Genomic DNA, 115,343 nt, shown 5'->3' on the forward strand with positions numbered 1-115,343 from the left:
ATCCTGACTGGAACATCCTGCTGAACTACCCCAAGCCGCAGCTGACCGCTGAGGAACAGGCCTTCCTCGATGGCCCGGTCGAACAGCTGTGCACGATGGTCAACGACTGGGAAATCACCCACGTCCATGCCGACCTGCCGCCGGAACTGTGGGCCTTCATCAAGAAGAACAAGTTCTTCGGCATGATCATTCCGAAGGAATACGGCGGCCTGGGCTTCTCCGCGCTGGCCCACCACAAGGTGATCCAGAAGCTGGCCTCGGTGTCGTCGGTGGTCAGTTCCACCGTCGGCGTGCCGAACTCGCTGGGCCCGGGTGAACTGCTGGTGCATTACGGCACCCAGGAACAGAAGGACCAGTACCTGCCGCGTCTGGCCGATGGCCGCGAAGTGCCCTGCTTCGGCCTGACCGGTCCGTTCGCCGGCTCCGATGCGACCTCCATTCCCGACTACGGCATCGTCTGTAAGGGCGAGTGGAACGGCGAGCAGGTGCTCGGCGTCAAGCTGACCTTCGACAAGCGTTACATCACCCTGGCGCCGGTCGCCTCGCTGATCGGCCTGGCCTTCCGCATGTACGATCCGGATGGCCTGATCGGCCAGACCCGCGACATCGGCATCACCCTGGGCCTGCTGCCACGCGAGACCGCCGGCGTCGAGATCGGCCGTCGCCACTTCCCGCTGAACTCGACGTTCCAGAACGGCCCGATCCGCGGCAAGGACGTGTTCATTCCGCTGACCCAGCTGATCGGTGGCGCTGCGATGGCCGGCAAGGGCTGGAACATGCTCAACGAGTGCCTGGCCGTGGGTCGTTCGATCACCCTGCCATCCACCGCCAGCGGTGGTGCCAAGGCCGGTGCCGCAGTCACCGGCGCCTATGCGCGCATCCGCAAGCAGTTCGGCCTGTCGGTCGGCCGCTTCGAAGGCGTGGAAGAAGCGCTGGCCCGCATCGGTGGCAAGGCGTACAAGATCAGCGCGCTGTCGCAGGCCACCGCCGCTGCCGTGGACCGCGGTGACGTGCCGTCGGTGCCGTCGGCGATCGCCAAGTACCACTGCACCACCATGAGTCGCGAAGTGATCTCGGACATGATGGACGTGATCGGCGGCAAGGGCATCATCCTGGGGCCGCGCAACTTCGCCGGCCGCAGCTGGCAGGCCGCGCCGATCGCCATCACGGTGGAAGGCGCCAACATCATGACCCGCAGCCTGCTGATCTTCGGCCAGGGCGCGATCCTCTGCCACCCGTGGGTGCTGAAGGAAATGAAGGCCGCGCAGGACCCGGACACCCGTGCCGGCCTGCAGGACTTCGACCGCAGCCTGTTCGGCCACATCCGCTACGGCATCTCCAATGCTGTTCGTTCGTTCTGGTTCGGCCTGACCGGCGCACGCTTCGGCGCTGCCCCGGGCGATGCCTACACCCGCCGTTACTTCCGCAAGCTGGACCGTTACTCGGCCAACCTGGCGCTGATGGCCGACATCTCGATGATGACGCTCGGCGGCAAGCTGAAGTTCAAGGAATCGCTGTCCGGCCGCCTGGGCGACGTGCTGAGCCATGTCTACATGACCAGCGCCATGCTCAAGCGTTACCACGACGAAGGCGCGCCGCAGGCCGACCAGCCGCTGCTGGCCTGGGCCTTCCATGACAGCGTGCACAAGATCGAGGAATCGCTGTCGGCCGCCCTGCGCAACTTCCCGATCCGTCCGATCGGCTGGTTGATGTGGGCACTGATCTTCCCGCTGGGCCGTCGTGCCGAGGCGCCCGGTGACCGCCTGAGCCGTCGCGTGGCTGCGCTGCTGATGGCACCCAACGAAGCCCGCGACCGCCTCGCCAGCGGCGTGTTCCTGACCCCTTGCGAGAACAACCCGGGTGGCCGCATCAACAGCTACCTGAGCAAGGCGATCATGGCCGAGCCGGTCGAGCGCAAGTTCCTGAAGGCACTGAAGAGCAAGGGCATCGAGGCGCTGGACTTCAACAGCCAGCTCGACGAGGCCGTGGCCGAAGGCGTGATCACCCAGGACGAGCGCAGCCTGCTGGAAGAGCTGCGTACGCTGACCCTGGACACCATCACCGTGGACGATTTCGACACCCACGAACTGCGCGCGGCCAGCTACTACGACCGCCAGAACAAGGACCCGCACTCGCAGGCGGCCTGATCGCCCGCGACACGCGTTGCCTCGACGGCGGGCCTTGCCCGCCGTCGCTTTGTCCGCCGACCGGAAACCGCCATGTCCACGCCCCTGCTTTCGCTCTATCACCGCCTGCAGCGCTGGCCTGCCGGCACCTGGCTGTTCTCGCGCGCGGTGTGCTTCAAGGCGCCCTATTTCGCCAGCATCGCGCCGCGCATCACGCGCCTGGAGAACGGCCGCTGCGAGGGCACGCTGGCCGACCGCCGCAAGGTGCGCAACCACATCGGCACGGTGCACGCGATCGCAATGTGCAACCTGGCCGAACTGACCGCCGGGCTGATGGTCGATGCGTCGCTGCCCAAGGGCATGCGCTGGATCCCGAAGGGCATGCAGGTGCAGTACCTGGCCAAGGCGCGCGGCACGCTGCAGGCGACGGCATTGCCGGCGCAGCCGATCGTGGTGGCGACCGAAGGCTATGCGTTGCCGGTGACGGTGAGTGTGCGCGACCGCGCGGGGACGGAGGTGTTCAGCGCGGTGATTGACATGTGGCTGTCGCCGGCGAAGTGATGTTGCCGCGAACGGCGCAGCCCCTCGTGGGTGGATGCTGAAAAAGCGGTTCATCGGTTGGGCCGGAGGGGTGGGATGCCCAGGGGACGCCGTGCATACGTCCCTGTAGGCTCGGGCGCGCCATCCATGGCGCTTACGCCCCTGCGCATCCCACCCCTCCGGCCTCTTACAGATCTCTGCGGCGTCCACCCACGCAAGAGAAAAAGAAGAGCAAAAGCAAAAAAGCGGCCCGGCGGCCGCTTTTTTCATGCGCGCAGAACCCACGAGCGCAGCGACCCGCTGTTGCTCTTGATCTTCTTTTCTTCTCCGTGGGCTGGCCGCGCACGGAACCTGTCAGGGGTGTGGCGGGTGGGCCGTGCAGGGGCGTTGGCGCCATGGATGGCGCCATCGAGCTTACATGGACGTACTTGCAGCGTCCCCTGCACGGCCCACCCGCCACACCCATCACATGACCCGCTCTACGCGACCACCCCACGAGGGGCTGCGCCGTTGGCTGGAAACTACGCTACCGCGCGAAACACCAACGCCAGGATCGCCGGCAACGCCTGGATCATGAAGATGCGCCGGCTCACGCTGTAGGCGCCATAGCACCCCGCCACCACCACGCACACCAGCGAGAACGTCACCAGCACCGGCTGCGCCAGCACCAGCCCCACCACGATGCCCGCCGCCAGGAAGCCGTTGTACAGGCCCTGGTTGGCCGCCAGCACGCGCGTGGTCTCCGCCTTCTCCGGTGAATTGCGGAACGTCTTCAGGCCCAGCGGCCGGGTCCACAGGAACATCTCCAGCACCAGGAAGTACAGGTGCAGCACAGCGACCAGCACGGTCAGCAGCAGCGCGAGCGACGACATCGATTCTCTCCTCGAAATGTGGGTGGCGACCTCAGCGGTCGCGCGGCAGCTTCTTCTCTTCGCGCAGCACGCCGAACGCCGCCAGGGTCATCAACCCGGCGACGACCACGCCACCGACGAACACCACGTGCGAACCGAACAGCGACAGCCCCTTGTGCAGCCAGGCGAAGCTCAGGTCGGCGCCGCGGTAGACCACCGTGTCGATCGCCGCGCCTGCCTTGTAGCGCCACTGCCGGTCCACGCGGGTGTAGATGGTTTCGCGGGCCGGCTTGGCCAAAGCAAACTCACTGGCGCGGGTCATCACCTGCACCACCGCCACCATCAGCGGCATCGGCGAGGCGGCCAGCACCGAGAAGCCGATCAGGATCGCAAAGCCGGGAATCAACAGCGCCGGCGCGATGCCATGGCGTGACAGCAGCCAGCGGGTCAGGCCTACCTGCATCAGCAGCGCCAGCGCGTTCACCGCCAGGTCGATGCGCGAGAAGAAGGCAGTGGCAGCGCCTGCATCGTTGAACGAGGCACGCACGATGGTGGCCTGCTGGTTGTACAGCAACGTGCCGACACCCACGCCGAACAGCACCATGATCGCCAGCCAGCGCAGCAGGGGTTCGCGCGCGATCAGCTTCAGGCCATCAAGCACGCTGCCGCCCATCGGCTGCTCACCCGACACCAAACGCTGCTCACGCTCGCGCAGCACCGCCCAGTAACGCAGCCGCCAGATGCACAACAGGCAGAACATCAGGAAGCCAGTCGATACCAGCATCAGGTTGGCGATGCCCACCCGCTGCACCAGCACACTGGTGATGAACGGGCCGAGGAAAGCCCCAATGGTGCCGGCCGCACCGATGTAGCCGTAGTACGCCCGCGCCTGCGCGTTGGAGAACACGTCGGCCATGAAGCTCCAGAATACGGCTACGGCGAACAGGTTGAAGACGCTGATCCAGAAGAAGAAGGCCATGCCGCGCCCGGGCACATCGCTGTCGAACAGTGCATAGAAGCCCAGCAGGGTGGCAATGAAGAAGCCGTACACCGCCGGCAGGAACACCCGCCGCGGGAAGCGGCTGACCAGCCAGCCATAGACCGGCTGCAGCACCAGCATGATCACGAATACGCAGGAGAACAGGAACTGCAGGACGAAGTCCTTCAGGGCGATGCCATGGCTGGCGAACCAGGCGATCAACGCCGCCGGGAACACCGTCTCCAGGTCGGCCGAAGCAGCCATCGCCTCGCGTACCGGCCGCAGCACGTAGTAGCCGCTGAGCAGGCAGAAGAAGTACAGGAACGACCACCACAGCGCCGGCGACTCGCGCAGCGCGGCCAGCAGGCCCTTCAGTGCCCCGCTTTCACGCGCCGCGCTCACGCGGCTCCCCTCGCCCGCAAACGGCGGTTGGACAGCGGCATGGCAGGCTCCGGGGGCAGTGAAGCGCGTACGTTATCCAATGCACTGCAACATCGCCAGCGCAGGCGGCGCCGATGGCTGCAACGCAGTGTCACGGACAGGCCCGGCGGACACCTTGTGATACACGCTTTTCTGGCGTCAAAAAACCAACTTTTTCAACGAGATGCGCATTCATCTTCGCTTTGTTTGTGCACAGGCGAAAAGCGGCGCTAGAATCATCCCCAGCAGTCGCGCACGGGTTCCAACCGATGAAAAAGAACAGCCTGCGTCGTCCGATCCGTTCGGCGGCCACCGGTTTGCTGGGCATGCTGATGCCCCTTGCCTTGTCCACCACCGCGCAGACCCCGCCGGCGTTGCCGCCGATGCCGACCAACATCGAAACCGCTGCCGGTGGCGCCGTCGCCCACACCCAGCCTGCGGCCTATCGCACCGGGCTGGTGCCGCAGGTGCAGTTGCCCGCTGCCGGCTTCAACGTCGCCAACATCGAATCGATGGCGCAGCAGCTCACCTATGGCGAGCGCGTGCCGGGCATGGCAGTAGCCATCGTGCAGGGTGGCCGCGTGCTCAGCGCGCGCGGCTACGGTGTCACCGACGTCAACAACCCGTTGCCGGTCGATGCCCACACCGTGTTCCGCCTGGCGTCGCTGTCCAAGGCCTTCGCCGGCACCATGGCCGGCCTGCTGGTCAACGACGGTACCCTGCGCTGGGACAGCAAGGTCACCGACTACGTGCCGGGCTTCCGCCTGAGCTCGCCGGAGGCCACCGACCGCCTGACCGTGGCCGACGTACTCAGCCATCGCGTCGGCCTGCCGTACAACGCCTACGACCGCGACATCGAAGGCAATGCCGAGTACTACGCGCTGACCCAGAAGCTGGCCAACACCAGCCTGAAGTGCCTGCCGGGCGACTGCTACGCCTACCAGAACGTGGCTTTCAGCCTGATCGGCGACGTCGTGTATGCCGCCTCCGGCAGCTTCTACGAGCAGTCGGTCGAACGCCGCATCTTCAAGCCGCTCGGCATGAACGATGCCAGCCTCGGCCTGGCCGGCATCCAGGCCAGCTCGCGCTGGGCGCGCCCGCACGTGCGCAGCCGCAACGGCTGGGTGTCGCTGACGCCGAAACCGACCTATTACCGCGTCGCCCCTGCTGCCGGCGTCAACGCCAGCGCCAGTGACATGGCGCAGTGGCTGCTGGCCCATACCGGCCACCGCCCGGACGTGCTGCCGGCACCGCTGCTGGCGACTCTGCACTCCAGCCTGATCAACACGCCCGGCGAGATGCGCTCGGGATGGCGCCGCGAACGCCTGCACTCGGCCGGCTACGCGCTGGGCTGGCGCACCTTCGACTACGCCGGTCACGATGTCGTGTTCCATGCCGGCGCGGTACAGGGCTACCGTGGCCTGGTTGCATTGGTGCCCGAGCGCGACCTCGGCATCGCCATCATGTGGAACGGCGAAAGCAGCCTGCCCAGCGGCCTGCTGCCGACCGTGCTCGATGCTGCCCTGGGCCTGCCGTCGCAGCGCTGGCTGGACGTGGACACCGACTTCGGCAGCGACAACCTGATGGCCGAGGGCGCCGCTCCGGTGCAGCAGGACAAGCGCAAGGGCAAGGGTGCCTCGGGCAACCGCGCGGTGGCCTCACCGCGCTGAGCTGGCGAGCTCGACGTTGAGCAGAAGGGCGGCCCTCGGGTCGCCCTTTTTCGTATGCGCTTGCGCGTCCTCCGCATGACGCCAGGTCCTTGCCGTTCGTGCCGGAGGCTAGTGGGCGAAGTAGTGCATTCCGCCATCCACCGGAATCACCGCCCCGGTGATGTACCCCGCCAACGGTGAGGCCAGGAACGCAACCAGGTGCGCGATCTCCTCTGGTTCGCCGAAACGCCCCATCGGGATGTTGCGGGCGATGAACTCACGCCGGCTCTCTTCGGTGGGATGCAGCCGATCCAGGATCTGCGCGCTGTTGATCCGCCCCGGCGCGATCGAGTTGATGGTGATGCCCTCGCCCGCCACGTCGCAGGACAGCCCCTTGCTCCACAGATGCAGTGCCGCCTTCGCCGGGCTCGCGGCATTCACCGCACGCGGCTCCATCGACCCGCTGAGGTTGATCACACGCCCCCAGCCATTGGCCCGCATCGACGGCAGCAACGCCTGCGTCAGCCGTCGTGCCGCCGAGAAGTTCAGTGCCATCGCCTCGTCCCACACCTCGTCTGCTGCGGCCACCCCGGCCAACCGTGCGCCACCGGCCGCGTTGACCAGGATATCCACGTGCTGCAGCGCCTGCAGCGAAGCGCTGGCGATGCGCTGCACATCGTCGGCGTCGGTCAGATCGCCCATCAACACGACGGGTACCGGTCCACCCGCCGCCTCGATTGCGGCCGCCACCGATTGCAACGGCGCCTGCCGCCGCGCGGTGATCGCCACGCGCACACCCTGCGTCGCCAGTACCCGCGCAACACCTGCGCCGATGCCACTGCCTGCGCCGGTGACCAGCGCGGTACGTCCTTCAAGATCCAGTTTCATGTGCTGCCCTGCCAGGTTCTGCCGGCCCATCTGGCCGTGCGGACATGCTCTTTGAACACCCTCGATTGATAAACTCCGGCTAGGTTTCAACATTCAGAACCCGGGGTGTCAGATGAACCTGTTGGAGAGCATGCAGGTCTATGTGCTGGCCGTGGAAAAGGGCAGCCTCAGTGCTGCGGCATCGACACTGGACATCTCCGCGACGATGGCCGGCAAGCACCTGCGCGCCCTGGAAGAACGGCTGGGCATGCAGCTGTTGAACCGCACGACCCGTCGGCAGCACATGACCGCTTTCGGTGAGGCCTACTACGGCCGCTGCAAAGAGATCCTGCGCCTGGTGGAGGAAACCGATGCGCAGGCCCAGCATCACCATCTGGCACCGGCGGGCAAGCTGCGGATCAGTGCACCGGTGATCTTCGGCACGCATGCGCTGGTGCCGGCACTGTCGACCTACATGGACCGCTACCCCGAGGTCAGTGTCGAACTGGTCCTGACCGATCGCGTGGTCGAACTGGCCGATGAGGGATTCGAGGCCGCCATCCGCATCGGCACGCTGGCCGATGCCACGCATCTGGTGGCGCGCCCGCTCAGCCCCTACCGGCTGACCCTGTGTGCATCACCGGCCTATCTCGCACGGCATGGCACGCCGCACAACGCGCAGGAACTGCAGCAGCATCAATGCCTGTCGCTGGATCCGGCTGCGCTGTCGCACTGGCTGGGCAACGAAGTGGCATTGCCAGCGCCGCCTTCGGGACGGTTGCAGATCAACAACGGCGAAGCGCTGCGGCTGGCCGCGCTGCAGGGCCTGGGCATCATCCTGCAGTCGAGCCTGCTGCTGGCAGCAGACATCGTTGCGGGTAGCCTGGTCCCGTTGCTGCCGGAACATCGCCGGCACGGTCGGCCCATGCACGTGGTCTATCCGCACGACCGGTATCACTCGACCCGGCTGCGCAGCTTCGTGGATTTCCTGGTCGAGCGGTTTCCCTGCGACGCAGCGGGTGAACGCAGCTGGCCAGGCGCAGGCAGCCCATAAAAAAACCCCCTCCCCGCTGGGCAGTCGGGGAAGGGGTCTCAGGGTACGGCTATCGGGAAGTACTTAGATCAGCGGTGCCGGAGTTGCCGGAAGGGCCACCGGAGCGGCCTTCTTCTTGCGGGCGGCCGGCTTGCGCTTGGCAACCTTCTTGGCAGCCTTCTTCGGGGCAGCCTTCTTGGTCGCCTTCTTCGCAGTCTTCTTCACTGCCTTCTTGGCGGTCTTCTTTGTCGCCTTCTTCACTGCCTTTTTGGCGACCTTCTTGGCCGGCTTGCGGGCAGTGGTCTTCTTGGCGGCTTTCTTGGCAGTCTTCCTGGTGGCCTTCTTGGCTACCTTCTTGACGGCCTTCTTCGCGGTCTTCTTGGCAGCGGACTTCTTGGCTACCTTCTTGGCCGCCTTCTTCACTGTCTTCTTCGCCGTGGCCTTCTTGGCGACCTTCTTGGCAGCCTTCTTCACTGCCTTCTTGGCGGTCGCCTTCTTCGCGACCTTCTTCACTGCCTTCTTGGCAGCGGCCTTCTTGGCGACTTTCTTCACCGCTTTCTTGGCGGCGGGCTTTTTCTTCGCAGCTTTCTTGGTTGCCATGGTGATGGCTCCTCGTCAGTGATAGGGAGTTGAAACGCCCAGGTGGATCAAACCCGCCCATGCTGCGTGCGGGGACCGCCGGCGCGTCGGGCGCGCCGTTACGGATGCGGTGATGCCCGCCACGATCGGCGGAGCAGGCATCGGAACAGGGGTCGCCTTGCATTTCTCGAGGGGAAGCGGGGCCATGTCCACCGTCGTCAGGATCGCGGTGGTCTTCAAGGGGCTGCTTCGCATCGGACGATTGATTCTGCGCACTCGGTTTGGCAGGCAAGGTCTGCTGAGGCGAAACCTAATCACGGTTTTTTTTACTGTCAACAACCCCGCGAAAAATTTTCACATCCGCCGCGTCCCGGAAGCCCTTCCCGCGCCTGCCGATGTTCCTCCGCGAGCGCCGGCAAACACTGCATCGCGCATCGTCGCTGCCATCAACTGCGCACGAACAGCGAAGAAAAAACACTTGAAATAAGCCTTCTGCGTCATGTAGGGGCCTGAAGCGGAACGCCACGCGGCGACGCGGCCATGCATGGCAACGCACGCGCCAACGCCAGCACAACGGACCTGCAACAAGGCCAAAAACTTTTCACATCCGGGCGCGCCGCTGCGGGGGTGGAAACGCGGATTTGCGCAAAACTGCGCACGCCTTTTGCCCGCGCTCAACACCGACTGATGCCATGGCGATGGCATGCGGCGAACCGGTCGGCATGAGTGGGAGGCGTTCTGCAAAACGAAAACGGCCACCCGAGGGTGGCCGTTTTCGTACCGGGAAACGACGACTCAGTGCTCGTCGTCTTCCAGGCCTTCGGCGTACGCGTCTGGGTCCAGCAGCTCGTTGAGCTCGTCGCTGTTGGACACTTCGACGACGAACATCCAGCCATCGCCGTAGGCGTCTTCGTTGATGGTTTCCGGCTTGTCGGCCAGTGCCGAGTTGACCTCGACGATGGTGCCGCTGATCGGGCTGTAGACGTCGGAGGCGGCCTTCACCGACTCGACGACCGCGATCTGCTCGTTGGCCTTGGCGGTCGCGCCGACTTCGGGCAGCTCGACGTAGACCAGGTCACCCAGCAGGCCCTGGGCGTGGTCGGAAATACCGACGGTCACGCGGCCATTGCCTTCGACACGGGCCCACTCATGGGACTTGAGGAACTTGAGGTCGCCGGGGATCTCGCTCATGGGACTGCTCCAGAGATATGCAGGGGGTGGAAAATACGGGGCTAGTGTAACCAACCGGCCGCCACTGCTGGCAGTGACGACCGGCATGTTTGGATCAGGCGTCGCCAAGCACGCCGGGCTGGGCCTGGCCTTCGCGCACGAACGGGAACTTGACCACCCGCACCGGCACCTGACGGCCGCGGATGTCGACGGTGACCTGGCCGAGTTCACCGGCCGGCACGCGCGCGAATGCGATGCCCTTGGCCAGAGTCGGCGAGAAGGTGCCGGACAGGATCTCGCCCTGGCCACTGGCGGTGGTGACCGCCTGGCCATGGCGCAGCACGCCCTTCTCATCCATCACCAGGCCGATCATCTGACGCGCGTTGCCGGCGGCCTTCTGCGCTTCCAGCACGTCGCGGCCGATGAAGTCGCGGCCCTCGTCCAGCGACACCGTCCAGGCCAGCGCCGCTTCGTACGGGCTGATCGCTTCGTCCATGTCCTGGCCGTAAAGATTCATGCCGGCTTCCAGGCGCAGGGTATCGCGTGCACCCAGACCGGCCGGCTTCACGCCGGCGGCAAGCAGGCGGTTCCAGAACGCGACCACGGCATCCTGCGGCAGCAGGATCTCGAAACCGTCTTCGCCGGTGTAGCCGGTGCGGGCGACGAACAGCTCAACGCCGTCGTCGGACTGCACCTGCAGCGCGGCGAAACGGCCGAGCTTGCCCAGCGATTCACGGTCGGCTTCGCGGGCCAGGCCGATGACGATGTCACGCGCCTGCGGACCCTGCACGGCGAGGATTGCCAGGTCTGGACGCTGTTCGACCGAGACGTTGAACGGTGCAGCCTGCTCGCGCAGCCACGCCAGATCCTTCTCGCGGGTGGAGGCGTTGACCACCATGCGGAAGAAGTCCTCGCCCAGGTAATAGACGATCAGGTCGTCGATGACGCCGCCCTGCGGATTCAGCATGCACGAGTACAACGCCTTGCCGGTGACCTTGAGCTTGTCGACCGAGTTGGCCAGCAGGCGGCGCAGGAACGGCTTGACCTGGTCACCGCGCAGGTCGACCACGGTCATGTGGCTGACGTCGAACACGCCCGACTCACGACGCACCAGGTGGTGCTCGTCCAGCTGCGAGCCGTAGTGGATGGGCATGTCCCAACCCCCGAAATCGACCATCTTGGCGCCAAGGGCGCGGTGGGTATCGTTGAGCAGCGTCTTCTGGGTCATGACCGGGTCCGGCAGCAGAGGAAACAAGAACGCGCATTATCCCAGATCGGTCGGCCGCAGGTCGCGCCGCAGCGCAGCGGGGGGATGTTGGCCGGCCTGCGGCCGGCGGGCGCTTTCTACAAGCCAGGCAACGGCAACGGCAACGGCAACGGCCAAAGCGTATCGGCTCGGCGACGTCTGTGGGCTGGTGGGGCGATGTGGGGTTGCGGGACACGCCGCAAGTACGTCCGTGTAGGCTCGTAGGCGCCATCCATGGCGCCTGCGGTCCCTCCACCCCACACCGCCCCACCCCGACAGGTTCCCGATGACGGGACGGAAGGCAAGAGCGGTTGTGGATGTCGATACATATATGGAGAGAAGTGTCGAAGCCATTGCCTGCGGAAAGGGATCCGACCCCGGGCACACAGAGCGCAGCGACCAGCTTTTGCTTCCCGCTTTTAATTTCTTTTCCGTGGGCGGACGCCACCGGAAACTGTCAGAGGTCGGGCGGGTGGGCTGGGCAGGGGTATCCGCGCCATGGATGGCGCGGCTAAGCCTCCAGGGACGGATTCACGGCGTCCCCTGCACAGCCCACCCGCCCGATCCAAACACATGAAACGCACTACGCGACCCGCCCACGAGGGCTGCGCCGTTGGCTGGAAACCCTAGGCGACCGCCTCGACCACCAGCGCACTGCCCTGCACCGCCACCACCCGCACCAGCGTCCCGGCCGGCAGCTCCGGCCCACTCACCTGCCACGATGCGTCGTCGATGCTGACCCTGCCCTGCCCGGCAACGATGGCCTGCTGCAAGGGCACCACCCGCCCGACCAGTTGTTCAGCACGGCGGTTCAGCAGCGGTGCGTCGCTCTGCCGCGCACGCGGCCTGCCCCAGTGCCGGTAGCACTGGATCGACAGCACGCTCAGCACCACGAAAGCGACCACCTGCCACAGCACCGGGATATCGGCGAACACCGCTACCAGCGCGAACACCGCCGCCGCACCGATGCCGATCCACAGCATGAACGCGCCGGGCGCCAGCGCTTCGGCGGCGAACAGCAGCAAGGCCAACGCACCCCAGGCAACGACTTCCCAGCGCATGTCAGCCTCCGATCGGTGGCGGCCGCTTTGCCGGCGGCCGGGTTTCCTGGTTGGACAGGGCCTGCTTGGCCAGCTCGGCCACGCCGGCGATCGAACCAATCACTCCGCTGGCCTCCATCGGCATCAGCACCAGCTTCTGGTTCGGCGACGTGGCCAGTTCCTTGAACGCTTCCACATACTTCTGGGCGATGAAGTAATTGATGGCCTGGACGTCGCCGTCGGCGATCGCCGCCGACACCACCTGGGTCGCCTTGGCTTCGGCTTCGGCCAGGCGCTCGCGTGCTTCGGCGTCGCGGAATGCGGCCTCGCGCCGCCCCTCCGCTTCCAGCACCGTGGCCTGCTTCTCGCCTTCGGCACGCAGGATCTCGGACTGCCTAGAACCTTCCGCCTCGAGGATCTGCGCGCGCTTCTCGCGCTCGGCCTTCATCTGCCGGGCCATCGCATCGAGCAGGTCGCGCGGCGGCTGGATGTCGCGGATCTCGATGCGGTTGACCTTCACGCCCCACGGGTTGGTCGCATGGTCGACCACGCTGAGCAGCTTGGCGTTGATCACCTCGCGCTGGCTGAGCGATTCATCCAGGTCCATCGAGCCGATCACGGTACGGATGTTGGTCTGCACCAGGGCGATCATCGCCACTTCCAGCACCGATACCTCGTAGGCGGCCTTGGCCGCGTCCAGCACCTGGAAGAACACCACGCCATCGACGCGCACGGCGGCGTTGTCCTTGGTGATCACTTCCTGGCCGGGCACGTCCAGCACCTGTTCCATCATGTTCACCTTGCGCCCCACGCCGTAGACGATCGGGATCAGGAAATGCAGGCCGGGCGACATGGTGTGGGTATAACGGCCGAACCGCTCGACGGTCCATTCATAGCCCTGTGGCACCATCCGCACTGCCTTGAACAGGATGACCACGGCCACGAAGGCCAGCACCGCGCTGAAGAACATGGTCGGGAACATCGCGCTTTCCTTATGGGAGACGTCCGGAGCCCAGCATAGCGCGTGGATGCAGGCGATGCTGGTACCGCACTTTCCAGCCGAAAGCAGCCGAGCGTGGCCCGGCGCTGCAGGATGAACCCGCTCAGATCCGGGTCGTGGCCAGGAAGCGCTCGCGGTCCTGCTGGGTCTGCCGGCGGATCTCGGCCAGCGCCTGGCTTTCGGTCGCCTCCAGCATCGCCTCGAACAGGCGCTGGAAGTGATGGCGCATCGCATTGCGTGCAGCGACGGGATCGCGCGCGCGCAGCCCCTCGAAGATCGCCATGTGCTCGTCGGCGCGGCTGGCACCATCGTCATGGCACACCCGTGCATAGACCTCGGTCACCCGCGGCAGCTCGCTGCGCATGCGCCAGATCTGCTGCACGAAATACTCGACCACCGGGTTGCCCGACAGGCGGGCGATGGCCAGGTGGAAGCGGCGGTCGTAGTCGCCGGCCTCTTCATCGGTAAGGTCACGCCGGCACAGCGCTTCAGCCAGCACCTGCAGCTCGGCGATGCCGGCCTCATCGATATTGCTTGCCGCCAGCGCTGCAGCTTCCGCCTCGAACACGGCACGCGCCGCGGTCAGGTCGAAGGCGCTGATATCGGGCAGCCCGCCGGCAGCCTGGGCCGGGCGCGGCTTCACATAGACGCCCGAACCGATACGGATCGCGATCCAGCCCTGCGCTTCCAGGGCGATTTCCGCCTCACGGATGGTGACCCGGCTGACGCCGAAGCGTTCGGCAAGTTCACGTTCGCCCGGCAGGCGCGAACCCGGCGGATATTCGCCATCCTCGATCAGCTTGCGGAGCTTGGCGGCGATGGTCTGGTAGAGACGGTTGGCGGACATGCGGCTGACCCTTGGCGGTTCCCTCCGGGCCCGTCCCCGGCCACCGGGCACGGTGCGGGTCCGGTTGGAGCGACGGCGCGACCATTGGCCGCGCCGCCCTGTTCAGAACTTGTATCGTACACCGAAATACGCGCGCCGCCCGTAGCTCACCACCTCGCGGAAATTCCCGTAAAGCGGCTGGTACGCCACGCGTGGCTCGTCGGTCAGGTTCATCAGTTCCAGCGACAGCGACAGCTGCTTGTTCACCCGGTAACGCAGGCGCAGGTCGACGCTGGTGTTGTCATCGTAGTAGCGGTTCTGCTGCGCCGTGTTGCCGGTGAAGTCCTGGTAATAGTGCGAACGGAACTTGCCGATGGCCTGGATGTTGAAGCGGCCCACATCCCAGTAGAGGGAACCGGACAGCACATGCCGCGAGAATCCGCTCAGGCCGGCCGGCGGAACGATGGCCGGAATGATCGATCCATCGGCGGCCAACTGCTCGCCCAACCGCGAATCCTGCGTCTGGTAGTCGGCGTCGGCATAGTTGTAGCTGACCTTGAAGCCAAGGCCGTCGAACGGCTTGGGCAGATACGAGAACCGGTGGGTGGCACTGAGCTCGATACCGGTCAGGGTGCTGTCTTCATCGGTGGTCACCTGCTGGCGCACCGGCACGGTCACCGTCTGTCCGTTGAGGGTGTAGGTCTCCGGCACCAGCGCGGTGGCGGTGCCGCCGTTGAACTGCTTCCAGTACACCGCACCGGCCAGCAGCGTGTCCGGGTTCGCATACCACTCAAGCGAGACATCGCCGTTCCAGGACATCAGCGGCTGCGCAGCCGGATTGCCGCTGGCACTGATGTCGTCCAGCGCGTCGGCCAGGCCGGTATAGGTGGCATCGCTGCTGACATTGATGGTTCGCCCGGCACCGAGTGCGGCGATGTCCGGGCGTGACATCGCCCGGTACGCGCCCACCCGCAGCAACAGGTCCGGCTTCAGCTCGAACGCGGTATTCAGGCTTGGCAGCAGCTTGTCGTTGCCCGCCTTGAACACCTGGGTGGTGAAATCACCGGTGGGTTGCAGGCGGATCGTGCCGTCGCCGTTGTCGATGACCGCCAGGTCGGTGCGCACGCCTTCCGAACGCACGTCGGTCTTGACCCAGCGCAGGCCGACATTGCCGGTGACCGGCAGGCCGAACAGCGTGCTGCTGAATTCACCCATCAGGTACAGCGCGCGGGTTTTCTCGGTCACATCGACGTTGTTCGGGTCCTGGAAGTCCGGGTCCAGGCCACTGTCGCTGGTGCCGCGGAAGGACGCGTAGAGGCAGCTCGGATCGAAGTACGCCCACGAGGAGATCGTATTGCCGCTGGCCGCATCCATGAAGTCGTCCTGCGGGAACGGTGCACGGCAGGCACGGTTGGCGGCGATGATCTTGGCCTTGTCGGCCGCTACGCGCTGGTCGTAGTCGGTCACCAGGGTGTTGTCGCGCAGGCGGTAGTCGGCCTGGCTGGCGCGCACGCCGCCCTTGATGCGGGTGAAGAAACCGGACTGGGGCATGAAGCTGGCATCGAAGCGGCCGGCCTTGATCTTGTGGTCGTTCTCGGTCGCGCTGGAGGTCACCCGCGCCGCGCCGGTGTAGGCATCCCAGTTGTTCGGGTCGAAGTTCGGCGCCAGCGCGACGCTCGGCACCTCGCCATGCCAGTCCCAGTCGTAGTCGACATAGCCGGTGGCGCCGCTGCTGATGCCCGGCACGATGGCATTGTTGACGTCGCGCTGGTTGGCGCGCAGCCGGGTCATGCGCTCGCTGTCCAGGCGGTTGGTATGCGAATAGGAAAGATCGGTGGACAGCTCCCAGGCCGGGCTGGGGCGCAGGATCAGATTGAGGCCACCACCGGTGTATTCCTCGCCGCGCCAGTAGCGGTTGGAGGTCGAATCGATGGAAGTGCTGCCATGCAGGTGGCGGACGATGCCGTCCTCGTCCACCTCGCGCTGGGTGATGCCGCGTCGTGCATTGGACAGGCTCAGGTCGCTGCGGTCCTCGTCCCAGTTGCGCTCGGTATGCTCGAAATCGAGGTTGACCTCGACCACGTCGTTGGGCCGCCATTGGATCGCCGCGAATTCGCTCTGGCGGTCATTGCGTTCCTGCTTCAGGCGATAGATGCGGCTGCTTGGCACCAGATAGTACGGCGCGCCGTTGGCGATGGCCTGTGCGCTGACCTCATTGCAGTTGGCATTGGCCACGTTCTGCCTGCCATCGCAGGCATACCAGGTGGAGCCGCTGGTGATGCTCTCCTCCGGATCGGTGCCCTCCAGCCGCTGGATGCCCAGTGAGATGCCGAGCTTCTGGCCGTTGCCGAATTCGAACTGGTCGATGTAGCTGGCGGTACCGCGATAGCCGATGCCATCGTCGTCGCGGTACTTCTTGTCATACTCGGCCCAGCTGCCACGCAGATCGATCTGCGCCGAGCGCTTGCCGTACTCCAGCGGCTTGACCGTCTCCAGCCCGATGGTGCCGGCGACACCGCCTTCGATGATGTCGGCACGCTGGGTCTTGTAGATCGCCACCGTATTGATCAGCTCGGCCGGGAACATGTTGAAGTTCACCGAGCGGTCGCCGCTGCCGTTGGTGATCTCGCGGCCGTTGAAGTTGGTGCTGCTGAGGAAGGCGCCGAGACCACGGATCGAGATTTCCGATGCGCCGGTCTTGTCGCGGGTCGAGGCGGCACCGGTCAGCGTTTCGATCGCATCGGCCAGTGATGGCGCGGGCAGGTCGCCGATGTCGTCGGCCGACAACACATCGGCGATCACCGTGTCGTCGCGTTTCTTGTTGATCGAGCTCTGCATCGATTCGCGGATGCCGGTGACCTGGACCTGGTCCAGGGTGGTGGCGTCCTGCCCGGAACCGCTGCCGGCAGACTGCGCCTGCACGGCCGGTGAAGCCGCCAGCGCAGCGAGCAGTGCCACGATCAGCGGTGTGGGTGACAACGATGTACGACGTACAACTCCGGCGGGTTGCGGCATGGTTTTCCTCCTCCCAAAGGATCGCCCGGACGGTAGGCGTGGGACGCAGCTTCGACACGTCGACACAGAAATGTCAACCAACTGGACTGGATTTTTCGTAATACCTTTGATTCAGACCGGTTGCCCGGCATTTCATGTGCTGATGCAGCATGACTTTGCGCGCAACGTGGCTTACAACACATCTACCAAGTGGTATGCACACCCACTCCGTAACCGCGGCATCGCCGTCTCTGGAAGGACTTCATGCGCATTCAACCGACTTCGCACCGCCTTTCGAAACCCACCCTTGGATATTGCCTGGCAATTGGACTGGCAACATGCCTGACCAGTTTGCCGGCGAATGCTGCAAGCTGGCTGGTCCATGATGCCGCCGAGTTCGCCACCGCCGCTGCCGCACTGCAACCCGGAGATGAAATCGTGCTGGCCGATGGCACCTGGACCGATGCGCGCCTGCTGCTGAAGGGCCAGGGCACCGCCGCCGCGCCGATCGTGCTGCGCGCGCAGACGCCGGGCAAGGTGATCCTCAGCGGGGGGTCGGACCTGCGCCTGGCCGGCAGCTACCTGCAGGTCTCCAACCTGGTATTCCGCAACGGCTACACCCCGGGCGACGCCGTGGTGGCGTTCCGCGAGTCGAGCAAGGCAGTGGCCAGCCACAGCCGCGTCACCGGCCTGGTCATCGATGACTACAGCAACCCCGATGGCAGCGACCAGGACTACTGGGTGTCGCTGTACGGCAGCAACAACCGCCTCGACCACAGCCAGCTGCGCGGCAAGACCAACGCTGGCCCGACGGTGGTGGTGGTGCGCGATGCCACCCAGGGCCTGGACAACCAGCACCGCATCGACCACAACTGGTTCGGCCCGCGGCCAGCGCTGGGCGTCAATGGCGGAGAGACGATCCGCGTCGGCACCAGCGACACCTCGCTGAGCGATTCCAACAGCACGGTGGAGAACAACTGGTTCGAGGGCTGCGATGGCGAGACCGAGATCGTCTCCAACAAGTCCGGCGGCAATACCTTCCGCGGCAACGTGTTCTATCGTTCGGCCGGCGCGCTGACCCTGCGCCATGGCAACGGCAACCGGGTGGTCGACAACCTCTTCCTCGGCGACGACAAGGCCGGCACCGGCGGCGTGCGCATCATCAATGCCGACCAGACCGTCAGCAACAACTACTTCGAACGGCTGGCCGGCTCCAGCAACCGCTCGGCACTGGCGGTGATGGATGCACAGGCCAATCCGCCGTTGTCCGGCTACGCGCCGGTGGTCAACGCGACCATCAGCCGCAACACCTTCGTCGACGTGGCGAAGATCAGCTTCGGTGTGGGCCATGACGAAACCAAGGGCATCGTGGTCGCCGCCAGCAACAGCCACTTCAGCGGCAACCTGATCGTCAACCGCACCAGCAAAAATCCGCCGAATGCGGCCAGTTCGCTGGCCGGCATCGCCTTCAGCAACAACGTGCAGTCGCCGCAGGCCAGCAGCGTGTTCCCGGGCGGGGTGAGCAGCGCCAGCATCACCCTGCAGCAGGCCGCCAGCGGCCTGTGGGTGCCGGCAACGCCCCTGCCCGCCATCGGCGCCGATCAGGCGCTGGCAATGACCCCGCGCGAACAGACGGGGGTGGACTGGTATCCCAAGGTGGGCGAGGTTGCCCTGTCACGCACCAGCACCGGAGTTGATCGATGAGGTTGCAGCCGCTGTCCCTTTGTTCCCACCGTCTGGCGCTCGCCCTCGCCCTGGCCGCTCCCTTCGCCCTGTTGCCGACGGCACCGCTGCATGCGGCACCTGCCGCAGCCGCCCGACAAGGCGATACCGCGCCGGTACTGGTGACCGCCGCGCAGTGGCAGCAGATGGCCAGCGAAGGCAGCCGCTATCCGTGGTTCGCCAAGGAACAGGCGCGTACGCAGAAATCGCTGCAGAAGATGATGAAGGCCGGCATCGACGTGCCGGTGCCGAAGGACAAGGGCGGCGGCCGCACCCATGAGCAGCACAAGCGCAACTACCAGGCCCTGCTGGCCGCCGGCACCCTGTACCGGCTGACCGGCGACAAGGCCTATGTCGCCTATTCGCGCGACATGCTGCTGCAGTACGCCAAGCTCTACCCGACCCTCGGCCCGCATCCGGAAGGACGCGGGCAGATTCCCGGCCGGGTGTTCTGGCAGGTGCTCAACGATTCGGTCTGGCTGGTCAACGCCATCCAGGGCTACGACGCGATCCGCGATGCGCTGTCGCCGCAGGATCGGCAGACCATCGAATCGCAGGTGTTCCGGCCGATGGCCGAGTTCCTGGCCAGCGAGCCGAAGAACTATGACCAGATCCACAACCACGCGACCTGGGCGGTGGCCGCCACCGGCATGACCGGCTACGTGCTGCGTGATCGCGAACTGGTGGAGAAATCGCTGCGCGGCAGCCGCAAGGATGACCAGTTCGGTTTCCTGCGGCAGATCGACCTGCTGTTCTCGCCCGATGGCTATTACGAGGAAGGCCCCTACTACCAGCGCTATGCGCTGGCGCCGTTCCTGCTGTTTGCCAACGCGATCGAACGCAACGAGCCGCAGCGGAAGATCTTCGCGCGCCGCGACGGCGTGCTGCTGAAGGCGGTGGACGTGCTGGTGCAGACCAGCTACGACGGCCTGTTCTTCCCGATCAACGATGCGATCCTGGACAAGGGCATCGATACCGAAGAGCTGGTGGCTGGCATCGGCATCGCCTATGCGCAGGCCGGCGATGACCGTCTGCTGTCGGTCGCCCAGCAGCAGAAACGCCTGCTGCTGTCGCCGGAAGGGCTGCAGGTGGCGCAGGCGTTGGCAGCCAACAAAGCCAAACCGTTCGACTACCGGCCGATGCTGCTGCGCGACGGCCCGGACGGTGAACGCGGCGGTCTGGCGATCCTGCGCATGGGCGGCGAACGCGGCCAGGCGCTGGTGCAGAAGGACACCATGCAGGGCATGGGCCACGGCCACTTCGACAAGCTCAACTGGTTGTTCTACGACAACGGCAATGCCGTGGTGACCGACTACGGTGCGGCGCGCTTCCTCAACGTGGAAGCCAAGCGCGGTGGCATCTATCTGGCCGAGAACCGCAGCTGGGCCAAGCAGACCGTGGCCCACAACACGCTGGTGGTGAACGAGCAGAGCCACTTCAAGGGCGACTGGAAGCGCGGTGAGGAACTCGCCCCGCAGGTGCGCTTCTTCCAGGCCGACGCAGATACCCAGATCGCCTCGGCGACGATGCGCGATGCCTATCCGGGCGTGGTGTTCACCCGCACCCAGGCACTGCTGCGCCACCCCGAACTGGGCCTGCCGGTGGTGCTGGACCTGCTGCAGGTGCACGGCGACAAGGCTGCACGCTACGACCTGCCGCTGCACTTCAACGGCCACATCGTCACCACCGGTTTCGAGGCCGAGCATTTCCCCACCCAGCGGCCGGTGCTCGGCAGCGACAACGGTTACCAGCACCTGTGGCTGGACGCACGCAGCAAGGCCGGCAGTGAGCCGCGCACGCTGGCGTGGCTGCTCGACGGGCGCTTCTACACCTACCGCTTCGGCAGCAGCGCGCCGGCGCAGGCGTTGCTGGTGGAGAGCGGTGCCAATGATCCCGAGTTCAACCTGCGCCGCGAACCGGCGCTGCTGCAGCGCGTGGAAGGACAGAAGGATGTGACCTTCTTCAGCGTTCTGGAGCCGCATGGCGAGTACAACGGCACCGCCGAGTACGTGCACGATGCCGACAGCCGCATCAAGCAGATCATCCGCACCCGCGGCAGTGATGCCGAGGTGCTCGAGCTGCGCCTGGCCAGCGGCGCCCGCATCGCACTCGGCGTGGCCGACGACAGCGGGGCGAAGGGCGAACACAGCGTGACGGTGGATGGCCATGCCTACCACTGGAGCGGCAGCCATGCGCGCATGGACCGCAGCAAGGGTGAGGCACGATGAACGGCCCCTCGGCCGTGGCCACGCTGCGCAAGGTGCCGGTGCGCTCGGCCGTGCGCTGGCTGATCGTCGGCCTGATCGCGGTGGCCACGGTGATCAACTACATCGACCGCAATGCACTGGCGGTGATGTGGCCGGAGATCGCCAGGGAAGTCGGCGCGACCAAGGACGATTACGCACTGCTGGTCACCGTGTTCATGCTGTTCTATGCCGCCGGCCAGTTCCTGTTCGGGCGCCTGTTCGACATGATCGGGACGCGGCTGGGGTTCGCGTTGTCGATCAGTGTGTGGTCGATCTCGATCGCGCTGCATTCGGTCACCCACTCCATGCTCTCCTTCAGCGTGGTGCGGGCGATGCTGGGCATCAGCGAAGCCGGCGCCTGGCCCGGCGCGGTGAAAGCCAACGCCGAATGGTTCCCGGCGCGTGAGCGTGCCCTCGCACAGGGCATCTTCAACGCGGGCGCGTCCATCGGTGCCATCGTTTCGGCGCCGGCCATCGCCGGCCTGTACCTGTGGCTTGGCTGGCGCGGCACCTTCGTGCTGGTCGGTGCACTTGGCTTCCTGTGGCTGCTGCCATGGCTGTTCGTCTATCGCGCCGGCCCGGACAAGCATCCGTGGGTGAGTGACGCCGAGCGGCGCCTGATCATGGAAGACCAGGCTGGCCAACAACGCGCGGATGCACCGAAGGTCAGCGTGCGTTCGCTGCTGGCCCACCGGCAGAGCTGGGGCATGCTCGCCTGCCGTTTCCTGCTGGATCCGATCTGGTGGCTGTTCGTGTCGTGGCTGCCGATCTACCTGGCCGAGACCTTCGGCTTCGACATCAAGCAGATCGGCCTGTTCGCCTGGGTGCCCTTCGTCGGCGCCATGCTCGGCAGCCTGAGCGGCGGCTGGCTGTCGGGGCGCCTGATCAATGCCGGCCACAGCGTGGACCGTGCGCGCAAGCTGTCGATTTCGCTGGGCTGCGTGATCATGGCCCCGGCCCTGCTGGGTGCGGTACTGGCCAACCAGCCGCTGTTTGCGGTACTGGCGATTGCAGCAGTGCTGTTCGGTTTCCAGATCGCCATCGGCAACATCCAGACCCTGCCCGGCGATCTGTTCGACGGCCGCTCAGTGGGCACGCTGGCCGGTCTCGGCGGCCTGGCCGCCGTAGCCGGAACGTTGATCACCACCTGGCTGGTACCGGTGCTGACCCGCCATTCCTATGCACCGATCTTCATCCTCGTTGCCGCACTGGTGCCGCTGTCGCTGGCCGCACTGTGGTGGTGGACCGGACCGATCCACAAGCTTGACCGCACCGACGGTTGAGCCCCCCCCATTTCCTCGCATTCCCCCGCAAACCAAGGAGTTTCCCGCATGTCGTTCCAGGACAAGGTGGCCATCGTCACCGGTGGTGGCCGTGATATCGGCCGTGCCGTCTCGATCAAGCTGGCTGCGGCCGGTGCACGCGTCTGCCTCAACTACGCCAACGACGAAGCCAGCGCGCAGGAGACGCTGGCGCTGATCAAGGCGGCCGGCGGCCAGGCCATCGCCCACCGCGCCGACGTCACCGATCCCGCCGCCGTGGCCGGCCTGGTCGCAGCAACGCAGGCTGCATTCGGCCAGCGCATCGACGTGCTGGTGAACGTGGCCGGCGGCATGGTCGAGCGTCGTCCGCTGGCCGACATCGACCCGGCGTTCTTCCACAAGGTCATCGACCTCAACCTGACCTCCACCTACCTGACCACCCACGCCGTGGTACCGCACATGGGCGAAGGCGCGGCGATCGTGAACTTCGCCTCGCAGGCCGGTCGCGATGGCGGCGGCCCCGGCGCGGCGATCTACGCCACCGCCAAAGCGGGCGTGATGACCTTCACCCGGGCCATGGCCAAGGAACTGGGGCCGAAGGGTATCCGCGTCAACGCGCTGTGCTGCGGCATGATCGCCACCCGCTTCCATGACGAATTCACCAAACCGGAAGTGCGTACGGCGGTGGCCGGCGCGACGCCGCTGCGTCGCCAGGGCCTGCCGGACGAAGCCGCCGATGCGGCGGTGTACCTGGCGTCGGATGCAGCAGCGTTCATCACCGGTGCCAATCTGGACGTCAACGGCGGCACCTACTTCTCCTGACCGGACCGAAGCCCATGCAGCGCTGGATCACCCTGCTTTCCCTGGCCATCGGCACCGCCGTGGCCGCCCCCGTGGCGCTGGCCGCACCGGTCTGGGTCACCGCCTGGACCGCTTCGCCCGCGCCTGACCGCAAGGATGGCAGCGCTGACGCGCCCGTGCAGTTCGCAGCGCAGACCGTGCGCCAGGACATGCGCCTGGGCAGCAAGGGCGATGCGCTGCGGCTGCGCATCAGCAACGAACTGGGCACCACGCCGCTGCATGTGGAAGACGTACGGGTGCGCCTGAAGGATGGCAAGGCGGCAGCGCTGCCGGTCACCGTCGATGGACGCACGTCCATCGACGTACCGGTGGGCGCAGCGCTGATCAGTGATGCACTGCCCTTGCCGGTTGCCGCCCTGCAGGGGATCAGCGTGACCGCGTACTTCCCGCAGCCCACCCGCCCCGCGGTGCGGCGTACGGTGGTGCGGGTGGCCGACGGAAAGCAGGACGCGGTGGCCGACAGCGTGCGCGTGGGCTACCAGCAGAACGTGTTCTCTGCGGTACTGGTGCAGCGCGCGGACCGGCCGCAGGTGATCGTGGCCCTGGGTGATTCCATCACCGAGGGCGCGACGGCCTCGCGTGGCTCGTTCAACCAATGGCCCGAGCGCTTGGGCCAGCGCCTGCAGCAGGCGTGCCCGGACCGCTTCGTGGTGCTCAACCAGGGCATCAGCGGCAACAAGCTGCTGGACCATGGCCGCAGCCACAGCGTGCTGTCACGGCTGGATCGCGACGTGATCGCAGTGGCCGACGCCGACCAGGTGATCCTGTTCGAAGGCATCAATGACATCCGCCACGGTGGCGGCGCACAACCGCTGCCGGGACGCAGCGCGGCAGACATGCTGCTGGGCTACCGCCAGGTGGCCGCGCGGCTGCATGCACATGGCATCCGCGCCCATCTAGGAACGCTGACACCCTTCGGCGATTCGGAGCGCTACGAACCGGTATCGGCTGCCACCCGCACCGCGATCAACCAATGGGCGCGTAGCCAGGACACCGGCTTCGATGGTGTGGTGGATTTCGATGCGGCCCTGCGTGATCCGAAACAGCCGGAATCACTGCCGGCGGACATCACCCGCGATCATCTGCACCCGAACGACGAGGGCTACCGGCGCATGGCCGACGCGATCAACCTGGCGGCGCTGGGCTGCAACGCGCGTTGAAAGAGCGCCGAGCCGGTTTACCCCGGTTGCCGCGGCCCGAACATGATCACTGCCATGCCGGCCAGGCAAAGCGCAGCCCCCAGCATGTCCCAGCGGCTGGGACGGATGCCGTCGACCAGCCACAGCCAGAACAGCGCCGTGCCGATGTACACGCCACCGTACGCTGCGTACACGCGTCCGCTGGCGGTCGGGTGCAGGGTCAGCAGCCAGGCGAACAACGCCAGGCTGGCCGCCGCCGGCAGCAGCAACCAGATGCTGCCGCCCTTGCGTAGCCACAGCCAGGGCAGGTAACAGCCGACGATCTCGGCCAGCGCGGTCAGCAGGAACAGACCGAGCGTTTTCACGCCTTTTCCGTGGCCTTGGCGTGCTGCCAGAGCGCTTCCTGCGCATCCAGGTCGAGTGCGGCCAGCGAATCGCCTTGTGCCTCGGCCTGCGCCTCCATCGAACGGAAGCGACGTTCGAACTTGTGGTTGGCCCCACGCAGCGCCGCGCCCAGATCGATGTCCGCATGGCGCGCCAGGTTGGCGCACACGAACAGCAGGTCACCCAGTTCCTCCTGCAGGCGCGCCTTGTTGCCCACGATGTCACCGCGTTCGAACTCTTCGCGCAGTTCCTGCAGTTCCTCGGCCGCCTTGTCCAGTACCGGCAGCGGACCGGGCCAGTCGAACCCCACCTTGGCCGCGCGCGACTGCAGCTTCACCGCCCGCTGCCATTCCGGCAGGCCACGGGAGATCCCGGCCAGCGCCGAGGTGTCCTGATCGCCCTTTGCCTGGCGCTCAGCACGCTTGATCGCGTCCCAGTTACGCATCACGCCGTCGGCATCGTCGACGCTGACATCGGCAAACACATGCGGGTGCCGCCGCTGCATCTTGTCGCTGATCGCGCGCGCGACCTCGGCGAAGGCAAACGCACCCTGTTCTTCAGCCATGCGCGCATGGAACACGACCTGGAGCAGCAGGTCACCCAGTTCATCGCAGAGGTCGTCGAGGTCGCCCCGATCGATCGCGTCGGCCACTTCGTAGGCTTCTTCGATCGTATAGGGGGCGATGGTGGCGAAGTTCTGTTCCAGGTCCCAGGGACAGCCACCCTGCGGGTCGCGCAGGCGCGCCATGATGGCCAGCAGGCGCTCCAGCTCCGCGCTGGCGTTGCCTTTGGCAGGGGTATCGTGCGTGCTCATGCGTTTCTCCTGGATCAATCGGACAACCAGTCCCGCCACGGCAGGCTGGTATCACCCAGCGCCATGAAATCGCCGTTCAACAGCGTCGGCCGGCGGTTGTAGCGGAACGGCTTGCCGGTCCCGACCGAGAGCACCGCACCACCGGCTGCGTGCAGCACGCACTGGCCAGCAGCGGTATCCCATTCGGAGGTCGGGCCCAGCCGCGGATAGACATCCAGTCCGCCTTCGGCGATCCGGCAGAATTTCAGCGAAGAGCCCTGCACCACGGTCTCGATGTCGCCCATGCGGGCCAGCAAGGCATTCGTCTCCGCTGAACGATGCGAGCGGCTGGCGGCGACGCGAAGGGGCGCAGTCGCGGGTGTACGGGTACGCAGCACGGTGTCATGCACACCCTGCCGGCGATACGCCAGCTCGCCCCGCATCGCGTGCCAGACAATGCCGGTGACTGGCGACTGGACCACGCCGAACGCCGGGGCGCCCTGGTAGATCAGCGCGATGTTGACGCTGAACTCGCCATTGCGCTTGACGAAATCGCGGGTGCCATCAAGCGGGTCGACCAGCCAGTACGCGCCCCAGTGCTGACGCTGCTCCCAGGGCACCAGCGGCGACTCCTCCGACAGGATCGGCAGGTCCGGTGTCAGCTGGCGCAGCCCCTGCTGGATCACCCGGTCCGCGGCAAGGTCGGCAGCGGTGACCGGGCTGTCGTCGTCCTTGAGTGTCACATCGAAACCGTTGCTGTAGACCTGCATGATCGCCTGCCCGGCTTCCTGGGCGATGGCGATCGCGGTTTCGCGCAGTTCCGTGGTCAGCTTGATCATCGTGCTCCCTGCAGCCACTGGCGGGCGATGAACAGCGCCGCCAGCGAACGCCCTTCGGAAAAGTCCTCGCGCAGCATCAACTGGTCCAGATCGGCCAGCTTCCACGGCACCACGTCCAGTTCCTCCGGCTCGTCGCCGGCCAGCTTCTCCGGATACAGGTCGCGCGCGACCACCAGCCAGGACTGATGGCTCATGTAGGTCGGCGCCAGGGTCATCGCGCGCAGCACGTCGACCCGCCGAGCGCCATAGCCGGCCTCTTCCTTCAGCTCACGGTCGGCGGCCTGCTCCGGCGTTTCGCCGGCATCGATCCGGCCCTTCACCAGGCCAAGCTCGTAGCGGTGCATGCCGGCCGCGTATTCACGTACCAGCAGCACGGTTTCTTCATCCAGCATCGGCACCACCACCACCGCGCCATGGCCACGGCTGACCAGGCGTTCGAAGCGACGGCGTTCGCCGTTGGAGAACTCCAGGTCCAGGTGCTGGCGCTGGAAGGGCCCGTTCTCCTCGTCGGTGATCCGATGGATGATCGGCAGAGGACGCCTTGCGCGGTCATCGTTCACGCGGAATCTCCGGGGCAGACGGCGCGTGCGCCGAGGCCGATAGAATGTGCAGGCAGCAACATGTTCATGAGCCCGAAATGCTAGCAGACCCAACCCCCTCTCCGCTGGTCCAGCACTGGCGGCAACGCGACCTCAAGGTTCTGTGGCACCCGTGCACGCAGATGCGCGAGCATCCGGACACGTTGCCGCTGGTGCCGATCGCCCGCGGCGAAGGCGCCTGGCTGATCGATCACGACGGCAACCGCTACCTGGATGCGGTCAGCAGCTGGTGGACCAACCTGTTCGGCCATGCCGAGCCGCGCATCGGCGGCGCCATCGCCGCCCAGGCCGGGCAGCTGGAACAGGTGATGCTGGCCGGGTTCGGCCACGAGCCCGCGATCACCCTGGCTGAGCGCCTGTTGGCCCTCGCGCCGCGCCAGCCCGGCCGCGCGCCGTTGGCCAAGGTGTTCTACGCCGACAACGGTTCGGCCGGCGTTGAAGTGGCGCTGAAGATGGCCTTCCAGTATTTCCAGAACCGCGGTGAGACCCAGCGCACGCGCTTCGTCTCGCTGGAAAACGGCTACCACGGCGAGACGCTGGGCGCCCTCGCACTGGCCGACATTCCGCTGTACCGCCGGGTCTATGCGCCGCTGCTGGCCGAGGGCCTGTTTGCGCCCTCGCCCGACGCCTACCTGGCCGAGCCCGGGCAGAGTGCGGCCGACCGCGCACGCCAGGCCGCCGATGGCCTGGCCACGCTGTTCGACCAGCATCCGGGCGAGATCTGCGCGGTGATCCTGGAGCCACGGCTGCAGTGTGCCGGTGGCATGCGCATGCACGACCCGGCCTATCTGCAGCGCGTGCGTGAACTGTGTGACGCCCATGGTGCGTTCCTGATCGCCGACGAGATCGCCACCGGCTTCGGCCGCACCGGCACGATGTTCGCCTGCGAGCAGGCCGGGGTGATGCCGGACCTGCTGTGCCTGTCCAAGGGCCTGACCGGTGGTTTCCTGCCCTTGGCTGCGGTGCTGGCCACGCAGGCGCTGTACGACGCCTTCCTTGATGATTCGCGCGAGCGTGCCTTCCTGCATTCGCACAGCTACACCGGCAACCCGCTGGCCTGTGCGGCAGCGCTGGCCACGCTGGACATCTTCGTCGAGGACGATGTGATCGCGCGCAATCGCGGCATCGCCTCGGTGATGGGCACCTTGGCCGCGCCGTTCGCCGACCATCCGCACGTGGCCGATGTGCGCCAGGCCGGGATGGTGGTGGCCTTCGAACTGACCCGCAACGGTGACAAGCGCACGCCCTTCGATCCGGCCCTGCGGCTGGGACTGCACGCCTACAGGGCGGCGTTGAAACGCGGCGTGGTGCTGCGCCCGCTGGGCAACGTGCTGTACTGGATGCCACCGTACTGCGTGGATGACGAACAACTGGAGCTGCTGGCGCATACCACGCTGGCGGCCATCGACGAGGCGATTGCATGCGCGTGACCCGCTGCCCCATCGACCTGGCGCTGCACAGCGGCCAGACCGTGACCCTGCCGGAAGAGACGGCCAACCACCTGGTGCGGGTGATGCGCCTGCGCGAGGGTGACACCTGCGTGCTGTTCAATGGCGATGGCCATGACTACACCGCGACGCTGACGCTGGCGGGCAAGCGCGAGGTACAGGTACGCATCGACGCGGTGCAGCCGATCGCCAACGAATCTCCGCTGACCATCACCCTGCTGCAGGGCATTGCACGCGGCGAAAAGATGGACCTGATCCTGCAGAAGGCCACCGAACTGGGGGTGAGCGCCATCGTGCCGGTGAATGCCGAGCGCACCGAAGTGAAGCTGGATGCAGCACGCGCGGAAAAACGCGTGGCGCACTGGAACAACGTCGTGCAGTCGGCCTGCGGGCAGTCCGGTCGTGCGCGCATTCCGCAGGTAGGAGCGCCGCAGTCGCTGGCACAGGCCAGCGCAGCACTGCCCGCCGATACGTTGCGGTTGACCCTGGACCCGCTGGGAGCGCACCGGCTGTCGACACTGCAGGCAGCGCCGGCCGGCGGCGTGGTGATCGCCATCGGCCCGGAAGGTGGCTGGTCGCCGCGTGACCGTGAGCAGCTCGCCGCCGCAGGCTTCCAGGGCCTGCAGTTGGGCCCTCGCATCCTGCGCACGGAAACCGCAGGCCTGGCCGCAATCGCGGCCTTGCAGGCACGGCTGGGCGATCTGGGGTAAGGCTACGGTTCGTTGGCCGCTGCGCTCGCCGGGCATGGCCCGGCGCTACCGGTCCGGTGGCTGCCGCGCCCGCCGGACATGGACGGGCGCTACCCGATATCCGGAACGCCTGCGGTAGCGCCGGGCCATGCCCGGCGGATTCCGGTCAGGACGCCAGCGAATCCAGCGCAGCTTCCAGCGCGTCGAGATTCGGCAACAGCGCGCTCTGTTCGCCCAGCAGCACGCGCATGTGCACGATGTCAGGCAGGTTTTCCTCGGACGCGTCGGCCAGCAGGCCATCGCGCGGTACCGACATCAGCTGCGGGAAGCTCTGCGTCAACAGCGCGTAGTAGGGGCGCTGCGCGTTGCCGTTGAGGGACTTGAGCACCACCACCTTGTTGTGGCCTGCCACCGTCTCTTCGCCCAACCCGGAGAGCCGTGCGAACGACACCAGGGGCACCTGCCAGCCGTGCCAGCCGATCTCACCCACCAGCCAGCGCGGCGCGTCGGCGACCGCCTGCACCGGCACCCGCGACATCATCTCGGCCACGGTTGCATTGGGCAGCAGGACCCGTTCGGCACCGGCCGAGATCAGGACGCCACGGATCTCATCGTTGTTGGCGTAACTCATGCGGCATCTCCGTCGTCATCCAGGCCCCAGCGCGCGGCGATCACCTGCGCCAGTTCCTGCGGTTCACCGGCCACCATGCCGGCGGCGACCACGGCCGTCGCCGCAGCCGGGTCGTAGCAGCCTTCGCCTACCTGCCCGGCCACCCAGGCACCGGCGGCGGCGAGGTCCAACGCCGGGCCCACATGGGCCAGGTCGGCACCGCTGAGCAGCACCAGCGCGCTGTGCTCGGCCGACAGCGCGGCAATCGAGATGCCCTGCGCTTCGCTCTGGAAATACAGGCCATCGGCAGCAGCGTGCACGCCGATGTCATCGGCCAGCACGTGCACTTCGCCAGCGGTGGCGCGCTGGCCGGCTTCGGCCAGCTGCACCGGCAGCGGCGATACGCGCGCCATCTGCTTGACCAGGTTGCCGTAGCGGCCGCCGTCCAGGCGCATGTGCACCAGCACCGGCACGGCCAGTCCGCTGGGCAGGGCTGCGAGCAGGCGGCGCAATGCATCGGGACCGCCGATACCGGCCAGTACCAGCAGGGCACCGGCGCGACTGCCTGCGGGTGCGGCGGCGTCCAGGTCGACCAATGAAAGATGTGCGGTATCGAAGGCGGGTTCCGCCGCTGTGGTCGTGGCGGCCGCCTGTGGCGCTGCTGGCGCGTCGCTGCCCTCGTCGACCAGCGACCAGGCCGTGTGGTCGGTGAATACCGACGGCGCAGCGGCCGGTACCGGCGGCGGTTCCGGTGCAGCTTGCACAGGCGCTGACGTTTCCGGCAGCACCGGCTGCAGCGCAGCCAGCGCCTGCTCGAGCGCGACGGGCTCGTGCAGGTGTGCCGGCGGCGAATAGAGGCCATCAGCCGGCACGTCGTCGGCCCACGAACGGGCCTGTTCCAGGTGCGTCTGCAGCGCGGTTTCCTTCGGCACCGGCGGCGTCGACGGCAGGCCCGGCTCCAGCTGCAATGCCGGTTCGTCCTCGGCGCCGGGCGGCAGCACCTGCTGGTGGCCGTGCAGCTTGGCGGCAAGATGACGGCCCCAGCGCTGCGCTTCCCAACCATCGCGACGCGCGGCCAGTTCAGCCTCGTCGAACACCAGGGTCAAGCCGGGTGCTGACAGCGCCGGTTCCAGGCGCTCCAGCGCGTCTTCAATGGCCGCTTCCAGCGCGATCACCACGAACTGCGGGCGCGCATCATGCAGCGCCTGCGGCTCCAGCGTCATGGGATCGTCTTCCAGCACGATCTGCACGTCGGCATGGGCCAACGCCTCGCGCAGGCGCTCACGCGCCGCACCCGGGCGGGCCAGCAGGGCTACGGCCGGAACCGGATCGAGGTCACTCACGGACACGGGCAATCCCCAGCAAGTCGTACACGTTACGCATCAGGTCCAGCTCCTGGTACGGCTTGCCCAGGTAGCGCTGCACACCGATTTCGAAGGCGCGCTGGCGGTGCTTGTCGCCGCTGCGCGAGGTGATCATCACGATCGGCACGTCCTTGTAGCGCGGGTCGGCACGCATCGCGGTGGCCAGCTCGTAACCGTCCATCCGCGGCATTTCGATGTCCAGCAGCATCAGGTCCGGCACGCGCTCTTCCAGCTGTTCCAGGGCTTCGACGCCATCGCGGGCGACGCTCACCTCGAAGTTGTGACGCTCCAGGATGCGGCCGGTGACCTTGCGCATGGTCAGCGAATCGTCCACCACCATCACCAACGGCACCTGCCGTTCCTGGCGCGGCGCATTGACCAGTACCGGCGCGGTCGGGTTGGCCAAGAAACGACGCACCAGCGGGGCCACGTCCAGGATCACCACCACGCGGCCATCGCCGGTGATGGTGGCGCCGTAGATGCCCGGCACCGAGGCGATCTGCAGGCCCACCGGCTTGACCACGACTTCGCGGTTGCCCAGCACCTGGTCGATCGCAACGGCGGCGCGCAGGTCGCCGGCGCGGACCAGCAGCAGCGGCACCTGGGCCTGGCCGTCAGCGCGTGCCGGGGCCTGGCCTACCAGAGTGCCGAGGTCGTACAGCGGATAGTCTTCGCCACCGTACCGGTAGCTGCTGTCGGCGGCTTCGAAGCGCTCGTGCGACAGCCGGCCAATGCCACTGACCGAGGCGACCGGCACCGCGAAGGTGGTTTCGCCGATCTGCACGAACACCGCCTGGGTGACCGCCAGCGTCTGCGGCAGGCGCAGCGTGAAGCGCACGCCCTGGCCACGCACCGACTGGATGTCGACCGAGCCGCCGAGCTGGCGCACTTCGTTGCCGACCACGTCCATGCCCACGCCACGACCCGCCAGCTGGCTGACCTGATCGGCGGTGGAGAAGCCCGACGCGAAGATCAGGTTGTCCAGTTCCTGTTCGCTCGGCTGTGCATCGGCAGGCAGCAGGCCGCGCTCGATGGCACGACGGCGGATCGCCTCACGATCCAGGCCAGCGCCATCATCGGCCACGTCCAGCACGATTTCCGAGCCCTCGCGGTGCAGGCGGATGGCGATTTCACCTTCTTCCGGCTTGCCGGCGGCACGACGCTGCTCCGGTGCTTCCAGACCATGGGCCACCGAGTTGCGCAGCATGTGCTCCAGCGGCGCGACCATGCGATCAAGCACGTTGCGGTCGAGCTCGCCGTGGGTGCCTTCCAGGGTCAGGTGAACCTGCTTGCCGGTATCCATGCCGGCCTGGCGGACCACACGGCGCAGGCGCGGCACCAGGCCGTCGAACGGCACCATGCGCGCGCGCATCAGGCCATCCTGCAGTTCCGAACTGACACGCGACTGCTGCTGCAGGAGCGAATCGTACTGGCGCGACAGATCATCCAGCACGCCCTGCAGGCCGCCCAGATCGGCGGCCGACTCGTTCAGCGCGCGGCTGAGCTGCTGCAGGGTGGAGAAACGGTCCAGTTCCAGTGGATCGAACTTCTGGTCGGCCTGGTCCTGCTCGCGCTGGTAGCGGGCCACGATCTGCGCTTCGGTTTCCAGGTCCAGGCGACGCAGCTGGTCGCGCAGACGCGCATTGGTGCGTTCCAGTTCGCCCATCGCGCCACGGAAGGCGCCGAGCTGCTGTTCCAGGCGCGAACGATAGATCGCCACTTCACCGGCGTGGTTGACCAAGCGGTCGAGCAGGTCGGCGCGCACACGCACCTGTTCCTGCTGCGGACGGGCCAGCGGGTCTTCCTCGCTGGAACCTTCCACCGGCAACGGTGCCGACAACGGGGCATCGACCACGGCCACGGCCGGAGCCGCCTGCGCGCTCTGCTCTGCCTCAACGGCATCAGCAGCGCTGGCTGCAGCTGCGCTGGCCGCGGCGGAGATATCGGTCGTGGTGCGTGCTTCAAAGGCATCGAGCAGATCCTGTGCCGGCTCGACGATGCGGTGTTCGCCGGTGCGCGTCAGCAGCTGGTGCAGACGGTCGAAACCGCGTTCCAGCAACTGCACGTCAGCACGTTCGATCTCGGTGCGCCCGCCAGCGACGGCTTCCAGCAGCGATTCGATGCTGTGGCCAAGATCACCGATGGCATTGATGCCCGCCATGCGCGCGCCGCCCTTGAGCGTATGCAGATCGCGCTGCAGGCCGGCCAGGGCTTCGCGATCCTGCGGCGCTTCGCGCAGCTCGCTGATCAGCCCATCGCAATGATCCAGCAGGTCCTTGCCTTCCTCGACGAAGATGTCGACCAGCTCGCGGTCATGGATGCTGAAGTCGAGCAGGTCGGCACTGTCTTCGGATTCAGATTCAGAGTCGGAGCGGGTCTGGGCTTCTTCGGCCTGGGCTTCGAGCAGGGGCGCATCCGCCGGCACCACCGCGTCGACGCTGTCGATGACGAGAGGTTCAGCGTCGACCGCCGCAGCCTCCGCTGCGACCGGCACCACGATCATGCCGCTGTCCGCCGCGGGAACCTGGCCCGGAGCATCTTCCAGCTCGAAGAAACGCGAGGGCGAAATGGCGTCCTGCGCCGTCTCCGCGGCCCCGACGTCTTCCACCGTCGCCGGGGACGGCTGGTCGGTGCTCTCTCCTTCACCGACCGCCGCCTCCCCGCCGACGTCCGCATCCTCGGCAAAGGCTTCCGCCTCGCCGGGCGCGAGTTCGCTGGCCTGCAGGCCGAGCACGGACCATTGCCCGTCTTCGTCCTGGCCCTGCTCCTCGTCGATCACGTGAAGGCCGGCCTCGAGCGCGGCTTCCAGGGTGATCGGGTCTGCGAAGCCCGGCACAGCCATTTCATCCTGCAGGCTGGACAGCCCGCTGTCGAGTGGCACTGCAGCAGCGTCGTCGTCCTCTGCTGTTTCAGGCGTGAACGGCGACAGCGTATTCAGGTCGTTTGCGACATCCAGGTCGCGGTCATCAACAGGAAGTGCGCTGGCGTCCAGATACGGCGACAGATCGTCCACCGCAGTCAACGCGGCGTCTTCCGATGCCGTCACTGCCTGGCCAGCTTCGATCTCCGCTGCGGCGACAGTGGAAGCAGCCACCTGCGCTGTCGATTCCGGCGCCGGGCCGTCCGGCATCGACGGCCACCCTGCATCGAAGTAGCGCGACAGATCATCGCTGCCGGTCAATTCAGCGGACTCCAGGTCCGCATCGCTCAACGCATTTTCGCTGACCTGCAGCGCCTCCAGCACCTCGGCACCGGTGTTGCGTTCGACCTCCGGCTCGCTCTCCACCGCATGCACCAGCTCGACCATGTCGGCGTCGGCGGCATCCACTTCTGCGACCAGCGGAAGCAGCGGGTCTTCGTCTTCATCCTCGACGTCCAGCCCGGCCATCGGCCAGCGTGCTTCCGGCAGCTCGCCGGCCAGCGCCTGCAGGCGCTGCGCCAGTTCAGCCTGCGGCGCAATCCGCGGCTGCTCGGCCTGCAGCGCGTCCATGGTCGCGTTGATCGCCTGCGCGGTCTCGTCCAGGGCCGCCACGGCGTCATCACCCGGCACCACTTCTGCAGCCAGTGCACGCTTGATGTACGACTCGGCGCCGCCAGTGACAGCGGTGATTTCCGGCACCTCGGTCATCGCGAAGGCACCGTTCATGGTGTGCACCGCGCGCAGCAACGCATCGCTGACCGGCTGTGGCGCCTGCTGCGCCGAGCGCAACCAGCCCTGCAGCGTGGCCTGGTGGAGTTCCACCTCGGCCTCCAGGATCTCACGCAGCACGCTGTCGATGTTGGCCGGGGTACCCGGCGCTTCGACAGCGCTCTGTGCGGGGGCATCGACATCCGGCACGGCGCTGTCCAGCGGCGCGGCAGCATCGGTCGGCGCCTCGGCCGTCGGCGCGGTGGCGCCCGGCAGCGCAACGTAGAACGTTTCTTCGCCTGCACCCACGCGATCGGCGATGGCCTGCATCGCCTGCAGGTCGACACTGACCCGCTGGCCATCGCGCAGTGCCGCGTTCAACTGCGGCAGTGCCGTGTATGCGTGATCGACCATCGCCAGTACCGCCGGCGTGGGGGCACGGCTGCCATCAAGCACGCGGTTGAGCATGCCCTCGATCTTCCACGCGAACTCACCCAGGGTACGTGCGCCGACCAGGCGGCCACTGCCCTTCAGTGTGTGGAAAATGCGGCGGATCGGCCGCAGCCGGTCCATGTTGTCCGGTTGCATGCGCCATGCCGGCAGCAGCGTGCCGAGATTGCCCAGCTCGTCGTCGAATTCTTCCAGGAACACCTCGCGGATGTCCTGGTCGATGTTCTCGGCATCGTCGTCGAAACCCGCATCGAACCCGCCCTCGGCCACGGCTGGCGGCACGGTTCCGGCCGGCTCGACGGTTGCCTGCATGGCTTGGGGATTGAAGCCGGCGGCGGCGGCATTCAGCTCTGCGAAGAACTGCGCATCGGCTTCGCTGAAGTCGATCGGCGCGATGGTATCCACATCGACCAGTGCCACGGTCGGCGCAGCAGGCACGGCCGGCAGGTCGTCGGATGCGGGCAGGTCAGCGGCCGGTGCGACGTAGACTGCGGCATCGGTCGCAACGTCGCCGTCAACGGTGGAGCCGAACTGTTCGGTGATGGCCAGGCCATCGTCGGCCTGCGCCACCGCACCTGCGTCAATGAACTCCAGCGTCGCAGGCGAGGCCTGCTCGTCGTCCAACGACAGCGTTTCCATTGCCTCCAGCGACAACACGTCATCGGCGTTGTGCAGCAGGCTGCTGTCGAAACGGAACACCACATCGTCGCTCAGCGACGTGTGGCCGTCCTGCTCGGCGGCAACCGGATCGAAGGCCGGCGAAATGACCACGTCCAGCGACGCGGCAGACGACGCCTCGTCCAACGACGTCGCCAGGAAGGCGTCATCATTGCCGTCTACGGCGCTTGCCTGCGTGTCGCCCTCTTCCGGCACCGGCGCTTCGGACACCGTCCAGGCAGCGGTGTTGGGCTGCTCGGCGGACACCGGATCGAAGCTGTCGAACGTCGGCGCACGCTCGTCGCTGCGTTCGGCAGCACTCCCTGCCGGCGCGTCGAATCCACCCAGTTCCCACTGCGGCACTTCCGGCGCGGGGGCGCTGGAGGCAGCGAACAACAGGGGCGCCGGGGTGCCGTGCGGTTCGGCCGACAACGCTGGCGTACCCAGCGATCCGAACATCAGGCCGTTGTCGGCGGGCATAGCCTCCGGCAGCGGGTCGAAGGTGAAATCGGGCAGCGGCACCGGCACGTCACCCGGTGCCGGCGCGGAGGCCTGCACGTCGATATCCAGCGGTTCGATCTGCAGCGGCTCGGCTGCCGTGACCACAGCTTCGCGCATGACCGGCTGCACGTCTTCGGCAGCGACCACGCCGCGCTCGGGCAGCGGCCAGTAGCGCAGCGCTTCCAGGCTGCTGCGGGTGATGTCGAGGATGTCCTCGCGACCCGGACGGCGGTCACGCAGGGCTTCCAGGTAGTACTCCAGGCTGGCCATGGCGTCAGCCAGGGTGTCCAGCTGGCGACCACTGGGCACCCGCTGACGACCGATCAGTTCGGCTTCGATGTACTGCTGCACGCCGCGCAGATAGTCTGCCGCGGTGCCCAGGTCGAGCATGCGCAATGCGCCGGAGACATCGCCGAGCAGGCGTGGCACGTCCTGCAGTTCGGCGTGGTTCCAGCTGGTTTCGATGAAAGCGACGAAATGCTCGCGGGCGGCGGCGAAATTGGCGATCGCCTCGTGTGCCAGCACTTCCACCGTGCGCCGGTTCTCCACCGCGCTCGGATCATCCTGGCCACTGCCACTGGCACCGAGGTGTGCGACCTGGTCGTCCAGCGATGCATCGACATAGAGCAGTGCACCGGCGATATCCAGCAGCATGTCTTCGTCGATCTGCTGGCGCCCCTCGACAACCCCGCGCAGCGCGTCGCGCTGCTGCACGACCACGCCCCGCGCAGCGCCCAGGCCGAGCATGCCCAGTGTATCGGCCACCGAACCCAGCTTGGTCACCTGCTCCTGCAGCTGCTGCGGCGAACCGTCGGTACGCAGGTGCAGGTCCAGCGCGTCCTTGACCTGCAGCAGTTCTTCCTTGACCGCGTTGCCAACGGTGTCCAGCAGCTCCCGGTTGCGGCCGCTGAGGCTGCCGCGTGCATGGTCCAGTTCCGCTTCGGTGGCGGTCACCGACTCGGGCGCGAACGCGAACAGCACGCTGTCGTTGATCAGCGCTTCGCCACGGGCGGCACGGATCTCGTTGAGCAGCGGCTGCAGCACGATCGGGATGTCACGGTGCCCGTTCTGCAGGCGCTCCAGGTAATCGGGCAGCAGCACGCTGCCGCGCATCAGGGTGGCACAGGCCTCGTCGCGCTCGGCGACCTCGCCCTTGCCGACGGCGATGGCGAGCTGTTCCAGCTCCTCGGCCACCATCGCCGGTGCATACAGTTCGACCATGCGCAGCGTGCCCTGCACCTGGTGCAGGTAGCCGGCGCAGATGCGCATGCGGCTGCTGTCGGCCGGGTCTTCGGCGAAATACTCGACCTCATTGCGCACCAGGCGCAGGGTCTCGTCCAGCTCGGGCTTGACCCAGCCCAGGGCTGCGTGGCTCATCGCATCGCGCAGGCTGCTCATGGATGCGCTCCGGTCGCCGCCGCGCGACGGTCGCGCGGATCCTGGCGTGGGGAATGGAAATGCTTCATCGACTGGTTCCTTGCTCGCCGCCCTGCCCGTGTCACGCCGGCAGCTTGAAGTCGGCGACCGAACGACGCAGGTCGGCGGCCAGCTGCGCCAGGTGGCCGATCGACTCGGCGGTCTGCCCGGCACCCTGCGAGGTCTGGCCGGTGATCTGGCGGATCACGCCCATCGTGCGGGTGATGTCCGACGCCGCCGACGACTGCTGCTGGGCGGCGATGGAGATGTTCTTGATGAGGGTATTGAGCGCGTTGGACACGCGCTCGATCTCGGTCAGCGCGGTGCCGGCGTCCTCGGCCAGGCGTGCACCGGACACCACTTCGGCGGTGGTCTGTTCCATCGAGGTGACCGCTTCGTTGGTGTCGGCCTGGATGGCCTGCACCAGGTTCTCGATGCGTCGGGTCGCACCGGAGGTGCGTTCTGCCAGGCGCTGCACTTCGTCGGCCACGACCGCGAAACCACGACCGGCTTCACCGGCCGAAGCCGCCTGCACGGCCGCGTTCAATGCCAGGATGTTGGTCTGCTCGGAAATGTCGTTGATCAGTTCCACGATCGAGCCGATCTCCTGCGAGGATTCGCCCAGGCGCTTGATGCGCTTGGAGGTCTCCTGGATCTGGTCGCGGATCTGGTCCATGCCCTGGATGGTCTCGCGGACCACGCCGGCACCTTCGGCGGCGATCACCACCGAACGCTGTGCCACGTCGGCCGACTCGGCCGAGTTGCGCGATACCTGTTCGATGCTGGCGGCGATCTCGCCGATCCGGTCCGACGCCGAGGTGATCTGGTTGGCCTGGTGGCCGGCCGCTTCGGCCAGCTGCATCGCGGTGGCCTGCGTTTCCTGGGTCGACAGCGCGACCTTGGCCGAGGTGTCGTTGATGGTGGTCACCAGGTGGCGCAGTTCATCCACCGCGTAGTTGATGGCGTCCGCGATCGCGCCGGTCATGTCCTCGGTCACCGAGGCCTTCACCGTCAGGTCGCCCTCACCGAGCGAGGAGATTTCATCCAGCAGCCGCATGATCGCCTGCTGGTTGCGGCTGTTGAACTCCACCTGGGTCTGGTAGCGCAGTTCCTGCTCGCGCGAGCGGCTGCGCACGTTGGTGGAGACGAAACCGATGATCGCGATCAGCGACAGCGCACCGGACACCACGCCGATCCAGAAATTCGGGAACAGGCGGGTGTCGGACACCGAACCGAACGAGGAGAAGGCTTCGAACAGCTTGCGGCTGTCGGTCAGCATCTTCGCCGAACCCTGGCCCAGTGCGGAGGCAGCGGACTGCGCCGCGAACAGCTGGCGCGAGCTGGCCAGGATCGCGTCGGCGTCCTGCTTCATCGCCTGCCACTTCTGCTGCGACTGCTCCAGCGCAGCGACGGCGGCAGCGCCGCGCACGGCGGTGATGCCCAGATCCTCGTTGCCATTGCGCAGCGCATCGAGCACCTGCGAGAACACGGTGATGTCGCGGGCCAGCGCGTCACCGGCAGCGGCCGCAGCCGTGCCGCCGGCGCGGATTTCAGTCACGCGACGCGCCATCGAGCCGGCCACCACCACCTGCTGCAGGGCACTGTAGACCTGCGACGACGGCGCGCCGGAGGCGGACATCGCGCGCACCAGCTCGTTCAACTGGGCCTGCAGGCCCGGCACCGCACCGGAGAAGTTGTTGGCGTTGCCGGCCAGGGCCAGTACCGCCGGTTCACTGGCCACCAGCTGGCCTGCCTGCTTGCCCAGCGGCGCCCAGGTGTCGGCCAGCGTCGAGATCGCACCGGACACGCCGGGCTCGTTGCCGTAGCGCCCCTGCAGGGTCGACACATTCTGCTCGATCGCGTTGCGGGTGGCCTTGAAGGCGGTGAAGGCCTGCGCGTTGCCGCCGACCGCGTCACGGCCCTGGTTGGCCAGCTGCTGCGACAGCACCTGCAGGTCCGCGGCCTTGGAACCGGCATCGGCCAGGCGGCTGCCCTGCCAAGTGGACACGCCGGTGTTTACACCGAACAGGATCATCGACAGCGCCAGCAGCGCCAGCCAGAGGTTGCTGCCGCCCAGCCGCAGCTTGCCTGACTTGGTGGCATCCGAAGCAGTACTCATCGTTCAACCTCGATTTTCAATGCAGGGGGCGATGCCCGGCCTCAGGCCGCGGCTTGCCGGAATTCAGGGGTACGCGACAGCAGCGAGAGCGAGAACACGCCCCAATCGTTGCCATCGGCATGGAAAGCGCGATCGACGAAGTGGCCGTAGCGTCCCTCGGCCAGTGAACCGGCCTCGATCTGCTGGGTCAGCTCGAAGCTGCGCTGGCCGAACAGTTCATCGATGGTCAGGGCGACGTCGCCACCGGCCTGGCGCATGATCAGCACGCGCTGGCCTTCCTGCTGGACGGTGCGCGCCCCTTCCAGGAAGTACTTCAGGTCGACCACCGGGAACAGGTTGCCGCGCAGGTTGCCCACGCCCAGCAGCCACGGCTGCGCGCATGGCACCGGGGTCACCGGCGGCATCGGCACGATCTCCACCACTTCGCGGAAATCGGACACCAGCCGACGCTGGCCAACACGGTAGCCGACGCCACGCCACAGGTCCTGGGCGAACTGCCGCCCGGGCAGCTGCACCGCGTGGGCCAGGCTGCGCCGTTCGTAGGCTTCAAGAATGTCGAAGGGCGAGCGCATCAGGCCACCAGCTCGTTGATCCGGGCGATGAGTTCTTCCTCGCGCGGCGGCTTGACGATGTAGTCGGCGGCGCCCTGGCGCAGCCCCCAGGCCTTGTCGGTTTCCATCGCTTTGGTGCTGACGATGATGACCGGGATGTGCTTGATCGCCGCGTCGCGGGCCATTGCCCGGGTCGCCTGGAAACCGCTCATGCCCGGCAGCACCACGTCCATCAGCACCAGATGCGGCACCTGGTCGCGGACCAGCTGCAGGCCTTCTTCGGCGTTGTCCGCTTCCAGCACCTCATGGCCGGCACGGCGCAGCCATTGGGTGAACACCGCGCGGTCGGTCGGTGAATCCTCGATCAGGACGATACGAGCCATTGTGCCTTTCCCCCCTGGTCAGGCGTTGACGTATGTGCGGATGGCACCCAGCAGTTCTTCGCGCGTGAATGGCTTGGTCAGGTATTGCTCCGAGCCGACGATGCGCCCCCGCGCCTTGTCGAACAGACCATCCTTGGATGACAGCATGATCACCGGGGTCGCCTTGAACAGCTGGTTGCCCTTGATCAGTGCGCAGGTCTGGTAGCCATCCAGGCGCGGCATCATGATGTCGACGAAGATGATCTGCGGCTGCTGGTCGGCAATCTTGGCCAGGGCCTCGAAACCGTCCGTCGCGGTCACTACTTCGCAGCCTTCGCGCTTCAGCAGTGTTTCCGCAGTCCTGCGGATGGTCTTCGAGTCATCGATGACCATCACCCGGAGTCCTGCGAGCTCCCCGCCCGCAGTCGTGTTTTCAGTCATTGCCATTCCCCAAGCGCACGGCCCAATCTTTGGCGGGAGCCGCTGCGAAAGCGTATCTATATCGCACTTCCCGCGCCCGCTTCAAGGGCGGTCCGTGGCGCGGGGCGTGGCGCCGGGCTGAACGTGACCGGATTGGCAATCACTGCGCAGCCCGGCAAGGGACGCTGCGTTGCACATCGCCGGGGAGGCGCACGGCCGGCGTTGCCGCTACCATCAACGCCTTGCCTGACAGGTGCACCCATGCCGTTGAACGTCATCGTGGTGATGGACCCCATCGCCCACATCAAGATCGCCAAGGACACCACCTTCGCCATGCTGCTGGAAGCCCAGCGCCGCGGCCATGCCCTGCACTACGTGCGCCCGGGCGGGCTGGCGCTGGAAGGCGGGGTGGCCGTGGCCTGGACCGCCCCCCTGCAGGTGCGCGACGACCCGGCCGGCTGGTACGAGCTGGGCGCATTCAGCCGGACCGAATTCGGTCCCGGCCAGATCGTGCTGATGCGCAAGGACCCGCCGGTCGACGCCGAGTATGTCTACGACACCCAGGTGCTGGATGTCGCTGCCGCCGCCGGTGCGTGCGTGGTCAACAACCCGCAGGGCCTGCGCGACTACAACGAGAAGCTGGCCGCGCTGCTGTTCCCGCAGTGCTGCCCACCGACCCTGGTCAGCCGCGACGCCAAGTCACTGAAGGCCTTCGCGCTGGAACACGGCCAGGCGGTACTGAAGCCGCTGGATGGCATGGGCGGGCGCTCGATCTTCCGCAGCGGACAGGGCGACCCCAACCTGAACGTGATCCTGGAAACGCTGACCGACGGCGGCCGCAAGCTCGCCCTGGCCCAGAAGTTCATTCCCGACATCACTGCCGGCGACAAGCGCATCCTGCTGGTCGATGGCGAGCCGGTTGATTACTGCCTGGCGCGCATTCCGCAGGGCGATGAGTTCCGCGGCAACCTGGCCGCCGGTGGCCGTGGCGAAGGCCGTCCGCTGAGCGAACGCGACCGCTGGATCGCCGCCCAGGTCGGCCCGGAAATGAAGCGTCGCGGCATGCGTTTCGTCGGCCTGGACGTCATCGGCGACTACCTGACCGAGGTCAACGTGACCAGCCCGACCTGCGTGCGCGAGCTGGACGCGCAGTACGGCCTGAACATCGCCGGCACCCTGTTCGACGCGATCGAGGCCGATCTGCGCTGATGGATGCCGCACCTGCCGTCCTCGCCCCGCCACCGCGTGAAGCGCAGCGGCTGGGCGCCACCATCGCCCTGTCGGTGCTGGTGCACGCCCTGCTGATCCTCGGGGTCGGCTTTGCCGTGAAAGGCGACGCGCCGCTGGTGCCGACCCTGGAAGTGATCTTCAGCCAGACCCGCACCGCGCTGACCCCGAAGCAGGCCGATTTCCTGGCTGCCGCCAGCCAGGAAGGCGGTGGCGAACACGATCGTGCGCAGCGCCCCCGCGACAACCAGGCCGGCATCGTGCCGCAGGCCCAGGCCGGTATCAGTCCGGTACCCCAGCAGCAGCAGTCGGCTGCACCGGTGCCGCCACCGCAGGCGCGGGTGGTCAGCAGCCGCAATGGCCAGGACACCGTGGCCGTGGTACAGGCGCGCCCTACCCCGCTGCAACCAACACCGGATGCACCGATGACCGCGCGCGAACAGCGCGATGCTGAAATGGCGCGGCTGGCGGCGGAAGTGCACCTGCGTTCGGCGCAGTACGCCAAGCGCCCGAACCGGAAATTCGTTTCGGCCAGCACGCGCGAATACGCCTACGCCAATTACCTGCGTGCGTGGGTGGACCGCGCCGAGCAGGTCGGCAACCTGAACTACCCCGACGAAGCGCGGCAGCGCCGGCTGGGGGGACAGGTAGTGATCAGCGTGGGGGTACGCCGCGACGGCAGCGTGGAAAGCAGCCGGGTGTTGAAGTCCAGCGGCACGCCGCTGCTGGACGAGGCCGCGCTGCGGGTGATCCAGCTGGCGCAACCGTTCCCGCCGTTGCCCGACAGCGAAGACCAGATCGACATCCTGCAGGTCACGCGCACGTGGGTGTTCCTGCCTGGCGGCGAACTGCGCGACGACCGGTGAGGTTTTCGCCCGGGCCTGCGGCCCGGGACCCGCTGGAAGCAACAGCAACGACAACTGCAACGTCAAGATCAAGAGCGGCGGTTGGGCTGTTCGGTTTGGCGGGCGGTGTGGGCTTGCAGGACACGCCGTAAACCCATCCATGGGGCTCGATGGCGCCATCCATGGCGCCAACGGTCCTGCAAGCCCACACCGCCCCACCCCTGACCGATCGCGGCGCATCTTTGCTGTTGGTAGCTGTCGACCTTGGTCGACACGATGCATCCACGCCATGCCTGCACGGTAGATCCACGCGATGCGTGGATGCGAGCGAAGCGACCGGCTTTTGAATTTGATTTTTTTTTGATTTTCCGTGGCGAACGCGCACGGAAACTGTCCGTGGCCGGGCGGGTGGGCTGCGCAGGGGCGTAAGCGCCATGGATGGCGCGCCCGAGACTACATGGACGTATTCACGGCGTGCCCTGCGCATCCCACCCGCCCGGCCAACCCACGGCTTGTGCTTTCAGCGACCCACCACCCGCCACGAGGGGCTCAGCCGTTGGCCTTCGCCTTGGCATCCCGCGCCGCCTGCTGCTCGACCAGCGTCAGCGCCACGTTGTCCCGCAGGTACGCCGGCTCGACCTTCTCCGGCGCAATGCCTTCGCCGCGTGCGAACGCCGGTACCGCCAGTGCCAGCACATCCGCTGCACGTGGCAGCGCCGTTGCATCGAAGCGGCGCAGGCCAGCACCCAGCTGCGCGACCAGCGCGCCCTCGGCCGCGGCAAACCCGGTGCCGACGCCGTAGACGGACGCAGCTTCCGGCAACGACACCGCCGCCGGCACGCACACGCGCTCGGCATCCCGCGCCACCGGCAGTCCATCCACGCGCTCGAAGCGTGCCACGTACAACTCGCCCATCCGCGCATCGATCGCCGACAGGATCTGCTTCTCTTCCACCGGCGCGCGCAGCGCCAGCACCTGCAGCGTCGACACCGGCAGCAACGGCCGATCCAGCGCCAGCGCGATGCCCTGCGCCAACGCGATCGCCAGGCGCACACCGGTGAACGCACCGGGACCACGGCTGAGCGCGATACCGTCCAGCTGGCGGCGGCTGATGCCGGCCTCGGCCAGCAGCTCCTCCGCCCACGGCAGGCTCAGTTCGGCATGCCGGCGGGGGGCGATCTCGAAGCGTTCCCGTACCTGCCCATCGACATGCAGGGCTACGGAACAGGCTTCGGTGGCGGTTTCAAAGGCGAGCAGTTTCATCGGATCGGGTCAGAACAGGGGGAACGTGGCGCCGGGAGCCGGCTCCGGCCCCGCCACGGCGGCGGTCGGGGCAGCGGCATCCGCCACGGGCGCCCATTGTGGCGCAAAGAAGGCCTGCACATCGGCCAGGGCCCGGGTTCGCCGGAACGGCGGCAGCGACTGCAGGAAGACCTTGCCATAACCCCGGTTGAGCAGGCGCGGGTCGCACAGCACCAGCACGCCACGGTCGGTCTCGCTGCGGATCAGGCGGCCAACGCCCTGCTTCAGGGCAATCACCGCCTGCGGCAACTGCTCGTCGCGGAAGGGATTGCCGCCCTGGGTGCGTATGGCATCCAGCCGCGCTTCGTACACCGGATCATCGGGCGTGGCGAAGGGCAGCTTGTCGATCACCACCACGCTCAATGCCTCGCCGACCACATCCACGCCCTCGCGGAAGCTGGCCGAGCCCAGCAGCACGCCATTGCCGGATTCGCGGAAACGCTGCAGCAGGGTCGCGCGCGGCGCTTCGCCCTGCACGAACAGCGGCCAGGGCCCATCACGCAGCGCCTCGGCCGCCTCGCGCAGCGCACGATGCGAAGCAAACAACAGGAATGCCCTGCCCTGCGACGCCTGCAGCACCGGACGCAGCACCTGGATCAGCGCGGTTCCGAAACCGCGCGCAGCCGGATCCGGCAGGCCTTCAGGCAAATAGCACAGTGCCTGCTCGGGCCAGTTGAACGGGCTGGGCTGCACCAGCGTCTGCGGATCATCCAGGCCCAGGCGCGTGGCGATGTGCTCGAAGCCACCGCCAACGGTCAGCGTGGCGGAAGTGAAGATCCATGCGGCATGGCTGCGCTCGCGATGTTCGCGCAGCGGCGCGGACACATCCATCGGCGTGCGCTGGCAGCGGAAACCGCGCGCGGTCAATTCATACCAGAGCACGTCAGCAGCGGTAGCGGTCGCTTCTGCCGGATCGGCATCGAAGTCGAGCGCGGGTTCTTCATCCCCCAGCCAACGGCCCAGCCGCGAAATCGCCTCACGTGCGCGCGCATGGCAGGCATCGAGGCCAGCAGCGGCTTCGCGCAGCGGTTGCAATGCCTGCTCCAGCACCACCAGGCTGGACATCACCGCATCGAAACCCTCGCGTACCTGCGGCATTGCCAGTGCGCGCCATTGGGTGCCACGCGCGGGCAGCCCCTCCATCGCAGCACGCAGTGCAGACAATGCCTGCTGCAGATGATCGACCGGTTCCTGCAGTGCAGACTGTGCGCCACCCACGCCGCGCGCTTCAACAAGGCAGTCACGGCCCAGTTCCTGCCAGGGGCGCATGCCGAAGCCTTCGCCGAAGAACTGCGCGGCCAGTTCGGGCAGCTGATGGGCCTCGTCGATGACGAAGGCCTGCGCACCGGGCAGCAGTTCACCGAAGCCCTCCTGCTTCAGTGCCAGGTCGGCCAGCAGCAGGTGGTGGTTGACCACGACCAGGTCGGCGGCCTGGGCACGCTGGCGGGCCCGCACGACGAAGCAGTCATCCCAGAACGGACACTCGTTGCCCAGGCAGTTGTCGACGGTGGAGGTGACCATCGGCAGCAGCGGCGAGTCGTCGGCCAGGCCATCGAGTTCGGCGATATCGCCCGATTCCGAGCGGCCGGACCAGGCCAGGATGCGCTGGAACTGTGCCGCCTGTTCGGGGCTGGAAAAGCGCGGTTCACCGCGTGCCTGCTGCAGGCGGTAGCGGCACAGGTAGTTGCTGCGCCCCTTCAGCAGCGCGCTGCGCACGCCGACGCCCAGCGCCTGGCGCACGCGTGGCAGGTCACGGTGGTAGAGCTGGTCCTGCAGCGCACGGGTACCGGTGGAAATGATGGTGCGCATTCCGGACAGCAGCACCGGCACCAGGTAGGCAAAGGTCTTGCCGGTGCCGGTACCGGCTTCGGCGAGCAGCAGGTCGCGCTGCTGCATCGACGCGGCAATGGCCTCGGTCAGGCGCAGCTGCGCAGGACGCGGGACGAACGCATCCAGATGGGAGGCGAGCGCGCCGCCTTCGCTGAGGGCTTCGCGGCTGGCATGGACAAGGTCGGACATCAGAGGGAAAGGATACCCGGCCGGGCGCTGCCCGGCACCCGTTTCAAGCCGGGGCACAAGCAACGGCAACAGCGCTGTTCATGGCTCTGGGTTGTACTGGGGACTGGCGGGGGACTGTGGGGTTGCGGGGACGCCGTAAACCCGTCCTTGGGGCTTGGCCGCGGCATCCATGCCGCGGACACCCCGCAACCCCACAGTCCCCCGCCTTCGACAGTTTCCTGGTGACGGAGGGACGCGCTGCGTAGGGTCGAGCTTGCTCGACTGGCAGTTCAGAAGCAGTGGGAGTAACCGGGAAAGAAGAAAAGAAATGGCAGCGAGCGCGCGCAGCGCGCGACCCGCTTTTGATTTTGATTTTGTTCTTGCCTGCGGCCCACGCGATGTATGGCGGGCCGGGAGGGTGGGGCGTGCAGGACCGTTGGCGCCATGGATGGCGCCATCGAGCCCCCATGGATGGGTTTACGGCGTGTCCTGCACGCCCCACCCACCCGGCCCATCACCCGCATCCATCAGTGCGCGCGCGCCGCAGAGGGGGCTGCGCCCGATGGAGTGGAATACCTCAGTACCGCTTGATCCCCGGCACCGTGCAGCCTTCAATCTGCGCGTGCGCGGACACCGCATTCTCCTTCTCGCCCCGCGCCAGGCGGGCCTGCTCGATCGTCGCCCAGTGCCGGCGGCACAACGGCCCCGTCTTCGAGCCAAGATCCACAGCCTTGCGTGCGAATGTTTCCGCCTCCGCCCACTGGCCCTGCAGCAGCGCCAGTTCCGCGCGTTCCTGCAATACCGACGGATCACCGGCCACGATCTGCAACGCCTGGTCCAGACTGCCGGCCGCGCCAGCCAGATCATTGGCCTTGCGCTGGCTCAGCGCTGTCTGCCGCAGATCCTCAACCTGGGAATCGCGCAGTGGCTGCACCGACAGTTCCTTGTCATCCGGGCCGGCTGCGGCTTCCACGGCTGCCAGCCGCTGTGCGGGCGTGGTGGTGTCCACCGGCTTGACCACCTGCGGCGCGCTGCTCACGCAGGCCGCCAGGGCCAGGCTGAGACCACTCAGGACCAAGGGCTGGAACAGCGAACGGATAGTCATCGGCATCATCGGCTTGGAGGAGGAGTCGGTGCAGCAGGTGCTGCGGCAGGTTCAGCGGCGGGTTCGGGCTTACGGTCAAGGCCGAACCAGCTGCGCCAGCCGCCGCCCTCGCCTTCCGCACTCTCCTGAGCGTCCGGCGAGGCCGCCGGTGCGCACGGTTCATACGCAGGCGCATAGCCCACCACGAACGGGAAGCGGCGTGCGCCCGGGCACCCTTCATCGGTGCTGTTGGTACCGGTGGCCGCAACCGGCTGCCAGTCCAGGCCCTTGTTGCTCACCTTCAACGGCGCCGTCGGCAGGCGCTGGAAGATGCCCGACCACACCCGCATCGCGCCGGTGGCGCCGTACAGGCCGGCCTGCTCGTTCTGGTCGTTGCCCATCCAGATCACCGCCAGGTGATCGCCGGTGTAACCGGCATACCAGCTGTCGCGGCCATCGTTGGTGGTGCCGGTCTTGCCGGCCGGCTGCAGGCGGCCCAGGCCATCGGCGTTCAAACGCTGCGCGGTACCACTGGCCACCACCTGCTGCAGGCCGATGCTGATCAGGTTGGCGGCGATCGAGTCACCTTCCTGTGCCGGTGCGGGGGTCTTGTCGTAGCGCTTGAGCAGCTTGCCCTGCGGATCAAGGACGCCGCGCACCGCGTGCAGCGGCTGGATCTCGCCGCCCGATGCCAGGAACTGGTACAGCTGCGCCATCGCGTACGGGCTCTGGTCGGTCGAGCCGAGGATCACCGCCGGATTCGCCTCGGCCTTGATGCCGGCCAGCACGTGGATCAGCTGGGTCACCCGTTCCGGGCCGACCTGCATGCCCACCCGTACCGTCGCCTGGTTGTAGGAGTGGGCCAGTGCGTCGATCAGGCGCACGGTGCCGTGGCTGCGGTTGTCCGCATTGCCGGGGTTCCAGTTGCGGCCGCGGCCGAGCTGCACCGTCACCGGTGAATCGTCGACCCAGGTGGCCAGCGAATAGCGGTCCGGCTGCGCCAGTGCCAGCAGGTACACGAACGGCTTGAGCAGTGAACCGACCGGTCGCTGCGCCTCGATGGCGCGGTTGAAACCGACCTCGGACACGTCGCGGCTGCCGATCACCGCCACCACGTCACCGTTGTGCACGTCGGTCATCACCAGGCCGGCCTGCAGCTCGGGGCGACGCTTGCTTTCCAGCGACTTGATGGTGCGCGTGACCGCACCTTCGGCATAAGCCTGCGCGGACGGCGACATGCCGCTCATCACGCTCAGGCCAGCGCCCTGCAGAGCGGATTCCGGATAGTCGTGGGCAAGCTGGCGACGCACCAGGTCAACGTAGGCCGGGAAGCGGTTGGCCGCCACCAGGCCCGGGGTCTTGGGCACGCCCAGCGGCGCCTTCAACGCACGCTGGTACTCGGCATCGTCGATCAGGGTCGCCTCGTGCAGTTTGCCCAGCACGAAGTTGCGACGGTCCAGCGCGCGCTCGGGATTGCGCCGCGGGTCGTAGTAGGACGGCCCCTTGACCAGGCCGATCAGCAGCGCGATCTGCTCGGTTTCCAGCGAGGACAGATCGCGGCCGAACCAGAACTCCGCACCGGAGGACATGCCGTGGATCGCCTGGCTGCCGCGCTGGCCCAGATACACCTGGTTGAGGTACGCCTCGAAGATGGTGCGCTTGTCATAGCGCGCTTCCATGATCAGCGCGTACAGCACCTCGTTGAACTTGCGGGTGACGGTCTGTTCCTTGCCGATTCCCAGCAGGCCGCTGCGGGCCAGCTGCTGGGTCAGGGTGGAAGCGCCCTGGCGGCTCTGCCCACCGGAGCGGACAGTCACCCAGACCGCGCGCGCGATACCGGACAGATCGATGCCGTGATGGCGGTTGAAGTCCTTGTCCTCGACCGCCTGCAGGCCAGTGACCAACAGGTCGGGCGCCTCGTTCATGCGGATCAGGCGGCGCTCTTCCTGCTTCTGCCCATACAGCGTGGCGATGCGCGCAGGATCCATGCGGGCCGCCTTCAGCGCCTTGCGGCTGTCGGCGTCCCGCAACGATGCGATGCTGCCGCCGGACAGCGACAGCTCGACCCGGCGCGCAGCAACGTGTCCGTCGACATCGTTGTAGCCGCGGCTGGAGATGACGAAGCGCCCGCCCTGCACCGCATAGGTTGCCGGATCCTTGCCCTGGCCATCATCGCGATAGGCCGAGGCGGCCAGCTCGGTCTTCAGGGTGGCCGCATCCATCGCCTTGCCGGGCATCAGCACCAGCGGGCGTGCATAGACGCGCGTCGGGATCTGCCAGCGCAGTTCACCGAAGCGTTGCGTCACCTGCTGGTTCAGGTACAGCGTATAGGGGATCAGGAAACCCAATCCCAACGCGACCGCCGCCATGCTCCAGGTGATCAGCCGGCGGCGCCAGAGCGGACCGGCGTCCTGCTGGTCGTCGTCGTCGAAATCGTCGATATCGTCTGAATCGTAGCGTCGGGGCACGGGAATGCGACAATGTAGGGTCTGGCGAGTCTACCCCAGCCGCTGCGGCAGGCGAATTCTCCCGGCCCCCCTGCTTAAGCTGGAGTTGCAACCGGATGGCGATGTCCCTGGCCGAAATCCGCTACCTGATCAATCGCCTGACCGGCCTGGCCCGCCGCAGCCTGGCCAGCCTGCGTACCCGCGGCTGGCGGGCCACCTGGCAGCGGATCCGGGTGCACGCCCAGCGCGCGGTGCCGGCACCGCGCAAGCCGCTGTACCTGCCACCGGCACAACCGTTCGCTCCCTTTGCGGTGCCCACCAGCGATACCCCGGACGTCAGCATCGTCATTCCGGTCTACAACCACGTCGACCATACCCTGGCCTGCCTGCACGCCCTGGCCGCGCACCCGCCGTCGGTGGCCTGCGAAATCCTGGTGGTGGACGACGGCAGCAGCGACGCAACGGTGCAGTGGATGCCGCAGATCAGTGGCCTGCGCTACGAAGTGCGCGAGCACAACGGTGGTTTCATCGAGGCCTGCAACGATGGCGTGTCGCGCACGCGCGGCCGCCATGTGGTGCTGCTCAACAACGATACCGTGCCGCAGCCGGGCTGGCTGGAAGCATTGCTGGACACCTTTGCGACCGTCGCCGATGCCGGCCTGGTCGGCAGCCAGCTGCTGTACCCCGACGGCCGCCTGCAGGAATCGGGCGGGGTGATCTTCAGCGATGGCAGCGGCTGGAGCTACGGCCGTTTCGAAGCCGCCGATGATCCACGCTTTGCCAGCCTGCGCGACGTCGATTACTGCTCCGGCGCCGCGCTGATGCTGCCACGTGCCCTGTGGCAGCAGCTGGGCGGCTTCGACACCCGCTACAAGCCCGCCTACTACGAAGACACCGACCTGGCCTTCCGCGTGCGTGCGCAGGGCCTGCGGGTGCTGGTGCAACCGGCCAGCCGGGTGATCCACGATGAAGGCACCAGCAACGGCACCGATACCGGCAGCGGTGTGAAGGCCTACCAGGTACGCAACCAGGGAATTTTCGCAGCCAGATGGGCCGCTGAACTGCCCTCCCATCCGAAGGTCGGCGACGTGCCCTCGCCGGCGCTGCTGCTGCGCGGCCGCCGTCAGGTGCTGATCCTCGATGAGGAGGTACCGCGCCCGGAGCGTGACTCCGGCTCGCTGCGCCAGGTCAACCTGATCCGCCTGCTGCTGCAGGGCGGCGCCCACGTGGTGTTCGTGCCCACCCGGCGCGAACACGGCGGTGTGGCGACCGAAGCCCTGCAGCGGATGGGCGTGGAAGTCTGGTATGCGCCCTTCCTGGACGGTGTCGCAGGCTGGCTGCGCAGCCACGGCCCCCGTTTCAACGTGGTGATGATGGTGCGCCATCATGTCGCCAACGAATGCCTGCCGCTGCTTGAACGCTATGCACCGCAGGCGCGCACCGTGTTCGACACCGTCGACCTGCACTACCTGCGCGAGCGCCGGGGTGCGGAAGTGGCCGGCGATGCTGGCCTGCTGCGCAACGCCGAACGCACCCGCGCCAGCGAACTGGCAGTGATGGACCAGTGCGACATCACCGTGCTGGTCAGCGCCGCCGAGCGCGAACAGCTGCAGGCCGATGCGCCCCAGGTCCGGGTGGAACTGATTTCCAACCTGCATGAAGTCGCCGGCACCGGCGCGCCGTTCGCACAGCGCCACGACCTGGTGTTCGTCGGCGGCTTCCGCCATCCGCCGAACCTGGACGCGATGGAGTGGTTCATCGGCGACGTGTTCCCGCACATCCGCGCAGCACTGCCGCAGGTGCGCCTGCATTGCATCGGTGCCGGCGCACCGGACACGCTGCTTGCCCTGGCTGCTACCCAGCCGGGCGTGGTGATGCATGGCTTCGTCGAAGACATCGTTCCGTACATGGATGGTGCCCGCATCGCCATCGCGCCGCTGCGTTTCGGCGCCGGCGTGAAGGGCAAGATCAACCTGAGCATGGCTCATGGCCAGCCCGTGGTCGGAACCACCTGCGCGGTGGAAGGCATGCACCTGCGCGCCGGCCAGGATGTACTGGTGGCCGACGATGCAACCGGCTTTGCCGATGCGGTGGTCCGCCTGTACCAGGACCCTGTGCTGTGGCAGCAGCTGGCAGCCGCCGGCCTGGCCAACGTGGCCGAGCATTTCTCGCTGGATGCCGCATCGGCAACCGTGCAGCGGGTGTTCTTCGACTAGTCGATGTGGCCGCCTGCGTGCCGCAGGCGGTCCTCGAACGCGGCAAGCTCGGCCAGATCCGGCTGCAACCGCCGCACCTGCTCCACGGCCGAGGCGGCAAATTCCACATCACCGCGACCCAGCCGTTCGCTGCCGATCGCCAGCCAGCGTTGTGCCAGGCGGGCACGCGCATCGGGCAAGCCTGTGGCGGTCGGCGCCAGGGTCTGCCAGGCCTGCAGGCAGGCGCCCGCAGCCTGCACCCGGTTCTGCCGCAGGTTGTCATCAAAACAGGACCGGCTGGCGGGCAGCAGACGCGCTGCCGCTGCCTTGACCCGGCTGTCGCGCGGCGCCAGTGCCTGCGCTTCGCGCAGCGCATCAAAGGCGCTGTGACCGGGAGGGCTGATCCACTGTCCGGCGCGCTCGGCGCGGTCGATCTGGCGCAACCGATCACGCAGCTGGCGCTCACGCTGGGCCGCGCTGATGCCAGGCTGCTGCAATGACTGCCGCGCCTGCCGCGCACGCTGCAGGCGCTGTGCCAGCTGCTGCTGCGCTGCCTGCGAGGCACCCAGCTCCGCGGCCAGCGCGGCGTCCTTGTCGGCCGCCTCGAACTGGAAGTCGTCGGCCCGCTTCTGGCTGCGCGCCAGCAACGCCTGCACGACCTGCTCGCGCCCACGCAATGCCGTGGGATCGTCGGCGGTGACCGCCAGCACGGCCTGGAAGCTATCGGCAGCCGTCTCGAGCTGCTGCCGTTTGAGCGCACGCTGCCCCTGCTGCAGGCGCTGGTCGATGGCACGGGCCAGCGCTTCCTGGCTGGCAGGAAGTTCGGAATGACCTGGATCGAACTGGCGTGCACGCTGCAGGATCGCTGCCGCCGTGGCCAGTTCGCCGCGCCCCGCCTGTGCACGCGCCTGCTGCAGCAGATCGCTCAATGCATCCTCGCGCCCCTCCAGTGCAGGCAGGTTGTCCGGCTGCAGTGCCAGCACGCGCTGGAACAACGGCAGCGCGCTGCTGTCGCCGTCATCCAGCCGCCCCGCTGCAAAGGCATTGCGGGCCTGCGCAAGCAATGCACCGATGCCAGCACCGGCGCGACGACGCGCCTGCAGCTGCTGGGCCACCGCATCTGCCTCGGCACGCGGCACCTGCAGCTCACGCGCCAACGCCAGCGCCTGCGCGCAGCCGTCCAGGTCACCCGCCCGCAGCCGCTCGCGTGAGTGCTGCAGCGCTGCCGCACCGGTGCGGGCCAGGCCCTGTCGTGCCTGCGGACGGTCGCCATCCAGGGCCAGTACCGCCTGATAGCGTTCTCGCGCACCGCTGCCGTCGGCCGCGGTCAGGCGTCCTTCGCTCAGTGCGCGATCGCCCTCGGCCAGCAGCTGTTCTATCTGTGGCTCATCCCAGAACCAGTCCGCCAGCGGTTTGCGCACCAGTACCAGCAGCACGAACACGGCTGCGGCAGCCAGCAGTGCCCAACGCCACACCCGTTGTGCGTGGCGCGCCTGCAGCCACCACCAGCGGCTTTCACGGCGAACGCGATCCAGCGCCGGATGTGCGGCGCCGTGTGAGCGATGCGGGGGCTCGCGTTCCATGCGTGCAGGGTAGCCGGGGCAGCGTGAAGCTCAGCCCAGACGACGCGCCTCGCTCACGCCCGGCAACGCATCGAGCTTGCCCAGCAGATTCGACAACTGGCCGTAGTCGCTGACCTTCAACCGCAGGCGCAGATGCGCGCGGCCACTGTTGCGGACGTTGTCGCTGTGGATGTCCAGCACGTAGGCGTCTTCCTGTGCGATCAGATTGGTGATGTCCTTCAGCAGCCAGCGGCGGTCGACCGCGTCGACCACCACGTCCACTTCATAGCCACCGCCGGCCTGGCCCCATTCCACCGGCAGGATCCGCTGCGGGCTGGTCGCAGCCAGCCGTGCCAATGCCACGCAGTCTGCACGATGTACCGTGACACCACGGCTACGGGTCAGGTAGCCGACGATCGGTTCACCCGCCACCGGCTGGCAGCAGCGCGCCAGCTGCACCAGCAGGTTGCCCACGCCCTGTACGGTGAACTTGGACTTGCCCAGGTTCTCGCGGCGCGCGGTCGGCCGCGGCAAGGCCGACGTCGGCGCCGGCTGGCTGGCCGCACGCTCGGCCTCCAGCAGCGAACGGCTGACCTGATTGGGGCCGGTATCGCCCAGGGCAACCTGGATGTACAGGTCGTCGACGCTGTCGGCGTGGAACTTCTTCGCCGCCGCAGACAGGTCCGAATGCTGCAGGCCCAGCCGCTTCAGTTCGCGCTCCAGCAGCTCGCGCCCCGCCTGCACGTTGCGCGCACGGTCCAGCTTGTGGAACCAGCTGCGGACCTTCTCGCGCGAGCGGTTGCTGGCCAGGAAGCCGTTGGCCGGCATCAGCCAGTCGCGGCGCGGGTCGGCCTCCTTGCCGGTGAGGATCTCGACGCGATCCCCGCTGCGCAGGCGGTAGGTCAACGGCACGATGCGGCCGTTGACCTTGGCCCCACGGCAGCGGTGTCCGACCATGGTGTGCACCTGGTAGGCAAAATCCAGCGGTGTTGCGCCCTGCGGCAGGTCCAGCACCTCGTCCTTCGGGGTCAGCGCGTAGACACGGTCTTCGGTCAGCTCGGCATCAAGCGCCCCGGCCAGTTCATTGCCCTGCCCGTCCTGCGCCTGCTCCAGCAGCTGCCGCATCCAGGTGATCTTGCGATCGAACGACTTCTCCGCGCCCTTGCCGCCTTCCTTGTACTTCCAGTGCGCGGCCACGCCCAGCTCGGCCTGCGCGTGCATGTCGTGGGTGCGGATCTGCACTTCGATGGTGCGCCCTTCCGGGCCAACCACCGCCGTGTGCAGCGAGCGGTAATCGTTGGCCTTGGGCCGGGCGATGTAATCGTCGAACTCGCTCGGCACCGGCGCCCACAGCGCATGCACCACGCCGAGCGCGGCGTAGCAGGCAGCCACGTCGTCGACCATCACCCGTACCGCACGGATGTCATACAGCTGGTCGAAAGCCAGGCGCTTCTTCTGCATCTTCCGCCAGATGCTGTAGATGTGCTTGGGCCGGCCGCTGACCTCGGCGCGGATGCCCTGCACGCCCAGTTCGCGCGACAGCACCTTCTTCACGTTCTCGACGTAGCGTTCGCGGGCGATGCGGGTTTCGTCGACCTCACGCGCGATGCGCCGGTAGGTTTCCGGCTCCAGGTGGCGGAAGGCCAGGTCTTCCAGTTCCCACTTCAGCTGCCAGATGCCGAGCCGGTTGGCCAGCGGCGCATGGATGTCGCGGGTCAACTGGGCCAGCGCGCGGCGCTGCTCCTCATCGAGCTTGTCGGCCGCGCGCATGCGCGCCAGTTGCCGGGCCAGCAGGATCGGTACCACCCGCAGGTCGCGGATGATCGCCAGCAGCAACCGGCGCAGGCCTTCGCTGTTGCGGCCCGCCTCGCGCCCGGCATGCAGGGCCCACACGGGATCGGCCGCATCCTGTCCATCAAGCAGGCCGATCACCGCCGCTTTGTGGCTGCCCAGCGGCAGTGCGTCGAGATGGACGCGCAGGCCCGGCAGATCAAAGAGCAGGGCCGCCACCACGGCGCCCTCGTCTGCCGAGAGCATCGCCAGCGCGTCCAGGGTATCGCCCAGCACCGACCAGCTGGCACGCATCTGCGGGTCGCAGTCCGGCGCTTCCCAATGCCCGCGCAGGGCCTGGCGCAGCGGAGCCGGCAGCACGGCTGCCGAGGGGCGGTTCAACAAGGCATCCAGGCCGGGGACGGAAGCGCGGTTCACAGCATCGAGCAGGCAAGACAGAAGCCCCTACACTAGCGCCGCAGCCGTTCAGGAACAATCGCCGCGGCCAGCATCGCCGGGAATGTGGACATGCCGCTACACTCGCCGACATCCACCGGAGAGTTCCGCCATGCCTTCGATCACCCTGCCTTTCCGCCCTCGCCTGCTGGCCTGTGCCGCCGTGCTGCTGTCCCTGTCGACGCCTGCGCTGGCCCAGCGCGTGGTGCAGGGTGACCTGCAGCAGCAGATGTCACCGGCCGAATTCAAGGCCGCTGGCCTGGACAAGCTCAATGCCGCCGAGCTGGCCACGCTGAACCGCTGGCTGCAGGGCAAGGTTGAAGCCGCCACCACCGAGGCCGTCGCTGCGGTGCGCGAAGAAGCGCGCGAGGAAGGCCGCCAGGAAGTGATCGTGAAGAACCGCGGGTTCTTCGACTTCGGCAGCAACGAGCCGATCAGCGGCGTGCTGCAGGGCGAGTTCCGCGGTTTCGGCAAGGGCCGGATCTACGTGCTGGACAATGGCCAGCAGTGGGAACAGACCGATGCCACCTCGATTTCCGGCGTACGCAAGCAGTCGCCGAAGGTCAGCATCAGCCCCGGAGTGATGGGCGTGTGGTACCTGAAGGTCGAAGGCGTGAACACCCAGCCCAAGGTGCGCCGCACCAAGTAACGGCGCTGCAAGGCGGTCGCGCCGATTTCTCGCTCGGCAGAAACCCGCCGTGCGATGACCCGCTGTAGATCCACGCCATGCGTGGATGCCATTCCGCTTGACCCCGCCGGCGAGTGCCCGGCGGGGCCAGCCCAAGGATTACGAGGCCTGGCGCAGTGCGGTCACCCGCTGTGCCAGTTTCTTCGCCGAAACGCCGGTGCGTGCGCCCAGCTCCTGGGCGAACAACGAAACCCTCAGCTCCTCCAGATCCCAGCGCAAGGCCTGCCACTGCGGCCGCTCGCGCAGGCCCTGCTGCTCGCCCACCTGCAATGCCTCCAGGAACGGGTGCAGTTCCAGCATGCGCGCCTGGTCACGCGGGGGATCGCGCTTGGCGCGTTCGGTGCGCAGGATCATCGCTTTCAGGTAGCGCGGGTACTGCGCCAGGGCATCGGCCGGCGTGTCGCGCAGGAAGCCGGGATGGATCAGCCCAACCAGCTGCGCTTCCATGTCATCCAGATTGCCGCGCGCCCAGCCCATCAACGGCGCCTCCAGCATCGGCTTCAACTCGGCCACCAGGGCAAGGATCGACTCGGCCAGCTTCAACCGCTGCATGGCCTCGCCGAACAGCGTTTTTGCGGCGTGCTCGCGACGCTGCTCGAATGCCGCCGCATCGCGGATATCGCCCAGGCCGTCGGCCAGCACGGCATTCAGCGCTGCATCGACCAGATCGCCACGCAGGCGTTCCTGGGTTTCGATCGAGGCGTACAGCAGCCCGGTCTTCGCCGCCACCGGCAACTGCTTGCGTGCCTGCTTGATCTTCTCGCCCAGGCCGATCTCCAGCAGTCGACGCACGCCCAGCGGGTGTGCTTCCTCGGCCTGTTGGCGATCAGCAAAGATGCGCAGTGCAACGCTGTCACCCTCATCCTTCAGCGCGGGATAGGCCGGCACGCCGGCCTCGCCTGGTACCTGCAGCGGAATCGGCGAGGCCGGGAACGTGCGCAGGCCATCGGCCGCCATCTCGCGCCCGGCTCGTGCGGCGAACGCATCGCCGGCACGGCCGCCGAACTTCGCACGCAGCACATCGAGGTCGCGCGAGGTTGCCAGCACCTTGCCCTGCTCATCGCGCAGGCGCAGGTTCATGTGCAGGTGCGGCTCGATTGAACCGGGCTCGAAATCGGTAGCGGCCACGGTTGCCCCGGTTGCACGGGACAGGAAGCGCGCCAGCTCGCCGGTGATCGCATCGGCGCTGGGCTGCGGGAAAGCCTCGTAGAACGCGCGCGCGAAATCCGGTGCCGGCACGTAGTTGCGCCGCATCGCCTTGGGCAGGCTGCGGATCAAGGCCGCCGCCTTGTCGGCAACGAAACCCGGTGCCAGCCACCCCAACTGCACTGCATCCAGTGCATTGAGCAGATGCAGCGGCACGTCCAGGGTCACGCCGTCATCGTCGGCCCCGGGTTCGAAGCGGTAGTGCAGCGGCAACCGCGCCTGGCCCAACGCCAGGTACTTCGGGTAGCGCTCCTGCTCGCTGCCTTCGCCCGGCAGCAGATCCATCAACGACCAGTGCAGGCCCTTGCGCTGTTCCGGCGGCAGCGCCTTCCACCACGCATCCAGCCCGGACGCGGAGTGGATCTGCGGCGGCACCCGGTCCAGGTACCAGCGTGCCTGCCAGTCCTCGTCGGCAACGATGCCGGCACGGCGCAGCTTGGCTTCTTCCTCGCGCGCCTGCTCCAGCACCTTCTGGTTGTCGGCCACGAAGCTGGCGCGGGTGTTGATCTCACCGGTCACCAGTGCCTGGCGCACGAAGATGTCATGCGCCTCGCCGGCGTTGATGCGGCCGTAATGCACCGGTTTTTTCGGTGCCAGCACCAGCCCGAACAGGCTGATCTGCTCGGAGGCCAGCACCTGGCCCTGCGCACGCGACCAGTGCGGGTCGAAGTGCTTGCGCAGCAGCAGGTGCGGCAGTTCGGCAATCACCCAGTCCGGCTCGATCGCCGCCAGGGTCATGCCCCACACCTTCTGCGTATCCAGCAGGTTGGCGGCCAGCAGCCACGGTGGCGGCCGCTTGGACAGCGTCGAACCGGGGAACGGCAGGAAACGGCGTTGGCGCGGCGCCTGGAAATCACCCTTCTCGCTGCGATGGCCGATCTGCGTGGGCAGGCCCGCCACCAACGCCCGATGCAGGGTCTGGTAAGCCGTGGCGCGAACGCGTTCGCTGTAACCACCGCCGTCGGGCGCCTGGTCCTTCTGCGCACGGGCGGCGACCGGCGCGGGCGCCGTTTCGGCCTTGCCCTCGCGGGCCAGGCGCGCGGCACGGTGCAGCTGGCCACGGGTCGCCTTCACCGCAGCAGCATCATCGCGCGCCGGAGCCGGCGCACTGCTGCCGGCCAGCAGCGGGGCCATCGATGCCTCGTTGGCCTCTTCCTTCCAGCCCAGTTCCTCGCACAGCAGGCGCAGCTGCCGATGCAGCTCGCGCCATTCGCGCATGCGCAGGAAGCCGAGGAAGTGGCGGCCGCACCAGTCGCGCAGCTTGGACTGGGTCAGATCCTCATGGGACTGGCGATAGGCGTCCCACAGGCGCAGCACACCGACGAACTCGGAGCGGCCATCGGCGAACTGCGCGTGTGCGTTGTCGGCGGCGCCACGCGCCTCGGGCGGCCGCTCGCGCGGATCCTGGATGCCCAGGAACGAGGCGATCACCAGCATCGGTCGCAGGCAGCCTGCCGCCTGCGCCGCCACCAGCATCCGCGCCAGTTTCACGTCCACCGGCAGGCGCGCCATCTGCTTGCCGATCGCGGTCAGGTGGCGCTCGCTGTCGATCGCCCCCAGCTCGGTCAGATGCTGCCAACCATCGGCGACGGCCCGCTCATCCGGCGCCTCAAGGAACGGGAAGTCCTCGATGCGGCCCAGGCCAAGCTGCAGCATGCGCAGGATCACCCCGGCCAGGCTGGAACGACGGATTTCCGGATCGGTGAACTCCGCCCGCGCCTGGAAATCGGCCTCGGCATACAGGCGATAGCAGATGCCCTCGGCCACGCGGCCACAGCGGCCCTTGCGCTGGTTGGCACTGGCCTGCGAGATCGGCTCGATGTGCAGCCGGTCCAGCTTGTTGCGCGGGCTGTAACGCTTGACGCGGGCGAAACCGGGGTCGACCACATAACGGATGCGCGGCACCGTCAACGAGGTCTCGGCCACGTTGGTGGCCAGCACGATGCGCCGGTTCGGGCCGGGGTTGAACACCCGGTCCTGGTCCTGGTTGGACAGCCGCGCGTACAGCGGCAGCACTTCGGTATTGCGGTACTTGCGCCGCTCCAGTGACTGGTGTGCATCGCGGATCTCACGCTCGCCCGGCAGGAAGATCAGCACGTCGCCACGGGAATCCAGGCGGGTGATTTCGTCGATGGCCGCAACGATCGCATCGTTGACCGTGCGTTCGCCCTGGTCTTCGCCCTCGCCTTCCAGCGCGCGATAGCGCACCTCGACCGGATAGGTACGGCCTTCGACGCTGATCACCGGCGCGTTGTCGAAATGCTGGGCGAAGCGCTCGGTGTCGATGGTCGCCGACGTGACGATCAGCTTCAGGTCCGGGCGCTTGCGCAGCAGCTGCTTGAGATAGCCAAGCAGGAAGTCGATGTTGAGGCTGCGTTCGTGCGCTTCGTCGACGATGATCGTGTCGTAGTTCGACAGCCAGCGATCACTGGCGATCTCGGCCAGCAGGATGCCGTCGGTCATGAACTTGATGCGGGTGTCTTCGCCGACCTTGTCGTTGAAGCGCACCTGGTAGCCCACCAGCTGGCCCAGTTCGCTCTGCAGTTCCTGCGCGACACGGCTGGCCACCGCACGTGCGGCGATCCGGCGCGGCTGCGTGCAGCCGATCATGCCGGCCTGGCCACGGCCGGCGGCCAGGCACAGTTTCGGTAGCTGCGTGGTCTTGCCCGAGCCGGTTTCACCGGCGATCACCACCACCTGATGGTCGCGGATCAACTGGGTGATGGTCTCGGCTTCACGCGCAATCGGCAGCTGTGGGTCCAGAGTAATGGCCGGCTGTTGTTGCGCCCGCGCCTGCCGGCGCTGCACCGAAACCTGCAAGGCCTGCTCGAAACTGGCGGCCAACGCCGCATCCTGTGGCTTGGCCTGGCAACGCGAGAGCATTCCCAGCAATCGTCCACGGTCGCGGCTCATGGCGCCGTCGATGGCGGCACGCTGTTGGCGCTGGCGGGACTGCGGCATTTTGTCGATAGCGTTCATCAATCGGTTCGTTTAAAACTTTGAATGCGACCAGTCATCACGACTGATTTATTGTGAAGGCCAACGATTCCACAAGGAGGAACCCCATGGCGAAGACCAAGAGCACGACCAAGCCCAAGACCGGCAAGCAGAAGCTTGCGGCTTCCGCGCCGTCGGCCCCCAACATCGATATCGGGATCACCCAGGGCGACCGCAAGAAGATCGCCGACGGATTGGCGCGGTTCCAGGCCGATGCGTTCACGCTTTATCTGAAGACCCACAACTTCCACTGGAATGTCACCGGGTCGATGTTCAACTCGCTGCACACCATGTTCGAGACGCAGTACACCGAGCAGTGGGCGGCACTGGACGATGTGGCCGAGCGCATCCGCGCACTGGGCTTCAATGCCCCGGGCTCCTACCGGGAATTTGCTGCGCTGACCTCGATCGTCGAGGAGCCGGGCCTGACTGACAGTGCGGACTGGCGTGAAATGGTACGCCAGTTGGTGGTCGCCAACGAAGCGGTATGCCGTACGGCACGTGAAGTGCTGGATGTGGCTGCCAAGGGCGACGATGCTCCGACCGAGGATCTGATGACCCAGCGCCTGCAGACCCACGAGAAATACGCGTGGATGCTGCGCTCGCTGCTCCAGTAAGGGTTTTGGGTGGTTCGGCAGGGCTGCGCCCTGCACCTGCAGAGGCTTTGAAGCCAAGGCCAGAGCCAGAGCAAAAGCTGGCTTCCTGTGGGTAGGCGGGGTGGGTCCGGTGGCAGGGGACGCCGTAAACCCGTCCATGGGGGCTTGGCCGCGGCATCCATGCCGCGGACACCCCTGCCACCGCCCCCCCCCCGCCTTCGACAGTCTTCCGCAATCTGTCGGGCCAACTCTTAAAGCTTGGGGTCGGATCCGTTTTCCGCAGGAAAACGGATCCGACCCCATTTTATTTGTCGATATCTGACAGATTTCATCCACGCATGGCGTGGATCTACCAACCGTCACCGGAAATCTGTCGGGGCGGGGCGGGGCGGTGTGGGCTTGCAGGACCGTTGGCGCCATGGATGGCGCCATCGAGCCCCATGGACGGGTTTACGGCGTGTCCTGCAAGCCCACACCGCACCGCCAAACCACGGATCACCCCAGAGCCTGCTGTTGCTGTTGCTGCTGTTGCCAGGGTTGCCGGCCAGCGGCCGGCACTACAGCAGGTGCCGGGTGCAACCCGGCCGAACCCCCGCCGGGGTAAACTAGCTGGATGGCTTCCCGTCCCGCGCACGACCTGCTCCGCCGCGTCTTTGGTTACGACGATTTCCGTGGTCCGCAGCAGGACATCGTGGAGCATGTGGCTGCCGGTCACGATGCCCTGGTGCTGATGCCTACCGGCGGCGGCAAATCACTGTGCTACCAGGTGCCCGCCCTGCTGCGTGACGGCTGTGGCATCGTCATCTCGCCGCTGATCGCGCTGATGCAGGACCAGGTCGAAGCCCTGCGCCAGCTCGGCGTGCGCGCCGAATTCCTGAACTCGACCCTGGACGCCGAAACGGCCGGCCGGGTCGAACGCGAACTGCTCGCCGGTGAGCTCGACATGCTCTATGTCGCTCCCGAACGCCTGCTGACCGGCCGCTTCCTGTCGCTGCTGTCGCGCAGCCGGATCGCCCTGTTCGCCATCGACGAAGCCCATTGCGTGTCGCAATGGGGCCACGACTTCCGCCCCGAATACCGGCAGCTGACCGTCCTGCACGAGCGCTGGCCGGAGATTCCGCGGATCGCCCTGACCGCCACCGCCGACCCACCCACCCAGCGCGAGATCGCCGAGCGCCTGGACCTGGCCGAAGCACGTCACTTCGTCAGCTCCTTCGATCGCCCCAACATCCGCTACACCGTGGTGCAGAAGGACAACGCCCGCAAGCAGCTGAGCGATTTCCTGCGCAGCCATCGCAGCGAGGCCGGCATCGTCTACTGCATGTCACGGCGCAAGGTGGAGGAAACCGCCGAGTTCCTGTGCACGCAGGGGTTCAATGCCCTGCCCTACCACGCCGGCCTGCCCGCGGAAGTGCGTGCCAACAACCAGCGCCGTTTCCTGCGCGAAGACGGCATCGTCATGTGCGCGACCATCGCCTTCGGCATGGGCATCGACAAGCCGGACGTACGCTTTGTCGCCCATACCGACCTGCCCAAGTCGATGGAAGGCTACTACCAGGAAACCGGCCGCGCCGGTCGCGATGGCGAAGCCGCCGAGGCCTGGCTCTGCTACGGCCTGGGCGATGTGGTGCTGCTCAAGCAGATGATCGAGCAGTCCGAGGCCAGCGAGGAGCGCAAGCAGCTGGAGCGGTCCAAGCTCGACCACCTGCTGGGGTACTGCGAATCGATGCAGTGCCGTCGCCAGGTGCTGCTGGCCGGTTTCGGCGAGACCTATCCCAAGCCCTGCGGCAACTGCGACAACTGCCTGACTCCGCCGGCGGCCTGGGACGCCACCATCCCTGCGCAGAAGGCATTGAGCTGTGTATACCGCAGTGGCCAGCGCTTCGGCGTCGGCCACCTGATCGACGTCCTGCGCGGCAGCGAGAACGAGAAGATCAAGCAGCAGGGCCACGACAAGCTGAGCACCTACGCCATCGGCCGCGACCTGGATGCACGCACCTGGCGCAGCGTGTTCCGCCAGCTGGTGGCCGCCAGCCTGCTGGAAGTGGACAGCGAGGGCCACGGTGGCCTGCGCCTGACCGATGCCAGCCGCGATGTGCTGACCGGTCGCCGCCAGATCAGCATGCGCCGCGATGCGGTCAGTGCCAGCGCCGGGCGCGAACGCAGCGCGCAACGCACCGGCCTGTCGGTGCTGCCGCAGGACCTGGCCCTGTTCAATGCGCTGCGCGGCCTGCGCGCCGAGCTGGCGCGCGAGCAGAACGTGCCGGCCTTCGTGATCTTCCACGACAGCACCCTGCGCAACATCGCCGAACAGCGCCCGACCTCGCTGGACGAGCTGGCCCGGGTCGGTGGCATCGGCGGCACCAAGCTCAGCCGCTATGGCCCGAGGTTGGTCGAGATCGTGCGCGAAGAGGGGTGACCCCGGTAGCGCCGGGCCATGCCCGGCGGCCCGCATATCGACCGCGCTTCCCGCCCGCCAGGCATGGCCCGAAGCTACCAGGCTGCGCGATTGCGCACCCTCGCCCGGCTCAAACCTTGAACCACCCGTTCAGCCGGATGTGCATGTCCGCCCACTTGCCGCTAGATTAGCGCCATGTCCCTCGCCTCGACCCTGCTCCGTGTCGTGCTCATGCTCAGCCTGTTGCTCAACGGGCTGAACGCGGCCATGGCCAGCGGGCATGAGGGCATGGGCCGCATGGCCCATGCGATGGCCTTGGCGATGACCGATGAAGGGGACGCCGACTGCCACCACCACGCCGGCATGACTGCAGACGAGGCGCCGCAGGCCAAGGCCCCCGCCCACGACGCACACTGCCAGATCAAGGACTGCGTGCGCAGCTGTGCCCAGCACCCGCTGCTGGCCGTGCAGGCACTGCCTGTCCTGACCGGTCCCGGTCTTTCCCTGACCCCGCAGCCGATGCCTGCCAATGGCCGCCCGGCACCGCCGCTGCCGCCGATCTCACGCCCTCCCATCGGCTGATCCAACACGCCTCGTGCGCGCTGCGCACTGAAGCCGGCCCTGCGCTGGCGTCTTTCCGTGTTTGGAGTCACCACCATGAGTACCCGTATTCCTCCCGGCCCGGGCGCTGTGCCCATGCCGTCGCGCCGTCTGTTCGTGCAGGGCATCGCTGCTGGCGGCGTGGTCGCCGGCATCGCCGCGGCCGGCATCCCGCAGCGCGCGCTCGCCGCCGCTTCTGCCACGCCACGCCTGGCCGGCGCACCTTCGGTCATCAGCGATACCCGCGTCGAACTGGCGATCGGCGAGTCGCTGGCCAACTTCACCGGCCGCACCCGCCCGGCGATCACCGTCAACGGATCGCTGCCGGCACCGATCCTGCGCTGGCGCGAAGGCCAGACCGTGGACCTGTTCGTGCGCAACACGCTCGGCCAGCACCCTACTTCGATCCACTGGCACGGCATCCTGCTGCCGGCCAACATGGATGGCGTGCCGGGCCTGAGCTTCAACGGCATCGGCCCTGGCGAGACCTACCACTACCACTTCGACCTCAAGCAGTCCGGCACCTACTGGTATCACAGCCATTCGCTGTTCCAGGAACAGGCGGGGCTGTACGGCGCGCTGATCATCGACCCGGCCGAACCGGCGCCGTACCGGCATGACCGCGAGCACGTGATCATGCTGTCCGACTGGACCGACATGGATCCCGGCGCGTTGTTCCGGCGCATGAAGAAGCTCGCCGAGCACGACAACTACTACAAGCGCACCCTGCCCGACTTCCTGCGCGACGCGCGTCGCGATGGCTGGTCGGCCGCCCTGTCCGACCGCGGCATGTGGGGCCGGATGCGGATGACGCCCAGCGACATCTCCGACATCAACGCGCACACCTACACCTACCTGATGAACGGGACCGCGCCGGCCGGCAACTGGACCGGGCTGTTCCGCAGTGGCGAAAAGGTGCTGCTGCGTTTCATCAACGGTGCGTCGATGACCTACTTCGACGTGCGCATTCCCGGCCTGAAGATGACCGTGGTCGCCGCCGACGGCCAGTACATCCATCCGGTCAGCATCGACGAGTTCCGCATCGCCCCGGCCGAAACCTACGACGTACTGGTGGAACCCAGCGGCCAGGATGCCTTCACCCTCTTCTGCCAGGACATGGGCCGCACTGGTTATGCCGCCGGCACCCTCGCCGTGCGGCATGGGCTGCAGGCACCGATTCCCGCGCGCGATCCGCGCCCGTTGCTGACGATGAGCGACATGGGTCACGACATGGGCGGAGGTGGCCACGGTGGCCACGGCGGCCACGACATGGCAGCAATGAAGGGCATGGAAGGCGGCTGCGGTGCCAGCATGGGCCACGGCGCACATGGCGGCGGCGAGACCGCCAGCAAAGCGCCAAAGCATCCGGCCAGCGAGCGCAACAATCCGCTGGTGGACATGCAGAGTTCGGCCACCGAGCCGAAGCTGGACGACCCCGGCATCGGCCTGCGCGACAACGGCCGCCAGGTGCTGACTTATGGTGCGATGCGCAGCCTGTTCGAAGACCCCGATGGCCGCGAACCCGGCCGCGAGATCGAGCTGCACCTGACCGGCCACATGGAAAAGTTCTCCTGGTCGTTCGACGGCATTCCCTTCGCCGGCGCCGAACCGCTGCGCCTGAACTACGGCGAGCGCATGCGCATCGTGCTGGTCAACGACACCATGATGCAGCATCCGATCCACCTGCATGGCGTGTGGAGCGACCTGGAAAACGCGCAGGGTGAATTCCAGGTGCGCAAGCACACCATCGACATGCCGCCCGGTACACGCCGCACCTATCGCGTACGCGCCGATGCACTCGGCCGATGGGCCTACCACTGCCACCTGCTGTACCACATGGAAGCAGGCATGATGCGCGAAGTGAGGATCGAAGAATGAGCCGTTCCCTGCTTGCCCCAAGCCTGTTGACCCTCGGCCTGTTGGCCGCGCTGCCCGCATTCGCGCAGTCCCATGCCGGCCATGACATGACCGCACACGCGCCTCCTGCCGATGCCACACCAGCGGCCGACGTGGATCATTCGAAGATGGACCATTCGAAGATGGATCACGGTGCGATGGACCATTCAACGATGGACCATGGCGCGATGGATCACGCGACAATGGGCCACGGCACGCCCGCGCCGACGCAGCCGCGCGAGCCGATACCTGTCCCCACCGATGCTGATCGTGCGGCCGCGTTCCCCCCCATCGCGCATGGTGCGATGGAGCACGCCCCGGAGATCCACAGCCTGCTGCTGATCGATCGCCTGGAGCACTGGGATGGAAAGAACGGCAACGGCCAGGCCTGGGAGGCCAGTGGCTGGATCGGCGGCAACATCAACCGCCTGTGGCTGCGCACCGATGGCGAACGCAGCGAAGGCCGCACGGAATCATCAGGCGTGGAAGCGCTGTACGGGCGTGCAATTTCGCCATGGTGGGACGTGCTGGTCGGCGTACGCCAGGACTTCCGCCCCGCCGATTCACGCACCTGGGCGGCGATCGGCATCCAGGGCTTGGCGCCGTACAAATTCGAAAGCTCGGCCACGCTGTATGCCGGTTCCGGTGGCCAGCTGATGGCCAAGGCCGAGATCGAATACGACGTGCTGTTGACCAACCGGTTGATCCTGCAGCCCCTGCTGGAAGCGACCGTGGCCAGCAAGGACGAACCGGAGCACGGCATCGGCCGCGGCCTCAACAAGGTCGAAGCCGGCCTGCGCCTGCGCTACGAGTTCAATCGCCGCTTCGCCCCGTACATCGGCATCAGCCACGAACGGACTTTCGGCGATACCGCCGACTATGCCGGCGACCATGCACGCGACACACGCTGGGTCGCCGGCATCCGCATGTGGTTCTGAGCAGCCGATCATGAGCAGCAGCCAGCCCCGGTAGCCGCCGGGGCCGGCTACACTGCCGCACGTTCCATTGCAGGCTGCACCATGTCGTTGCATATCCGCCGCGCCACCCTGGCCGACGTCGACGCGTTGTCGGCGATCGCCATCGCGACCTATACCGAAACCTGGGGCGATTCCTATCCGCCGCAGGATCTGCACGCGTTCCTGCAGGATCACTACGGCACCGAGCCGCAGCGAGCGGAACTGTCCGACCCGCGCAGCGCGGTGTGGCTGCTGCTGGAGGGTGAGACGGTGGTGGGCTATCTGGCCGCCGGTGCCAACACCCTGCCGCATGCCGAAGCACGCGAAGGCGACATCGAACTGAAGCGGCTGTACATCCTGGCCAGCCACCAGAACGGCGGCCACGGCGCGCGCCTGATGGATGCCTTCATGACCTGGCTGGACCAGCCGCAGCGCCGCACCCTGTGGGTGGGCGTGTGGGAAGAGAACTTCGGCGCGCAGCGCTTCTACGCGCGCTACGGCTGCAGCAAGGCCGGCGAGTATGACTTCATCGTCGGCGACAGCCGCGACCGCGAGTTCATCCTGCGCCGGCCCTGAGCCGCGTCCCTGTAGCGTCGAGCCAGGCTCGACGCCTGTCCTGGTAGATGCCGACCTTGGTCGGCGCGCCCCAAAGAGCAAAGTCGAGCAAGGCGCGACGCTGCTACCTAGAAGTCGAACAACTCCGACAGGAAGCTTTCCTTCTTCTTTTTCTTGTAGCCCTGGCTGTACTGGCCACGGTTGTCATCATGGCGCTGGCCGAGATGACGGGTGTCGCGATGCATCACCGGCGGCGGAGCGGCCTGCGGTTGCACAGGCGCGGGCGCTGGCGGCGGCATGGCGGCACCTGCACCGTCAGTGGCGCGCTCGATGATCTTGTCGAGTTCGCCACGATCCAGCCATACGCCACGGCAGCTCGGGCAGTAGTCGATCTCGATGCCATGGCGCTCGGCCATCTGCAGGGTCTGGGTCTTGCACACGGGGCACAGCATTCGCATTGCTCCTGTCGGTCTGGCCTCGACTGTACCTGCGTGCGGATGACTGTGCGGCAACGCATGACCGATGGCACAGGGACTTCCGGCGCGTGCCGGCACGTCCCCCGCCCTGCAGACTGCCTTGCGACCTCGCTGCAAGGAATGCACATGACTGCCCGTGACTCGGTTCCCACCGGCATGCGCCTGCTACTGGTGCTGCTTGGCGTTGGCCTCGGCCTGAACGTGCGCGACATCAGTGCCGCGCTGGGCGCGCCGATTCCCGCCCTGCCCATCCCCTACGGTGGCAGCCTGCTGGACAACGCGCTGGCGGTGCTGGTCGCACTGCTGCTGGCCACGCTGCTGCGCCCCCGCGGGGTGGGCCTGCTGGCCAGCCTCAGCCTGCGCGGAAACGGCATGCGTGGCCCGTTGTGGGTGCTGCTGGCCAGCCTGCCGTGCTGGCTGGGGCTGGCCCTGTTGGGGACGCCCAACACGGCGCTGACGACGCTGGACGCCACGATGCTGGCCGTGCTGTTCCCGCTGGCCGAAGAAGTGCTGTTCCGCGGCCTGGGCTTCGTGCTGCTGGCGAAGATCGTACGCGGCCCCTGGCCGTTGCTCGCGCTGCCGCAGGCCCTGCTGTTCGGCATGGTGCACTGGCTGGGCTTCGGCGGCTTCGACGGCGGCGGCGTGGCCCTGTTCATCGGCGTAGTGATCGCCTTCGGCGGCTTCATCTTCGCCTGGCTCGACCACCTCGACGGCAATACCCTGTGGTGCGGTCTGGCCCTGCACGTGTCGATGAACCTGGCGTGGAATGTGTTCAGCCTCGACGACGCCGTTGCGCTGGGCTGGCAGGCCACCAGCCTGCGCATCGGCACTGCACTGCTGGCGGTGGCAGCGCTGGCCTGGCATGTACGCCGCCAGCGCAGCAATCCGCTGTAACGCCCACTTAGCTGATCCTGCACGCGGGGCTCACTGGGGGCTTGCGCATACTTGCGCGCCTTTCATGCCCTGCCGTCCGGAGTTGTTGCGTCATGCTGCTGTCCAAGCGCCACGTTGAACCACGCGTCCTGCTGATCGAAGACGCCGAGGAAACCCGTGAACTGAGCCGGATGGCGCTGGAGAGCCAGGCCTGCCACGTCGCAGGCGTCAGCAGCGCCGAAGCCGCGCTGGGCCTGCTGGCCGCCGGAGAGCGCTTCGACCTGATGTTCACCGACGTCAATCTCGGCCTGGTCAGCGGCATCGAGGCCGCCAACCGCGTGCGCAGCCTGTATCCGCAGCTGCCGATCCTGGTGACCTCCGGCATGGACCAGCATGCCGTGCTGCCGCAACTGCACGACGGCATCCATTTCCTGCCCAAGCCCTACAACATGAGCGAGCTGCTGGATGCGATCCGGCTGTGCTTCCGCCATGCCGCCGATGCCGCGCTGATGCCGGCGCCGCAGGCGAGCGCGGCCTGAGGCTGCCATCCACGCATGGCGTGGATCTACGGGTGCATCCACGTGCGTGGAGGGAGCCGGCCGTCAGCCGCCGGTATACGGTCCTTCGCCCGGGAGTACCTGCAGCAGCGCGCGGGTGATCACGCGCGGATACACGGTGAGATGGTCTTCGCCATCAATCACGATGTTCTCCACCTGCAGCTTGCGACCGCTGCGTCGCAGCTGACCGGCGAAGTCGGCGCTCTGCCGCAGCATGTCATTGCCCGTTGAGTAACGTGGCCCCGGCTTGACCGTCTCGTAGCCGCCCACCGACAGCAGCACGCGGATGGGCTGTGAAGGCATCACGGCGGCATCCTGCATGCGCGGCAGCAGGCCCTGGTCGAACCACAGCGACGGACTGGACAGGATGTAGGTGCCGAACATGTCGGGCTGGGTCGTCAGCACGTAAGCACCAAACAGCGCGCCATAGGAATGACCCGCAAACACGCGCCGGGCCGGATCGGTACGGTAGCGCGCATCGATCATCGGCAGCGCGTGGTCAGCCAGGAAGTCGCGGTAATGGGCCGCGCCGCCATAGGTGACGTCATCGCTGTAGTAGCCGGCAGGGGTGCGCACAGGATCACTGGGGGTGTAGTCGCGCGAGCGGCTCTGTTTGGAGGTCAGCCCTTCCTGCGGCGGCAACCCGACCAGGATGAAATCCTCGATGTTGACGCCCTGCTGCCCCACCAGGTTGCGCACGCTGCGCACCAGCGGAAAGCTGTACAGCGCATCGGTCACGTACACCACCGGATAACGCTTCTGCGGATGCGCCGCGTAGCCGGCAGGCAACGCCACCCACAGGGCATAGTCGCGCCCGATCGGGTCATGCACGCGCAGTGACTCGGTATCGGGCAGCACAACGCCTGGCACGGCGGTCGCGCTTTCCCTCGCTTCCTTCTGCGTTGCCGGCGGCGCCACCGACATCGCGCACCCTGTCAAGGCCAGGCAGGCCAGCACACTCCATCCACGCACACGCTGCATCCGCGCTCTCCTGTTGCGGGCGGCGCGCCCAGGTGGCGCCGCTGATGCATCCTCACACACCGCGTTGTTGCGCGCCAAACCCCTCTCAGGGCGACGCCGGCGGCGGTACCGGGAACAACGTACGCAGACCCTGCAGGGCGGCCGGGTGGTAGATGGTAGCGTGGGTCTCTTCCGGCAGCGGCTGGTACTTCACCAGCGTTGCCGGCGATGCCTGCTGCAGCAGCGCCGCCAAGCGCGCGCTCGACGCTGCCAGTTCCGGCTGGCCACTGCTGGCCAGGAACAGCCGCGCACTGCTGCGCGCGACCGACGGCACCTGCTTGCCTGCGCCAGACAGCAAGGCGCCGCCGTTCCACCACAGGCTGGGGTCCAGCGCGATATAGCTGTTGAACAAGGCCGGTTCCTGCAGCAGCGTCTCGATCACGAACAACCCGGCCAGCGATTCACCGATTAACGCGCGCTCGTCTCTGGTCGCATAACGTTGGCGTATCTGCGGCATCAGTTCATCGCGCAGGAAATCACGGTACGCCGCCGAGCCACCAATGCGTGGCGCGATCTTGCGATCCTCCGCCACGTTGCTGGGGCCGGTCATGTCACGGCGGCGCTCGGTGTTCTCGATGCCAACCAGCAGGAACGGGCGCATGCTGCCGTTGCCAGTCAGCACCTGCACCAACCCGGCCACGTGCAGGAAGTCCTCGCCGATGCCGCCGTCGGGCATGTACAGCACCGGCAGTGGCGTCTTCGGGTCCAGACCCCACGGCTGCGGGCGATAGACGTTGATGCGCCGGGTTTCGCCCAACGCCTTGGACTGGAGGGTGAAGGTCTCACCGATGACCAACGGTGAGGCGACCGCCGGCGGAGGCGCCGGTTCGGCGGCCATCAGCGGCGCGGCGGAGACACAGGACAACAACAGCGACAGCACCATCAAGCGCATGGGCATCCCATCCAGCGAAAGAAGCCGAGCATAGCGCCCGGACGCGCGCATTGGCGCCTGCCAGATGCGTAGATCCACGCCATGCGTGGATGAACTGCCGTGACTTGCGCCCGGGTACGGCCCCCATACCGCGCGCGCACCGCCACGTGTCGTGTTTGAACCGCCAAGGACGCCACTATCGTCGCACCTGCACCGAAATGCGGTGGGTACAACTGGAACGCACAGAGGACATTGATGGCGAAAGTGAAGCCAGCTTTACACGCGCTGGCTCACGGCAGATGCATCGCAATGTGCGGTTTGCGGCATCTTCCAGCGCGATCAACCAGACGCGGAAACGAATGCGTCGTGTACTGACGCTTGCTGCGCAGGACAGGCCTGCGCCACCATCGTCGCGCGTCTGGATTCCGCATGTCCTTCCGGAAATTTCTGATTGAAATCCAAGCGCAGGCGTAAACACCATGCTGCGCCACCGACAACGGGTGGCACCGGGCCTGCAAGCCTGGGAAGACAAAAAGCATGTTGTTTGCGCTCACCCGTCGGCACTGTCTCCGGACCGTGCCGGCGGGTGATCCGTCGGCCTTTATGGCGGGCGGTGCGTGGGGGTCTTCGGATCCGCCGGTTAACTGCTTACTGTCTTCCCGGCTTGCAGCCATGCACCGTCCGCCACCCGCCTCACGCGGTGGCATTCCCACCTCAGAGCCGAGGAAGCCGAGATGACCGAAGGTCCGCCCTATCCCTCATATGCCGCCAGCGTCAACGACGACGATGACAACCCTGCGCCCGAACTGAGCACGTTCCTGGGCTGCCTCGAGCGCATCCGCGCGGGTGAAGGTGCAGACGGCCAGCCCTGGCCTGATACCAGCCTTCCCGCAGGGCGCAGGCTGGCGCTGTCACGCGTGGAGCGGGCGGCCGTCGGCATGCTGACCGTGGCAGAGATGCTGCACGCCGCCGATCGCTGCCGATCGATGGCAACGCCGGACCGGCATCTGGATGACGGCGTGGTCGAAGGGCTGTTCTTCGCCTTCCGCGGGCTGGCGGAACTGGTATGCCGGGATATCCGGCCTGAGTAGGAACCCTGCACCGTAATCCAGCCCATACTCGGGCCGGGCCCGTCCCGGGTTCCATCGACACTGACACAAGGAGGTTCGCATGTTGAATGCCATGATTATTGCCGCGCTGGCCGCAAGCCCGGCCGCGCCCGTACCGTACGCCGACTGCCTGCTCGGCAACATCCAACCCGGGTTATCCGACCGCGCCGTGCAATTGGTGCAGCAGGCGTGCGCCGCAAAGCACCCCGACAGTTTCATTGCCTCGCTGGAACTGGAGCGCAATTACAGCGCCCAGCGGCAGGCCCGGTTCGACGCAGAGCGCGCCGCAGTGGAGCGTGCTGCGAAGGCTGCCGCCAAGGTCGAGGCAGACCGCGAGGCGGCCCGTTCCCAGGGCGCGAAGTCCAGGTAGGACCTCGGGTTCTGTAACAAAAAAGGCACCGCTTGGCGGTGCCTTTCTGGATGACCGGAGTCACTGCCTGCAATGGTGGGCCGTGATGGATTCGAACCATCGACCAAAAGATTAAAAGTCACAGGACAACCCAATATTTTTCAATGCTTTACGCCTCTATCCGTTCCGCATAGAAGATCAAACCGGGCCGTTGCAAGCCTTGCGGCGCAAAGGGTTTGGAAATTTTGCGGAACGTCCTTGGGCCGATCTAGACACCACGCCGCAGCTGCTGCAACGCCGCCCTCACCCGCGCCTTCTGCGGGTCCCTCGCCCTGGGCTTCGTCGCCGCAGGCGGCTTGCGCGGCTCCAGCGCTTCCTTGACCCGCTGCAGCTCCGCCGCCCCTGCCTCGGCCAAACGGCGAGCCTGCTGCAGCTGCTCTCTGGTTGGCGGCAAGCCGGGCAATGGCGGCGGCAGCTGTATCGGGGTGTTGTCGGTCAGCCGGGCGACGGCCTCACGCAAAGGCAGGTCGGGATACAGCCTGGCCGCGCACCAGCGCTCGGCGTATCGCTTCGCCTGCCGGACGTTGGCCGCGCGCACTTCCTTCACGTGCCACATCTTCTGGCCTTCCATCCACAAGCGCACGCTAGGACCGCCATCCGGGGCGATGCTTGCCGTCTCCCGGCCGTTGTACCAGAGCGCCCAGCGCTCACCCGTCTGGACCCAGCCAGAGGGGCGTGGTGCTGAGCGGAAGCCATGGTAGCCGTGCGAGGGAAGCATGGCCGGAAGGATACGGCCGGGCGTCGCAGATCCTGCGAACAGGCCAAGCATCTGGAACAAGGTCGGAGATTCGGGCTGGGCCCGGCCGGCCTTAGTGCATTTGTCGGGCGGGCGTTGCAAGCCGGGGCGTGCGGATGCCGTAACACGCCGAACTACACGACCTCAGTACACGAGATCCCGCCAGCGCGCTGCTGATGGCGGGCCATTGATCGCCCGCGCTAACGCAGGCCTTCTTGCCAGGTCAGGCAATTGCGGAGCAAGGGATGTGATCTCCGTTATGACAGAAGAATCCACTTAACTCCATGGTCGCGAGCAACATATTGACGGCCACGGGAAATGCCTGTTTCTTAGACATATTCTCGGATCCCGGCGAGCCGTCCAAGGACATTTGGACCTTAATGGCTTCGACATAGTTCTCGGACAGCTCCACGTGCGCATGAGCGCGCACCCCATTTTCTGGCAAATGCACCACTTGGAAGAGGCCTGGTATACAGCGACGCTCACCAGGCTGAGTCACCACCCCAACGTAGGCACTCGCACGAATAAGGCCAACTTCCGCCTGCAGATAGCCTGCATAGTGAGGGAGCCGATCAGCCGAAACATCTGGATTTTCCTCCATTTTCGCTAGGCGTTTTGCTTCCGCCATCTCCCCGCCAAGAATTATAGTTTGCTCAGGAGTGGCGTGCTTGCTCCAGATGACAGATTCCACTCGGCTCCCACTTCTCGACTGAAATTGGAAAGCGTTTGGGAACCCGAATAGACTTCTGACTCCAGTCCTCTCTGACTCCATATGAGGGGCAAAGATATTTCGCCGAACATGCTCGTCGTCGAGGATGGGCTCGATCCCTTCGATTGCTGCATCCATTTCACCACCCCCTGTGAGAACAACTCCAACCGATAGCTACCGTCATCGACAACGTTGACCTCCGGTGAAACGTACTCAACTCGCGCACCATTCGTCACAACCGCTGACAGCTTATCTTCTGCCACAACGGCGCTACCCTTTCGTGCGCCCTCGTGCCAAGTAAGGATCACATCTCCATCCGGATCTAGGGCGGAAGTGGGTGGCGGCCCGCCCACTGACTGCAGGTTGGCGAGAAGCGCTGCCGCAACCATGGCTGATAGAACATTGACCCTGTCTTGGGCCCTAATCTCCAACATTGAATTCTTTACATCGTCCCAGCCCGAGGCGTCAACAGATGGTAGGCCTGTCGTCGAAAGCGCCCGAGCGCTCGGCTTCCCTATGCCACTGTAAAAAATCATGATACCTCCCGCCCCTCTAAGCAGTCTTAAAGGCAATATCTATCAATTCACAGACTAGCTTCGGCGCATCCGGAGAGGACAATACCGCCACTGCCCACGGCTCACCAGGTGGCGTATTAGCGTCAATCATCGACCGCACCGAATATTTAGTGGTATGCGAAAATCCGGCGTTCGTAAAACTGATATCTTGCCTAGCCAAATTCTGCCAAGCGTACATGACATTGATCCACCCAGAGAACTTCGAAGCCGGACGGCGTCTGTTGAACTGCAACGCCAAATCAACGACATCGTCCGGAATCTTCACGTCGCTTGGAACGGCGCGAGAGAACCCCAGCACGCTGGCAGCTTGCGTATCGAATTCCTCGCTCCGCGCAACAACCACGCCAGCCCGATTGATCGGCGGAATCACCTTAAAAAGTTTAGGAGTGATTTCCGAAATCCACTTGCGTACCGCAGCGATATCCTTCGTCCCCAACAATGGCGGGCCGCCGATCGCCTGAGAGGGACCGGCCTGATAAATAATATCGACACGAAGCGGATTAACTGAAATTTGGACACTTCCTCCCAAATGAGGAACGCTTGCGGTCTGCACTCCCTCCGCTGGGCGGGATTCAATTCTTTCCGGTGACTTACCGAACAATACCTTCGCGACCTCCTCGACGCTTAAGCTGGCCGGCGCCCCAGGGAAAAGCGCAAGTTGAGCAGTCTCTAGCAATTCAGCCATCAGTGTCATTCCTCCATGCGATTAACACTCGATCAGGTGCGTCCTGCGCATACGCTACGACAGCCCAAGTGGTGGAGAGTTCAATTGGATACAAACGGCAAAAATTGTAGCAGTTGGCGGTGCGATGGGAAGTGCCCCCTCTCTTAGCAACATTACCAACTACAGGCCCCACCGACGGCAGTGCCGGCGCGGCGCTGCTCACGCGCCTCCGGGTTGAGCGGCCTGGGGCCCCGGATCCGGCACAGTCATACTGCCCGCAGCCGCTGACCGGCGGCATCGGGCAACCGCCCACTGTCGCTGAGGGTTCTCCCTACACGGCCAGCTGGTGCTCGTAGAACGGGTGCCGCTTGTCGTCAAAGATCCGGTACAGCGCGGCCAGGTCGGCGGGATTCGGGTTGAGCCAGGCATCGACGTGCTCGGGCTTGATGTTGATGATCGTCCGGTCGTGGCCGGCGGCGGCCACCTCGGGTTCCGGGTCGTCGGTGATCGCCGCGAACGACAGTAGATCCGGCTCCTTGCCGGCCGGGTCCACCCAGTGCGACCACAGGCAGGCCACCAGCATCGGCTCGCGCGTGCGCGGGGTGAACTGCACCACCTGGTTCTTGCCGTCCGGACCCTCCACGTTTTCGTAGAAGGTATCGACCACCATCAAGCCGTGGGTGTGGCCGAAGGCCGGCGCCCAGAACTTCTCCAGGCTGTCGCGGCGGGCATTGTAGGTTCCGGGGAAGCGCTGATCGTAGTTGGCCGGCTTCCCAGCCAGCCGGCACAGATAGCGCATCGGCTTGATCGCCAGTTTGCCGCCCTCGGAGACGATCACCGGCGCGTAGACCCCGGGGAAGATCCGGCTGTCCCGGTCCTTGCCCTCGGCGCGCTTGAGGTCGGCCAGCTTGCCCATGGCACGCTCTATCTTGTTGCCGGCGATGCGCATATCTTCCCGGGCCTTCTTAGTCTCCTTGGCCTGCAGCGATCGCTCCGCATCGGCTAGGCGCTTTCGGTTGGCGAAAAGCTCCTGCTCCAGAATGGCGGCCTCGGCCTGGTTCCACTCCTGGATTTCCGCCCACACTGCCCGCTCCGCCGAGCTGGTGCCGACCCGGAATGCGTCGTCTCGCCTTCGGAGTCTTGGCCCGCTTCATGCCCGGGTCGTAGGCGTAGAGCGCGGCGAACTCCCGCAGCGACACGGTGGCGCCGGTCATGCGGACCAGCTTCTGGTAGGCGGCTTCGATTTGGGCGGAATCGCACATGCTCGTACTCGAGCTCCTTCGGGCGTTCAGTTGGCGTGATCTTGGCCTCTGCACCCTCAAGTATCGCCAGCCGGCTCTTGAACGAGCCAATGCACTTAACCATGGCTGCCTCACGCAGCTGCAGCTCCCGGAGAGCGGCCAAAAGGTAGGCGCTCAACTGAGCTACGCCTAGCGATCCAGCCGGCAAGGAGCGGCGCGTAGGGCTTTCCCTACACCAATCCGAGAAAACCACCTATCGACTTAGACAAAAAGAGCTGAGATGGTTTGAAAAATGAAATATTCATGAACGGCAGAGTCGTGCTGCTGTGACTTGCTATCGCGCTAATCGCAAAGGAAAAAAATGAATCAGAGAACCAGAGTCTTAATTCTCTCTGCGTCGATCATCGTGGTCGCAGGAGCTATCTGGTACGGCTTGACATCTACGCCGAAGGCCTCAATTGGGCCTGCTTCCCCTTCGGATTCCGCAAGCCATCGAGTGCAAAGCTCGTCGCGAGACGCGGCCCTCCCTCGCTCTGCTACGACAACCTCGGCGCCAAGCTCACCGGCCAACAGAGCGATCCGGATCAGACAACTATCCGGAAAAGCCTTTGCAGTTGAAGACTTTGGCCCGATACCGAGTGGCACTGTGGACCAAGTAATTGCAGAGCTTTCGCCGCAGGCCCTCGCCGGTGATGCCACAGCCTCCTATGGAATATTTCTAAAGCTCAACCAGTGCGCCGACGTAACTCGACGCGCATCCCGAGGAGCGAATTTAGGCGTAGCTGCCGATGTCGCCAAGGCCTGCATGGATATGCCGGCAGAGACTGAAGCAAGTTCCAGCAAATGGCTATCCCTTGCTGCAGAACAGGGGAACATTGGAGCACGTCTCCTGTATTCAGCCGACTCCGAGTCAGCTCTTGGCGGACCCGCTGAGCTCCTCCGAGATCCGGATCGCACCAAGGAGTACAAGCAGAAAGCCACAGGCTATCTGCAAGAGATGGCATCCCAGGGAAACGTAGATGCGCTGCTACAACTTGGGAATGCCTACCACGCTGGGGTGCTTGTCGACGGCGACCTGGTCACAAGCCGGGCATATTTCGAAGCCGTTCGACTGGCTGATCCTTCGATCGTCCCAGCTTTGCAAGTAAGCACTTTGGACAAGGCACTGAGCGCACAACAACTATCAATGGCTCTAAGAAAAGGAAATCAAATACATGATTCGTGCTGCCGATAGATCCTCATTCAGAATTCCTCGAAGGAAAGCGGTATTCATTCTGGTTGTCGCCGCAGGCCTTGCACTTGCAGCTAGTACTCTTGCTTTCGAACGCGGCCCATACCTTTGTACTGACTGCGCCGTAGCTTCGCCGGTTCCGGACGCAAGAACGCTAGAGACACTGAAACGTTCGCGCGCTCCGATTGACTATGTACCGCTATTCGCATGGGCGACGGGAACGACCTACCAGATCTGCAACCCAACCCATTGCACTGTCTATCATGAAAATTTCGAAGGAAACTGGGTAGGCGAAGGCCAAACCGTGCGACAAGGCGAGCTTCCTCAACCCATCGATGAAGGCGACGGCGGGGCGGTGGTGGGGGCGGCATGGGTGACGGGGCGGGCCTGGCGTGGGCGGCGGTGGGTTCGGGGGAGGGGAATGTTCCGTCCACCCCAGAACCGGGACGGCCTGCTCCACGGTGCAAGGCATCAGCAACTGCCAAACATTCGACGACAGCTTTGTGGACTGCGGATTCGGCTGATCGCTAATCGCTGATTCTAGAAACCAATCTAGGTCGCCTAGGGCTTGCGTGGCACCGGGCGACCTTCTTCTATCCGCCACCACGCATACGAGAGCCAGCAGTCCTCAAAAAACCCTTAAAAGGAAGCGGCATAGCACATGACCGCAATCTAGCCGCACGTGGCGTTGTCGCGGCGTAATGGGCCTGCCGTCAGCCGAACCCCAGCGGCACCTCGGTCAGGTCCACGATGAAGATCGAGGCGCTCTGAGGTCCCATCGTTGCGCCGCCAACTGGGAAGGTGTTGGTGATCAGCGTTTGTTGCGCAACCTGCAATCTTGAAACGACGATCCGGTTGTCGCTGGTCATGTGGAAATAGTCGGCCGTCATGGTGCATCGGTCCTGCGATACCGCAGTTGATCAGCATGTTTCGGCCGCTGCAAGCCGCACGCGATGCCTGGCGCGCGTACGCATACTCCATGATCCACGCACCGGTGCCGCTGGCGGCGACGGCGACGGCGACGGCGACGGCGACGGCGATCCAGAGGCTGACGGCCCAGATCGGCCAAGCACTTTTCAACGACCCGACCATGGACCTGATGCAGATCGCCAACCGAGTTGAAGCGGCGCGGACGGCAAGCGGTGTGCCACTGCTGACGACTAGTAGTAGCAGTTAGGGCGTTCTCGTTTCCAGAGACTCCAGCCAACCACACTACGGCCTAGCCGCAGTGGCAATCAGCAAAGCAGAGGTACGCATGACCAGCACCGTCGAGAACGACAACGCCATCACCACCAGCGCTTCAACCGACGACGCACTGATCGCACTGCGCAAGGTCGAAGAGGACTGCGGTTTCTCCAAGGCCAGCATCTACCGGATGATGGCGCGCGGCGAATTCCCGAGGCCGGCCAAGCGCGCCGGCCGCAGCGTGCGCTGGTTGAAGTCTGAAGTGCAGCAGTGGTTGCGCAACGAACGGCGCCCGCAGGCACCGGCCTGATCAAGCATCCGGAATGTAGGCACCGTGGAGGCACCAAACAAAAAAGGCACCGCTGAGCGGTGCCTTTTTGACGATCTAAGTCGTTGAATGCATTGGTGGGCCGTGATGGATTCGAACCATCGACCAAAAGATTAAAAGTCTTCTGCTCTACCGACTGAGCTAACGGCCCATGCAAGGCCCCTGCCTTTCGGCGGGGTGGGCATTCTACCGTACTTTTCCGGGTGGGGTGAAGCCGGGGATCTACCAGGCTGCCAGCCAGCGGCGGGCACTGCCCCGGCTGCGGGCCTCTAAACCTTTCCGCCACGCGCCGCATCTCACCTGCGACCCTGCCCCGGAGCGATGGATGCGCCTGCCACTGCCGCTGATGCTCGCCCTGCTGCTGCCGTTTGACGCCGCTGCGGCATCGCCTGCACAGGTGCGGACTGACGACATCGGCCGCTTCTGGGCTACTTACGATGCGGTGCTCGCCGAGCCCGATGCCGCGCAGTGGGCGGCCCTTGTGCAGCAGCGCTATATCGAGCCCGGCAGCCCTGGCCTGCATGCGCTGATGAAGGTGCGCAACTACACCGCCGCCGAATACGCACAAGCAATGCTCGCCTGGCCGCGCTTCTGGGCCTCGGTGCGGCCGCTGACCGCCAACGCCCGGCAGGCCAGCGCTACGCTGGAGCGGGATCTGGCTGCGTTCCGCAGGCTTTACCCCGCCCTGCGCCCGGCCAGCATCACCTATGCGGTGGGCGTGCTGCGCACAGGCGGCACCACGCTGGGCAACCAGGTGCTGATCGGCGCGGAAATGGCACTCGGCGATGCAAGCGTGGATGTCAGCGAACTGCCGGAGCCGTTGCGCAATCGCCTGCGTATTTTCTACGACAGCGCGCCGGGCGCGAACAACGCGCAGAACAACCTGCACGAGTACGTGCACACCCAGCAGCGCGAGACCACGGGATCGCTCGCGCAATACGCGGTGCGTGAGGGCGTGGCCGAGTACATTGCCGAGCGGATCAGCGGTCGCCGCCCGGCACTGCCGCTGTACACCTATGGGCCGTTGCACGAATCGGAGATCTGCGCTCGCTTCAGAGCGGAGATGGATGGCGATGACCTGGACAACTGGCTGTACAACAATGCCCGCAATCCGTTCGGGGTGAGTGATGTGGGCTACTACGCGGGGTATCGCATCGCGCAGGAGTACATGCGGCAGCAGCCGGATGAGCAGGTTGCGATCGCACGGATGATCGAGCTGGATTACAGCGATCCGGTTGCGGTGCGCGGCTTCATCGAAGCATCGGGTTGGTTGCAGCAGCGGTAGCGCCGGGCCGCGCCCGGCGGACAGCGCCAACCAAGGTTGGCACCTACCAGAATCAGACCTGCCGGGGCTGCCGGCCAGCGGCCGGCACTACCGGAATCCCAACATTGGTAGCGCCGGGCCGCGCCCGGCGGGTCAGGCAGTGCGAACCAACGGTTCGCACCCACCGAGGTAGCCCGGCAGCGGTAGCGCCGGGATAGTGAGTGCGAACCAACGGTTCGCACCCACCGGCCGGCGGCCAGCGGCCGGCACTACCAGAGTCGGTCAGGCGTACAGCGTCGGGTCGGGCACGCCGGCATCGGCGAAGCCCTGCGCGCGCAGGCGGCAGGCATCGCAATGCCCGCAGGCCGCGCCGCTGGCATCGGCGTTGTAGCAGGACACGGTCAGGCCGAAGTCCACGCCCAGTCGCACGCCTTCGCTGACGATCTGGCCCTTGCTGAGGAACTGCAGCGGCGCATGCACGGTGATGCCCGCGCCTTCCACGCCCGACTTGGTCGCCAGGTTGGCCAGCGCCTGGAAGGCGGCGATGAATTCTGGGCGGCAATCCGGGTAGCCGGAGTAGTCCACGGCGTTGACGCCGCAGAAGATGTCGTTGGCGCCAAGCACTTCGGCCCAGCCCAGCGCCAGCGACAGCATGATGGTGTTGCGCGCCGGCACGTAGGTCACAGGGATACCCTCGCCGCCCGCCTCGGGCACGTCGATGTCGTCGGTCAGCGCCGAGCCGCCGATGCTGCGCAGGTCCACGTCCACGGTCTTGTGCACGATCACGCCCTGGGCCTTGGCCACGCGCGCGGCAGCATCCAGCTCGGAGGTGTGGCGCTGGCCGTAACGCACGCTCAGGGCATGCACGGCGAAGCCCTGTTCCTGGGCCATGGCGACGACGGCGGCTGAATCCATGCCGCCGGAGAGAAGCACGACTGCCTTCTTCATGGGTAAATCATCCGGTTGGGGGGAGAAAGCCAGCACGCTGTCCCGCGCCGGAGCTACATCAGGAAACGCTGCGCCGGCTCATCGGCCCGGCTCATCGTTCCACAGGATTTTATGCAACTGCATCTGGAAGCGCACCGGCAGCCGGTCTTCCACGATCCAGTCGGCCAGCTGGCGGGCAGTGATTTCGCCCTTGCTGGGTGAGAAGAACACCATCGTGCGCTGCACCAGCTGGTGTTCGGCGACCATGGCCTTGGCCCAGTCGTAGTCTTCGCGGTTGCAGATCACGAACTTGATCTGGTCACGCGTGGTCAGCAGCGGCAGGTTTTCCCAGCGGTTGCGCGCGACCTCGGCCGAGCCGGGGGTCTTGATGTCGACCACGCGCGACACGCGCGGATCGACGGCGCTGACGTCCAGCGCACCGGAAGTCTCCAGCGACACATCCAGGCCGGCATCGCACAGCTTCTGCAGCAGCACCAGGCAGCGCTTCTGCGCCAGCGGCTCGCCGCCGGTCACGCAAACGTGGCGCACGCCCTGCGCCTGCACGTGGGCCACGATGTCGTCGATGTCCCACCAGGTGCCGCCGTGGAAGGCGTAGGCGGTGTCGCAGTACTGGCAGCGCAGCGGGCAACCGGTCAGGCGCACGAACACGGTCGGCCAACCGGCGGTATCGGCTTCGCCCTGCAGCGAGGTGAAGATCTCGGTGATCTTCAGGCGCGGCAGGGGCGACTGCACGATCTCGCTGGGCGTGGCAACGGCGGCGGACGGGGGAACAGCGGTCATGGCGGGGACTTCTTGGTGGGACACGTGGCGGGTGGGCTACCGTGACCGGTAACGAACGCAGCCGAGCATGGCTCGGCTCTACAACAACAGCAGCCGGTCGGGCATGGCCCGACGGGCAATGCAAACCGCCGGGCATGGCCCGGCGCTACCGGATCCGGACGGGTTTGCCGACCCGGAAACGAAAGCAGCCGAGCAAGGGCTCGGCGCTACGGGGAACACATTGTACGCCCGCTCAGCGGATCAGCGGATCTGATTGCCGAGGCGGATCGACTGCAGGCGGTCCTGCGCGGTACGCGCGGCATCCGAGCCCGGGTATTGCGCCACGACGGTCTCCAGCGTCTGCTGGGCCTGGTCGACCTTGCCCTCGCCATACTGCGAGAGGCCGATCTTGAGCAGGCCACCTGCGGCCTTGTCGTGGGTGGGATAGCGCGAGAGCAGTTCGCGGAACTGGGACTCGGCCATCGGGAAATTGCGGGTGGCGTAATAGCTTTCACCCAGCCAGTACAGCGCATTGGGGGCGTAGACACCGTTCGGGTACAGCTCCAGGAAGCTCAGGAACAGCTGCGCCGAATCATCGTACCTGCCCGCCTTCAATGCGTCGAAGGCCACGTTGTAGGACGTACGCTCGTCACCGGTGACGGCCAGGCTGCCCGGGTCACCATGGACGGAAGGCGGCCGCTCGGAAGTGGCCGCCGCTGCGGGTTTTGCCGGGGCTGCAGGAGCCTTCGGTGCGCTCGCCGGAACCGCGGGCAGGGCCGGGGCGGCAGAGCCCCCTTCCAACCGGTTCAGGCGGCTGTCCAGATCCAGGTACTGATCCTGGGCGGTCTGCTTGAGCTGGGCGTTGTCGTGCTGGAGTTGCTCGATCGAGGCCTGCAGGCTGGTGACCTGCTGCCGCAGCTGATTGATCTGGTTCAACAGGTCCTGATTGGCACTGTTGTTGTACATCTGCTGCTCGAGCGAACCGACGCGGTCGGCCAGGCTCTGACGTTGTGCATGCGCCGGTGCGGCAGCCACGAGGGCTGCCGCAACGACCAGCATCAGTTTGATGCCAAGGCGCATGGATTACTGCGCGGTGTAGACGATTTCGACGCGACGGTTCTGCGACCAGCAGGACTCGTTCGACTCGGTGCAGACCGGACGCTCTTCACCGTAGGAAACGACGGTCAGCTGCGAAGCCGAGCCACCGTTGGCCTGCAGTGCCGAGTTGACGCCGTTGCCACGACGCTCGCCCAGGGCCTGGTTGTACGCGCGCGAACCGCGCTCGTCGGTGTGGCCCTGCAGGGTGATGCGCGAGGACGGACGGTCACGCAGGTACTTGGCGTGGCAAGCCATGATGGCCTGGAATTCCGGCTTCACGTCTTCCTTGTCCAGATCGAAGTAGACAACGCGCTGGCGCAGGCAGGCATCGGTGTCCAGGTCGCCCGGGCCGTACAGGCCGGAGGTGGACGGACCGGTCGGGGTGGTGGTCGAGGTGCCGGTATCGACCGGAGCCGGGGCTTCTTCCTTGACCTTCTTCGAGCAACCGGCCAGGACGGCCACAGACAGCAGGGAAACAAGCAGAACGCGGGTGGACTTGTTCATGGCGATACCTTTGTGGCTCCTAAGCCGATGAGGGGTTCAATACAGAGAAAATATTAACACTCTTTTAGCGCTGGGTACGGTATGGGGACCATGCCGGCTCGCGCACATCGCCGTCTGCCAGAACCAGGCGCTGGCGCACGCGCGCATCGGCCGAGACGGCGTACAGCACACCACGACCACCCTCACGGGCGGCATACAGCACCATGCTCGCGTTGGGCGCGAAGCTCGGCGATTCGTCCAGCGAACCCGGCGACAGCGTGCTCCAGCGCGGCGAACCCAGCGAGCTGTCCATCACCGCGATCTTGTAGCTGTTGCCCGAACCCTGGGCAACGGCGATCTTCTTGCCGTCGTAGGACACCGAGGGCTTGGCGTTGTAGTTGCCCTGGAAGGTCACGCGCTCGGCGCTGCCACCACCGGCACCGACCTTGTAGACCTGCGGACGGCCGCCGCGGTCGGAGGTGAAGTACACCGCGCTGCCGTCCGGCGCCCAGGTCGGCTCGGTATCGATGGCGAAGTGGTTGGTCAGCTGGGTCAGCTGCTTGCTGCCCAGATCCATCACGTAGATTTCCGGGTTGCCCGAACGCGACAGGGTCAGGGCCAGCTTGCGACCGTCCGGCGAGAAGGCCGGGGCACTGTTGATGCCGCGGAAGCTGGTGACCAGCTCGCGGGCGCCGGTGGAGATGTTCTGGATGTAGATGGCCGAATTGCCACGCTCGAAGCTGACGTAGGCCAGCTTGTTGCCATCCGGGCTCCACGACGGCGACAGCAGCGGCTCGGCCGAACGGACGATGGTCTGCGGGTTGAAGCCGTCCGAATCGGCCACCATCAGCGCGTAGCGCATGGCATCGCCCTTGCCGCTGGCGGTCACGTAGGCGATGCGGGTCCAGAAGGCACCACGGACACCGGTGATCTTCTCGTAGATGGCGTCGGCCATCTGGTGGGCAACGTCGCGCATGGCATTGCCACGTGCGGTCATCGCCAAGCCCAGCAGGCGCTCGCCCTTGGGCACGTCGAACAGTTCGTACTCGACGCGGTAGGCGCCGGCACCGGCGTCCATGACCCGGCCGACGACGATGTAGTTCTGCTTCAGCGCGCGCCAGGTGGCGAACTGGATGTCACCGCCGCGGGTCGGCTTTTCGACGATCTGCGCTTCGGGCAGCGTGCGGAACTGGCCCGAACGTTCGAGGTCGGCACGGACCACGCCGGCGACGTCGGTCTGCGGAGCACCGGCTGCACCCTGGTAGGGCATCGGCACGATGGTGATCGGGAGGGCGGAGGCATTGCCGCCGATGATGTCGATATCCAGCCCCTTCTGCTGCGCGACGGCAGCAAAGGGCAGCAACAGGGCCGCAAACACGGCAAGCCAGCGAGGCATCTTCTTCATGGAGCGCTCAAATAGGGGGAACCGGAACGAGGGATAACAAAACGGCAGTGAACCGCTTCGCAATCATGAACCAAGGGTACGTGAATTCCTGGTCAGTGCCAGCCGGGTCTCTCACATGCCGTTAACGTCGCGGCAACCTTTCGTGCGAATGACGCGTCCCAAGCATGGCGTGGACGGGCCCGCACGATCCAGAGCTAAAGGCGTCATCGGATGACGGGACAGCCCCAAAGGGCTGCCCTGCCCCCGCGCCTCAGCGATCCTGGGCGGTGAACGTGAAGTTGATCGTGCGTGCGAATACCTGCTCGAAACCGCGGTACGGCAGCGGCTGGGCGTTGAGCACGGCGGCCTCGATCGAGCGCTTGCCGGCCTCATCGAACGGGCAGCCGGCGCTGACCGTGGCGCTGCGGACGGTACCGCCCGGCAACTGGTTAATGGTGATCTGGCAGCGCTGGCCCAGCGGCACGCTGTCCGGACGCACCCACTGCGCCAGCACCTTGGCCTGGATGGCCGCCGCGTACTTGGCAGACAGATCGTCGCTGCTGCCACCGCCACCGGCAGCCGGCTGTGCGGCACCACTGGCTCCGGCAGCAGCCGTGCCCGCGGCATTGCGCGCGGCAGCGACCTGGCGCAGCTTCTGCTCGGCCAGCTTGGCTTCCTTTTCGGCCTGTTCGCGGCGGGCGCGGAGGTCGGCGATCTTCTTCTGCTTCTCGGCCTCGGCCTTGTCAGCGGCCAGGCGCTCCTGCTCGGCCTGCTTCTTCCTGGCGTCTTCTTCCTGCTGCTTGGCCAGGCGCAGCTTCTGCTCCGCTTCTTCCTGGCGCTTGCGCTCGGTCAGGTCGATCTGCTCCTGGCGGCGCTTGGCTTCCTGCTCCTGCTTGGCCTTTTCCTGCGAGATGGCCAACGCGCTGACCGCGTCCTGGTCCTTGGTATCGGGCTGCGCCACGCGCTCCTGCGCCTGTTGCTGCTGCGGCGTCGGTGCGTCCTGCGGGCGCGGCTCTTCAATCGGCTGCGGCGGCGGGATGGTGTCTTCCGGCACAGGAATCGGTTCGGCCACCGGCGGCGGCAGGTCTTCCAGCTTTTCCGACTGGCGCAGGGCCTGGCGGGCGGCAGCGGCTTCGGACGCGGACAGTGCCAGGCTGGCCTCGACCGAGGGATCGCCTGCGGCGGCATCGGTATTGCGCTGCGGTGACCACAGCCAGGCGCCGATGAAGATCAACGCGACCAGCAGGTGCACCAGCACGGCCAGCACCAGCGGCTGGCCCCAGCCGGGATCCTGCTTGTGCGGTGGCGACAGGACGTCAGTTCGCATCGGTGGCCAGGCTCACCTTGTCGACGTTGGCGCGCTTGATCACGTCCATCGCCGCGATGACCTTTTCATAGGCCACGGCACGGTCGGCGGCGACGATCACGCGCACGTCCTTGTCCTGTGCGGCGATGCCGGACAGGTGACCCTGCAGTTCATCGGCGCTGACCGCCGTGGGTTCCTTGGCGTCGGGCAGCTTCAGGCTGAGCTGGCCGTCCTGGCGTACCGAGACGATCAACGGGTCCTGCTTGCTTTCCAGCGCCTTGGCGTTGGAATTGGGCAGATCGACGTCGAAGGTCAGGGTGAGCATGGGCGCGGTGACCATGAAGATGATCAACAGCACCAGCATGACGTCGATATAGGGAACGACGTTGATTTCCGATTTCAGCTTGCGGCGCTTGCGGCGACCGATGGCAGCGGACATGGCTTGGACTCCCGGGTCTGGCGCTTACTCGTCGCCAGCGCTCTGGCGCTGCAGGATCGAGCTGAACTCGTCGGCGAAGGTCTCGAAACGCACCGACATGCGCTCCACGCGGGTGGTGAAGCGGTTGTAGGCCCACACCGCCGGGATCGCCACGAACAGGCCGATGGCAGTGGCGAACAGCGCTTCGGAGATGCCCGGGGCGACGGCGGCGATGCCGGCCTGGGCGCCGCTGCTGATCATGTCGTGCATGGTCACCATGATGCCGAACACGGTACCGACCAGGCCCACGTACGGGGCGGTCGAGCCGATGTTGGCCAGCAGCTCCAGGTTGCGCTCGAGCTGGTCGACTTCGCGGGTGTAGGTGGTGCGCATGGCGCGCTGGGCACCTTCCAGCTGGGCACGGCCATCCAGCCGGCGCTTGTCGCGCAGGCGGGTGTACTCGCGGAAACCGGCTTCGAAGATGGCTTCCAGGCCGCCGACATTGCGGCTGCGGTCGGTGGCCGAGCTGTACAGCTTGCCCAGGTCGGCACCGGACCAGAAGCGGTTCTCGAACTCGTCGGCTTCGCGGGTGGCCTGCTTGAAGATGCGGGCCTTGCGGAAAATGATCACCCAGCTGACGAACGAGCCGACCAGCAGCGCCAGCACGATGATCTTCACCGGCAAGCTGGCCTTGGCCATCAGTTCGAGGTAGTTGATGCCGCCGCCGGTGGTGGCCTGGGCAAGGGTCTGGGTCGCGGCATTGCTGACGTCAGCCGGCAAAGCCTCGGTGACCGTGGCCTGCAGGGCCAGGAGCGTTGCGATCATCCGTTGTTCCTCAAGAGTTCTGTTCGGATTCGGGGTGGAGGTGGGGTTGCAGCGCGGCAAGGACGGCATCGTCCATGCCACGCGGGCGGAAACTGGCCGCGTCCAGTGCGGCGATGCGGACCTGTGCGGACAGCAGCAGCTGGCCGTCGCGCAGGACCTGCTGGTCGAAGACCATGCTGGCCTTCTTCAGCTGGACCAGGGTGGCGCTTACCTGCAGCTGGTCATCCAGCCGTGCCGGCTTGATGAAATCCATCTGCATGGAGCGCACCGCGAAGACCATGCCGTGCTCGGACCGCATGCGCTCCTGGCCATAGCCCAGCGCGCGCATCCATTCGGTCCGGGCCCGTTCCATGAAGGCCACGTAGCGGGCGTGGTAGACCACGCCGCCAGCGTCGGTATCTTCCCAGTAAATGCGTGTCGGCCAACTGAATCGCGGTTCAACCGACATCGGGGACCTCGGCAAACAGGTCCTGCGGCGGGTTCTTCGGCTTCAGGCCCATGTGCCGGTAGGCCTTGTGGGTGGCCATGCGGCCACGCGCGGTGCGCACCAGGAAGCCCTGCTGGATCAGGTACGGCTCGACCACGTCTTCCAGCGTGCCACGCTCTTCGGACAGCGCCGCGGCGAGCGACTCGATGCCCACCGGGCCACCATCGAAGTAATCGACCATGGTCTTCAGCAGCCGGCGGTCAAGCTCGTCGAAGCCTTCCGGGTCGACCTTGAGCATCTGCATTGCGGCCTGGGCCACGGTCTGGTCGATGTGGCCACCGGCCTTGACCTGGGCGTAATCGCGCACGCGGCGCAGCAGGCGGTTGGCGATACGCGGGGTGCCACGCGCGCGGCGCGCGATCTCCCCTGCCCCGTCGGCGGTGCAGTCGATGGCCAGGATCGCAGCCGAGCGGCGCACGATGCGGGTCAGTTCTTCGACGCTGTAGAACTCCAGGCGCTGGACGATGCCGAAGCGGTCGCGCAGCGGTGCGGTCAGCAGGCCGGCGCGGGTGGTAGCGCCGATCAGGGTGAACGGCGGCAGGTCGATCTTGATCGAGCGCGCCGCAGGGCCTTCGCCGATCATGATGTCGATCTGGAAATCTTCCATCGCCGGATACAGCACTTCTTCCACCACCGGCGACAGGCGATGGATCTCGTCAATGAACAGTACATCGTGCGGCTGCAGGTTGGTCAGCAGCGCGGCCAGATCGCCGGCCTTCTCGATCACCGGGCCGGAGGTCACGCGCAGCGCCACGCCCAGTTCGTTGGCGATGACGTGGCTGAGGGTGGTCTTGCCCAGGCCGGGGGGGCCGAAGATCAGGACGTGGTCCAACGCATCGCCACGACCCTTGGCGGCCTGGATGTAGATCTCCATCTGCTCGCGCACCGGCACCTGGCCGAGATAGTCGGCAAGTCGCTTGGGTCGGATGCTGGCGTCGGCGGCGTCATCCTCGCGGGTGGCGCCGGCGGCGATGATGCGGTCGTCGGTCATGTGCTGATTATGCGGTAAAAGCGGGGAGATTCGGCCGGGCTGCGCCCGGCACCCGCTACATGCAACGTCAACGTCAACGTCAAAAGCGGGTTTGCTGCGGGATGGCGGGGTGGGTCCGGTTGCGGGGGACGCTGCAAGTACGTCCCTGTAAGCTCGGTCGCGCCATCCATGGCGCTCACGCCCCCGCAACCGGACCCACCCCGCCTTCGACAGATCGCCGCGATCTGCCGGAATGCCATGGCCTGCTCCTGGTGGTTGTCGACCTTGGCCGACAAGGCATGGCCTGCCTTTGGTGGGTGTCGACCTTGGTCGACACGGTAGATCCACGCCATGCGTGGATGGAGCTGGATGACACGGACATGGGGTCAGAGCCCTTTTCCTGTGGAAAAGGGATCCGACCCCGCGCGGTCAGATCTCCACCTGCGCTCCGAGTTCCACCAACCGGTTACCCGGAATCCGGAAGAAGCCCGTCGCCGGGGCGGCGTTCCGGTGCATCAGCGCGAACAGCTTGTCGCGCCATATCGGCATGCCGCGGTTGGCGGTGGCGACGATGGTCTCGCGGCTGGCAAAGAAGGTGGTGTCCATCGGGTCGAAGTAGATACCGCCGTGGTCGCACGAGCGCATCAGCGCAAGCGGTACGTCGGGGGTCTCCATGAAGCCGAAACGCACGTAGACCCGATAGAACTCATCGCCCACCGATTCGATCTTCAGCCGCTGGCCTTCCATCGCATACGGGATCGGCAGGGTTTCCACGTGCAGGAACACGTTGCGCTCGTGCAGCACCTTGTTGTGCTTGAGGTTGTGCATCAGCGCATGCGGGGCCACGGTCGGGTCGGCGGTCAGGAACACCGCGGTGCCGGGTACGCGTACCGGCGGCGCCAGCATCAGGCCCGGCAGGAAGGTGTCGATGCGGATGCCGTCCTTGCGGATCTCGTCGCGCAGCAGTTCGCGGCCACGGCGCCAGGTGCGCATCATGGTGAACAGGAAGATGCCCAGCACCACCGGGAACCAGGCGCCCTGCAGCAGCTTGGCGCCGTTGGCGATGACAAAGCCCAGATCGATGATGAAGAACACCACGCACAAGGGCAGGATCCAGTTGCGTGCCTTGGGCCACAGCGAACGTGCGACCAGGGCCAGCAGCAGGGTATCGATCAGCATGGTGGCCGACACCGAGATGCCGTAGGCCACGGCCAGGTTGGACGAGCTGCGGAAGGCCAGCACCAGGCCGATCACCATCACGGCGATGCCCCAGTTGATGCCGGGGATGTAGATCTGGCCGATGGTGTCGTGCGAGGTGTGCTTGATGCGCATGCGCGGGATGTAGCCCAGCTGCATGGCCTGGCGCGAGACCGAGAACGCACCGGTGATCACCGACTGCGAGGCGATCACCGCCGCCATCGTGGCCAGGATGATCATCGGGTACAGCGCCCACGACGGCACCGCCTCGAAGAACGGGTTCTTCACCGCCTCGGGATGGTTGAGCACCAGCGCGCCCTGCCCCAGGTAGTTCAGCACCAGGCAGGGCAGCACGAAGAAGTACCAGGCGTGGCGGATCGGCTTGGCACCAAAGTGGCCCATGTCGGCATACAGCGCCTCGCCACCGGTCACCGCCAGCACCACCGCGCCGAGGATGAAGATGCTGTGCCAGCCGTGTTCCATGAAGAAGCGGATCGCCCACCACGGGTTGAACGCCTTCAGCACTTCCGGCGCGTCGACGATGTTGTAGATGCCGATCGCGGCCAGCGAAATGAACCAGATCGAGGTGATCGGGCCGAACAGCTTGCCGATCTTGGCGGTACCGAAGCGCTGCACCGCGAACACGGCCAGCAGCACCACCACGGTGATCGGCACGATGAAGGCGTGAAGCCCCGGCGCGGCAACCTCCAGGCCTTCGACCGCACCCAGCACCGATATCGCCGGGGTGATCACGCCATCGCCGAAGAACAGCGAGGCGCCGAAGATGCCGAGGATGCCGACCACATAGGCCGAGCGCGACCCGTTGCGCAGCGTGCGCTGGGTCAGCGCCATCAGCGCCATGATGCCGCCCTCGCCGTCATTGTCGGCGCGCATGATGATGGTCACGTACTTCAAGGTGACCACGATGTTCAGCGCCCAGAACGCCAGCGACAGCACGCCCAGCACGGTGTCGTGGTCGCTGTTGAGCCCGTAGTGCGGCGAGAACGCCTCCTTCAGGGTATACAGCGGGCTGGTGCCGATATCGCCGAAGACCACGCCGATCGCACCGATGATCAGTGCCAGGCCCCCGGCGGGGGGAGCGTGACCATGGCCACCCTGGGCGGCGGTGTGCGGGGTTTGACTGCTGGACATGGGGCTCCTGGCGAAGCTCAGGGTGTAATGGGGAAGGAAACGGAGCGGCTCAGCGCAGCGCCGATTGCAGGGCCTTGCGGATGACGGTGGCCACTTCGTCGCCCTCGTTGAAGGCCTCGCGTGCCATCCGCGCCGCCTCGGTGGGCTTGTAGCCCAGCTGCTGCAGCGCCACGGTGGCATCGGACAGCGGATCGGCCGGGGCCGGGCCACTGCCGGTCGGCAGTGCGCCACCGGCACCGAACTGCGCCGCGCGGTCACGCAGTTCCAGCACCATGCGCTCGGCGGTCTTCTTGCCGATGCCGGGGATGCGGGTCAGCGCGGTGATGTCGCCGGCCTGGACCATGCGCGCGAATTCTTCAACGGTGACCCCGGACAGCACGGCCAGCGCGATCTTCGCGCCGATGCCGCTGACCTTCTGCACGTCGCGGAACAGGCGGCGCTCGCCTTCGCGCAGGAAGCCGTACAGCGAGACGCTGTCTTCCTTCTGCGAATAATGGGTGTACAGCGTGACCTCACGGCCCAGCTCGGGCAGGTCGTAGAAGGTGCTCATCGGCGCCTCCAGCTCGTAGCCCACCCCGTTGACGTCCACCACCAGCCACGGCGGCGCCTTGTAGGCGACGATTCCGCGCAGTCGACCGATCATTGCGTGCAGCTCCTCATTTGCGGCCCCACGCTTGGCGGGCAGTCAGCCCCAGGCGGTTGGCCGTTGCCCTTACGTGGGCATGGGTGATGGCCACGGCCAACGCGTCGGCCGCGTCGGCCTGCAGCTTGGTTTTCAGGTTGAGCATGAGCCCGACCATGTGTTGAACCTGTTGCTTTTCGGCGCCGCCACGACCGACCACCGCCAGCTTGATCTCGCTGGCAGCGTATTCGTGCACCGGCAGGTCGCGCAGCACCACCGCCGAAATCGCCGCGCCACGGGCCTGGCCCAGCTTCAGCGCCGAATCGGGGTTGCGCGCCATGAACACCTTTTCGATGGCCACTTCCTGCGGCTGGAACTGCAGGCACAGCTCGGCCAGGCCCAGCACCAGCAGCTTCATGCGCTGCGGGAAGTCATCGGCACCGAGCAGCACCAGCGGCTGGTGATGCACGTGGCTGACCCGGCCGCTGGCATCGACATCGATGATGCCGACCCCGGTCCGTTGTGAACCCGGGTCGATGCCGAGAATGCGGGTCATGCGGCACACGCGCGCAGGCCGCTGATCCGGGAAGGACGCATGCGGCGGTGATGGCTGGAAACGTCTGGGGTCATCATGGTCCGCATTGTCCGCTCACCGGCCGCCAAAGGCGACCGGCGCAGCGTCCGTTCAGGCGTAGGCGTCCGCGCCGAGATCGGCGTTGGAGTACACGTCCTGCACGTCGTCGAGGTCTTCCAGCATGTCCAGCAGCTTCTTGACCTGCAGGACGGTGTCGCCCTCGACCTTGATGTCGTTGTCGGCACGGAAGGTCAGCTCGGCATGATCCGGCGTGCGGCCAGCCGCCTGCATCGCATCCTTGACTGCGTGGAAGCTGTCTGCGGCGGTGAGCACGTCGATCGCGCCATCCTCCGGGTAGACCACGATGTCATCGGCACCGGCCTCGATGGCCGCTTCGGAGATGGCGTCCTCATCGGCGCCGGCGCCGTAGTGCAGCACGCCCACGCGCTTGAACATGAAGCTGACCGAGCCTTCGGTGCCCATGTTGCCGCCGCACTTGCTGAACGCATGGCGGACATCGGCCACGGTGCGCACGCGGTTGTCGGTCAGGCAATCGACGATGACGGCCACGCCACCGGGCGCGTAGCCCTCGTAGCGGATCTCTTCGTACTCGACGCCTTCCAGTTCACCGGTGGCCTTCTTGATGGCGCGCTCGATCACGTCCTTGGACATGTTCGCGGTCAGCGCCTTGTCCACGGCCACACGCAGGCGCGGGTTGTTGTTGGGGTCGCCTCCACCGCCGCGGGCGGCCACGCCGATCTCACGGATGATCTTGGTGAAAATCTTGCCGCGCTTCGCGTCAGACGCGTTTTTGCGGTTCTCGATGGAGGGGCCTCTACCCATGGGTCTTTCCGTACGTGCGTTGATGGATAAGGCCGCGGATTCTACCTGATCGGGCCCGCTGACCGTGTCGAGGGCGGATGGATGCCGCTGCGCTCGCCGGGCATGGCCCGGCGCTACCGGGGGTGCACCGCCGTGCTAGCGCCGGGCCATGCCCGGCGAACCGCCTTACGCGGCGGCGGCGTCCCGGCCATGGTCGAACTGGCCATGGCGGAGGAAATGCGCGGTCTGCCGCGCGGCATCGGGTGACACCACCAGGCCGCTGTGGCTGGTGCGCACCACGCAGTGGTCGGCCAGGCCCGGCAGCCGGGTCTCGGCCAGCGCCACGGTACCGTCGGAATCGTCATCCAGCGCCCCGAGCAGGCTGCCCAGCCCATGCGGCACCGAGCCGGCGATCAGGCCGACGGCGGCCTTGCCCTGCCAGTCCGGCAGCCCGTCCAGCAGCAGCTCGCTGCTGCGGCCCAGGGCCAGGCCCCAACCATGTTCGGACAACGAGCGCGCTGTGCCACTGCCCCGCAGTGGCGATCCCAGGCAGACCACGCGCTGCACGGGCAACTGCGGCTGCCGGCGCAGGGCTTCCAGCGCCAGCAGGCCACCCAGGCTGTGCCCGACCAGCGACAGCGGGCCTGCATCTGCCAGCCGCTCCAGCAACTGCGGCACGGCCACATCGGGACCGCCAAATACGGACGAGTAGCCAAAGGTATGGACCTGGAAGCCGCGCGCGCGCAGGCGCCAGGCCAGCGGCCCGACCCAGGCACGGGCATTCCAGATGCCATGCAACAACAGAACGGGGGGAGTCATGTGCAACAGCCTGGCGGTCAGCGGGGCGGAACTACGGTGATTGAACACAAGCCAGGGGCAAGCGGCGGTGAACGCTTTCAGGCCGGATGCGGCAGACGGCGCAGGATGAACTCAAGATCGTTGGTATCGCCCACCGGGAACAGGTACTCGCCGGCCTTTTCAAAACCATACCGGGCGTAGAAGCGCTGCGCGCCGAAGTTTTCCGACCACACGCCCAGCCACAGCGTGCGCGGGCCGTCGCGCTCCAGCCAGGCCAGCGCGGTTTCCAGCAGGCGGCTGCCCCAGCCGCAGCTCTGCTGCGTCTTGATCAGGTACAGGCGCTTGAGCTCACCGTCACCGGGCTTCACGTCCGGATGCGGCAACCCACAGGGGCCGGCGGCGGCATGGCCGACCGCCTCCCCGTCCAGCTCCAGCAGCCACACCGCGTAATCGGGGTGGGCCAGGATCGTGCGCTGACGCTCGACCGTGTAGGCCTCGTCGATGAAGTCCTGCAGATCCTGCGGCGGATACAGATGGCCGAAGGTTTCGGTGAACGTGCGTGCGGCCAGCGCCGACAGGGTCGGCGCGTCGTCCACAGTGGCGCGGCGGATCGAATACATGGGTCGAGTTGACGTCAGGACCACGGTTCGGGTCAAGCCCGCTCCGCCGGTTCCTTGCCGTCTTCTTCCTCTTCCTCTTCTTCGTATTCCTCGTCGTCCTCTTCTTCCTCGCCGTCTTCCTCTTCTTCGCCTTCCTCGTCCTCGTCGTACTCTTCCTCTTCGTCGTCTTCGTAATCCTCGACGCCGAAGTCTTCACCGTCCCAGCGGCCTTCGCCGTCGGCGACGAAGGTCAGGGCCATGGCCGACGGGTTGGTTCCGACACGGACCAGCCAACCACCGAAGACACGTGCACGCTCGGTGACCAGGTTGGCCTCGGAGCCTTCATTGCCCAGCTTTTCCCACTCCAGCGAAAACGCAAACTCGGTCATTGCCTGGATCTCCTGATCAGTTTTTCTTGGGGCGAACCTGGATGTGCACTTCGGCCAGCTGCTCGTCGACGATCGGCGACGGCGCGTCGGTCATCAGATCCTGCGCACCGGTGGTCTTCGGGAACGGGATGACGTCGCGGATCGACTCGGTGCCGGCCATCAGCGCGGCGATGCGGTCGATGCCGAAGGCGATGCCACCGTGCGGCGGTGCGCCGTAGTTCAGCGCGTCGAGCAGGAAGCCGAACTTGGCACGGGCTTCTTCGGCACCGATGCCGAGCAGTTCGAACACCGCGCTCTGCATGTCGGGGCGGTGGATACGGATCGAACCGCCGCCGATTTCATTGCCGTTGAGCACCATGTCGTAGCCGCGCGAAACGGCAGTCTTGGCGTGCGCGCGCAGGTCGGCGATGTCGTCCACGGCCGGCGCGGTGAAGGGGTGATGCAGGGCGACGTAGCGCTGCGCTTCCTCATCCCATTCGAACATCGGGAAGTCGGTGACCCACAGCGGTGCCCAGCCGTCGGCGACCAGACCGAAGTCCTTGCCGGCCTTCAGGCGCAGCGCGCCCATGAAGTCGGACACCTTGTTGTAGCCGCCGGCACCGAAGAACACGATGTCGCCGTTGCCGGCGCCGACATGGGCGACCAGGGCGGCGAAGCCCTCTTCACTGAAGAACTTCTGGATCGGTGAGCTGATTTCACCGTTCTCGCCCACCTTGATGTAGGCCAGGCCCTTCGCACCGTACTTGGCGGCGTGCGCGGCGTACTCGTCGATCTGCTTGCGCGACAGGCTGGCACCACCGGGGATGCGCAGGGCGGCGACGCGGCCATCGGCATCGTTGGCAGCGGCAGTGAACACCGGGAATTCGCTGGTCTTGACCAGTTCGGCCACGTCCACCAGTTCCAGCGCGATGCGCAGGTCCGGCTTGTCCGAACCATAGCGACGCATCGCCTCGGCCCAGGTCATGCGCGGGAAGCTGGCATCCAGTTCGACGTCGACCACTTCCTTGAAGATGGCGCGGATCATGTCTTCGACGAAGTCCTGCACGTCGCGTTCGCGGACGAAGGCGAACTCCATGTCCAGCTGGGTGAATTCCAGCTGGCGGTCGGCACGCAGGGCCTCGTCGCGGAAGCAGCGCGCGATCTGGTAGTAGCGGTCGAAGCCGGCCACCATCAGGATCTGCTTGAACAGCTGCGGGCTCTGCGGCAGGGCATAGAACTCGCCCGGGTGCATGCGCGCCGGCACCAGGAAGTCGCGTGCGCCTTCCGGGGTGGCCTTGGTCAGGATCGGCGTTTCGATGTCCTGGAAGCCCTTCTCGTCCAGGTGGCGGCGCAGGGCCTGCACCAGCTTGATGCGGGTGCGCTGCATGCGCTGCATTTCCGGACGGCGCAGGTCCAGGTAGCGGTACTTCAGGCGGGTTTCTTCGCCGGGGTTCTCGTGGGCGTGGAACGGCAGCGGCGCGGCCTTGTTCAGCACGGTGATGGCGGTGGCGATCACTTCCACCTTGCCCGTGCGCAGCTTGTCGTTGACCGCGTGGCGGGCACGTACCACGCCTTCCACCTGCAGCACGTCCTCATAGCCCAGCGAAGCGGCCACGGCGAACACTTCGGCGTTGTCGAGCTCCACCGTCACCTGCACGATGCCTTCATGATCGCGGAGATCGATGAAGCAGACGCCGCCCTGGTTACGGGCCACGTCGGTCCAGCCGGCGAGGGTGACAGTCTGGCCAATCAGGGTCTCATCGACCAGGCCGCAGAAGTGGGTACGCATGGGGGAAAGCTCCGCTGGAGAACGCCGGCGCCTGATGGGGGCCGGAAAGCCTCTTATTCTGCGGCCGAGGCCCGGCCGGGGCAAATGCGGACGGTCACGCGGGCTTGATCGCCCCCGTCCTTATAGTCGCGCACCTACTCCCGTATGGGGATGTCGCCATGAAACCGCAGTCTCTGGCCAGCCTGGCCGTGATCCTTGGCACCTTTACCGCGCTCGCCCTGCACTCCGCCCCTGCCGCCGCGCAGGACGGGGTGGTCCGCTGCGAGAGCCAGAACAACCGCGAACGCGTCTGCAACACCGGCTGGCGCGACGCCCGGCTGGTCCGCCAGCTGTCCGGTTCGGCCTGCGTGGAAGGCCGAACCTGGGGCACGCGCAATGGCAGCATCTGGGTCAACAACGGCTGCCGCGCCGAATTCACCCAGGGCCGAGGCGGCTGGGGTGGCGGCAACGGCGGCGGTTGGGGTGGTGGCAACGGCAACGGCAACAGCGGCACCGTGCGCTGCGAAAGCCAGGACAACCGCGAACGCAGCTGCCCGGTGGGCTGGCGCAACGCACGCGTGGTCCGGCAGATCTCCGGCACGCAGTGCGTGGAAGGCCAGAACTGGGGCGTGCGCAACGGCGCGATCTGGGTCAACCGCGGCTGCCGCGCCGAGTTCGCCGAGGCCCGCGGTGGCTGGGGCGGCGGCAATGGCGGCGGCTGGGGTGGTGGCAACAGCAACTACACCGTGACCTGCAGCAGCAACAACAACCGCCAGCAGAGCTGTAACTGGGACGAGCGCCAGGGCCGGCCTGTGCTGCAGCAGCAGCTGTCCGGCAGCGCCTGCCAGGAAGGCCGGACCTGGGGCTACTCGCGCGGCAATGTGTGGGTCAGCAACGGCTGCCGGGCGCGCTTCGGCACGCGTTGAGGGGTAGCGCCGGGCCATGCCCGGCGAGCGCAGCGGCAGGGTCTCCGCTTGAAAGCCGCCGGGCATGGCCCGGCGCTACCGGACTGTCCGCAGCAGCATGCCAAGGAGCCGATCAGGGTGCCGGCGCCGCTGAATCACCCCAGGGCGCCGGCGGCAGCGCGACCGGCTTGCTGAGATCGAACTCGACCCGGAAACGGCGCCCTTCCGGGCGCGTCAGCTCATAGACGAAACGCTGGTCCGGCTCGATCTCCATCGCCCAGGTGTTGTGGGTTGAAGCCAGCATGTCGGCACGGCGGAACATCGCCACCGATTCGCCATCTGCGGGGAACTGCTGGCGTTCGGCGGTGCCCGGCGGCTTGCTGTCGCCGCCGTACAGGGTGATCGCATCGGGGCTGCCATCGGCGTGGCGATGGTCGTGCTTCAGGCGCAGCCCGTGCTCGGTGCGGGTCAACACCCAGGTGCGCGAATGGTCATCGCCGACGTGGAACGGGATGCGCAGCTCATGGCCCGGGTCGGCGCAGCCCCGCACGTGCATCACCAGCTTCTGCCCGGCGAAGGGGTCTTTGCCGGTGGGGGCCGGCGTGTCTTCCACCACCTTGCCCTCGTAGGCCTGGCCACAATGGGCAGCGACCGCGGCCATGAAGGCATCAGCCGGCGCGGTCGACAGATCGTGGTTGACCGTATGCGATGGCTGCGAGCAGGCGGCGAGGCCGAGCAGGGCGAAGGCGGAAGCAACAGCGGCGATCGGTTTCATGCCTCAACCCTAACGGCCATGGCCGTTACGCGCAAACCGCACTCCCTGGATCCACCTCAGCGCTCGGCTGCAGGGGCGGCGGCAACCACTTCTGTCGCTGCCACGGGTGCATCTTCGCCCTGCCCTGCCGGCTCCTGCTCGACCGGGTCGACATCGAACGGCGTGCGGAACACCAGCGAGGGCAGCAGCGTGGTCAATGCGGCGTACAGCAGCAACGCGCCGAACAGCACCGCGGGAATCTGGAAGCGATCGCGCATGATCGCGGCCAGCACCAGGGTGAAGATCAGCGTCGGTGCCAGCGCCAACGATACGCGCAGGCTGCTGCGGAAGCTCTCGCCGAACATCACGCGACGCTGCAGCCAGACCACCGCGATGCGCAGCGGCAGCACCACCAGGGTGATGACGATGCCCAACCCCAGCGCCTCCCAGCTCAGCGCTTCGCTGGGCACCTTGGTGCCGGCGTTGAAGAAGTAGAACGGCACGAAGAACGAGGCGAACAGACGCAGCGCATGCAGGTTTTCGTGCGAAGCAAGCAGCGGCATGCGCTGGTGCAGCAGGCGCGCGACCAGGCCGGCGATGAAGGCGCCGACCAGGTAGTACACGCCCAACAGGTAGGTGATGTACGCCGCCACCATGCCGACCATCACCAGCAGCGAGAATTCCGAGCCCGGTGCATGCGGCGCGACCCAGCGACCGAGCGCGATGAACAGCAGCGGCAGGCCGATCATCATCGCCAGCAGGGCCAGGCTGGACAGCGCCATGTGCCCGGGATCGCCAGCCTGCAGCACGATGAACAACGCCGCCAGGGCCAGCAGTTCACCGGCGATGGCCTTGCTGGTGACCCAGAACCGCTCGTCCTCGCTCAGCCCCAGCCGCGACAGCGAATCCATGATGAAACCGGTGGAGGGGGTCAGCAGCGCAAGCGCCAGCAGCCCTGCCGCCTGCCATGGCAGGCCGGCGTAACGCCAGGCCAGCCAGCCGACGCCGAACAGGGTCGCACTGCGGATCAGCAGATGCGCCAGCAGCGGCCACATGCCGCGCCGCAGGGCCTGCAGGTCAACTTCCAGGCCGGCGAACAGGAACAGTGAGGAGATGCCCAGCGTGGCCAGCAGTGCGATGACCGCGTCGTGCGCCTGGTCGCCCAGCCAGAGCATGCCGATGATGCCGAACAGCAGGCAGGTCAGCGGCGCCGGCAGGCTGAACCGCTGCAGCGCGCGCGGGATGACCAGCAGCGCGAAGATCAGCAGCAGGTAGACCAGTTCATGGCTCATCGGGGGACTTCCGTGTGGATCGAACGCGCGCAGGATGCGGGTTCGCGCACCGTGGGGCAAGCCGCCGATGAAGCACCCGTTGCCTCAGCCGATCATCTGGTCGGCGATCCGACCCACCTGGGCCAGCACGGCCGCTCGCTGTTTCTCGTCCACCGAAGCACCCTGCAGATAAGCAGTGATCACCCAGGGCGTGCCGCCCGCACGCGGCCACAGCACGGCAATATCGTTACGGGTGTCCTCGCCGTTGCTGCCGGTCTTGTCACCCACGCGCCAGCGCTTGCCCAGCCCTGCCCGCAGGCAGGCGTCGCCGGTCTGGTTGTCGATCAGCCAGTCGGCGAACTGCTGGCGCGATGCGGCGGAGATGCCATCGCCCACGGCAAACAGGGCCAGGCTGGCAGCCATTGCCGCCGGACTGGTGGTATCGCGCGGATCGCCTGCGGCAAAGCGGTTCATGTCAGGCTCGTAGCGGTCGTTGCGGGTCACGCGGTCGCCGTGGTCGCGCAGGAAAGCGGTCAGTGCCGCCGGCCCGCCGGTCACCCCAGCAGCAGGTTGGCTGCGGTGTTGTCGCTGGTGGTCAGGGTGCCGCGGCACAGGTCGCGCACGCTCAGGTCCTTGCCGACGTGGCGGCGGGCGACCGGGGCGTAGGACAGCAGATCCTTCTCGGCGACCGCCACGCGGGTGTCCAGCGAGACACGGCCAGCGTCTGCAAGACTCAGCACATGGGCCACCAGCATCGACTTGAAGGTGCTGCACATCGGGAAGCGCTCGCCCTGGCGATGCCCGCCGATGCGGCGGCCGCTGCGGGTGTCGAGCACCGTCACCCCCAGTCGGCCGCCGCTGGCCTTTTCCAGCGCGGCGAAGTCGGCGGCGGCGGCGATGGCGGCATTGACCAGTGTGGCGGGCACGGTGGCGGGTGCGGCAGCCCGGGCCAGCAGCGGCAACGCAAGGGTGGAGGCGACTGCGGCACTACTGAACTGCAGGAATCGACGACGGGCAAGCATGCTGAATTCTCGTGGAAGCTGTCCCGATTATTGAAAGGGTGGGCAAAGGCGACCAGCGCGTTTTTTCAGCATCAGCCATTAGATTAATTTATGAATGACGCATTAAACCCTCTATTTGTCCAACGCCCATGGCAAGGCGCTACCATCAGCCATCATCCTGCCTCACACGTCCCCATGCTGCACCCCACCCTTTCGCTGAATGCGTTGCGCGCCTTCGAAGCGGCTGCCCGGCACCAGAACTTCACCCGGGCCGCCCTGGAACTCTGCGTCAGCCAGGCGGCGTTGAGCCACCAGATACGCGGGTTGGAGGACCGGCTGGGTATCCGCCTGTTCCACCGCCTGCCCCGCGGCGTGGCATTGACCGAGGAAGGCGCAGCCCTGTACCCGGTGCTCAATGAATCCTTCGAGCGCATTTCAGCCAGCATCGCCCGCTACACCGGTGGCCCGGCGCGGGAAGTGCTGACGATCGGCGTGGTCGGCACCTTCGCCACCGGCTGGCTGCTGCCGCGGCTGGCCGCGTTCGATGCGGCCCACCCGGATATCGAACTGCGGCTGCAGACCCACAACAACCGCATCGACCTGGCCGGTGAAGGCCTGGACCTGGCGATCCGTTTCGGCGATGGCGACTGGCAGGGACAGGCCTGCACGGCGATCCTGGACGCGCCGTTCGCGCCGTTGTGCGCGCCGGCACTGGCGCGGCGGCTGAAGCATCCGCGCGACCTGGCGGCCTTGCCGCTGCTGCGTTCGTATCGCAGCGACGAATGGCCACGCTGGCTGCAGATGGCCGGGGTCAACGGTGTGGAAGCGCGCGGACCGGTGTTCGATTCGTCATTGACGCTGGCCGTGGCCGCCGCCGGTGGCGTAGGCGTTGCCCTGCTGCCATTGCGCATGTTCGAAGCGGACCTGGCCGAAGGCCGGCTGCTGCAGCCGTTTGCCACCACGCTGGAGCTGGGTCGCTACTGGCTGACCCGTCTGCGCTCGCGTGCCGAACGGGAGCCGGCCAAGCGGTTCCGCGAATGGCTGCAGGCGCAGGGATGAAACACGCGCGCCGCGGGTAGCGCCGGGCCATGCCCGGCGCGCGCAGCGGTTGGGAGAAGCCGCCGGGCATGGCCCGGCGCTACCGATGGAATCAGGACTCCAGCAGTTCCATCCAGGCCGCTTCGGCCTTTTCCAGCTGCGCGGCGGCCGCTTCGCGGTCGCGGCCGAGCACGGCCATACGCGTGGCATCGGCATAGTTGCTCGAGTCGGCGAGCTGCCGGTCCAGTTCCGCCAGCACCCCTTCCAGCTCGGCGACCTTGGCTTCGGCGCTGGCCAGCTTGTGCGGGTTGACCGGCTTCTTCTGCACCACCTGCGCGACCGGTGCGGTCTTGACCACCACCGGTTCTTCCACCTGCTCCATGCGTGCCTTGGTGCCCTGCGCCTGCGGGCGCGTGCGCAGCCAGGCGGCATAGGCGTCGAGGTCACCATCGAACGGTTCGACCACGCCGTCGGCCACACGCCAGAAGGTGTCACAGACCAGGCCGATCAGGTGGCGGTCATGCGAAACCATCACGATCGCGCCGTCGAAATCGGCCAGCGCTTCAGCCAGGGCTTCGCGCATTTCCAGGTCAAGGTGGTTGGTCGGTTCGTCCAGCAGCAGCACGTTCGGCTGCTGCCAGGCGATCAACGCCAGCGCCAGGCGTGCACGCTCGCCACCGGAGAAACCATCCACCGGTTCAAAGGCACGGTCGCCCGGGAAATTCCACTTGCCGAGGAAGTCGCGGAACGATTGGTTCGGTGCATCCGGGGCCAGCTCGCGGAAGTGTTCCATCGGCGACTGGCCTTCATGCAGCGACTCGACCGTGTGCTGGGCGAAGTAGCCGATGCGCAGGTCCGGGTGGGCGGCGCGCTCGCCGGCGATCGGTGCCAGTTCGCCCACCAGGGTCTTCACCAGGGTGGTCTTGCCGGCGCCGTTGGGGCCCAGCAGGCCGATGCGCTGGCCCGCCTCCAGACCGAAGCCCACGTTGTGCAGGATCACCGAATCGCTGCCGTAGCCGGCCTCGACGTGGTTCAGGCGGATCAGCGAGAACGGCAGCTTGGCCGGCGGTGCGAACTCGATGCGGAATTCGCGCTCGGCGCGCACCGCCTCGGTACCGGCCAGCTTGGCCAGGCGCTTCATCCGGCTCTGTGCCTGTGCGGCCTTGCTGGCCTGGGCCTTGAAGCGGTCGATGAAGCTCTGCAGGTGGGCGCGCTCGGCCTGTTCCTTCTCATGCGCGATCTGCTGCTGGCGCAGCTGTTCGGCACGCTGGCGCTCGAAGTCGGTGTAACCGCCCGGGTAAAGCTTGGCGCCACCACCGTGCAGGTGCAGGGTGTGGGTGGCGACGTTGTCGAGGAACTCGCGGTCGTGCGAGATCAGCAGCAGGGTGCCCGGGTACTTCAGCAGCCACTGTTCCAGCCAGTACACCGCGTCCAGATCCAGGTGGTTGGTCGGTTCGTCCAGCAGCAGCAGGTCGCTGGGCATCATCAGCGCGCGGGCCAGGTTCAGGCGCACGCGCCAGCCGCCGGAGAACGAGGACACCGCGCGGTGGTGCGTTTCGGCCGGGAAGCCCAGGCCATGCAGCAGCTTGCCGGCACGCGCTTCGGCGTCGTAGGCGTTCAGCTCGGCCATGCGCGTATGCGCCTCGGCCACCGCTTCCCAGTCTTCGCGGGCGGTGGCGTCGGCTTCGGCAGCCAGCACTGCGGCCACCTCGATGTCGCCGCCCAGCACGAAGCTCAGCGCCGGGTCCGGCAGGGACGGGGTTTCCTGGGCAACGCTGGCGATGCGGATCTTGCCCGGCAGGTCGACGTCACCCTTGTCGGCCTCCAGTTCGCCCTTCACCGCCGCGAACAGGCTGGACTTGCCAGCACCGTTGCGGCCGACCACACCTACCCGGTAACCGGCATGCAGGGTCAGGTCGACATTGGACAACAGCAGCCGCTCGCCGCGGCGCAAGGCGAAATTACGAAGCGAAATCATGGGGGGAGGCGTCCATATAACCGAATGGAATGTGCTGGTAAGCACTGTTCCTGCGACGCAATTCTAACGTTAACGAATACTTGACGCGCCCCGGGATGCGCAACGGCCGACGTTCCTCTCTCCCACGTCCTGTCCGCGCGCCTCCCGGGCCCCTCCCCCGTCACTGCCTGTCGCAGCTAAATGGTTGCTGCTGCAACGTTTTTTCTGATGACCAGCATTTGACAGGCACTGAATATCCCGTTAATTCCTGTATTGCGCACCGCAACAACCGTCGTCCGCCTCACCCCCGTGATGTCGATTCCGGTGCCATCCCGCCAACCGGAGCCCCCTCCCGATGACCCGCAAGACCAGCCTGATCGCCGCCGCCGTCGCTGTCGCACTCGGTGGCTCTCCGTTCGTTGCCACCGCCCAGCAGGCCGGCACCGCCGCCAACACCCTGGATACGGTGATCGTCACCGGCACCCGCGTGGCCGACCGCACGGTCGCCGAATCGCAGTCGCCGATCGACATCATCACCCCCGAGATCCTGCAGTCCACCGGTACCGGTGAGCTGGCCACCGCGCTGTCGCGCGCGCTGCCGTCGCTGAACTTCCCGCGCCCCGCGCTGACCGACGGCACCAGCGGTGTGCGCCCGGCACAGCTGCGCGGCCTGTCGCCGGACCAGGTGCTGGTGCTGGTCAATGGCAAGCGCCGCCACACCTCGGCGATGATCAACGTCAACGGCAGCATCGGCCGCGGTTCGTCGGCGGTGGACATCAACGCGATTCCGATCGCCGCCATCGAGCGCGTCGAGGTGCTGCGTGACGGCGCCTCCGCGCAGTACGGTTCGGATGCCATCGCCGGCGTCATCAACATCGTGCTGAAGGGCAGCGGCAGTGGCGGCAGCCTGGCCGTCGACTACGGCCAGTACTCGGCCGGCGACGGCAACAAGTACCAGCTGTCCGGCGATACCGGCGTGGAATTCGGCAACGGCCGTGGCCGCGTGCACGTGGCCGGCCAGATCAGCCAGCAGGACGAGAGCGACCGCGCCGGCCCGTATCGCGGCACCACGCCGAACACCGGCAACTTCCCCAGTGTCGGCCAGACCACCTTCATCGTCGGCGACCCGCGCGTGGACGCCACTGCGGCGTCGGCCAACGCCAGCTTCGATTTCAGCGACCACGTGACCGGCTATGCGAGCGCGCTGCTCAGCAACCGCGACATCACCTCGTTCGCGTTCTACCGTTCGCGCAACCACAGTGGCCAGACCGCACTGCTGGCGCAGACCTACCCGGACGGTTTCGTGCCGCAGATCAACCAGTACTCCAAGGACCGCTCGCTGGTGGCCGGGGTCAAAGGCAACACCGATAACGGCTGGACCTGGGACCTGAGCCTGAACCACGGCGAGAACACCCTGGATTTCCATACCCGCAACAGCATCAACTACAGCCTGGGTGCGACCAGCCCACGCTCGTTCTACGACGGCACGCTGAAGTACCAGCAGGACATCTTCAACGCCGATCTGACCAAGTCGCTGGACTGGGGCCTGGCCTATCCGGTCACGCTGTCCTTCGGCGGTGAGTATCGACGCGAGAAGTGGGACCAGAACCCGGGCGAGCTGAATTCCTACACCGGCACCGGTGCGCAGGGCTTCGGCGGCTTCACCCCGACCAACGAAGTGCACACCGACCGGCACAACTACGCGGTCTATGCGGGCCTGGAAGCGGACCTGACCGAAAAGTTCTCCGCCGGCATCACCGGCCGTTACGAGGATTACTCGGACTTCGGCGACCGCTTCTCCGGCAAGCTGTCGGCGCGCTATGCGTTCACCGACAAGGTGGCGCTGCGTGCCACCGCCTCCAGCGGTTTCCGCGCACCGTCACTGGCCCAGCAGGGCTACCAGGCAGTGACCAGCCAGTTCCTCAATGGGGTGTTCGTTGAACGCGGCACCTTCCCGACCACCAGCCCGGCCGCACAGGCACTGGGCGCGTCGCCGCTGAAGGCCGAGACCTCCACGTCCTACAGCCTGGGCCTGGTGCTGCAGCCGGTGGATCGCCTGTACGTCACTGTCGATGCGTACCAGATCGACATCGACGACCGCATCGCACTGTCGTCCAGCATCACCACCAATGCCGCCTCCAGTGCGCTGCTGGCCACGCTCGGCCTGCCGCAGGTGACTGCGTTCTCGTACTTCACCAACGGCCTGGACACCCGCACCCGCGGCGTCGACTTCGTGTCCAGCTACACCGTGCCGTTCAGCGCCAGCAGCCTGGAACTGACCGCGGCCTACAGCTACAACGACACCGAAGTGCAGCGCGTGGGTGGCACGCCGGCGGTGTTCGGCACGCTGGGCCTGACCCAGTCGCTGATCGGCCGCGATGAAATCGGCCGCATCGAGGACAGTTATCCGCGCGACAAGACGATCCTGAGTGGCACCTGGCGTTCGGATCACTGGGAACTGGGCCTGGCGGCGACCCGCTACGGCGAGTTCACGGTGCGCAACTCGGCCACCGCCGCGCGCGACCAGACCTACGGCGACAAGTGGGTGCTGGATGCCTCGGCCAGCTACAAGCCGAGTGCGAACTGGACGCTGACGGTGGGCGCCGACAACCTGCTGGACGAGTACCCGGACCGCACCGAGGACCTGCAGAACTCGACCTTCGGCATGCTGCCGTACAGCAACTACTCGCCGTTCGGCTTCAATGGCGCGTATGTGTACGGGCGGATCAAGTACAACTGGTAAGCGGTAATGCCGGCCGCTGGCCGGCATTCCCTCCCCGCATCTTTCACACCCGTCGGAATGATCCGGCGGGTGTTTTGTTTTGTGCTGCGGGCAAGTTTGTGCTGCGGGCAAGATCAGCCGTGCGGCTGGCAGTTGGACGTGTGACGTCCATCAGTAATCACACGGACAGACTCAAGGCAGTTATCCAGACTGTCAAAATTCACGTTCACTTGAAGACCAGGGAGCATCCAGCTAGCGCTGCCAAATGTCCGTTCATCGTGCCAACGACTGGCTCTTTGGCCAATGCGTTCTTCGAGAATGGAAGGCGGATCATCGAACTGAAGACCGAATGGCAACGATCCAGCCCACGCTCTTGAGTTTCCCAGTCGATCGTGGATGAAACTGATACCGGTGCATACCGGACGCCCACCGAGCGTGCGCCGCTTGCTGTCGAAGTAGAGAATGAAGCCATGCTCGTCGGCCCTGTCAACGATCTCCCTGCTCGCCTCCGCAATCAGACTTGCAAGCCCAAATTCCCGGAACACGGCCTGAAAATGAGCATCGTCGGTCGATCTGCCGAGGGCAGCAACTACCTGCTCCGCTGAGGGGTACTCGCGCGTTGCCGGTGTGCGAGCCAATGGGCGCATGGGAATTCCCAAGCTGATATCAAAGATCCCACACGCTCCTGCCTGCTTGATGCATTGAGACTGATACGTCAGACGGATGCGGTAGTCAGGCAGCCACCACGCGTCGCGCCTGCCGGCGTGCAAGCTGTCCCCGAACCCCGCCGTAACGAGCCGTTCGCGTACTTTCGTCCTGTCGTCCTCCCATTGCAGGCCAAACGGCAGATCGCCTTCGTACCTGCGTGTCACATCCGGAATGCCTGCCGTTACCGCAACATTGGTGAAAATCAGCTCCCCGCTCTTGCCGTGCGAAGCAACGGATCGCCCATTCCAGTAGTTGCGCTCACTGAAAGAAAAAAGCATGCCCTTACCACTTGCACGCAGGACTGCCTCATAAGGGCTTTTGGCGGGACGGGTCAGCTCTGGCCTGCGTCTGATGCCAAGCGCCTGGAGCATCGTGGTGACGGCCGGATCCGCAGCGCTTTCGCCAAAGAGGGGCGTTATCGCCTGTAGGTCCGTTTCATTCAGTTCTCTTCCGGCAGCCCTAGACTGATACAGCGAAGTCCTTTTTCCCCGTCGTAGTCAACATCGAGATTCAGCTTTCCCAGCATCCATTCGTCGACGTTGCCAGAGAAGCCAAACACTGTTGGCGCGCCCAGATCGGCAGGTAGTTCTGACCTGACCTGATCCCTGGACATCAGGAAGTTCAAGCCGCAAGGAAGTGGCCCCGCATACTCGGTACCAGTGTCCTTCCGCCATCCCCAGAAGATAACGTCGGTGAGCGCCCACGGCCCATCATAGATGTCGTGATATGGCATCTCTGAAAGCAGGCCGACATCCTTGAATTCGAGTTGCAGTCCCGCAGCATCATCTGCCCAGATCCGGTGACCACTGACACCCAGGCGATAATCATCAAGGTTCTGAACCTGTATTCCGATCTTGGAAAAGACGATTCCAAGCTCCTGTGACTCTGAATCCCTGCCAAGCGCAGCGATGAACTCTTCGACTGTTGGATGATTCATGTTGATCCTTCGCTGTTACTTTTGTGGAGGAGGGCTGCGGAGAACCTACAGTTGCTGTTTACTACGATCGACGTGAATGCCAACGGATACACAGCGAAGCGAGTCTCCAAGACCACAGAAGTTAACTTTGAACTCCAAGCCGCCAATGCCCCATATATCCACATTGCCCGAGACACCCGCTACGGTGGGATTCCCCGCACTCAGGGCTGAAAATCGCTCCCTCACATGGTGACGCGACATTGAGAAATCCAGCCCATGGGGCAACGGGCCAGAGTAGGCATGTTTGTTTTTCCCAGATGCCCAGAACACTGCCGTCGTGAGTACCCAAGGCCCATCGTCCACGTCGTGGTACGGAATATCCGCCAGCATCCCGATATCCTCGAAATTCAACTGCAGCGTGCCTTCCTCGCCTGTCCAGATCCGCCTTCCAGTCAATTTCAACGGATTGTGGCTGACGTCGGCCTCGTCGATTTCAAGTTCCTGGAGTAACCGGGACAGGAACACCGAGCTGGTGTCCTGACCTATCGCCTGAATCACTAATTCAATGTCGGGAAGCTTCATGTGGTTGTTCACCCATGCGGTCTGAAAAGAGCAGGCCAAGCCTGGTTGGCAAGCAAAAGGGGCAATGAGCACATGGTGACGCGTGCGCGGCCCGGGAAAACTTCGGCCAGACCGCAGGCGTCTTGCCCAGAATGCGCGCCACCAGAATTACCTCCCGCCCTCGTATGTCAATGGATCGACTGAAAAGCCTTGGCGCACAGTGGCAAAGGGCCCTGCGATGGCACAGCTGCGTATCGAACCCATTACCCTTCCCGGGCCTGTCTCGGGTGGCATTGGTCTGGCTCCGGTTCACGATCCAGAGCAACTGGCCACCCCAAACAGGTCCGATCCCGACAGAGCCATCCTCGATCGCCCCGCACACGCCAGGTCGGACGCCGACCACTGATGGCTCCGCCCACGCAACGATCCGATACGCTGGCCGGGTTTGCCGTATCTGGCCGTATCGGTGAAAATCGGGGTACCCCCCTGTTTCCTGCGAGAGCCGATGCACCATGACACCGACCTGATCAACATCGTTGCCGTTGGTCTCGGGCTCGCCTTCATCTTCGGCGCGCTGGCCAACAAGCTCCGCTTGTCTCCTCTGGTCGGTTACCTGGTTGCTGGCATCTGCGTCGGTCCGTTCACGCCGGGCTTCGTCGCCGACCAGGCACTGGCCAACCAGCTGGCCGAGCTGGGCGTGATGCTGCTGATGTTCGGCGTCGGCCTGCACTTCTCGCTGAAGGACCTGATGGCGGTCAAGGCCATCGCCATTCCCGGTGCCATCGGCCAGATCCTGGTCGCTACCCTGCTCGGCTGGGGCCTGGCGGCATTGATGGGCTGGCCGGTCATCCACGGCGTGGTGTTCGGTTTCGCGCTGGCCACGGCCAGTACCGTAGTGCTGCTGCGCGCGATGGAAGAGCGCCGCCTGCTGGAAACCCAGCGCGGCAAGATCGCGGTCGGTTGGCTGATCGTCGAGGACCTGGCCTGCGTGCTGGCACTGGTGATGATGCCGGTGATGGCCGGTGTGTTCGGGCCCGACGCGGCCAATGAACACCACACCCTCGGCAGCGTGCTGGCCAGCATCGGCTGGACGTTCGTGCAGCTGGGCCTGTTCGTGGCAGTGATGCTGGTGGTCGGCCGCCGGGTCATTCCGTGGATCCTGGAGCGCATCGCCGGTACCGGCTCGCGCGAACTGTTCACCCTGTCGGTGCTGGCGATCGCGCTGGGCGTGGCGTTCGGCTCGGCGATGCTGTTCGGTGTGTCCTTCGCGCTGGGCGCGTTCTTCGCCGGCATGCTGCTCAATGAATCGGAACTCAGCCACAAGGCGGCCAGCGATTCCCTGCCGCTGCGCGACGCGTTCGCGGTGCTGTTCTTCGTCTCGGTGGGCATGCTGTTCAATCCGGGCATCCTGATCGAGCACCCGTGGCAGGTGCTGGCCACCGCCGGCATCATCATGTTCGGCAAATCGGCGGCGGCGTTCTTCATCGTGCGCGCGTTCGGCCACCCCACCGGCACCGCGTTGACGATCTCGGCCAGCCTGGCGCAGATCGGCGAGTTCGCCTTCATCATCGCCGGCCTCGGCGTGACCCTGAAGATCCTGCCTCCGACCGGCCAGGCGCTGGTGCTGGCCGGTGCGCTGATCTCGATCATGCTCAACCCGCTGGTGTTCGGCCTGCTCGACCGCTGGCTGCTGAAGCACCAGGAAACCACGCCCACGGCGGTGGAGACCGAGCTGCCACCGGGGCCGTCGCTGGACCTGCACGACCATGCCATCGTCATCGGCTATGGCCGCGTCGGCAGCGCGCTGGCGCAGGTGCTGCGCGACCGTGGCGTGCCGGTGATGATCATCGACGACAACAAGGAACACGTGGCCGAGGCGCATGCCGCTGGTCTGCCCGGCATCCGCGGCAGCGCCGCCTCGGACAAGGTGCTGGCCGAAGCCCATCCCGAGCGCGCGAAGATCGCGGTGCTGGCGATCCCGCAGCCGCTGGAAGCCGGTGAGACCTTGGCCAAGCTGCGTGCGATCAACCCCGACCTGACCCTGCTGGCGCGTGCGCACAGCGATGCCGAAGTGAAGCATCTGCTTGAACACGGTGCCGACGGCACGGTGATGGCCGAGCGCGAGCTGGCCTACTCGTTGGCGGAAATGGTGATGGCCACCCCGCCGTACCGCAGTCTTGGGCAGCACAGCATTCCGGTGGTGTGAGGGGTGTGCAGCAGGGCTGCGCCCTGCACCTGCCGAAACAACGGCAACGGCAACGGCAAAAGCTGGCATTCCGTGGGATGGCGGGGTGGGTCCGGTTGCGGGGGACGCCGTGAATCCATCCCTGGAGGCTTGGCCGCGGCATCCATACCGCGGACACCCCCGCAACCAGACCCACCCCGCCTTCGACAGATTTCAGCGAGCTGCGGGTACGGCGTTCGGTGCCGCTGTTGGTAGGTGTCGACCATGGTCGACACAGTAGATCCACGCCATGCGTGGATGGATCTCCATCGGAATCGAGTATTTCGACAGTGCATCAAAATGCGTCCACGCACGGCGTGGATCTACCTGGGTTGGCTGCGCCCAAAAAAATCCCCGGCCGACCCGCATCGGCCGGGGATGATATCGCCACGCCCTTGGAGAGCGTCTCTACCGTATCGCTTTCCTGCAGCGGTGGTGATCGCCTCTGGCGATGACGACCAAGCCAGCAGGTATCAGGCGTCCGCCAACGCCTGTTCCAGGTCCGCGCGCAGATCGCCGATGTGCTCGATGCCGATCGACAGGCGCACGGTGTCCTCGCTGACCCCGGCCCTGGCCAGTTCGGCCGCATCCAGCTGGCGATGGGTGGTCGAGGCCGGGTGGGTGGCCAGTGACTTGGCATCGCCCAGGTTCACCAGCCGGGTGAACAGTGTCAGGGCATCGAGGAAGCGGGCGCCGGCAACGCGCCCGCCCGGCAGGCCGAAGGTCAGCACACCGGAGCCATGACCGCCCAGATAGCGCTGCGCCGCCGCGTGTTCGGGGTCGTCGGCCAGCCCGGCATAACGCACCCACGCTACCTTCGGATGCGCGCGCAGGTACTGCGCCACGGCCAGCGCATTGGCGTTGATCCGCTCCATGCGCAGCGCCAGGGTCTCGATGCCCTGCAGGATCAGGAAGGCGTTGAACGGTGACAACGCTGCGCCGGTATTGCGCAACGGCACTACCCGCGCACGGCCGATGTAGGCCGCCGCGCCGAGCGCTTCGGTATAGACCACGCCGTGATAGCTCGGATCGGGCTGGTTCAAGCGGGCGAAGCGTTGCGGCTGTGCCGTCCAGTCGAAGCGGCCCGAATCGACGATCGCCCCGCCCAGGCTGGTGCCGTGGCCACCGAGGTACTTGGTCAGCGAGTGCACCACGATGTCGGCGCCGTGTTCGAACGGGCGGAGCAGGAATGGCGTGGCCACCGTGTTGTCGACGATCAACGGCACGCCGGCCGCATGCGCGACCTCGGCGATGGCGGCGATGTCGGTGACGTTGCCGCGCGGGTTGCCGATCGATTCGACGAACACCGCCTTGGTGCGTTCATCGATCAGCGCGGCGAACGCGGACGGATCTGCCGGATCTGCGAAACGCGCCTGGATGCCGTACTGCGGCAGCGTGTGCGCCAGCAGGTTGAGGCTGCCGCCATACAGCGCACTGGCAGCGACGATGTTGTCGCCGGCCTCGGCAATGGTCTGGATCGCATAGGTGATCGCGGCCTGCCCGGAAGCCAGTGCCAACGCGCCGATGCCCCCTTCCAGCGCCGCAACGCGCTGCTCCAGCACGTCGGTGGTGGGGTTCATGATGCGCGTATAGATGTTGCCCGGCACCTTCAGGTCGAACAGGTCCGCCCCGTGCTGGGTGTCATCGAATGCGTAGGCCACGGTCTGGTAGATCGGCACCGCCACCGCGCGGGTGGTCGGGTCGGGGCGGTAGCCGCCGTGCACGGCCAGGGTTTCCAGTTGCCACTGCGGATCGCTCATTGCACCAGGCTCCATCCGGGGAAACACCCACCATAGGCCAGCCATCGACCGCCATTGAGAGCCCCTGGCGATGACGCCAGTACCGGCGGTTATCAGGTTGCCCGGGATTCAGGCAGTCGTCATGGGCCATTGCTAGGCTTCGCCGCCGGGCCCTTCGCCCCGGACAAGGACGCCGTTACCCATGCAGCCCTCCCCGTGGACTCCCGCCGCCGGCAACCCGACCCAGGTGCTGCTGGTCGAGGACGACCGCCGCCTGGCCGAGCTGGTCAGCGACTACCTGAGTGAACATGGATTTGCCGTGCAGCACGTGCCGCGTGGCGACCTGGCCAGCGCGGCCTGCCGCCAGCACGCGCCGGAACTGGTGGTGCTGGACCTGATGCTGCCTGGCCTTGGTGGCATCGACGTGTGCCGGCAGATCCGCAGTTTTTCCGACGTGCCGATCCTGATGCTGACGGCGTGCGAGGACGATATCGAACAGGTGCTGGGGCTGGAGTCCGGTGCCGATGACTATGTGCACAAACCGATCGAGCCACGCCTGCTGCTGGCGCGCCTGCGTGCGCTGCTGCGCCGTCGCCATGGCAGCGGCCCTGCCGGCGTGCCGTGCAGGCTGATGCATGGCGAACTGCTGATCGATCGCGTGCAGCGCGAGGTCCACCTGCATGGGCAGCCGGTGGAACTGGGCACCACCGAATTCGAGATCCTCTGGCTGCTGGCCAGCCAGCCCGGGCAGGTCCTCTCGCGCGACCAGATCCTGCTGGCGGCACGCGGCATCGGCTTCGATGGCCTGGACCGCAGCGTGGATGTCTGCATCGGCAAGCTGCGCCGCAAGCTGGGCGATGACGCGCGCGAACCGCGCCGGATCAAGACCGTGTGGGGCCGCGGTTACCAGTTCAACCCCTCGGCCTGGTCGGCGTGAAGCGGCTGTTCCTGTGGTTGTGGTTCGTCACCGGCGGCTGCCTGCTGGTGTCGGTGTTCAGCCTCAACCATCTGCTGGACCGTATCTACACGCCCCTGCAGGAACGAGTCTTCGTCGAACAGGTGCGCGGGCAGGTGTATGCGCTGCGCAGCGGACTGGCCGGCCTGGACCGCCAGCAGCAACAGCAGCGCCTGCTGCAGTGGCAGCCGCATTACGGCATTGCGCTGTCACTGCTGGATGCACCGCCCGAGCTCGGTGACCAAGAGCGCAGTGCCCTGCGCGGGGACGGCTTCATCGTCCGTGAGCGCTACCAGCAGGTGCTGCTGCCCATCGAGGGGACTGACGGACGCTGGCTGCAGCTGCGCCTTCCCGGCGAGGTGCAGATGACCCTGTACATGACCGCCGCCGCCTACCTGTGCATCCTGCTGCTGGTCGGCGCCTGCCTGTATGCCTGGGTACGCCTGCTATGGCGCGACCTGGAAGCGCTGCGGGGTCATGCCGATCGCATCGGTGCCGGCGACCTGCAGGCACGTGCGCAGGTATCGCCACGTTCGCAGATCCGGGTCATCGTCGAGCATTCCAACCGCATGGCCGCGCGCGTGGCCGAACTGGTGCAACGGCAGCGC

Annotated in this window: 95 protein-coding genes, 1 tRNA gene and 2 pseudogenes (2 of these 98 cut by a window edge); 35 read left to right on the plus strand and 63 right to left on the minus strand. The window is 66.3% G+C overall.

From position 1 onward, the window contains the following. Positions 1–2,147, plus strand: partial view of an acyl-CoA dehydrogenase gene (locus tag D0Y85_RS15540; RefSeq protein WP_117311066.1) — the 3' portion only. 331 nt of this gene lie to the left of the window's left edge; 2,147 of the gene's 2,478 nt are visible here — the last part of the coding sequence; the start codon falls outside the window, past its left edge; the stop codon is at positions 2,145–2,147. Between the two features lie 72 nt (positions 2,148–2,219). Continuing rightward, positions 2,220–2,687 (plus strand): hotdog fold domain-containing protein, encoded by a 468-nt coding sequence (locus D0Y85_RS15545; RefSeq protein WP_117311068.1) that lies wholly within the window; start codon positions 2,220–2,222, stop codon positions 2,685–2,687. A gap of 500 nt (positions 2,688–3,187) precedes the next feature. Here D0Y85_RS15545 and D0Y85_RS15550 read toward each other — a convergent pair whose 3' ends face one another. Beyond that, positions 3,188–3,538, minus strand: a complete 351-nt coding sequence (locus D0Y85_RS15550) for a DUF1304 domain-containing protein (RefSeq protein WP_117311070.1) — start codon at positions 3,536–3,538, stop codon at positions 3,188–3,190. 31 nt (positions 3,539–3,569) lie between these two features. Continuing rightward, complete coding sequence (locus D0Y85_RS15555; RefSeq protein ID WP_117311072.1) at positions 3,570–4,898, minus strand: MFS transporter; 1,329 nt, start codon at positions 4,896–4,898, stop codon at positions 3,570–3,572. A 287-nt stretch (positions 4,899–5,185) separates the two neighbouring features. Here D0Y85_RS15555 and D0Y85_RS15560 point away from each other — a divergent pair, with 287 nt between their 5' ends. Further along, on the plus strand, positions 5,186–6,586 hold the full coding sequence (locus tag D0Y85_RS15560) for a serine hydrolase domain-containing protein (RefSeq protein WP_117311075.1): 1,401 nt from the start codon (positions 5,186–5,188) through the stop codon (positions 6,584–6,586). 108 nt (positions 6,587–6,694) lie between these two features. Here D0Y85_RS15560 and D0Y85_RS15565 read toward each other — a convergent pair whose 3' ends face one another. Next, complete coding sequence (locus D0Y85_RS15565) at positions 6,695–7,453, minus strand: SDR family oxidoreductase (RefSeq protein ID WP_117311956.1); 759 nt, start codon at positions 7,451–7,453, stop codon at positions 6,695–6,697. 112 nt (positions 7,454–7,565) lie between these two features. Here D0Y85_RS15565 and D0Y85_RS15570 point away from each other — a divergent pair, with 112 nt between their 5' ends. Next, the gene (locus D0Y85_RS15570; protein WP_117311077.1) at positions 7,566–8,486 is read left to right on the plus strand and encodes a LysR family transcriptional regulator; all 921 of its coding nucleotides are present in this window, start codon (positions 7,566–7,568) and stop codon (positions 8,484–8,486) included. Between the two features lie 63 nt (positions 8,487–8,549). Here the strand turns inward: D0Y85_RS15570 and D0Y85_RS15575 are convergent, their stop codons facing one another. Continuing rightward, a complete protein-coding gene (locus tag D0Y85_RS15575) occupies positions 8,550–9,065 on the minus strand; it encodes a histone (RefSeq protein ID WP_117311080.1) in 516 nt (171 codons plus the stop codon). A gap of 112 nt (positions 9,066–9,177) precedes the next feature. Between D0Y85_RS15575 and D0Y85_RS20625 the strand changes: the two genes are divergently transcribed. After that, positions 9,178–9,531, plus strand: a complete 354-nt coding sequence (locus tag D0Y85_RS20625) for a hypothetical protein (protein WP_162887683.1) — start codon at positions 9,178–9,180, stop codon at positions 9,529–9,531. A 308-nt stretch (positions 9,532–9,839) separates the two neighbouring features. Here the strand turns inward: D0Y85_RS20625 and gcvH are convergent, their stop codons facing one another. The 6 genes from gcvH to D0Y85_RS15605 form a co-directional block, all read right to left on the minus strand. Further along, the gene (gene gcvH / locus D0Y85_RS15580; RefSeq protein WP_059064838.1) at positions 9,840–10,235 is read right to left on the minus strand and encodes a glycine cleavage system protein GcvH; all 396 of its coding nucleotides are present in this window, start codon (positions 10,233–10,235) and stop codon (positions 9,840–9,842) included. Between the two features lie 94 nt (positions 10,236–10,329). Beyond that, entirely contained in the window at positions 10,330–11,442 is a 1,113-nt protein-coding gene (gene gcvT, locus D0Y85_RS15585; protein ID WP_117311082.1) for a glycine cleavage system aminomethyltransferase GcvT, read from the minus strand. 644 nt (positions 11,443–12,086) lie between these two features. Then, on the minus strand, positions 12,087–12,521 hold the full coding sequence (locus D0Y85_RS15590) for an NfeD family protein (protein WP_117311084.1): 435 nt from the start codon (positions 12,519–12,521) through the stop codon (positions 12,087–12,089). Position 12,522: 1 nt separating this feature from the next. Further along, a complete protein-coding gene (locus D0Y85_RS15595) occupies positions 12,523–13,482 on the minus strand; it encodes an SPFH domain-containing protein (RefSeq protein ID WP_025877782.1) in 960 nt (319 codons plus the stop codon). A 121-nt stretch (positions 13,483–13,603) separates the two neighbouring features. Then, positions 13,604–14,347, minus strand: coding sequence for a FadR/GntR family transcriptional regulator (locus D0Y85_RS15600; RefSeq protein ID WP_059064840.1), 744 nt, complete (start codon positions 14,345–14,347; stop codon positions 13,604–13,606). A 102-nt stretch (positions 14,348–14,449) separates the two neighbouring features. Continuing rightward, positions 14,450–17,341 carry a TonB-dependent receptor gene (locus D0Y85_RS15605; RefSeq protein ID WP_117311086.1) on the minus strand — a complete coding sequence of 964 codons (2,892 nt, stop codon included), beginning with the start codon at positions 17,339–17,341 and terminating at the stop codon, positions 14,450–14,452. 330 nt (positions 17,342–17,671) lie between these two features. Between D0Y85_RS15605 and D0Y85_RS15610 the strand changes: the two genes are divergently transcribed. Genes D0Y85_RS15610 through D0Y85_RS15630 form a run of 5 tightly spaced genes read left to right on the plus strand, consistent with a single transcriptional unit; the run spans position 17,672 to position 24,571 of the window. Next, on the plus strand, positions 17,672–19,024 hold the full coding sequence (locus D0Y85_RS15610; protein ID WP_240329262.1) for a polysaccharide lyase 6 family protein: 1,353 nt from the start codon (positions 17,672–17,674) through the stop codon (positions 19,022–19,024). Continuing rightward, positions 19,021–21,270, plus strand: a complete 2,250-nt coding sequence (locus D0Y85_RS15615; RefSeq protein WP_117311090.1) for an oligoalginate lyase — start codon at positions 19,021–19,023, stop codon at positions 21,268–21,270. The genes D0Y85_RS15610 and D0Y85_RS15615 overlap by 4 nt, the downstream gene beginning before the upstream one ends. Further along, positions 21,267–22,571: an MFS transporter gene (locus tag D0Y85_RS15620; RefSeq protein WP_117311092.1), complete on the plus strand. Its 1,305-nt coding sequence runs from the start codon at positions 21,267–21,269 to the stop codon at positions 22,569–22,571. Before D0Y85_RS15615 ends, D0Y85_RS15620 begins: the two co-directional genes overlap by 4 nt. 48 nt (positions 22,572–22,619) lie before the next feature. Then, complete coding sequence (locus tag D0Y85_RS15625; protein ID WP_117311095.1) at positions 22,620–23,372, plus strand: glucose 1-dehydrogenase; 753 nt, start codon at positions 22,620–22,622, stop codon at positions 23,370–23,372. A 14-nt stretch (positions 23,373–23,386) separates the two neighbouring features. Further along, positions 23,387–24,571 (plus strand): GDSL-type esterase/lipase family protein, encoded by a 1,185-nt coding sequence (locus tag D0Y85_RS15630; protein ID WP_117311097.1) that lies wholly within the window; start codon positions 23,387–23,389, stop codon positions 24,569–24,571. A gap of 17 nt (positions 24,572–24,588) precedes the next feature. Here the strand turns inward: D0Y85_RS15630 and D0Y85_RS15635 are convergent, their stop codons facing one another. The 4 genes from D0Y85_RS15635 to nudE are packed head-to-tail and all read right to left on the minus strand — an operon-like array spanning position 24,589 to position 27,126. After that, positions 24,589–24,915 carry a YnfA family protein gene (locus tag D0Y85_RS15635; protein WP_089236521.1) on the minus strand — a complete coding sequence of 109 codons (327 nt, stop codon included), beginning with the start codon at positions 24,913–24,915 and terminating at the stop codon, positions 24,589–24,591. Further along, entirely contained in the window at positions 24,912–25,748 is an 837-nt protein-coding gene (gene mazG, locus D0Y85_RS15640; protein WP_117311100.1) for a nucleoside triphosphate pyrophosphohydrolase, read from the minus strand. The genes D0Y85_RS15635 and mazG overlap by 4 nt, the downstream gene beginning before the upstream one ends. Positions 25,749–25,762: 14 nt before the next feature. Next, positions 25,763–26,566 carry a 3'(2'),5'-bisphosphate nucleotidase CysQ gene (cysQ, locus tag D0Y85_RS15645; RefSeq protein ID WP_025877764.1) on the minus strand — a complete coding sequence of 268 codons (804 nt, stop codon included), beginning with the start codon at positions 26,564–26,566 and terminating at the stop codon, positions 25,763–25,765. After that, entirely contained in the window at positions 26,563–27,126 is a 564-nt protein-coding gene (nudE, locus tag D0Y85_RS15650; protein WP_093818697.1) for an ADP compounds hydrolase NudE, read from the minus strand. Before nudE ends, cysQ begins: the two co-directional genes overlap by 4 nt. 77 nt (positions 27,127–27,203) lie before the next feature. Here nudE and bioA point away from each other — a divergent pair, with 77 nt between their 5' ends. Together bioA and D0Y85_RS15660 are read left to right on the plus strand one after the other, a co-directional pair. Next, positions 27,204–28,595 (plus strand): adenosylmethionine--8-amino-7-oxononanoate transaminase, encoded by a 1,392-nt coding sequence (bioA, locus tag D0Y85_RS15655; RefSeq protein WP_229290149.1) that lies wholly within the window; start codon positions 27,204–27,206, stop codon positions 28,593–28,595. After that, positions 28,586–29,323: a 16S rRNA (uracil(1498)-N(3))-methyltransferase gene (locus tag D0Y85_RS15660; protein ID WP_117311105.1), complete on the plus strand. Its 738-nt coding sequence runs from the start codon at positions 28,586–28,588 to the stop codon at positions 29,321–29,323. Before bioA ends, D0Y85_RS15660 begins: the two co-directional genes overlap by 10 nt. 145 nt (positions 29,324–29,468) lie before the next feature. On the opposite strand, the gene D0Y85_RS15665 is transcribed toward D0Y85_RS15660, so the two are convergent. From D0Y85_RS15665 to pilG, 7 genes are all read right to left on the minus strand, one after another. After that, complete coding sequence (locus D0Y85_RS15665; RefSeq protein WP_117311108.1) at positions 29,469–29,933, minus strand: chemotaxis protein CheW; 465 nt, start codon at positions 29,931–29,933, stop codon at positions 29,469–29,471. Then, on the minus strand, positions 29,930–31,261 hold the full coding sequence (locus tag D0Y85_RS15670) for a chemotaxis protein CheB (RefSeq protein WP_117311957.1): 1,332 nt from the start codon (positions 31,259–31,261) through the stop codon (positions 29,930–29,932). The genes D0Y85_RS15665 and D0Y85_RS15670 overlap by 4 nt, the downstream gene beginning before the upstream one ends. Continuing rightward, positions 31,248–37,910: an Hpt domain-containing protein gene (locus D0Y85_RS15675; RefSeq protein ID WP_117311111.1), complete on the minus strand. Its 6,663-nt coding sequence runs from the start codon at positions 37,908–37,910 to the stop codon at positions 31,248–31,250. Before D0Y85_RS15675 ends, D0Y85_RS15670 begins: the two co-directional genes overlap by 14 nt. Before the next feature lie 100 nt (positions 37,911–38,010). Then, positions 38,011–40,047 (minus strand): methyl-accepting chemotaxis protein, encoded by a 2,037-nt coding sequence (locus D0Y85_RS15680; protein WP_025877752.1) that lies wholly within the window; start codon positions 40,045–40,047, stop codon positions 38,011–38,013. A 41-nt stretch (positions 40,048–40,088) separates the two neighbouring features. After that, the gene (locus D0Y85_RS15685; RefSeq protein ID WP_093818702.1) at positions 40,089–40,619 is read right to left on the minus strand and encodes a chemotaxis protein CheW; all 531 of its coding nucleotides are present in this window, start codon (positions 40,617–40,619) and stop codon (positions 40,089–40,091) included. After that, the gene (locus D0Y85_RS15690; RefSeq protein WP_117311113.1) at positions 40,619–40,981 is read right to left on the minus strand and encodes a response regulator; all 363 of its coding nucleotides are present in this window, start codon (positions 40,979–40,981) and stop codon (positions 40,619–40,621) included. Before D0Y85_RS15690 ends, D0Y85_RS15685 begins: the two co-directional genes overlap by 1 nt. 18 nt (positions 40,982–40,999) lie before the next feature. Further along, on the minus strand, positions 41,000–41,401 hold the full coding sequence (gene pilG, locus D0Y85_RS15695; protein WP_005418455.1) for a twitching motility response regulator PilG: 402 nt from the start codon (positions 41,399–41,401) through the stop codon (positions 41,000–41,002). Positions 41,402–41,641: 240 nt separating this feature from the next. On the opposite strand from pilG, the gene gshB reads away from it, so the two are divergent. Both gshB and D0Y85_RS15705 read left to right on the plus strand, forming a co-directional pair. Further along, positions 41,642–42,589: a glutathione synthase gene (gene gshB / locus D0Y85_RS15700; RefSeq protein WP_117311115.1), complete on the plus strand. Its 948-nt coding sequence runs from the start codon at positions 41,642–41,644 to the stop codon at positions 42,587–42,589. After that, positions 42,589–43,473, plus strand: coding sequence for an energy transducer TonB (locus tag D0Y85_RS15705; protein WP_117311117.1), 885 nt, complete (start codon positions 42,589–42,591; stop codon positions 43,471–43,473). The genes gshB and D0Y85_RS15705 overlap by 1 nt, the downstream gene beginning before the upstream one ends. A gap of 528 nt (positions 43,474–44,001) precedes the next feature. Here the strand turns inward: D0Y85_RS15705 and tsaB are convergent. The 4 genes from tsaB to mrcB form a co-directional block, all read right to left on the minus strand. Further along, on the minus strand, positions 44,002–44,715 hold the full coding sequence (gene tsaB, locus D0Y85_RS15710) for a tRNA (adenosine(37)-N6)-threonylcarbamoyltransferase complex dimerization subunit type 1 TsaB (RefSeq protein WP_117311119.1): 714 nt from the start codon (positions 44,713–44,715) through the stop codon (positions 44,002–44,004). A gap of 9 nt (positions 44,716–44,724) precedes the next feature. Next, a complete protein-coding gene (locus tag D0Y85_RS15715) occupies positions 44,725–46,773 on the minus strand; it encodes an ATP-dependent DNA helicase (protein ID WP_117311122.1) in 2,049 nt (682 codons plus the stop codon). Between the two features lie 556 nt (positions 46,774–47,329). Beyond that, entirely contained in the window at positions 47,330–47,866 is a 537-nt protein-coding gene (locus D0Y85_RS15720) for a hypothetical protein (RefSeq protein ID WP_080278370.1), read from the minus strand. Then, a complete protein-coding gene (mrcB, locus tag D0Y85_RS15725; protein ID WP_117311123.1) occupies positions 47,863–50,304 on the minus strand; it encodes a penicillin-binding protein 1B in 2,442 nt (813 codons plus the stop codon). Before mrcB ends, D0Y85_RS15720 begins: the two co-directional genes overlap by 4 nt. A 95-nt stretch (positions 50,305–50,399) precedes the next feature. On the opposite strand from mrcB, the gene D0Y85_RS15730 reads away from it, so the two are divergent. After that, positions 50,400–52,499: a glycosyltransferase gene (locus D0Y85_RS15730; RefSeq protein ID WP_117311125.1), complete on the plus strand. Its 2,100-nt coding sequence runs from the start codon at positions 50,400–50,402 to the stop codon at positions 52,497–52,499. Here the strand turns inward: D0Y85_RS15730 and D0Y85_RS15735 are convergent. Beyond that, positions 52,496–54,061: a hypothetical protein gene (locus D0Y85_RS15735; protein ID WP_117311127.1), complete on the minus strand. Its 1,566-nt coding sequence runs from the start codon at positions 54,059–54,061 to the stop codon at positions 52,496–52,498. The two genes, D0Y85_RS15730 and D0Y85_RS15735, sit on opposite strands and share 4 nt — an antisense overlap. 30 nt (positions 54,062–54,091) lie before the next feature. Further along, a complete protein-coding gene (locus tag D0Y85_RS15740; RefSeq protein ID WP_099843383.1) occupies positions 54,092–56,248 on the minus strand; it encodes a bifunctional (p)ppGpp synthetase/guanosine-3',5'-bis(diphosphate) 3'-pyrophosphohydrolase in 2,157 nt (718 codons plus the stop codon). Positions 56,249–56,378: 130 nt separating this feature from the next. On the opposite strand from D0Y85_RS15740, the gene D0Y85_RS15745 reads away from it, so the two are divergent. Continuing rightward, a complete protein-coding gene (locus D0Y85_RS15745) occupies positions 56,379–56,915 on the plus strand; it encodes a hypothetical protein (RefSeq protein WP_025879372.1) in 537 nt (178 codons plus the stop codon). A gap of 138 nt (positions 56,916–57,053) precedes the next feature. Here the strand turns inward: D0Y85_RS15745 and hrpA are convergent, their stop codons facing one another. Continuing rightward, complete coding sequence (gene hrpA / locus D0Y85_RS15750) at positions 57,054–61,139, minus strand: ATP-dependent RNA helicase HrpA (RefSeq protein ID WP_105164531.1); 4,086 nt, start codon at positions 61,137–61,139, stop codon at positions 57,054–57,056. 86 nt (positions 61,140–61,225) lie between these two features. On the opposite strand from hrpA, the gene D0Y85_RS15755 reads away from it, so the two are divergent. The 6 genes from D0Y85_RS15755 to D0Y85_RS15780 all read left to right on the plus strand — a co-directional run bounded on the left by D0Y85_RS15755 (position 61,226) and on the right by D0Y85_RS15780 (position 68,179). Beyond that, positions 61,226–61,774 carry a Dps family protein gene (locus tag D0Y85_RS15755; RefSeq protein ID WP_088100980.1) on the plus strand — a complete coding sequence of 183 codons (549 nt, stop codon included), beginning with the start codon at positions 61,226–61,228 and terminating at the stop codon, positions 61,772–61,774. A 592-nt stretch (positions 61,775–62,366) separates the two neighbouring features. Continuing rightward, positions 62,367–64,172 (plus strand): DNA helicase RecQ, encoded by a 1,806-nt coding sequence (gene recQ / locus D0Y85_RS15760; protein ID WP_117311130.1) that lies wholly within the window; start codon positions 62,367–62,369, stop codon positions 64,170–64,172. A 174-nt stretch (positions 64,173–64,346) separates the two neighbouring features. Beyond that, positions 64,347–64,733 carry a CopL family metal-binding regulatory protein gene (locus D0Y85_RS15765; RefSeq protein WP_117311132.1) on the plus strand — a complete coding sequence of 129 codons (387 nt, stop codon included), beginning with the start codon at positions 64,347–64,349 and terminating at the stop codon, positions 64,731–64,733. A 75-nt stretch (positions 64,734–64,808) separates the two neighbouring features. Then, the gene (locus D0Y85_RS15770) at positions 64,809–66,629 is read left to right on the plus strand and encodes a copper resistance system multicopper oxidase (protein ID WP_117311135.1); all 1,821 of its coding nucleotides are present in this window, start codon (positions 64,809–64,811) and stop codon (positions 66,627–66,629) included. Next, positions 66,626–67,585 (plus strand): copper resistance protein B, encoded by a 960-nt coding sequence (locus D0Y85_RS15775; protein ID WP_117311137.1) that lies wholly within the window; start codon positions 66,626–66,628, stop codon positions 67,583–67,585. Before D0Y85_RS15770 ends, D0Y85_RS15775 begins: the two co-directional genes overlap by 4 nt. Positions 67,586–67,666: 81 nt before the next feature. Beyond that, positions 67,667–68,179, plus strand: coding sequence for a GNAT family N-acetyltransferase (locus tag D0Y85_RS15780; protein ID WP_117311139.1), 513 nt, complete (start codon positions 67,667–67,669; stop codon positions 68,177–68,179). A 107-nt stretch (positions 68,180–68,286) separates the two neighbouring features. On the opposite strand, the gene D0Y85_RS15785 is transcribed toward D0Y85_RS15780, so the two are convergent. Continuing rightward, positions 68,287–68,610 (minus strand): zf-TFIIB domain-containing protein, encoded by a 324-nt coding sequence (locus tag D0Y85_RS15785; RefSeq protein WP_117311141.1) that lies wholly within the window; start codon positions 68,608–68,610, stop codon positions 68,287–68,289. Between the two features lie 150 nt (positions 68,611–68,760). On the opposite strand from D0Y85_RS15785, the gene D0Y85_RS15790 reads away from it, so the two are divergent. Next, positions 68,761–69,528, plus strand: a complete 768-nt coding sequence (locus D0Y85_RS15790; RefSeq protein WP_117311143.1) for a CPBP family glutamic-type intramembrane protease — start codon at positions 68,761–68,763, stop codon at positions 69,526–69,528. A 92-nt stretch (positions 69,529–69,620) separates the two neighbouring features. Further along, positions 69,621–70,046: a response regulator gene (locus D0Y85_RS15795; protein WP_025874652.1), complete on the plus strand. Its 426-nt coding sequence runs from the start codon at positions 69,621–69,623 to the stop codon at positions 70,044–70,046. Between the two features lie 63 nt (positions 70,047–70,109). On the opposite strand, the gene D0Y85_RS15800 is transcribed toward D0Y85_RS15795, so the two are convergent. Together D0Y85_RS15800 and D0Y85_RS15805 are read right to left on the minus strand one after the other, a co-directional pair. Further along, on the minus strand, positions 70,110–71,045 hold the full coding sequence (locus D0Y85_RS15800) for an alpha/beta hydrolase-fold protein (RefSeq protein ID WP_117311145.1): 936 nt from the start codon (positions 71,043–71,045) through the stop codon (positions 70,110–70,112). Between the two features lie 85 nt (positions 71,046–71,130). Then, entirely contained in the window at positions 71,131–71,976 is an 846-nt protein-coding gene (locus D0Y85_RS15805; protein ID WP_117311147.1) for an alpha/beta hydrolase-fold protein, read from the minus strand. 713 nt (positions 71,977–72,689) lie between these two features. Between D0Y85_RS15805 and D0Y85_RS15810 the strand changes: the two genes are divergently transcribed. Then, the gene (locus tag D0Y85_RS15810) at positions 72,690–73,046 is read left to right on the plus strand and encodes a hypothetical protein (protein WP_093818719.1); all 357 of its coding nucleotides are present in this window, start codon (positions 72,690–72,692) and stop codon (positions 73,044–73,046) included. Between the two features lie 79 nt (positions 73,047–73,125). Beyond that, on the plus strand, positions 73,126–73,434 hold the full coding sequence (locus D0Y85_RS15815; protein WP_117311150.1) for a hypothetical protein: 309 nt from the start codon (positions 73,126–73,128) through the stop codon (positions 73,432–73,434). A 247-nt stretch (positions 73,435–73,681) separates the two neighbouring features. Here D0Y85_RS15815 and D0Y85_RS15820 read toward each other — a convergent pair whose 3' ends face one another. From D0Y85_RS15820 to D0Y85_RS20635, 5 genes and pseudogenes are all read right to left on the minus strand, one after another. Further along, a complete protein-coding gene (locus D0Y85_RS15820; RefSeq protein WP_117311152.1) occupies positions 73,682–74,191 on the minus strand; it encodes a hypothetical protein in 510 nt (169 codons plus the stop codon). 241 nt (positions 74,192–74,432) lie between these two features. Next, entirely contained in the window at positions 74,433–74,900 is a 468-nt protein-coding gene (locus D0Y85_RS20630; protein ID WP_162887684.1) for a hypothetical protein, read from the minus strand. A 570-nt stretch (positions 74,901–75,470) separates the two neighbouring features. Then, positions 75,471–76,178 carry a hypothetical protein gene (locus tag D0Y85_RS15830; RefSeq protein WP_162887685.1) on the minus strand — a complete coding sequence of 236 codons (708 nt, stop codon included), beginning with the start codon at positions 76,176–76,178 and terminating at the stop codon, positions 75,471–75,473. A gap of 310 nt (positions 76,179–76,488) precedes the next feature. Further along, positions 76,489–77,419 (minus strand): annotated as a pseudogene (locus D0Y85_RS15835) (SOS response-associated peptidase family protein). A gap of 1,923 nt (positions 77,420–79,342) precedes the next feature. Continuing rightward, positions 79,343–79,519, minus strand: coding sequence for a hypothetical protein (locus D0Y85_RS20635; RefSeq protein ID WP_162887686.1), 177 nt, complete (start codon positions 79,517–79,519; stop codon positions 79,343–79,345). An 89-nt stretch (positions 79,520–79,608) separates the two neighbouring features. Between D0Y85_RS20635 and D0Y85_RS15840 the strand changes: the two genes are divergently transcribed. Both D0Y85_RS15840 and D0Y85_RS15845 read left to right on the plus strand, forming a co-directional pair. Beyond that, positions 79,609–79,806, plus strand: coding sequence for a hypothetical protein (locus tag D0Y85_RS15840; RefSeq protein WP_162887687.1), 198 nt, complete (start codon positions 79,609–79,611; stop codon positions 79,804–79,806). A 78-nt stretch (positions 79,807–79,884) separates the two neighbouring features. Continuing rightward, entirely contained in the window at positions 79,885–80,124 is a 240-nt protein-coding gene (locus tag D0Y85_RS15845) for an AlpA family phage regulatory protein (protein WP_117311161.1), read from the plus strand. Positions 80,125–80,217: 93 nt separating this feature from the next. Here the strand turns inward: D0Y85_RS15845 and D0Y85_RS15850 are convergent. Then, a tRNA-Lys gene (locus D0Y85_RS15850) sits at positions 80,218–80,293 on the minus strand. 174 nt (positions 80,294–80,467) lie between these two features. Between D0Y85_RS15850 and D0Y85_RS15855 the strand changes: the two genes are divergently transcribed. Further along, entirely contained in the window at positions 80,468–81,427 is a 960-nt protein-coding gene (locus tag D0Y85_RS15855; protein ID WP_117311163.1) for a DUF2268 domain-containing putative Zn-dependent protease, read from the plus strand. Positions 81,428–81,688: 261 nt separating this feature from the next. Here D0Y85_RS15855 and queC read toward each other — a convergent pair whose 3' ends face one another. The 18 genes from queC to aspS all read right to left on the minus strand — a co-directional run bounded on the left by queC (position 81,689) and on the right by aspS (position 98,005). Then, positions 81,689–82,354 (minus strand): 7-cyano-7-deazaguanine synthase QueC, encoded by a 666-nt coding sequence (gene queC, locus D0Y85_RS15860; RefSeq protein ID WP_117311166.1) that lies wholly within the window; start codon positions 82,352–82,354, stop codon positions 81,689–81,691. A gap of 78 nt (positions 82,355–82,432) precedes the next feature. Continuing rightward, entirely contained in the window at positions 82,433–83,134 is a 702-nt protein-coding gene (queE, locus tag D0Y85_RS15865) for a 7-carboxy-7-deazaguanine synthase QueE (RefSeq protein WP_025874666.1), read from the minus strand. Between the two features lie 240 nt (positions 83,135–83,374). Further along, complete coding sequence (gene ybgF / locus D0Y85_RS15870; protein WP_117311168.1) at positions 83,375–84,193, minus strand: tol-pal system protein YbgF; 819 nt, start codon at positions 84,191–84,193, stop codon at positions 83,375–83,377. A gap of 3 nt (positions 84,194–84,196) precedes the next feature. After that, positions 84,197–84,715: a peptidoglycan-associated lipoprotein Pal gene (gene pal / locus D0Y85_RS15875; protein ID WP_025874668.1), complete on the minus strand. Its 519-nt coding sequence runs from the start codon at positions 84,713–84,715 to the stop codon at positions 84,197–84,199. Between the two features lie 64 nt (positions 84,716–84,779). Continuing rightward, a complete protein-coding gene (gene tolB / locus D0Y85_RS15880; RefSeq protein ID WP_117311171.1) occupies positions 84,780–86,099 on the minus strand; it encodes a Tol-Pal system beta propeller repeat protein TolB in 1,320 nt (439 codons plus the stop codon). A gap of 250 nt (positions 86,100–86,349) precedes the next feature. Beyond that, positions 86,350–87,405, minus strand: a complete 1,056-nt coding sequence (tolA, locus tag D0Y85_RS15885; RefSeq protein WP_117311173.1) for a cell envelope integrity protein TolA — start codon at positions 87,403–87,405, stop codon at positions 86,350–86,352. Then, positions 87,395–87,823, minus strand: a complete 429-nt coding sequence (gene tolR / locus D0Y85_RS15890) for a protein TolR (RefSeq protein ID WP_117311176.1) — start codon at positions 87,821–87,823, stop codon at positions 87,395–87,397. Before tolR ends, tolA begins: the two co-directional genes overlap by 11 nt. A 24-nt stretch (positions 87,824–87,847) precedes the next feature. Further along, positions 87,848–88,627 (minus strand): protein TolQ, encoded by a 780-nt coding sequence (tolQ, locus tag D0Y85_RS15895; RefSeq protein WP_025874672.1) that lies wholly within the window; start codon positions 88,625–88,627, stop codon positions 87,848–87,850. Positions 88,628–88,637: 10 nt separating this feature from the next. After that, on the minus strand, positions 88,638–89,075 hold the full coding sequence (gene ybgC / locus D0Y85_RS15900; RefSeq protein WP_032975136.1) for a tol-pal system-associated acyl-CoA thioesterase: 438 nt from the start codon (positions 89,073–89,075) through the stop codon (positions 88,638–88,640). Beyond that, on the minus strand, positions 89,065–90,105 hold the full coding sequence (gene ruvB, locus D0Y85_RS15905) for a Holliday junction branch migration DNA helicase RuvB (protein ID WP_025874674.1): 1,041 nt from the start codon (positions 90,103–90,105) through the stop codon (positions 89,065–89,067). The genes ybgC and ruvB overlap by 11 nt, the downstream gene beginning before the upstream one ends. Before the next feature lie 408 nt (positions 90,106–90,513). Then, positions 90,514–92,433, minus strand: a complete 1,920-nt coding sequence (locus tag D0Y85_RS15910; protein ID WP_117311179.1) for a potassium transporter Kup — start codon at positions 92,431–92,433, stop codon at positions 90,514–90,516. A gap of 49 nt (positions 92,434–92,482) precedes the next feature. Continuing rightward, a complete protein-coding gene (gene ruvA / locus D0Y85_RS15915) occupies positions 92,483–93,076 on the minus strand; it encodes a Holliday junction branch migration protein RuvA (RefSeq protein WP_025874676.1) in 594 nt (197 codons plus the stop codon). Between the two features lie 13 nt (positions 93,077–93,089). Then, on the minus strand, positions 93,090–93,611 hold the full coding sequence (gene ruvC, locus D0Y85_RS15920) for a crossover junction endodeoxyribonuclease RuvC (protein WP_093818726.1): 522 nt from the start codon (positions 93,609–93,611) through the stop codon (positions 93,090–93,092). A gap of 129 nt (positions 93,612–93,740) precedes the next feature. After that, positions 93,741–94,472 carry a YebC/PmpR family DNA-binding transcriptional regulator gene (locus tag D0Y85_RS15925; RefSeq protein WP_032975140.1) on the minus strand — a complete coding sequence of 244 codons (732 nt, stop codon included), beginning with the start codon at positions 94,470–94,472 and terminating at the stop codon, positions 93,741–93,743. A 165-nt stretch (positions 94,473–94,637) separates the two neighbouring features. Next, the gene (locus tag D0Y85_RS15930; protein WP_025874679.1) at positions 94,638–95,270 is read right to left on the minus strand and encodes an alpha/beta fold hydrolase; all 633 of its coding nucleotides are present in this window, start codon (positions 95,268–95,270) and stop codon (positions 94,638–94,640) included. Positions 95,271–95,347: 77 nt separating this feature from the next. Continuing rightward, entirely contained in the window at positions 95,348–95,869 is a 522-nt protein-coding gene (locus D0Y85_RS15935) for a GNAT family N-acetyltransferase (RefSeq protein WP_117311181.1), read from the minus strand. A gap of 32 nt (positions 95,870–95,901) precedes the next feature. Further along, positions 95,902–96,237: a DNA primase gene (locus tag D0Y85_RS15940; RefSeq protein WP_080150528.1), complete on the minus strand. Its 336-nt coding sequence runs from the start codon at positions 96,235–96,237 to the stop codon at positions 95,902–95,904. 16 nt (positions 96,238–96,253) lie between these two features. Further along, positions 96,254–98,005, minus strand: coding sequence for an aspartate--tRNA ligase (gene aspS, locus D0Y85_RS15945; RefSeq protein ID WP_080150529.1), 1,752 nt, complete (start codon positions 98,003–98,005; stop codon positions 96,254–96,256). 158 nt (positions 98,006–98,163) lie between these two features. Between aspS and D0Y85_RS15950 the strand changes: the two genes are divergently transcribed. Next, a complete protein-coding gene (locus D0Y85_RS15950) occupies positions 98,164–98,910 on the plus strand; it encodes a DUF3011 domain-containing protein (RefSeq protein WP_117311183.1) in 747 nt (248 codons plus the stop codon). A 112-nt stretch (positions 98,911–99,022) separates the two neighbouring features. Here the strand turns inward: D0Y85_RS15950 and D0Y85_RS15955 are convergent, their stop codons facing one another. The 3 genes and pseudogenes from D0Y85_RS15955 to blaL2 form a co-directional block, all read right to left on the minus strand. Continuing rightward, positions 99,023–99,664 (minus strand): hypothetical protein, encoded by a 642-nt coding sequence (locus D0Y85_RS15955; protein ID WP_117311185.1) that lies wholly within the window; start codon positions 99,662–99,664, stop codon positions 99,023–99,025. A gap of 56 nt (positions 99,665–99,720) precedes the next feature. After that, positions 99,721–100,935, minus strand: a complete 1,215-nt coding sequence (locus tag D0Y85_RS15960) for a cation:proton antiporter (protein ID WP_117311187.1) — start codon at positions 100,933–100,935, stop codon at positions 99,721–99,723. Between the two features lie 84 nt (positions 100,936–101,019). Next, positions 101,020–101,936: pseudogene (gene blaL2, locus D0Y85_RS21035) on the minus strand (L2 family extended-spectrum class A beta-lactamase). Between the two features lie 174 nt (positions 101,937–102,110). On the opposite strand from blaL2, the gene ampR reads away from it, so the two are divergent. Further along, entirely contained in the window at positions 102,111–102,974 is an 864-nt protein-coding gene (gene ampR / locus D0Y85_RS15970) for a LysR family transcriptional regulator AmpR (RefSeq protein WP_117311189.1), read from the plus strand. A gap of 91 nt (positions 102,975–103,065) precedes the next feature. Here ampR and D0Y85_RS15975 read toward each other — a convergent pair whose 3' ends face one another. Then, entirely contained in the window at positions 103,066–104,931 is a 1,866-nt protein-coding gene (locus tag D0Y85_RS15975) for an ABC-F family ATP-binding cassette domain-containing protein (RefSeq protein WP_049463961.1), read from the minus strand. Positions 104,932–105,265: 334 nt separating this feature from the next. Between D0Y85_RS15975 and D0Y85_RS15980 the strand changes: the two genes are divergently transcribed. Next, positions 105,266–107,653 carry a TonB-dependent receptor gene (locus D0Y85_RS15980; protein ID WP_117311191.1) on the plus strand — a complete coding sequence of 796 codons (2,388 nt, stop codon included), beginning with the start codon at positions 105,266–105,268 and terminating at the stop codon, positions 107,651–107,653. A gap of 113 nt (positions 107,654–107,766) precedes the next feature. Here D0Y85_RS15980 and D0Y85_RS15985 read toward each other — a convergent pair whose 3' ends face one another. From D0Y85_RS15985 to D0Y85_RS15995, 3 genes are all read right to left on the minus strand, one after another. Further along, positions 107,767–108,618 carry a hypothetical protein gene (locus D0Y85_RS15985; RefSeq protein WP_240329263.1) on the minus strand — a complete coding sequence of 284 codons (852 nt, stop codon included), beginning with the start codon at positions 108,616–108,618 and terminating at the stop codon, positions 107,767–107,769. A 161-nt stretch (positions 108,619–108,779) separates the two neighbouring features. Then, on the minus strand, positions 108,780–109,277 hold the full coding sequence (locus D0Y85_RS15990) for a hypothetical protein (protein ID WP_080150542.1): 498 nt from the start codon (positions 109,275–109,277) through the stop codon (positions 108,780–108,782). 45 nt (positions 109,278–109,322) lie between these two features. After that, on the minus strand, positions 109,323–109,838 hold the full coding sequence (locus tag D0Y85_RS15995) for a hypothetical protein (protein WP_117311958.1): 516 nt from the start codon (positions 109,836–109,838) through the stop codon (positions 109,323–109,325). 484 nt (positions 109,839–110,322) lie between these two features. Between D0Y85_RS15995 and ybaL the strand changes: the two genes are divergently transcribed. Continuing rightward, positions 110,323–112,023: a YbaL family putative K(+) efflux transporter gene (ybaL, locus tag D0Y85_RS16000; protein WP_117311195.1), complete on the plus strand. Its 1,701-nt coding sequence runs from the start codon at positions 110,323–110,325 to the stop codon at positions 112,021–112,023. Between the two features lie 491 nt (positions 112,024–112,514). Here the strand turns inward: ybaL and D0Y85_RS16010 are convergent, their stop codons facing one another. After that, positions 112,515–113,801, minus strand: coding sequence for an aminotransferase class V-fold PLP-dependent enzyme (locus D0Y85_RS16010; protein WP_117311198.1), 1,287 nt, complete (start codon positions 113,799–113,801; stop codon positions 112,515–112,517). Positions 113,802–113,982: 181 nt separating this feature from the next. Between D0Y85_RS16010 and D0Y85_RS16015 the strand changes: the two genes are divergently transcribed. Together D0Y85_RS16015 and D0Y85_RS16020 are read left to right on the plus strand one after the other, a co-directional pair. Next, positions 113,983–114,717: a response regulator transcription factor gene (locus tag D0Y85_RS16015; RefSeq protein WP_117311200.1), complete on the plus strand. Its 735-nt coding sequence runs from the start codon at positions 113,983–113,985 to the stop codon at positions 114,715–114,717. After that, positions 114,714–115,343: the beginning of an ATP-binding protein gene (locus tag D0Y85_RS16020; protein WP_117311202.1), read on the plus strand. Its footprint extends 660 nt past the window's final position; only the first 630 of its 1,290 coding nucleotides appear in the window; the start codon lies at positions 114,714–114,716; the stop codon falls past the right edge of the window. Before D0Y85_RS16015 ends, D0Y85_RS16020 begins: the two co-directional genes overlap by 4 nt.

It is taken from the genome of Stenotrophomonas sp. G4 (assembly GCF_003428825.1).
Lineage (GTDB): Bacteria > Pseudomonadota > Gammaproteobacteria > Xanthomonadales > Xanthomonadaceae > Stenotrophomonas > Stenotrophomonas indicatrix.

What these genes read in the sequence shown, in the direction of transcription:
- ybaL (WP_117311195.1), top strand. Translation starts at nt 110,323, where the DNA reads ATGCACCATGACACCGACCTGATCAACATCGTTGCCGTTGGTCTCGGG.
- D0Y85_RS15950 (WP_117311183.1), top strand. Translation starts at nt 98,164, where the DNA reads ATGAAACCGCAGTCTCTGGCCAGCCTGGCCGTGATCCTTGGCACCTTT.
- ruvA (WP_025874676.1), bottom strand. Translation starts at nt 93,076, where the DNA reads ATGATCGGTCGACTGCGCGGAATCGTCGCCTACAAGGCGCCGCCGTGG.
- D0Y85_RS15570 (WP_117311077.1), top strand. Translation starts at nt 7,566, where the DNA reads ATGAACCTGTTGGAGAGCATGCAGGTCTATGTGCTGGCCGTGGAAAAG.
- tolA (WP_117311173.1), bottom strand. Translation starts at nt 87,405, where the DNA reads ATGCGAACTGACGTCCTGTCGCCACCGCACAAGCAGGATCCCGGCTGG.
- D0Y85_RS15985 (WP_240329263.1), bottom strand. Translation starts at nt 108,618, where the DNA reads ATGCTTTTTTCTTTCAGTGAGCGCAACTACTGGAATGGGCGATCCGTT.
- D0Y85_RS15855 (WP_117311163.1), top strand. Translation starts at nt 80,468, where the DNA reads ATGCGCCTGCCACTGCCGCTGATGCTCGCCCTGCTGCTGCCGTTTGAC.
- D0Y85_RS15795 (WP_025874652.1), top strand. Translation starts at nt 69,621, where the DNA reads ATGCTGCTGTCCAAGCGCCACGTTGAACCACGCGTCCTGCTGATCGAA.
- ybgC (WP_032975136.1), bottom strand. Translation starts at nt 89,075, where the DNA reads ATGTCGGTTGAACCGCGATTCAGTTGGCCGACACGCATTTACTGGGAA.
- D0Y85_RS15980 (WP_117311191.1), top strand. Translation starts at nt 105,266, where the DNA reads ATGACCCGCAAGACCAGCCTGATCGCCGCCGCCGTCGCTGTCGCACTC.
- D0Y85_RS15745 (WP_025879372.1), top strand. Translation starts at nt 56,379, where the DNA reads ATGCCTTCGATCACCCTGCCTTTCCGCCCTCGCCTGCTGGCCTGTGCC.
- D0Y85_RS15815 (WP_117311150.1), top strand. Translation starts at nt 73,126, where the DNA reads ATGTTGAATGCCATGATTATTGCCGCGCTGGCCGCAAGCCCGGCCGCG.
- gshB (WP_117311115.1), top strand. Translation starts at nt 41,642, where the DNA reads ATGCCGTTGAACGTCATCGTGGTGATGGACCCCATCGCCCACATCAAG.
- D0Y85_RS15545 (WP_117311068.1), top strand. Translation starts at nt 2,220, where the DNA reads ATGTCCACGCCCCTGCTTTCGCTCTATCACCGCCTGCAGCGCTGGCCT.
- D0Y85_RS15550 (WP_117311070.1), bottom strand. Translation starts at nt 3,538, where the DNA reads ATGTCGTCGCTCGCGCTGCTGCTGACCGTGCTGGTCGCTGTGCTGCAC.
- D0Y85_RS15820 (WP_117311152.1), bottom strand. Translation starts at nt 74,191, where the DNA reads ATGCTTCCCTCGCACGGCTACCATGGCTTCCGCTCAGCACCACGCCCC.
- D0Y85_RS15565 (WP_117311956.1), bottom strand. Translation starts at nt 7,453, where the DNA reads ATGAAACTGGATCTTGAAGGACGTACCGCGCTGGTCACCGGCGCAGGC.
- D0Y85_RS15720 (WP_080278370.1), bottom strand. Translation starts at nt 47,866, where the DNA reads ATGATGCCGATGACTATCCGTTCGCTGTTCCAGCCCTTGGTCCTGAGT.
- D0Y85_RS15990 (WP_080150542.1), bottom strand. Translation starts at nt 109,277, where the DNA reads ATGAATCATCCAACAGTCGAAGAGTTCATCGCTGCGCTTGGCAGGGAT.
- D0Y85_RS16010 (WP_117311198.1), bottom strand. Translation starts at nt 113,801, where the DNA reads ATGAGCGATCCGCAGTGGCAACTGGAAACCCTGGCCGTGCACGGCGGC.
- D0Y85_RS15625 (WP_117311095.1), top strand. Translation starts at nt 22,620, where the DNA reads ATGTCGTTCCAGGACAAGGTGGCCATCGTCACCGGTGGTGGCCGTGAT.
- D0Y85_RS15600 (WP_059064840.1), bottom strand. Translation starts at nt 14,347, where the DNA reads ATGTCCGCCAACCGTCTCTACCAGACCATCGCCGCCAAGCTCCGCAAG.
- D0Y85_RS15955 (WP_117311185.1), bottom strand. Translation starts at nt 99,664, where the DNA reads ATGAAACCGATCGCCGCTGTTGCTTCCGCCTTCGCCCTGCTCGGCCTC.
- ybgF (WP_117311168.1), bottom strand. Translation starts at nt 84,193, where the DNA reads ATGCGCCTTGGCATCAAACTGATGCTGGTCGTTGCGGCAGCCCTCGTG.
- D0Y85_RS15975 (WP_049463961.1), bottom strand. Translation starts at nt 104,931, where the DNA reads ATGATTTCGCTTCGTAATTTCGCCTTGCGCCGCGGCGAGCGGCTGCTG.
- ruvC (WP_093818726.1), bottom strand. Translation starts at nt 93,611, where the DNA reads ATGACCCGCATTCTCGGCATCGACCCGGGTTCACAACGGACCGGGGTC.
- D0Y85_RS20635 (WP_162887686.1), bottom strand. Translation starts at nt 79,519, where the DNA reads ATGACGGCCGACTATTTCCACATGACCAGCGACAACCGGATCGTCGTT.
- D0Y85_RS15805 (WP_117311147.1), bottom strand. Translation starts at nt 71,976, where the DNA reads ATGCGCTTGATGGTGCTGTCGCTGTTGTTGTCCTGTGTCTCCGCCGCG.
- pal (WP_025874668.1), bottom strand. Translation starts at nt 84,715, where the DNA reads ATGAACAAGTCCACCCGCGTTCTGCTTGTTTCCCTGCTGTCTGTGGCC.
- D0Y85_RS15800 (WP_117311145.1), bottom strand. Translation starts at nt 71,045, where the DNA reads ATGCAGCGTGTGCGTGGATGGAGTGTGCTGGCCTGCCTGGCCTTGACA.
- D0Y85_RS15935 (WP_117311181.1), bottom strand. Translation starts at nt 95,869, where the DNA reads ATGTATTCGATCCGCCGCGCCACTGTGGACGACGCGCCGACCCTGTCG.
- D0Y85_RS15690 (WP_117311113.1), bottom strand. Translation starts at nt 40,981, where the DNA reads ATGGCTCGTATCGTCCTGATCGAGGATTCACCGACCGACCGCGCGGTG.
- D0Y85_RS16015 (WP_117311200.1), top strand. Translation starts at nt 113,983, where the DNA reads ATGCAGCCCTCCCCGTGGACTCCCGCCGCCGGCAACCCGACCCAGGTG.
- D0Y85_RS15620 (WP_117311092.1), top strand. Translation starts at nt 21,267, where the DNA reads ATGAACGGCCCCTCGGCCGTGGCCACGCTGCGCAAGGTGCCGGTGCGC.
- aspS (WP_080150529.1), bottom strand. Translation starts at nt 98,005, where the DNA reads ATGCGTACCCACTTCTGCGGCCTGGTCGATGAGACCCTGATTGGCCAG.
- D0Y85_RS15770 (WP_117311135.1), top strand. Translation starts at nt 64,809, where the DNA reads ATGAGTACCCGTATTCCTCCCGGCCCGGGCGCTGTGCCCATGCCGTCG.
- D0Y85_RS15685 (WP_093818702.1), bottom strand. Translation starts at nt 40,619, where the DNA reads ATGCGCTCGCCCTTCGACATTCTTGAAGCCTACGAACGGCGCAGCCTG.
- ampR (WP_117311189.1), top strand. Translation starts at nt 102,111, where the DNA reads ATGCTGCACCCCACCCTTTCGCTGAATGCGTTGCGCGCCTTCGAAGCG.
- D0Y85_RS15675 (WP_117311111.1), bottom strand. Translation starts at nt 37,910, where the DNA reads ATGAGCAGCCTGCGCGATGCGATGAGCCACGCAGCCCTGGGCTGGGTC.
- tsaB (WP_117311119.1), bottom strand. Translation starts at nt 44,715, where the DNA reads ATGAAACTGCTCGCCTTTGAAACCGCCACCGAAGCCTGTTCCGTAGCC.
- queC (WP_117311166.1), bottom strand. Translation starts at nt 82,354, where the DNA reads ATGAAGAAGGCAGTCGTGCTTCTCTCCGGCGGCATGGATTCAGCCGCC.
- D0Y85_RS15840 (WP_162887687.1), top strand. Translation starts at nt 79,609, where the DNA reads ATGATCCACGCACCGGTGCCGCTGGCGGCGACGGCGACGGCGACGGCG.
- tolB (WP_117311171.1), bottom strand. Translation starts at nt 86,099, where the DNA reads ATGAAGAAGATGCCTCGCTGGCTTGCCGTGTTTGCGGCCCTGTTGCTG.
- D0Y85_RS15775 (WP_117311137.1), top strand. Translation starts at nt 66,626, where the DNA reads ATGAGCCGTTCCCTGCTTGCCCCAAGCCTGTTGACCCTCGGCCTGTTG.
- D0Y85_RS15845 (WP_117311161.1), top strand. Translation starts at nt 79,885, where the DNA reads ATGACCAGCACCGTCGAGAACGACAACGCCATCACCACCAGCGCTTCA.
- D0Y85_RS15630 (WP_117311097.1), top strand. Translation starts at nt 23,387, where the DNA reads ATGCAGCGCTGGATCACCCTGCTTTCCCTGGCCATCGGCACCGCCGTG.
- D0Y85_RS15785 (WP_117311141.1), bottom strand. Translation starts at nt 68,610, where the DNA reads ATGCTGTGCCCCGTGTGCAAGACCCAGACCCTGCAGATGGCCGAGCGC.
- bioA (WP_229290149.1), top strand. Translation starts at nt 27,204, where the DNA reads ATGCTAGCAGACCCAACCCCCTCTCCGCTGGTCCAGCACTGGCGGCAA.
- gcvH (WP_059064838.1), bottom strand. Translation starts at nt 10,235, where the DNA reads ATGAGCGAGATCCCCGGCGACCTCAAGTTCCTCAAGTCCCATGAGTGG.
- D0Y85_RS15995 (WP_117311958.1), bottom strand. Translation starts at nt 109,838, where the DNA reads ATGAAGCTTCCCGACATTGAATTAGTGATTCAGGCGATAGGTCAGGAC.
- D0Y85_RS15830 (WP_162887685.1), bottom strand. Translation starts at nt 76,178, where the DNA reads ATGGCTGAATTGCTAGAGACTGCTCAACTTGCGCTTTTCCCTGGGGCG.
- D0Y85_RS15605 (WP_117311086.1), bottom strand. Translation starts at nt 17,341, where the DNA reads ATGCCGCAACCCGCCGGAGTTGTACGTCGTACATCGTTGTCACCCACA.
- D0Y85_RS15930 (WP_025874679.1), bottom strand. Translation starts at nt 95,270, where the DNA reads ATGACTCCCCCCGTTCTGTTGTTGCATGGCATCTGGAATGCCCGTGCC.
- D0Y85_RS15765 (WP_117311132.1), top strand. Translation starts at nt 64,347, where the DNA reads ATGTCCCTCGCCTCGACCCTGCTCCGTGTCGTGCTCATGCTCAGCCTG.
- D0Y85_RS15715 (WP_117311122.1), bottom strand. Translation starts at nt 46,773, where the DNA reads ATGTCCGACCTTGTCCATGCCAGCCGCGAAGCCCTCAGCGAAGGCGGC.
- D0Y85_RS15910 (WP_117311179.1), bottom strand. Translation starts at nt 92,433, where the DNA reads ATGTCCAGCAGTCAAACCCCGCACACCGCCGCCCAGGGTGGCCATGGT.
- hrpA (WP_105164531.1), bottom strand. Translation starts at nt 61,139, where the DNA reads ATGAACGCTATCGACAAAATGCCGCAGTCCCGCCAGCGCCAACAGCGT.
- D0Y85_RS15560 (WP_117311075.1), top strand. Translation starts at nt 5,186, where the DNA reads ATGAAAAAGAACAGCCTGCGTCGTCCGATCCGTTCGGCGGCCACCGGT.
- D0Y85_RS15680 (WP_025877752.1), bottom strand. Translation starts at nt 40,047, where the DNA reads ATGAGTACTGCTTCGGATGCCACCAAGTCAGGCAAGCTGCGGCTGGGC.
- D0Y85_RS15730 (WP_117311125.1), top strand. Translation starts at nt 50,400, where the DNA reads ATGGCGATGTCCCTGGCCGAAATCCGCTACCTGATCAATCGCCTGACC.
- cysQ (WP_025877764.1), bottom strand. Translation starts at nt 26,566, where the DNA reads ATGATCAAGCTGACCACGGAACTGCGCGAAACCGCGATCGCCATCGCC.
- D0Y85_RS15810 (WP_093818719.1), top strand. Translation starts at nt 72,690, where the DNA reads ATGACCGAAGGTCCGCCCTATCCCTCATATGCCGCCAGCGTCAACGAC.
- D0Y85_RS15590 (WP_117311084.1), bottom strand. Translation starts at nt 12,521, where the DNA reads ATGCGCTGGGAAGTCGTTGCCTGGGGTGCGTTGGCCTTGCTGCTGTTC.
- D0Y85_RS15660 (WP_117311105.1), top strand. Translation starts at nt 28,586, where the DNA reads ATGCGCGTGACCCGCTGCCCCATCGACCTGGCGCTGCACAGCGGCCAG.
- tolR (WP_117311176.1), bottom strand. Translation starts at nt 87,823, where the DNA reads ATGTCCGCTGCCATCGGTCGCCGCAAGCGCCGCAAGCTGAAATCGGAA.
- mazG (WP_117311100.1), bottom strand. Translation starts at nt 25,748, where the DNA reads ATGAGCACGCACGATACCCCTGCCAAAGGCAACGCCAGCGCGGAGCTG.
- D0Y85_RS15665 (WP_117311108.1), bottom strand. Translation starts at nt 29,933, where the DNA reads ATGAGTTACGCCAACAACGATGAGATCCGTGGCGTCCTGATCTCGGCC.
- recQ (WP_117311130.1), top strand. Translation starts at nt 62,367, where the DNA reads ATGGCTTCCCGTCCCGCGCACGACCTGCTCCGCCGCGTCTTTGGTTAC.
- D0Y85_RS15705 (WP_117311117.1), top strand. Translation starts at nt 42,589, where the DNA reads ATGGATGCCGCACCTGCCGTCCTCGCCCCGCCACCGCGTGAAGCGCAG.
- D0Y85_RS15575 (WP_117311080.1), bottom strand. Translation starts at nt 9,065, where the DNA reads ATGGCAACCAAGAAAGCTGCGAAGAAAAAGCCCGCCGCCAAGAAAGCG.
- tolQ (WP_025874672.1), bottom strand. Translation starts at nt 88,627, where the DNA reads ATGATCGCAACGCTCCTGGCCCTGCAGGCCACGGTCACCGAGGCTTTG.
- D0Y85_RS15755 (WP_088100980.1), top strand. Translation starts at nt 61,226, where the DNA reads ATGGCGAAGACCAAGAGCACGACCAAGCCCAAGACCGGCAAGCAGAAG.
- pilG (WP_005418455.1), bottom strand. Translation starts at nt 41,401, where the DNA reads ATGACTGAAAACACGACTGCGGGCGGGGAGCTCGCAGGACTCCGGGTG.
- D0Y85_RS15960 (WP_117311187.1), bottom strand. Translation starts at nt 100,935, where the DNA reads ATGAGCCATGAACTGGTCTACCTGCTGCTGATCTTCGCGCTGCTGGTC.
- ruvB (WP_025874674.1), bottom strand. Translation starts at nt 90,105, where the DNA reads ATGACCGACGACCGCATCATCGCCGCCGGCGCCACCCGCGAGGATGAC.
- D0Y85_RS15595 (WP_025877782.1), bottom strand. Translation starts at nt 13,482, where the DNA reads ATGTTCCCGACCATGTTCTTCAGCGCGGTGCTGGCCTTCGTGGCCGTG.
- queE (WP_025874666.1), bottom strand. Translation starts at nt 83,134, where the DNA reads ATGACCGCTGTTCCCCCGTCCGCCGCCGTTGCCACGCCCAGCGAGATC.
- D0Y85_RS15735 (WP_117311127.1), bottom strand. Translation starts at nt 54,061, where the DNA reads ATGGAACGCGAGCCCCCGCATCGCTCACACGGCGCCGCACATCCGGCG.
- D0Y85_RS20625 (WP_162887683.1), top strand. Translation starts at nt 9,178, where the DNA reads ATGCCCGCCACGATCGGCGGAGCAGGCATCGGAACAGGGGTCGCCTTG.
- D0Y85_RS15940 (WP_080150528.1), bottom strand. Translation starts at nt 96,237, where the DNA reads ATGACCGAGTTTGCGTTTTCGCTGGAGTGGGAAAAGCTGGGCAATGAA.
- D0Y85_RS15925 (WP_032975140.1), bottom strand. Translation starts at nt 94,472, where the DNA reads ATGGGTAGAGGCCCCTCCATCGAGAACCGCAAAAACGCGTCTGACGCG.
- D0Y85_RS15615 (WP_117311090.1), top strand. Translation starts at nt 19,021, where the DNA reads ATGAGGTTGCAGCCGCTGTCCCTTTGTTCCCACCGTCTGGCGCTCGCC.
- gcvT (WP_117311082.1), bottom strand. Translation starts at nt 11,442, where the DNA reads ATGACCCAGAAGACGCTGCTCAACGATACCCACCGCGCCCTTGGCGCC.
- D0Y85_RS15780 (WP_117311139.1), top strand. Translation starts at nt 67,667, where the DNA reads ATGTCGTTGCATATCCGCCGCGCCACCCTGGCCGACGTCGACGCGTTG.
- D0Y85_RS15790 (WP_117311143.1), top strand. Translation starts at nt 68,761, where the DNA reads ATGACTGCCCGTGACTCGGTTCCCACCGGCATGCGCCTGCTACTGGTG.